Source organism: Blautia coccoides (assembly GCF_034355335.1).
Classification (GTDB): Bacteria; Bacillota; Clostridia; order Lachnospirales; family Lachnospiraceae; genus Blautia; species Blautia producta.
In genome coordinates this window covers 4,698,981-4,814,323 of the sequence record NZ_CP136422.1, presented here as the reverse complement: position 1 = coordinate 4,814,323, position 115,343 = coordinate 4,698,981, and the positions used below count along the sequence as shown (strand labels likewise).

Here is a 115,343-nt window from a genome sequence, read left to right as displayed (position 1 = left end):
CGGAAAGCTTTGATATGCCTGAAATACATTCCATAAGCGAAATGATCCTGACACAGGTCCATAGAATATACCCCCCGGCTGTCCTGTTTTTCTATGGCATAACCAAAGGGAGCGCAGCAGCTGTGGCAGCTTTTTTGGCAGGGTCCCTTGTGTGGTTTTATCTTTTTATAAGGCTGATTTCGCCGGTTTATAAAAAACTGAACACCTCACTTGTGACATTTCATTCCCGTTCCAACTATAAGCTGACGGAACTGAAAGCCTCTTCCCAGATACACGCCCTCTACAGGAAGGAACTGAAACGCTTCTTTTCCTCCACGATTTACTGTTTAAATATGGGCATGGGGTGTTTGATGACTCTTGTTGTTGCCGCTGCATTTCTTTTCGTGGGCAGCGACAAGCTTGATCAGTTGACAGGAATCCCCAATATAGCGGAAATGGTTGGCAGGATCATGCCTTTTGCAGTCGGTGCCCTGATATCCATGAGCTGTACTACCTGCATTTCGCTGTCACTGGAGGGGAAGAATCTGTGGATACTAAAATCCATGCCCATTGATGATCTTACTATATACAAAAGCAAGATTTTAATGAATCTCACCCTGCAGATTCCCGTTGCCCTGCTGGCTGCTTTGGTCATCAATATCCGGTTCCCCCTGGCGCCTTCCATGAGGGTTCTGATGTTTGTCACGCCTGTGGTCTGCGCGCTCTTTAATTCCCTGTGGGGAATGTTCATCAATCTGAAGATGCCGGATTATAACTGGACATCCGAGACTGCCCTGGTGAAGCAGAGCCTGCCTGCTATGGCAGGAATGCTGGGCGGCCTTGTGGGTGGCATGATTCCCATTCTGGCAGTTTTGGTGCTGCGCCAGGTGGATGCTGGTATGCTCACCGGTGCCATCACTGTGGTTGTCCTGCTGGGTGCCTGGGTGCTCTGGGGACAGATCAAGAGATCAAAGATTGTAACTATTCAGTAGGTCTGCGCATTTACTGCGCTGACCGTAAGAAAACGTCCGGCGGCCAGGCAAAAATCCCATCGCCACAGGCGATTCTGCATGGATTTTTGCTCGTAACTGTGAGGGTACTGAACAGTTACCAAAGATTTAGCAATTATGCTTTTACATCTCTCTTTTTCAATAAGAAAATGCTGATGCCGGAGAACGCCAGAAAAAAGAGAAGGACACTCAGAAAAAAGAACAGAGACTGTCCTGCCAGGGTATCCTCATTTTTATTGGAGTTCATACCCATGAGCATCAGGGCGTAAGGCCAGTACAGTCCAAGGCCTTTGTTGCTGATGATAAGACCGGCCACACCGCCTCCCAGAGCAATTCCGATAGGTACGGAAAAGCTTCGGATACACATGGATAACAATAGCTGCAGAGTGCCGATAGCCATAGCTGCCAGGGTTCCCCGCAGGATCCAGATGAGGATTTGGGAAGGAACCCATCCGGGAAGCCCGATAAGCTTTCCGCAGATGAGAAAGAGCGCAGCAAGCCATACCTGGGTGATGACAGTCACTTTAAGGATGACTGCCAGTTTGGAAAAAAAGATACCGGGAATGGAAACCGGCGCAGTCATAAGTACATTCCAGTTGTGATTCAGATGCTCCAGACGCCAGAGATAGGAACAGTACAGGGCGATCAGAGGCGCATAGAAGAAGCACGAATAAAACAGAGACAGTTGGGACCATAGGGAATACCATTTTCCTGTGAGGATACCCAGGTTCTGCTCATAATTGAAGGTTCCCATTATAGCCGGAATAATGGGAATCAGAATACAGGCTGCCCAGATAACAGAATGGCGCAGCTTTTTATTTTCAGCTTTGATACACAGACGAATCATATCTTACACCTCCTTTTTTAGGAAGACAGTCCGGCAGATCACGAAAAAAAACAGGCCGAACAGTATAAACAGCACAAAGGTTTCCACAGGGAAAGGAATTTTATAAAATGACATTACGCGAGTCCGGCTGTCATAATCCATGCCGAACGGGGTAAACGCTGAAAAATATCCCCAGAGTACAAAACGCGCCGCTGCCGGCGGGAAAAACATGGAGAACAGCCCCAGAAACGACCCTATAAGACCGACCAGCAACGGTAAAATCTGGTTGGAGGACATCAGGGACAGAAAATGCTGAAGCGTCAGAAGTACGAGACTAACCAGTGTGGTGGTTCCTACATGCAGAAATACCAGCGGCAGAGGCAGTTTCTGGGTAAAATGGCAGAAAGCGCCCATTAAGGGGATCATGATTCCCTCACCGATGGTAAATGCCAGCAGATATTTTAGTTCGTGGATGAATTTCCAATCGTAAAAGCTGCTCCGTTTCTGAAGAGTATAAAGCAGCTTCAGCGTGTTTCCCTTGATTTCCATATCACACAGACGGCTGGCAATAACGGCTGTCATAACTGGTAACAGTACCACATTCAGCAGCGGAAGCTGATACAGAATATAGGAATATCCCATAGCCAGGTCCTCTGCGGTAAAGGAACGCCGATTCACAGATACCCATAAAAACAGGATGACCAGAAAACCCAGGGGGACCAGCCAGATTCTACGGCGGCGCTGTTTTTGTTGTTCGGCAGCAAGAGAACTACTGATGCCATTTCTGATCTTTTTCATAGGCTTATGCTCCTTCCCGTAAGATTGAGGAAAATATCCTCCAGGCTTTTCTGCTGTTCTTCCAGACGAAGAATCCCCAGCTTGTTTTCTACCAGGATACTTCCGGCACGGAGAATGTCTTCATCCCTATCGGATGACAGAAACAGATTTTCTTTTTCCATCATTACCGGAAGCCCCGAATGTTTTAAGAATAGGAAGGACTGCCGGTCATCTGTGGTGCGCAGCTTCATGCGGGCTTTACTGTGTTCATGGAGATTCGCCAGTTTATCCTGAAAGACCAGGGAGCCTTTGCTGATGATCCCCACATGGGTTGCCATCTGATCCATCTCTGAGAGGAGATGGCTGGAAACAAGGACGGTCATGCCGTAACGTGACGGGAGTGTACAGATCAACTCACGCATCTCCTGAATACCGGCAGGGTCCAGACCGTTTGTGGGTTCGTCCAGAAGAAGGATCCGGGGATGTCCAAGCAGAGCAGCAGCCAGACCAAGGCGCTGTTTCATGCCCAGAGAGTATTGACCCACCTTCTTATACTGTTGTTTTTCCATGCGCACGGTTTGCAGAACCTCATCTATAGCATTTTCAGGGACCTGTTTCAGGGTACAGATGATCTGCAGATTTTCCCGGCCGCTCAGATGTCCGTAGTAAGAAGGAGATTCTATGAGGGAACCGGTATCTTTTAGAATAGATAGGCGGTTCCTGTTGTTTACAGTTTTTCCCAGGACTGTGACCGTGCCTGCAGTGGGCTTTGCCAGGCCCAGAATCATTTTCATGGTAGTTGATTTGCCGGCACCGTTGGGACCGAGAAACCCGTAGATACAGCCGCCCGGCACTTTTAAGTCCAAATCTTTTACGACCTGTTTTTTTCCATATTGCTTTGTAAGGGATGATGTTTCTATTACAATTCCCATAATGCTGCCTCCTTTTATTGTTTGGTGATTTCCTGATCCATGTTACATCAGGGAACTTAATATGGGCTAAAGTCTGCCTTATTTTTACCTTAAATTTTGCGCACTTTGTGGATATCAGCTTCGGAATGCTTTATCATAAAAACAGGATGAGGGGATAAAGGAGGGAATCAGATGAATTTATATGACTGCAAAATTTTATTGATAGATGACAATGAAGAGCTGGTATCTATGATCAGGGGAATTTTGAAAAAGAGCGGGTTTGAGAATATATATACGGCAGGAAACTGCGGCAGCGGGCTGGAAGTGTTTTTAAGGGAGGAACCGCAGCTTGTGATCCTGGATATTATGCTTCCCGATGGGGACGGATTTACTTTGTTCCGCAGACTCAGGGAAGAATCGCAGGTGCCGATTCTTTTTCTTTCCGCCAGGGACGAGGACAATGACCGTTTGTTTGGGCTGGGACTGGGGGCAGATGATTATATTACCAAACCGTTTCTTCCCCAAGAACTGATATTGAGAATACATGCCATACTGAAACGTGTCTACTTTTCATTTGTACAGCTTCCAAAAGAGGAGGACGTACTGATCCTGGGGAAACGCCGCGTCTCTTTTGAGAATGCTCAGGTGGCCACAGGCGGGGAAACCATTTCCCTGACTGCCAAGGAACTGCTTCTGCTTAAAAAACTGAACCAAAACAGAGGAAAGATAGTCACCTTTGACGCAATCTGTCAGGCCGTATGGGAGGATTCCTATTACGGATATGAAAATACACTGATGGTGCATATCCGCCATCTGCGGGAAAAGATAGAGGAGAATCCCTCCAATCCTGTCTGGATCCAGACGGTAAGGGGCCTTGGATACAGACTGAAAAAGGAGGAGAAACAGGGATGAAAAGTCTTTTAAAAATCAGCCGCAGGTATATCCTGACAGCTGTATTTATCACTGTTTTTGTGGTGTTTGTCAATCTGGCAGCGTTTCTCTATCTGGCATATACAAGTATGACAGATGAGGAGAGGCAGGAGGGAGGGCTGTCTATACGACAGAATATGGAGAGTATAAGCAGCCGGATATCCGGGCAGGGGGAGGATTATGTACTGTCGCAGGAAGGATATGACATTTTAAAAGAAACATCCTTTCAATGGGCAATGCTTCTTGACCGTGAAGGAAAGGCAGTGTGGGAATATGAGCTTCCCGGGGATATACCAAGGCAGTTTACCATAACAGATGTGGCGTCATTCAGCCGATGGTATCTGGAGGACTATCCGGTCTATGTGTGGCAGCATAAGGATGGACTTTTGGTCTTTGGGTGCGGTAAGGACAGCATTGTGAGGATCAGCACTATTTTAGACGGCACTTTGATGAAGAACGCCGGATGGAATGCGGGGTTATTCGGTGTCCTGAATCTGATGCTGCTTCTAAGTCTGGCTATGGGATTTGGATACCGATTTTATAAATCTTTAAAGCCTGTTGCAGGAGGGATAGAAGCACTTTCCCAAAAAGAGAAAGTGGAGATACCTGAGAAGGGAATGATAGACGAACTGGCAGCAAAACTGAATCAGGCGTCAGAAATCCTCTGTCAGCAGAACAGAAAGCTGGAACAGAGGGATAATGCCAGGACAGACTGGATCGCAGGGGTTTCCCATGATATCAGAACACCCCTTGCATTGATCGTAGGCTATGCGGATGAACTGGAAAAGGACAAAGACCTGTCAGATGCCCAGCGGGAGAAGGCAGCGGTCATACAGCGGCAGAGCCTTGTGATCAGACAGCTCATATCAGATTTGAATCTGACGTCTAATCTGGAATACCAGGCTCAGCCCCTTTCTATGATAGAATATTCTCCGGCAGAACTTTTGAGGGAATGCGCAGCCGATTATTATAACCAGGGCTTGGATGATAGATATGAGATTGAACTGCAAATCGGTCAGGAGGAGGAGCGTATACGTCTGACCGGAGACAGAGGGCTGTTGCTGCGGGCGTTCCGTAATCTGGTGGGAAACAGTATCCGGCATAATCCGGAGGGATGTACGGTTTACTTGAAGATGACTGAAGAAGAAGGAAATGTCAGAATTTTATTTTCAGACAGCGGCCCCGGGATTCCGGCTGCGGTACTCAAGGTGCTGAAACATACCAATACACAGGAAAATTCCCATGTACATGTGATGGGGCTGCGTATTGTCAAACAGATTGCAGAGGCCCATGGGGGCAGAGTGGAGTTTGTGAAGAAAGAGCGGGGAGATGGGTTTGCGGTGGAGATCCATATGCAGGGGTTATCCCTTTAAAAAGAAAGGCGCCCTGGCTTATACAAAGCGGGGAGCCTTTTCTCCATAAATGTTTGTTCGCTGTATCACTGGATTTTAGCCATGACTCGGTTATATCCGTTTTTATATTGTTCCGGCTGATTATATTCGGCTTTTCCCACATAAGTGTCTATCAGGTCATAAACGAGTCCATAGTATTCTCTGCGTTCTTCTCGTTCGGGGCTGAGAAATGCGGTTTTGTCCATTTTATATCCATCCAGGAAACTGTCTGTAATGATCCAGCCGGAAGCCATTTCAAAGTCAGGGTCTCCCCATATGGCCCGGTCAGCATCAATGACCGCGGCCAGACACCAGGAATTCCGGTTCTTTTTCAGCAGCAGGTTGCCTTCCCAGAGATCTGTATGGATGAGGCAGGGGGTATGGACTTGATCAAAGAGGGATTTTCTCCGGATAAACAGAGAAAGGATGGCCTCTGCTTCCTGCCTGGTAAACGCCCGATGCCGGACAGAACGTTCCAGAATATCTGAGACATAGTGATGCAGAAAAGCATACCAGGAATCAAAACCTCTGCCGTGCATACAGTCATAGATACATCCGAACTGCCGGGATGTGATACTGTGCATAAGGGCGGCAGTTCGGCCGGTTTCCCTGTGGAGATCCATCTTTTCCTCCGGGGAAAGGCCTGCTTTCAGCATAACTGTGCTGTCCAGGTATTCGGTAAGCATGAAATCCCTGTCCAGAAGGCTCCGTGTGGTGTCGGATGCCAGGACACGGGGACAGGGGATCTTGTGGCTTGAAAAAAGTTCGTAAACATATGTCTCAGCCTCCATCAGATGTTCCTCAAAACCGAGGAGCAGATGCCGGTTTACCGGACCGAGGCGGAGAATGACCTGTCTGTTGTCACTGCCGCATATAAGGTGGTAGGTGGTGTTGAAAAGTCCGCCTTCCATAAGCCTGGCCTGGCTGATTTCCCTGGTACCCAGGTGTCTGTAAGTGATATTTTTAATATCTTCCAGGGATATTTCTCGGAAAAGACTGCTTTCTGTATTCATTTGATGTATTCCTCCTTTTATGACATATCCGGACTTCCTTTCCTTCTTTTATCCGAATGCATGATTTTTTCTATCATACAGGAGAGCGGCAGATTCTACCAGTGTAAAAATTCCAGATTTACCTTCAAAACTTAATGGTGTTAAACGAAACAGGATGCAGATCAGAAAATCCAGGGATATAGTGACCGCGTGGCAAGGAGAGGTGCGGGTTTCGGGCAGGCAGTGAAGACTCTGTTCCATGGGGAATATGAGGAAGTGAAGGCGCTGGCGGGAAGCATTATACCTATGGTGGTCATAGGCGATTCAAATGTCGCCCACAATTTCCTGCAGCGCCTCTAAAAAACGAAGAGCCAGTTTACTGATCATCATATGTTCATTGCGAATTTGTCCCACAGTGAGTTTTCCCTGTCCGTATATGGGGATATAGACCCAGCTTTCATCATGCAGGGTACCGGGATAAGATCCCGCCGTAATACAGTAGGCGTCGCTGTGGAGCATCAGGCTTGTGGCGCTGGACCGGTCGGAGACGATCAGATGTTTGTTAATATGAAAAGGCTCCAGTATGATTTCCGACATGGAATACGTGTTACTGTGGCTTTGATTGTAGGAGAGAAAAGGATACGGCGCTAAATCAGATAAGGTGAGGCCGGCTTTTTGACCAAGTGGGTGATCTCTCCGCATACAGGCATAGGGCAGAGTCTCAAAGATAGGTTCAAAGATCAGATGGGATTCTTTTATGACACGCTTTATGACTGTGCTGTTTAACGGACTCAGATATAAAAGCCCCACTTCACTTTTCAAAGACTTGACATTGTCAATGATATCCTGGGTCTGGGTTTCAATGTACATAAATTCATATAATTCATCTTTTACGGAATCTACAACCTTTGAAAATGCTTCAGAGGCAAAGGGATAATGTTGGGAACTGACGGTAAAATAGTGCTTGCTCACACTTCCGATCTCATACCGTTTTTCCAACGTATCCATTTGCTGAAGTACCTGTCTGGCATAAGCCAGAAACTCCGTACCCTCATCTGTGAACAGAACTCCCCGGGGAGTACGGACAAATAATGATTTTTGGATTTCTTTCTCCAGTTCGGCAATGGATTTGGACAGGCTGGGCTGGGCAATATATAATTCCCGGGCAGCTTTGCTGAGTGAACCATATTCGGCTATGGAGGCCACATATCTTAATTGTTGTAATGTCATAGAATCCTTCCTTTAGCATATCGCTGATAAAATCACTGAAAATACATATTCTAATGAAACAAAATGACAGTGAATTGAATGAACTTGAAATAAGATTGTATCATTCTACCATAGAACACCTATAGTTTCAAGCTATGGCTGGTGAATTCTTTTAACTATTTGAATTTGTTGTTAGTTTCATTTTATAATGGGTTTAATCAAAAAAGCATAATACTATTTCAAAAAACAGAAAAATATTTCAAATCAATACCAAAAGTGAAACAAAATTTTTCTTTGGAGAGGAGTGTCCGGAAACTCTTCTTTTATGGGGCATGGAATGTTTATGTTTTTTTGCACAGGCAGTGTAAACGGAATCACGATTTTATATCAGCGCTGATGCAGCATAACGGTACATAAAAACGATTTGAAGGTTGGTCTTAACTGGAAGGTGTTTGACAAAAAGTGTGGAGGTAAAAAATGAAGAATGCAGAAACAAAAAAACATGAAAAGGGTTCGATTAACAAGCTGGCGTTTTGGCCGGCATTTATAGGACTGATATTATTACTGCTTATCGGAATCTTTTTCAAAGAACAGCTGGCTTCTGTTCTTAATACCATGTTGTACAGTATGGCAGATAAAATAGGGTGGGTTATCAATCTGTTCGCGCTGGTATGTTTTTTATTTGTAATGTATATTATGATAAGCAAATTTGGCGATATCAAGATCGGCGGAAAGGACGCTAAGCCGGAGTTTACAAAATTCCACTGGATCGCCATGACGATCTGCGGAAGTATTGGTACAGGGCTGCTGTTCTGGGCCATGGGGGAACCGTTATATAACTTTTTTGAGCCGCCTGCATATGCCGGCTGCCAGCCGGGATCTCGTGATGCTGCGATTTTCTCGATCTCACAGGTTATGTGGCAGTGGTCTTTTGTTGAATTTGCTCTTTATGGAGCCTGTTCTGTTGCATTTACGGTTGCTGTCTACAACCGACATAAAAAGCTTCAGTTCAACTCCGTATTAGACCCTGTATTCGGCCGGCGCCAATGGCTGGAAACCCTCATTCACGGAGTTATGATATTTGCCATGGTTGGAGGATGTGCCAACTCCATGGGTGTTGGTTTGATGCAGATCGGAGCGGGATTGGAATCTGCATTCGGAATCAGTCAGTCGAATCTGATCTACTTGTTAGTGGCGGTTTTCATCGGTGTGATGTTTGTCATCATGAGTGTATCGGGGATTCATAAAGGTTTGAAATATGTATCTACCATAACCTTTTTTATTTTCTGCGGCCTTCTGATCTATGTTTTTATCTGTGGTGATACCGCATTTATAGGCAAGCTCTCAACAGAATCCTTTGGAAAAATTTTGGATAACTGGGGCTCCAAAACATTAGTCAACAATACACTTTCAGATGATACATGGTATGCTAACTGGATCGTTCAATACTGGGCTTCCTTCATCCTGTATTGTCCGGTATTCGGAATGTTTTTCTGCAGGATGGCAAAAGGGCGTACGCTCAGAGAGTTCCTGGTTGTCAATGTTATTATTCCGGCGATTTTCTGCGTCACATGGATCGGCGTTTTCGGCGGACAGACCATCAGTCTGCAGACCAGCGGTACTATGGATGTGTGGGCAATGGTTCAGGACTATGGAATGCAGGCGACTGTCTTCCAGATAATCAAGTCGCTGCCTATTGGAAATATTGTGCAGATCGTATTTATCATTGCCATTATTGGCTCCTTTACAACTATGGCAGACCCCATTGCATCTGTTCTCGCCACAATGTCTGTGCATAATCTGACCGTGGATGATGAGGCACCGAAAAAATTTAAGATCATCATGGGTCTGTTGATCACAGCTACCGCTTATACAACGGTTGCAACTGATGGCGTCAATGCGGTAAAGGCCATGTATGTCATACTGGGTGCGCCCATTATGATCATAGTGGGAATTTGTATCGTATCCTACTATTATATAAAGTCATAGTCTTTCTTTACCTTTTCTACAGGTTTGACTATGCTATTTTAAGATACTGTGGATTGGTTATCACCTCCTACCACTTGATGGTTTAAAAAAGGCTCCAACCACAGTCTCTTTGTTTATTTGTTAATCAGTTAGTTACCGCATGACGGTTTATCAAGAAGTAGGTTACGATTGCAAGGAGCCCTGTGGATCTTAAGACAGTATCAATACTTTATATCAGGAGGTCCTATATGATTTACGTAGGAATTGATGTCGCAAAAGATAAGCATGATTGCTTTATCACAAACTCTGATGGCGAAGTCCTTTTCAAGGCTTTTACCATCAAAAACAATCTCGATGGGTTCGACGAGCTTTATCAGAAAATAGAATCCGTTATGGAAGATGCTTCTAAAGTAAAAGTAGGCCTAGAAGCCACTGGACACTATAGTTACAATCTTCTCGGATATCTGCTTGATAAAGGTCTGGCCACCTTTGTTATCAACCCGTTACATACTAATCTGTACAGAAAAAGTCTAAGCCTTAGACAGACGAAAACGGATAAAGTTGATGCCCATACAATTGCTTCTATGCTAATGTCTGACGTGAACTTAAAGTCCTACTCAGACACATCGTATCACAACGAAGAGCTTAAGTCACTTACTCGCTATCGTTTTGATAAAGTTAAAGAACGCGCGAAGCTTAAAACATCTATATCCCGTCTTGTATGTATCCTTTTCCCTGAGTTAGAAAAGCTTGTTCCAACACTTCATCAGAATTCTGTTTATGAGTTACTCTACGAATTTCCTGGTGCAAAACAGGTAGCTAATGCACATCTCACAAGACTTTCAAATCTTCTTGAAACCGCATCTAAAGGCCACTACACAAAAGAAACCTCTATCGCTTTTAGAGAGGCTGCAAGAACCTCTATCGGTTCAAATATGCCAGCTAAATCGCTTGAATTAAAGCACACCATTAAGCTCATTAGAGAGCTAGATTCTGAAATCGAAGAGATTGAAAACGAGATTAAAGTCATCATGGATGAAATCAATTCTCCAATCCTTAGCATTCCTGGAATCAGCTATCGAATGGGTGCCATGATTATTGCTGAAATAGGTGACTTTAGCCAATTCGACTCTCCAGATAAGATCCTTGCTTATGCAGGAATGTCGCCTTCTACCTATCAATCCGGCCAGTTAGATAACTGTTATGCCAGAATGGAAAAACGTGGTTCTAGATACCTTAGATATGCTCTGTTTAATGCAACCGCATATGTTTGTCTATGGGATCCAACCTACAAGGCTTATCTTGCCAAGAAACGAGCTGAAGGCAAGCATTACTATGTTGCAATGTCTCACGCGACCAAGAAACTAGTTCGGCTAATTTATCATCTCGAACGCACTGGACAGCAATACCAAAAAGCAATCTAATTCTTCCAACATCATATCTTCTTGTCAGAGCATCATACTCGATGCTCTATTTGTCATGCAATTTTCAAGGTACTGATTGCGATGAATAAGTCATCGCCACTATACTCAAAACATCTCTGTTTTTGAAACTATTTATTGACTTTCTTTAATAGTTAGTCTTTTTTAAACAGGCAAAAGAGGTCAAGCAATATCCGAATGACCTGTTGCCGGAATCCGCAAATGACGATGAAGAATGAGAATATAAGAAAAAAGTGAGGTATCTCTATGAAATTAACACCATATGAACAGGAAATGCTGGATGGAAAATTCGGCCGCTTTAAACAGATCGCGTTGGAAAATGTTTTAAAATATGCCCGTGTGGTAGGTGCAGAAGAACTGGTGGAAGTCACAAAATCCACACTGTACTTTGGAGCACATTCCTATCTGGAAACCTGCAAAGCAGATACATACGATGAAATTTTCGCGAAAATGTATCTCTGCACAGATGAAAAAGTAGAATTAGGGGAATTCGAGAAGACCTGCTACTGTCAGACCTGTGTTGCACCCTGCGACCAGTATGATTATGAAGTGACCCATCTCCCAAAAGAGCTGTTTGACAAAAATACCGAATATCTGAGTCGTACGCTGAAGGCCGGCTGCTGTATTGCCGGTTCCTGCACCCCGTACCTGAACGGCTGGGTTCCGTTATTTGGAGAGCATGTAGTCACATCAGAGTCCAGCAACATTACTATGAGCAACTCGGCATTCGGAGCACGATGCAATGCAGACGGAGAGGAAGCGATCACATGGATCTCTATCTGCGGACGCGCTCCAAAATGGGGATTTTATCTTCCGGAAAACCGTTATGCGGATACCGTATATCATATTGAGTGCAGATCAGAGACAAGATTTGACTGGGATATCATCGGATATACGGTAGGGCGCATGCTGCCTTCCGCCGGAGTTCCTGTATTGACAGGCGATTTCCACAGACCAACATTGACCATGTTAAAGCAGTGCTTTACTGCCATGGCCACTACAAGTGCATGTGAGCTGTGCCACATAGTCGGAGTGACACCGGAGGCTCGTTCCCTGGAAGACGCCAGAGGAAACAAACCTCTCAGGGGCGAATTTACCATTACTCAAAAAGATTATGAGGAATCATACCGCCAGATCTGCAGTGCGGGGGAAGGAAAGATCAACTTTGTATTACTGGGATGTCCCCACTATAGTCTGGAGGATATTCAGCAGGTGGCCAATTATATCCATGGGAAAAAAGTGGCGGAAGGTGTAGAACTCCATGTCTGGACAGATATGTCTACCCTCGCAATGGCTAAGGCCAGTGGTTTTGTTAAAACCATAGAGGATGCCGGAGGCAATGTGTTGTCAAGCAGTTGTGCCATGGTCATGGATCCCGCAGCTTTCAGTCATGTGACAGCTATGGTGACGGATTCCGGTAAACAGGGGCACTATATGCACTCCTGCTTCGGAACGGAGAAACATGTTCCGATCTATTATGGCGATGTCTGTAAATGTATTGATGCCGCTGCGGCAGGCTATTGGAAAGGAGAAGCATAATGGAGAATAGGATCATCAAAGGACGCGGAGCCTATGAAGGAGTCATGGAAGGAGAAGCGCTCGTCCTTCCTGACAGTGTACAGGGATGGGCCGGATTAGACGAAAAAACGGGTATCATCATAGAAGAAGCCAACAGCAAATTCGGTGCGTATATCGGCGGAAAGATTCTGATCCTTCCCTGTGCTAAGGGGAGCAACGGATGGGCCAGCCATTTTTATTCCGCTTCTGTGGCCGGACATAAGCCCACTGCATGGGTCATCGAAAAACTGGACTCCCGCTGCGCTGCCTGTATTGTGGAACTGGGCATACCTACAGTTGTGGAGACTGAGGAAGAAGCCTGTAAGATCATTCATGATGGAGACTATATCCGTGTGGATGGCAATAAGGGAATCGTAGAAATACTGAAACGGGCGGAATGAAAAAACAACAGTAAAATTTTATACTTTCTGAATATTTAAAGAGAGACATCCATAACCTTATGATGAATGAAATAATAATGAAGTATTTCATGCATTGGAGGGATTATGGATGTTTTTTTATTATGACGCCACGTATCTTCTGGTCCTTGCAGGTGTCGTGCTCTGTGTGGCGGCATCGGCAAATGTAAACCAGACTTATAAAAAGTACAGTACAGTGGGAAATGCCAGACACATGACAGCAGAACAGGCAGCCAGGACTATACTGGAGCGGGCAGGGATCAGCCAGGTTAGGATCGAGAGAGTGGGAGGGAGCCTGACCGATCATTATGATCCCAGAAATAAAGTGCTGCGGCTGTCTGAGGCAGTTTACGGCTCTGAGTCAGTGGCAGCCATCGGTGTAGCGGCACATGAGTGCGGCCATGCCATACAGGATGAGGTGGGATATGTACCCATCAAGATCAGAGGAGCCATTGTTCCGGTGGTGAATCTCGGCTCTGCCTTATGCTGGCCCTTGTTCCTCATTGGACTTTTGATGGGGGCACCCGGCCTGGTGAACATAGGGATCATTTTGTTCTCCCTGGTGGTTGCGTTTCAGTTGGTTACGCTTCCGGTGGAGTTTAACGCATCCGGCAGAGCTATGCGTATACTGGACGGAACAGGAATCCTTTCGGGGAGTGAACTGCAGGGCGCCGGGAAAGTGCTGCGGGCCGCCGCGCTTACTTATGTGGCATCTGCGCTCTCCTCTATCCTGCAGCTCCTGCGCTTGGTACTGCTGTCGGGAAGACGGAGAAATTAAGTTTACTTTTTCTGCCGCCGGCGGTAGAATAAAGGCAAGAGTAAAAGGCCGGAGGAAGGATATGGCGGAGGGTTACGAACATTCAGAGGAAAAGGCTCATCTGGAAGAAAAAGATCATCTGGAAGAGATGCTGGATAACTTTGCAAAAGCAACAGAGCTGGGGATCATAGCGGTCAACACTTATGGAGAAGTCTTTCTCGCCAGCAAAGACTACTATGAGTGCACATACTGCCGTCAGGTACAGAATACGGAGGCGGGGAAGGCACACTGCAGGCGTACCTACAAAAAGGCGTGCAGACAGGCTTTTATGTGGAAGGAACCGTATTTTTTTGTCTGCCATGCAGGTCTTGTCATGTGGGCAGTTCCCATCTATGCCGATGGAACAGAGGTGGGAGCTGTCATGTGCGGACAAGTCCTTTTGTGGGAGCCGGACCACATCTTTCACCAGGATGCGGAAAAATTCTGCGGGAGCGTGGAAGAGAGAGAGGAAATGGAGCGGAATATAAAAAAGCTGCGGGTGATCTCAGCGGACCAGTGCCAGTCCTCTGCCAACCTGCTGCAGGTCATGATGCAGTATCTCTCCAAAACGCAAAATGCAATCTTTATGGACCAGAAGAATCTTCTGAGCTGGCGCGATGCCATGACGACCAGGATCGAGGAGAGGAAAAAGACACTGGAAAATGAAAAATTTGACTGGTCTGTCTATCTGAAAAGGGAGAAACGGTATCTGCAGTATGTGCGCATGGCAGACAAGGATAAAATTCAGAACATGCTGGAGATGCTGTTTACAGACATGGAGATACTGTGCTCCTATGACAAGACGCTTGTGAAGTCAGCACTGCATGATTTCATGGCTGTGACTGCCAGGGCGATCGTGGAGGCAGGGGCGGACAGCGAGGTTGTCATGAACGGCGTGAAACATTACAGGCAGGATATGAAACATGTGGAGAACATTGAGGAGATGATGGAGCTTACCTATCGGATGCTGAACCGCTGGTTTGACAGTATTTATCTTTTGGGAACAGATGATCATATCAGTGTCATGAAAACAGTCAGGGAATACATAGAAGAGAATTATAATAGAAAAATAACCCTGGATGACATCTGCGGCCATGTGTTTTTGAGCAGGTCTTATCTCTGTACCTTGTTCCGCCAGAAAACGGGCGGTACCATAAACGATTATATCCTGAGAGTCAGGATCGAAAAATCCATTGAGTTGATGAGAAACCGGGAACTGAGCATAAAGGAGATCATGAGACAGTGTGGATTTGAAAGCCAGAGTTACTATACAAAAACCTTCCGAAGACTGATAGGGGTCAATCCCGGACAGTACAGGAATAAATTTTTATAGGAGAGACAGAATGGATATATATGAAGAGATCAGGCGGAATCTTCTGGGTGGGAAAGCCGACGAGGTGGTTAATCTCATAAAGAAAGCAATCGCCGTCTGCTATCCTCCGGAATCGGTGCTGAAAGAGGGGCTGATCCTGGGAGTGGATACACTGGCGTACAAGTTCCGCAACAGTGAGGTCTGTGTGCCGGAGGCCCTGAGGGTGGCCCGGGCACTGAATGCGGGTCTCAGATGCCTGACCCCTTATCTGGACCAAGGCGGGGCAAGGCAGTGCACAGCGGTCATCGGCACTGTGGAGGGGGATGTCCATGATATCGGAAAGAATCTGGTCAAGATATACCTCTCCACCCTGAATATAGACATGGTGGATTTAGGTGTGGACGTGACAAAGGAGGAATTTGTGGAGGCGGCTGTGGAGAATGAGGCCAAGCTTGTCATGGCATCTGCGCTTCTTCCAACAACAGTCTGTGAGCTGAGGGGGATCATAGAGGAGCTGGAGAGAGCCGGAATAAGGGACAAGGTGATTGTCTTTGTGGGAGGCCTGTCCGTCAGCAGAGAATACGCGGAGGAGATCGGAGCGGACTATTACACCAGGGATGCCATTGAACTGCGAGATTTCCTGAACAAGAACCTATCCAAAATCCTGAAAGAAATATAGAGCAATAAATAGAAAAATAAAGCAAAAGTAAAGGACCCTGTTCTGTGGTATCCTTGATGTATCAAAAGAAGATACGTATCGGGGATGCAGTAGAACAGGGTTTTAAGTTATGTATTATGGAGGAGGTAAAGACATGAGACCATCGATCAAGTATTTAAGTGAGGCGGAAGTAGTACGGGTACATGAAAAAGCATTGGAAATGCTGGAAAATCTGGGTATGAAATTCGAGGGCGCAGAGGCAAGAGACTATTTTGCGAAAGCAGGGGCAGAGGTGTCCGGCCAGATTGTAAAGATACCACGGAATATTATTGAGGAGGGGCTTAAGACGGTTCCCAAGAGGGAGGAATTCGTTTTATATGGAAGGACTCCTGACAAAGACGTACATGTGAAAGACAGGGTGCCGTCCCTGGCGGCCATGACCATGGCCACCCATGTGCTGGACCCGGAGACAGGATTGCGCAGGAAAGCTACGGACAGAGATCTTGCCCTGATCACAAGGATCATGGAAAAACTGGACACGGTGACAATTGCCAGTGCACTGGTCACCCCACAGGATGTACCCATGGCAGCATCAGACTGGTACACCTGGGCCACTTCCATCAAAAATACCACAAAACACATCACAGGCGGAGCTGTGGGGAAAGAGGGCGTGCGGGATGCTATAAAGATGGCAAGCCTGGCGGTGGGAAGCGAGGAAGAGTTCCTGAAACGGCCTTTTATATCTTTCTGGGTCCTGACCATGCCGCCGCTGCGTGTGGATGAGAATACATCCAATGTACTGATGGAGGCCGCTGTGCATAAGGTGCCTTCTGTCATCAGTTCCGGAGGTATTCTGGGCATGACATCGCCTATGTCAGTGGAGAGCGCGCTGGTGCATACCCATGCGGAGACTCTGGCCTGCATAGCCCTGTCACAGCTTGTGAATCCGGGGGCGCCTGTTATCTATTCCAGCTATGTGCGCAGTATGGATATGAAGACCATGTGCATCAACATGTCCTCACCGGAGAGTATCATCATGAAGGTGGGAATGTCACAGATGGGAGATTATGTGGGGCTGCCCACAAAGATGCCCGCCAACCTGCGCGACGGCAAGGTTCTGGATGCGCAGGCAGGATTTGAGACCGGTATGGGCGGACTGGCAGGAGCGCTGAGCTGCGATTTCATCGTTTCCATGCAGCTTGATATGGACCTTATGGTGGACTTCGCAGATATGATTTATTCGGATGAGTGTATGCAGATCCTGCAGAGGATGGCACGTCCACTTAACTTTGACGATGAGACTCTGGCCTATGATAATATGGAGGAAGTGGGGCCCGGCAATACATTCCTGGAGACAGACCACACCTTTGAACATTTCAAGGATGAAATCTGGATGCCAAGATATATGGAAAGGGGTACCTGGGAGAACTGGGAAGCAAACGGCAGCCGTGATATCCGCAAGGTATGCGCGGAAAAAGTAAAGGATATGCTGGAAGAGCTGCGCGATCATGAAATCCTTCCAAAGGATGTGAGGGATGCCATCGACGCTGTTGCTGCCGGTTCCTCGGAGAAGGCGAAGAATATCAAGCGTTAGAGGGGGAGAATGCTTATGGATAAGACAAAAGGCAAGACCATAGGGCTGCTGGCCATGGTGGTAGTCGTCACGATATACGGTGTGTCTTATATTTCCAGAGCTGTGATCAGTGAATACCTTCCTACGGTAGTGATCCTGGTGATCCAGATGGCTATTATGACAATTTTGTTCACCGGGTATAATCTCATAACCAGAAAAAATATGAAAGTAAAGAAAAAGGACTGGGGTATCATCATCCTGTCCGGCTTGTTTGGAACTACATTTTTCCACGGGTTCACGATTCTGGGAGTCAACGCTGTGGGAGCTACGGTTTCGTCCCTTCTTTTTGGATTTGCCGCTGTTTTTGCACTGATCATGGAATTTGTGCTGTTTCACAGGAAGAAGACGAGAATGGGGATTTTGGGAATCCTGGTCTCCCTGGTGGGTGTGTATATTCTTATGGGAGTGAAGATCGGGGACCTGATGGCCACCAATTTCAAGGGATATGCGCTGTGCTTTCTGAATATTATTTCCTGGGTCATCTATTGTTTCCTGACAGACAGGATATCAGACGGTTATGAGAAGACGGTACTGCTGAATTACCAGGCCCTTGTAGGGGCAGTCACCACCCTGCCGTTTTTATTCTTCTATCAGATAGAGCCGTCAGTCCTGGCAAAACCGTCGGTGTTTATGAATCTGATCATATTGGGAGTATTTAATTCTACAATTGCTTATTTCTTAAATATCTTTGCGATCAAAAAGATCGGGGTACTGCTGTCAAATCTCATGATGGATTTTCTGCCTGTGGTAACCATTTTGACTTCACTTGTGCTGTACAGGACCATTCCTACAGCAAACCAGATCATTGGGGGTGTCATCATTTTGATTTCCGTGTTCATGCTGGACAGAGACCAGAGGAACCTGGACGCACAATCCCCTGTCGTTTGAAACAGAAGAGGGGCTGTCGGTTAATACTGATTTTTAAAGCCCCTACACCAAAACAAGCATATCCCGCAGATTTCCTTGCTTTTCAGCAAAGGACGTTCTGCGGGATATGCTTGTTTTTCTTTACTTCTCCTATTTTAGGGCGCAAAATCCCCTTTTTACATATTTGCAGCTCCGCTCTGGCAGCTAAGCTGTCTTTTGATCAGATTTTCCTGCGTATTTCTCGATCTCATGGTAAAGAAACCGATGATATTTATTTATATTCCGGCCAATTGCATACAGCATGAATTCTTTATACACTTTTTCTGAATTGCGGTAATTGAACCGACGGAAGTTTTCGTTTTCCTTGATGTCCCCGAAGTGCCCTTCGGTCTGGATGGAACGGATCTGGCGCTTCAGGATCCCCTTCTCACTCTGGATGTTGGCATTGGATGCTTCTTTCAGTTCCTCCCACTGCTCATTGATCTTCATGACTTTATTTCGGTCACTGTTTTTTTCCGCATTGTACTTATACAGACAACGGGATTTATGTTCACAGCCGCTGCAATCTGCACATCCATAGACTTCCCATGTCTGGCTATACCCGTCCTGCTCCTTACTTTCTGTCCGGATATGACGAAGCTCTCTTCCGTCATGACAGATATAGTAGCGCTCATCTTCAAAGATATGGGTTGTCATGTTGTAATATTTGCTGATATCTTCTTTATAGGCACGGGTTTTCCGTTTTTCGTGATCCTGGAGTTTGATATAACTGGCAATCCCATTGTGTTTCAGATACAAGAGGTTTTTCTCGCTGCAGTATCCGCTGTCTGCTGTCACTTCATCCAATACTTTACCAAAGGCTTTCTGATGCTTCTCCAAAACCGGGATCAGGGTGTTATAATCTGTACGGTCATTGCTCACGTATCCGTGAACGATGAAATAGTTCTCCACCGCGATCTGAACGTTGTAAGCTGGTTTTAACTGACCGTTGAGCATGTGGTCTTCCTTCATCCGCATAAACGTTGCTTCCAGATCCGTTTTGGAATAACTGTTGCGGTCTTTCCCCATGATTTCAAAGCATTCTTTATATCCCATCAGGCGGTTTCCGCATTCCTCCAGTTCCTCATACAGTTTTTGAAGCTCGGACTTCGTTTTTCCCTTACTGTGGACGAATGATATCCCCTCACCTTCTGTAATCTGCATCAGATTCTTCTGAAGCTTCAAAATCTCAAGAGGGGAGCAGTTATCTATTTCGATGATTGTATTGTTTGAGAGCTTCTTATGCTTTGTCAGTTTTCGTTTCCGGTTTTCATCAATCACACGCCTGACTTTTTCCATGCCTTCGATGATGAACATCTTTGCATCCCCAAGGTCGTATTTCGCTGCATACCCATTTTCATGCAGAAGTGTATTGTACTTTTCATAAAGTGCATCTATCTTATCCAAAAGACCTGCAAGATGGTAATTGATGCTCCCTCTCCAGACAAAAGTATAGCGGTTTGCATTGGCTTCCAGCTTCGTACCATCAATAAAGAGTTCTTTGAGCGTGATCAGGCCCTCTTTTTTCAATTGGCGCATGAATTGGTAATTCAGCTCATCCAGAAGATCACCCGTCAGTTTTTTATTCTTGAATTCATAGAAAGCATCCCGCTTCGGTTTCTGCCCTTTGGTCAGCCAGATAAAAGCAAGGTCCCTTTCGCATGATTCAACAATACGGTCAACAGAACGCACTCCGCGCATGTTTGCGTAGGTAACGACAGCATACATCATGATTGGATTGTACCCGGTTCTTCCCTTATCTGAACAACAGGCAAGCAGGCCTGAAAAATCTAATTCCTCCATCACTTTTTTTAGGGTATAGACTGGATCGTCATCGGGTAAATGCAATTCGAAGAAACTGAAGTTAATTTTCTGTTGCCCTAAATCAAAAAATTCGTTATAATAATCTTGTTTAAGCATAGTTCTATTATAACATGGAACGGAGGAAAAGATGGTTGTCGTTAGCCATCTTTTTTTCTGTTTTAGGATATAGTTCAAGGGGAGGATGTGACCGATGATGGTCAAATCCTCCCCTGTTTTAGGCTATCTATTTCCCGACAGCCCCTTTTTATATTACCGCATGACGTATCCAAGGGTCGCGGACAGTCTCTTGACAGCAGCGGTAAGAGTTTGGCTTATTGTCTGTTCTTCCTCTTGGGTGAGCGTGGTCCCGCTGATGCTGATAGCTCCCAGAGGTGTATTGGTGTAATTCATTACGAGGGCACCCACACAGAATATGTTATATTCATTTTCTTCCCGATCCAGGGCGTAATGTCTCTGTTTGACTTCACTTATGTCTTGAAGTAAAGCGTGGATGTCTGTAATGGTATGTTCGGTTAGAGGCTTTACATCAAATTTTTCCCATTTATCTATGATCTCATTATTGGAATACGTGGACAAGATGGCTTTGCCGGCGCTTGTACAATAGAGTGGGGAACGCCGTCCAACGTTGGTATAGACGGAGAAGGACGGTGCCTTCTGCCCAATACTCTGCACACATAAAACCTGGTTGTTGTCCTCTACTGAGAATTGTGCAACCCGCCCTGTTTCTCTGCTTAAATCCGCAAGTGTGGAGTTGATCAGCGATATCTGATCCAGATTTTGTACAGCGTTGATACCTACTTCATATGTCTTTAATGTAAGACTGTATTCATTGTTTGGTCTCTTCTCAATATAACCGTTTTCCACTAGTGTATATACCAGACGGGAGAGAGAAGCCTTGCTGATATTAACCTTTTCATGTAATTCAGCTAATGTCATATTACCTGAACGGGATATAGTCTCGAGAATCTGAAAAGCACGGTCAATCGCCTGAATGGTTTCCATTTTTTGTATTGCTTTGCTCAAAATATATCCTCCTTATCTTTATTTCGAGAGATAAACTCTTTGTTTCATTATACATTTTTATGAATCTGTGCGCAAGAGAAATTTTGAATGGCAGCTTGAGATAGTGATTTATAATTTTGAAAAAAGAATCGTTATTGTTTTAAAATGAAATTAGAATATATGAAATGAAACGATACAATAATAAAAAAAAGATTTTTATGCTCTCTAGTTTACCTACTCTGGTTTAAATATTTCGCTTTAATCGCCGGGACAAGATGCATAAAAATGACAGGAAAATCTTATGCATAATTTAATGATATAATATTTGAAAGATGAATCAAAATATAGTAAAATGAAATAAATGATAAAAATAGAAATTTAAAGTAAAATAATGAAATAAAGGAGAGGAAAAATGGAAGAAATGAGAAGAGTATCACTGTCCATGTTCACCGATGAGGATTTGCAGAGAGTGCATGATTACTCAATGAAACTTTTGGCAGAGAACGGTGTCCATATTCCCAGTGACAGAGCACTTGGACTTTTTAAGAAACATGGTTTTCGTGTAGACGGCACACAGGTTTATATGACGGAGTTACAGGTCAGGGACGCACTTGAAAAAGCACCTTCGCAGTTTGTGATGAATGGTCTTGATGCTAAGAAGAGTATTAATCTGGGGGGCGGCGATTATGGTGTTCCGGGACCTATCGGACCGGTTAATATAACGGACCTCGATAAGGGGATCCGACGCGGTACTCTGCAGGATGTGATCAATCTGATCAAAATCTACCAGAGCAGCAAAGTTATGACTATGAATTCCAATAACGGTGTTGAGGCCAATGATGTGGACCCGGTCAACCGCCATCTTGAGATCATGCGTGCCCTGTTAAACCATACAGATAAACCATTCTATACCAAGCTGTTCTCTTATGAAGAGATGCATCAGGCCATTGATATGGTTGAGATCGCTGCAGGTGAAAAACTCAGGCCTGGAGGAAAAGTATATCTGGCACCGGGGTCTGCGCCGTCTATGAGTCCCATGTCGTACAGCCGTGAGGTGGCTGACAATATTATCGCACTGGCCGAACGGGGTCAGGCTGTTACTATGGGAACTGCCACAAGTACAGGGGTGACCGGTCCTATTCGCATCTTTGGTACTATTACCATGCAAAATGCAGAGGTTCTGGCAGGAATTGTTCTTGCGCAGCTTGTGAATCCGGGCAATCCTGTAGGCTACGGTGTGGGAGCCTGTCCCGGCAATATGAAAGGCGCAACCTACTGCTGCGGTTCACCGGGACGTGTGATGCTTCAGATCGGTTCCATGGAAATGGGGAAAAGATTCTATCATCTGCCCTCCAGAACAATTCCCTACAGCACAGATGCTCTTAACTGTGATATCCAATGCGGCATTGAATCTTATGAGGGCACTATGGCAAACATTCTCTCCAATGCAGATTACCAGTTGTCTGAGATCGGAACGCTGGATGGCCTTATGACTACATCTTATGAAAAAACCATTATTGATGAGGAGATCACCAGCCGTCTGCTCTATATCAGAAACGGTATTGATGTGTCTGAGGAGGCTGCTTCCTTAGCGTCTATTATGGAGGAGGGAAGCGGCGGCCAGTTTATTACCAGTGACGATACCCTTGATTATATGTATGATTCCTGGTACCCGGACTATACTGACTGGAACAGCAATTATAAGAAGAGACCAATGGAGGATTATACTTATGTTCTTCGCCGGGCCAATGAGGAATGGAAACGCCGCCTGGAGGAAGCACCGGAGACCCTGCTGGACAAGAGTACAGCCGAAGAGATTGATGCATATGTAGAAAAACATAAAAAATAAGAGAAGCAGAAAAAAGAATATTGAGGGTTTTGAATAGTTAAATATTATAAAAATCGGGGAATGTTTGATCTATATCATACATTCCCTATATTTTGAGCTTTTTTTGCTGTGACAGTATATTAAAAAAATTGTGAACGATTTCCAAAAGGGATTTTCCAATGGTTATTGCAGTAAATGTGAAAATCTTCCGTGTTGTTATAAAAGGGTTTTCCTTCTTGAGATAGGCTAAGGGTATAACCGAAGGAGATAGGCTAGGAATATAACCAATAAATATAAAACAATGGTATAACCAATGGATATAAACAATTTAGACAAAATGATTGCCTGATATTTATGCAAGATTTAAAAATGTTATATTTGATAAATGAATAATATAATGTTAAAATGAAATTATAAAACATAAAAGTGAAATAAATAATTAAATAATAAAATAAATGGAAAGGAGATTGAATCATGGCAAAAGCAAAAGCAACCGCAGACACAAGCCTTTGCAAAGGCTGCCGCTTATGTGTGGATGTATGTCCAGTGAACGCCATTGAGCCTCTCACTGAGATTAACAAAAAGGGATATGAGATCATCAGGATCAAGGAAGAAATCTGTATTGGGTGCGGACAGTGTTATAAAATCTGTCCCGATTATGTATTTACCATTGAGTAGAAGGAGGCAGAGAAGATGAGTAAAGGATTTCAATTAATGAAAGGCAACGAGGCTATAGCTGAAGCCGCTCTTCGCGCGGGATGCCGCTTCTATGCAGGTTACCCCATCACTCCCCAGAGTGAGATACTGGAATATATGTCAGCGAATATGGCGGACCGCGGAGGCGTTTTTGTCCAGGGGGAAAGCGAGATCGCAAGTATAAGTATGATATGGGGAGCGGCGGCATGCGGTGAGCGTGTCATGACAAGCTCTTCGGGACCGGGCTATGATTTGAAACAGGAAGGTATCTCTTATCTTTCTTCCTATAATCTTCCGGCGGTCATCATAGATGTTATGCGCTATGGTGTAGGTGATGGCGAGATCACAGAGGGACAGGATTCTTACTGGCTGGCAACCAGAGGCGGCGGGCACGGAGACTCCAGACAGCTTGTGCTCACTCCCGGTTCCGTGCAGGAATGTGCAGAGCTGACCTATGAAGCTTTTGATCTGGCTGAAAAATACCGTACTGTAGTCATTATCCTCAGTGACGGCGGAATCAGCCAGATGATAGAAAAGGTAGTCCTTCCGGAGGCAAAGGAACACGACAAAAGTAAATTTGACTGGGCGATCAAAGGGGAAAAGAAAAAAGAGGAACCAAAGGTAAAGGTCACCAACCTGGACCGTTCCATGGATTACAGCGCGTATGATGCCATGGTACGCAAAAAATTCTCTGACATGTATCACAATGAGCAGCGTTGGGAGAATTTCATGACAGATGATGCAGAGCTGATACTGACGGCATATGGCATTTCTTCCAGGATCTGCAGATCAGCAGTCAGAAGAGCCAGAGAAGCAGGTATGAAGCTTGGGCTGATCCGTCCTATCACAGTATGGCCTTATCCAAAAAAAGCTTTTGAAAATCTTCCGGAGGGTTTGAAAGGGCTGGTTACTGTTGAGATGAGCCTCTCCTCTCAGATGGGACTTGATATCCGTCTGGCTACGGAGTATAAGGTTCCTCTCTATGGCTATCTGACATCCAAATATGTTCCCACGACCCAGGGAATCGTAGACTTCTGCAGAGAGGTACTGGCAGGAGATGTTAAGGAACTGGAGGTATATTGATATGGCAGCAAAAATGAAAAAACCAGAGATGATCAATCAGCAGGTGGGATGGTGTCCCGGCTGCGGGCATGGGATCATACAGCGGCTGATCGCAGAGTGCTGTGAAGAGCTGGAGCTTTGCGAAAAAACCATTCAGGTAGTGGATATTGCCTGTGCTTACTGGTCCATTGACACCCTGAACTGTGACGGCATCGCAGGTCCTCACGGGCGCTGCGCGGCAGTGGCAACAGCGATCAAGAAGGTCTATCCCGATTCCAATGTGTACGTTCATGCAGGGGACGGATGTTCTTATGTGATCGGCCTTTCCGAAACGTGCTATGCGGCGCAGAGAAATGTGCCTATAACAATGATCGTGGTAAATAACGGAATATTCGGTATGACCGGCGGCCAGATGTGCCCCGCTACCACACTGGTGGGGGATAAGACTGTCAGCAGTAAAAAGGGAAGAGATGACAAAGTGGCAGGAGAACCCTTTGATATGCTCAACATTCTTCAGAATTATAAGATCGCGTATGCGGCAAGAGGTTCCCTATGTGATCCGAAACACATCGATCAGACAAAGAAGATGTTAAAGAAAGGTTTTGAAAACCAGAGGGACAAGAAAGGTTTCTCCATCATTGAAATCCTTTCCCCATGTCCGACCAACTGGAAATTATCGCCGGCAGATGCCATGAAGAAGATGAAAGAAGAAAATGAAAAGGTATTCCCGGTGAAGGTATACGTAGACAATGGGGGTGACAAATAATGGCTGATATTATGTTTGCAGGTATCGGAGGTCAGGGTGTTTTGACAGCCGGTAAGATTTTGATCGAGATCGCAGCGGAACATGGAAAGAATGTAAGCTGGACCAGCGAGTATTCTGCAGAGATGCGCGGGGGAATTGCCCTTTGCCGTGTCGTGGTATCTGATGAGGAGATCGGCAGTCCCTATCCTGATTATCTGGATGTACTTTGCTGTATGAATGAGGATGCTTATGATAAGTATATACCTGATATGCGAAACGGGAGTAAAGTCATCATAAACCGTTCCGTTTTTGGCCAGAAGCAGTTTCCAAAAAATGTGGAAGTGTATGGGGTGGACGCAGTAGAAATCTCTTCAGAACTGGAGAATCCAAGAGGCTTGAACCTGGTTGTTCTCGGAGCCATGATCAGAGCTACCCATATGATGGATGTCCGGGAATTTGCCGGTACATTGGAGGCTTATTTTCATAAAAAGGGTAAGGCCGGTGACAAGAATGTGAAGTGCTTTATGATGGGATATGAGAGAGCGGAAAAGATGCAGTGAGGGATTAAATATGGATTTAAAAAAATTATTAAAACCGGAGACAGTAGCTATTGTGGGTGCCAGCGAAAAAGCGGGTTTTGGGGGAGACACCACCCGCAATTATCTGAAGTTCTCAAAGAACCTGGATAAGCTGTATCTGGTAAATCCGGGAAGGGACAGTATTTTCGGGCGGAAAGCTTACCATTCCCTGACAGATATCAAAGGGGATGTGGATTTAGTTATTTTATGTACGCCTCAGAAAACCATACTTCCCTTATTAAGAGAAGCGGCAGGGAAAAACTGTGGCGGGGCAGTAGTCTTTGCCAGCGGTTACGGTGAGACCGGTGCAGAGGGGAAAGCACTTCAAAAGGAGCTGACAGAGGAAGCAGACCGACTGGGAATCGCTGTCATGGGGCCAAATTGCGCAGGGTTCGCCAATTTTATTGATGGTACCTTCGCGTTTGCTTTTCTGGTGGAGGAACGGGACCGTTCAGGCAATATCGGCATGATATCCCAGAGCGGGCAGATCGTTCTGGGAGGACTGGACAGCCCGGGTATGGGATTTTCCCATGTGGTTTCTTCCGGCAATTCCTGTAATGTAAAGGTGGAAGATTATCTGGAATTTCTGGTGGAGGACGATGACACAAAAGTAGTTGCCGCGTACATAGAAGGAATCACAAAGCCGGGGAAACTGGTGGAAACCTTCCGAAAAGCTGCCTTAAAGAAGAAACCGGTGGTGATATTGAAAACCGGCCGTTCCGGCAAGGCACAGGAGCTTGCCGCTTCCCATACAGGCTCTCTATCAGGCGCTGACAAGGTTCTCAGGGCTGTATTCAGGCGTTATGGCGTGATTGAGGCCAGGGATCTGGAAGAACTGTGCGGATTGGCAGCGGCATTTTCCTGGCTGGAGGAACTTCCAAAGGGACAGAGGTGCGTATTTATGAATGTATCCGGCGGTGAGGCAGGGGTCATGGCTGATCTGGCAGATGAGTTTGGAATTCAGTTGGCAGAATATCACCCTGAGACCAAGGCATATCTTCAGACTTTAGTACCGGATTACGGTTCTGTAAATAATCCCTTTGATATGACAGCGGGAATTGGATACAACACACCTGTTATGGTACAGGCTATGAAAGCTATTGCAAAGGACAGTCACGTGGATGCTATCTGCATTGCCTACACGATCACACCGGAGATTTGGGATGACACGATTTCCCATATGGTGGAGGCAGCAGCCACTGCCAGAGATAATCCGGATATGAAGCCGGTCTTCTGGATCCCTTTCATTGAGCATACAAGACATCAGGCGAGTGCGGATATCCTGCACAGGGCAGGAGTTCCGCTGCTTCCGTCAGGGCGCTATGGATGCCGTATATTAAAGCAGATCCTGGATTTTGCGGCTTTTGATTTTCAGGATGCGGAAGCGGCAATTCCCGAAAAAGCACATGGAGTTTGCCGGGGACTCAGTGAATACGAAAGTCTGAATTATCTGAGGGAGCATGGCGTACCCATTCCGCCTCAGGCTGTGGCAGCTACAGCTCATGAAGCTGTACAGGCTGCCGGGAAGCTGGGATATCCTCTGTCGGTGAAAATACATTCAGCCGATATCCAGCATAAATCTGATGTGGGTGGAGTGAAATTAAACATAAAAGATGAGGCGGAGCTGCGCGCAGCGTTTGAAACCGTAATGACAAACTGCAGGAATAACGCACCGGAAGCCAAACTGGAAGGTGTACTGTTAAAACCCATGCTCAAAGCAGGTGTTGAGATGATCATTGGAGTGAAGAATGACAAAGATTTCGGCCCTATGATCATGGTAGGGATGGGCGGTGTGTTTGTAGAACTCTTCAAAGATGTGCAGTTGGCGCCGGCACCCCTTACGAAGGAACAAGCTCACAGAATGCTGGAAAGCCTGAATTCCTATCCCCTGCTGAATGGTTACCGGGGGAATCCTGTATGTGATAGAGATGCCCTGGAAGATTTACTTGTGGGTATCAGTAAAATGGCCGCAGACGGCAGGGACAGCATCAAAGAACTGGATATCAATCCTGTATTTGTGACAGAGGATGGTGTGTCTATTGCAGATGCGCTGCTTGTACAGTACAGAGATTAAGGAACAGGAATATAGGAAGGAAAATGGAGGAAAGTTTATGGAACTGAAAGAATTGGTAAGTGAGGAGGCTTCTCCGGCATTGGGTCCCTATTGCCACGGAAGAAAATACGGCAATATGATCATCACATCAGGACAGATCCCTCTCACAAAGGATGGAGAGTATGTATATGAGGTCAAAGCAGCTACAACACTGGTGCTGAATAATCTGCTCAGTATTGTAAAAGCAGGTGGCGGATGTAAGGAAAGTGTAGCACGGGTTGATGTGTTCATCAACAGTCTGGATGATTTTGCTGCCATTAACGAAGCTTACGCGGAATTTTTCGGGGGCCATAAGCCCGCCAGAGTCTGTGTACAGGTGGAGGCACTCCCTTCGGATGTTCCTTTAGAAGCCTCAATGATCGCCTTTGCAGATGACTAAGGAGAGGATTGGACGGAAAGCTTAGCAGAGGATTGAACAAAACGCTGGACGGTGGATTGAATGAAGGATAAACAGAAATCTGAGCTAAAAAGAAGAAGGAGGCTTTTAATGAATAAGATTGCATTTAAGGGCGGTCTGCTGATCGACGGCACAGGGGCGGCACCGGTGAAAGACAGTCTGGTACTTGTGGATGGAAATAAGATTACTTATGCCGGTGTGGGGAAAGCGGTGGATGTACCGGAGGGATACTGCTGTATAGATATATCCGGCAAAACCATCATGCCGGGGCTGATTGACGCCCACCTGCATTTTTCCGGAAACCTCACAGACAGTGACAGTGACTGGGTGCTGGAGGACAATATACAGAAGGCTGTAGTGGCGGTACAACAGTCTCATGAATGTCTGGAGACAGGTTTGACAACGGTTGGAGAGATATCCAGGTTTGGCATCCATATCCGGAATATGATAGAGGCAGGGGTGATGAAAGGGCCGAGAGTAGTGGCTTCAGGGCTGGGTTTTTGCGCTACATGCAGCCATGGAGACTCCCATAAGCTGTCTATAGAGATGAATAAAGCGGCCCATCCCTGGGCTGAGTGTGTGGATGGCCCGTGGGATCTCCGCAAAGCCGTCCGCAGACGTCTCAGGGAAAATCCCGATGCCATAAAAATCTGGGCAACAGGCGGCGGCATCTGGCGCTGGGAGACAGCCATGGACCAGCATTATACCATGGAGGAGGTACAGGCAGTAGCGGACGAGTGCAGTATGCGCCATATTCCTGTGTGGTCCCATTGCTTTGGAAGCGCCTATAATTCTGCCAAGGCAGGAGTTGATTTGATCATACACGGGCAGTCCCTGGATGATGAGACACTGGATCTCATGGCGGAAAAGGAGATTGCTTTTTGTCCAACCATTAATTTTATGCCGGCCTGGTTTGATACGTTCCCTCCCAAGTATGACCCAAAGCTCCACGACAAATATCCGGGTGATTCCGTAAAGGAAAAAGAGCTGAACCGAATCTATGACAATCTGAGAAAAGCCAATGCCAAAGGTATTATCCTTACCATTGGTTCAGACTCCTTTAACTCTCAGATGACGCCGTATGGGGAGACCACGGTGGGGGAATTATACGCGTTTGTAGAAAAGGCGGGGATCAGCCAGATGGATGCCATAGCTGCCGCAACGATCAATGGAGCCAAAGCCCTTCGGGTAGGTGATATTACCGGATCTCTGGAGGCGGGAAAAAGCGCTGATTTACTTGTGATAGATGGCAATCCGCTGGAAAATATCAGGACTATAGCCGTGGAGAATATGGTTGTGATCATGAAAGAAGGCGATTTTGTTAAAAATCGGCTGGATAAATAAAATTTTTCATAAGGAAGCTTCTTGGCAGGAGAACCGGCAGCCGGATTGAAATGATCCGCTGCCGGTTGTCTGTGAATAATAGATAAGCCGCATTTATTCGCTGCTGTTTTTTGTTTTTATAGATTACCAATGAGTATAGTGACCGTAAAACGATCCTCTGTATAAGAGATATCCATATCTCCTTCATATTTGGATACCATATCACGGACATTCTGCACCCCGAATCCGTGAGTGGTTTTGTCGGCCTTTTCTGTGAGAAAATGGTCTTTTTTTACGGTGACGGTATTTTTTTTGGAATTGGAAATCTCATAACTGAAATATCCTTTGTCAAATCTGGCTTTCAGGGATATTTGTCGCTTGGAAACCTCCTGTATTTTTTCACAGGCTTCTATGGCATTATCCAGGGTATTAGAAAAAAGGGAACACAGGCTGATGTCGTCAATACCTAAAAGCCCATCTATGGAAATATTGAAAAAACAGTCAATCTGTTTTTCAAGGGCAGTATTATACTTGCTGTTCAGCACAGCGTTGACAATACTGTTTTTGCAGAAAATACGGTTATTTACAGTCAGTTCCCCTGATAGCTCACGGAAGTATTTCGTTGCTCCTTCAAAATCCCGGTTCTGGATAAAGGAATAAATCACGCTCAGATGGTTTTTCATGTCATGCCGGATTTTTCTCACCGTCTTCTGGTTTTCTTCCAATTCCTCATAGTAGGACTGCTGGTATTTCAGGTTCTGCATTTCCATCTCGCTTTTAATTGTTTTGGCTGCGTAGGAAGTCAGATAGAGGCCGCCCATACCGGTCAGGAAACATGCGATGCAGGCAGGGTAGGTGGTATAGGCCCTTTCCATAGGCGAATAATAGATAAAGGTGATCAATCCCACTGCGGAGGCCAGACAGATAATATCAATGACCAGCCACATGCGCGTGGTCAGCTCTCTGACATGAGGAATCCATTGGCGGCTCATTCTCCATATGAGATACCATACAGGAATGCGCAGATAAATAGTAACAGTATGCAGAAACGTCTGGACAGACAGCGACATATCCTGGTTCATATGCCATAGCTGATAACCTATGTTCTCGGTCATAAAGTTCAGCGATATGATCATGGGATAAATGACAATGCAGACGGACAGGCGTTCCAGGAGCGTTCCTTTAAAAACTATCAGCAGATAGAAGATAAATAACAACAGAACGGCTATGGTTCCTGTCAGCTCTTCAGGATATATATATGGCTGCGACAGAGAAGGCAGGATAAGGAAAGACAGCAGTGTAAATATTTTTTTGTCGCTCCGAGGCGTAAGAAATCTGCGCAGGAGCACAAAAAGGAAGGCGACATATGCGCAGGTGCCAACAAAATTGAATAGATACTCCAGGCGATACAATAATAAAGTGTTCATTTCTTCCACCTATTCCAGCATATATTTTGCGAATGCGATTGCCAAGTCCTGTTTGCAGGAACGGCTGACAGGCAGTTCTTCTTCATCGATCAGAACGGAATTTCCCTGTATGGACTGCACGTATTTCAGATTCACAAGATAGCGGTTATGTATTCTTACAAAATTATCAGGCATTTCTGTTTCCAACTCAGAAAGTTTTCCGTAAAAGGTGTAAAAATCTTCCGGGGTAACGGCATTTACAGAACGTCTGTCACTGGAAAAATACCTTATCTGATTGAGGGGAAGGCGCAGTGTCTGGCCTTTGGACTCCACAAGATAATATTTTTCCGTATCTCTCCCCAGCCGTTCCAGGGCAGTGTGCAGAACAGAGACGATCTTTTCCCTTCGATAGGGCTTCAGTATATAATTGAGAGCCTGTACCTCATATCCTTGGAATACAAAGTCAGGGTAGGAGGTGACAAAGATGATCTCAGGCGCAGATGTCTTTTTCCTTATCTCCCGGGCTGTTGCCACACCATCCAAATCCTTCATCTCAATATCCAGAAAAATAACATCAAACACAGCTTCGTTCAGTGCCCGTACCAGGGCTTCTCCGCAGTCGAATTCTGTGATCTTAAAAGTCTCTCCGGACAGCTCTAGCTCTGTCTCCAGAACTTTTCTCAAATCATTTCGCAGTGATTTCTCATCATCACAAATTACCAGATTCAGCATAAGTCAGTAATCCTTTCAGTTTTGCCGATAGGCAGGATCTGTTTTATAAGATTATAACTTATAGGTGGTTGATGTTACAACTATATTTTAGAGGGATATAGGAGATTGATGTGAAGGATGATTGCTTTGGCATTTTAAACTTATCTGCCTCATTAATAAATTATCTCCGTCATTTACACTGAAAATGGCGGAAATTTCAATAGAATGACGGAAATATTTTTTTATACTCCAGTGTCATTTCATATTATGTGTAAGGGTATCGACGAATAAACATACTATACTGTAGGCGATCGAGCTCCTTTTGGAGGCGGTTGTCTATTTTTATTTTATTTGTATTTTCCAGATGGTATAATAGGATCATCAGGAAAGGCAGGTTTAATTAAGATGAGAAAAAAGAGCTGGACATAGCAATATTTTGGGAATTCCCTCCATAAGTAGAAGAATCCGTGAGACTGAAGAAAAATTCGTTTACAGCAGAGCAATTATTAAAAGTCCATAGTATCTGAATGTATTAAACCAGGATACGAAAAATATAAGAAAGGAAAGTGTGATAATTAACATATTATAATTATCATAAAAGAGGGCGTATGAACAAAAAAGTGATTCTTAAGATATTATCAGTCAGTATATTAGTATTAGCGATCACAGGATGTACAGAAAAACAAAAAAATAAGAAGGAAGTTCATGATAAAGTTGTCGGGAACGAGTCTGAAATTGTAAATAGTGAAAATGAGGAAGATATTGTATTTTATGTGGATGACTTAGACAATCTGCATTTAGAGGAAGAATTTAAAATCAGTAACTATTATATAAGAAATAAGGTAACACTACTAAATCATTACTATATTGATGCGGATCATGTGCTTTGGGGGACGGGAAGAAATAATTGTTTACAGATGGGATTGATAAATGAAGATGATATTGATAATCTTGAACCAGTATATTATGATGTGAAAATTGCAGAAAATGTTGTACATGTGGACTGCTCTGTAAATGGATATTTTATGATTTATTTAACTGAAGAGGGAGAATTATACGGAGTGGGAGCCAATTTAAATGGAGTACTCTGCGAACCAGTAAACGCAGACGATCTGTTGAATCCCTGGATGAATCTGATCAGCCAGCCTAAGCTTCTAATGGAGGATGTTACTTACGCAAGAAGCGGAAGAGAGAGCATTACTGCATTAAAAGATGATGGAAGTGTATGGTGGTGGGGACAGTTCCTTAGTACATCTTTGACGAAACAAACACAGACCTACATGGAAAATCAGAATCCTCAGTTAATGTTGGAAGGTGCAATATACGCTACCTGTGGTGATATTGGAGCTGCAGCAATTACTAAAGATGGAGAATTGTTCACCTGGGGATGTAATACTTGGGGACAATGTGGTGTAGCGTGTGGTCCGGATGATTATGTGCGAAATGCAGTGAAGGCAGCAGACAATGTTAAAATGGTTTGGCTGGAAAATTTAGAATTTGATACAACCAACTTAAACTGGTCGGAAAATATGATTATGGATTATAATAATCATTATGACTACAATACGTTTATCCAGAGAAGGGATGGGAATTTAATGGCTTGCGGCATTGGTTTAGGGAAAGAGAAGAAAACTGTGGAGATATATGGAGATTTATATGAAGAAAAAAGCAGTATCTACAGTAGTGAATTTTTACCTATATCTATCAGAGAAAAACCTTCTCAGGAATCATTGCAATAAGATATGCTATTATGTATACTAGGGATGATTAACTTTTTTAGAAATGGTACAATACATCCCTTGACTTTTATACCACTCTATGTTATTGTCTATTAAACTGACCGTTAGTCTAAAAGGTGGTGAAGAGATCATGCGCAGACATAAAGAGCCGGAAGTAAGAAAAGGCGAGCTATTAGATGCAGCACAAAAGCTGTTTGTAGAAAAAGGGTATGCCAAAACAACGGTTACTGATATCTTGAATGTTCACGGGTTATCAAAAGGTGTATTCTACTACTATTTCAAATCCAAAGAAGAAGTCATGGATGCGATCATTCAGCGGATGGTCGATGACATGGTAGTTCAAGCGAAAAAGATCGTGGCAGATCCTGATATGACGCCGCTCCAAAAGATATCGGCCATTTTGATGGGGCAGGGCCAGTCAGAGGAAATGATAAAAGACAAGGAAAATATGACACGCCAATTTCATGAGGTTCAAAACGCTGAAATGCACCAAAAGAGCTTAGCACTAAGCATAAAGCACCTTGCACCTGTTATGGCGGAAATATTCAAAGATGATAACGGCACAAATGTATTTTCCACTGATTATCCACAGGAGACAGTTGCTTTATTTCTGGCAGCAGGACAGGTGATTTTTGATGAAGGATTATTTCAGTGGAGTGAAGAGGAGAGCGTCCGGTATGCTGCTGCTTTCATTGAAATGATGGAAAAAACATTGGGAGTTCCTCCGGGATATTTTAGTGAACTAAAGGGAAAATTTGCATGATAATTGCGTTATGCTATATCATGCAAATTTTTATAGGTTTTATAAACTGACGGTCAGTCTGTATTGGAGGTTTCAGATGCAAGAAAAAATAATGGATATCCCATCACCAAAAAACTTCAATTTAATGGTATTGGGTCAGATCATTTCAATTTTAGGGTCAGCGCTGCTGAGGTTTGCGCTTTCTCTGTATGTATTAGATACAACAGGCAGCGAATCTTTATTTGCCACAATGTTTGCCATATCAAATATACCGCTTTTGCTTGCGCCGTTGGGTGGAGCGATCGCTGACAGATTCAATCGCCGCAGCCTGATGGTGATATTTGATCTTACCAGCAGCGTAATTGCATTGTCTCTGATCTTACTTATGAACATGTGCAGCATTTCTATTTTGGTCGTTGGGAGCACCATGGTACTTTTGTCTATTGTCAGCGCCTTATATACCCCCGCTGTAACGGCAAGTATTCCACTGCTGGTGGGAAAGGAAAAACTGGAGGGTGCAAACGGTCTGGTTCAAGCAGTTCAGTCATTGTCAGCTGTGGCGGCCCCGGTTTTGGGTGGAATCCTGTACGGGATCATGGGCCTTGAAACTGTTGTTGCGGTTAGCTGTATCTCGTTTTTCCTGTCTGCTGTAATGGAGGTTTTCATCAAGATACCATTTCAGAAAAGACAATGGGATGGACATATCATACCCACCATCACAAGGGATATGAAGGATGGTTTCCTATACGTTATCAGGCAGAAATTTATACGGAAGGCCGGCATGATCGCTGTCTTGCTGAACCTGATCCTGGTTCCTTATTTCCTTGTAGGGGTGCCCATTGTTCTGCGGGTAACGATGCAGAGCAGTGATACTTTGTATGGAATGGGAATGGGATTCGTTAATTTTGCCACCATATTAGGCGCATTGTCTATTGGTTTTTTTGCGAAAAAAATGAGGCTGAAAACATTGCACCGCTGGATTATTACCTGCGCTCTGTTGATGATACCTACAGCAGTATCTCTGATGCCCTTTGTACTTGGCATGGGTTATTACCCCTCCTTTATCTTGTTTATGCTGGGTGCTGTTCCGATTGCGGCAAGTATGACGATCATTTCTATTTACATCGTCACGAAGGTTCAAAAAATGACACCGAATGAAAATCTTGGAAAAGTCATGGCAATCATGACAGCAGTCGCTCAATGCGCAGCTCCCATAGGACAGATATTGTATGGGATCATCTTTGAAAAATGGAGCGCTCAAATATTTATACCGACAATCTTTGTGGGTATTGTGACACTGCTGCTGGGTGTTCTGACACAGCAGATGCTGAAAAATGAGGAGGAACTGTCATGATATTAAAAAAAACAAGTCTGTTCAGACAGCAGAGAAGGAGGTCACACAATGTATGGAAAACTGATCATGAATGACATACGGAAAAGTAAATTGATATCAATCACGATTGCCGCCTTTATGACAGCGGCCGCGGTTTTGACATCGGCTGCAGGTATGCTGGGTATCAATCTGTTCGGTGCGGTTGACCATTTGATGGAGGAGGCAAAGGCAGTTCACTTTTTGCAGATGCACTCCGGTGATATTGACAGTCAGCGGCTTCAAAGCTTCGCAGATTCCCAGGAAAACGTGGAGGCATATCAACTAGCCAGGTTCCTCAATGTGAATGGGGCTGATATTTTCATAGGGGAAAATTCGCTGGAGGAAAGTGTACAGGACAACGGCTTTTCCACGCAAAACAAAGATTTCGACTTTTTGTTGGATTTAAACGGTGATGTGATTCATCCGGCCGACGGCCAGGTCTATGTTCCTCTTGGCTATAAAAAGGATGGCAGCGCGGAAGTAGGCGATAACCTGACTGTACATGGTGTGTCTCTGAAGGTTGCCGGATTTTTGCGCGATTCAGCAATGAACCCTGATCTTGCCGGCTCCAAGCGGTTTCTTGTCAGCGAAAATGATTTCAGGGATTTGGAAACCTTCGGCAGCATGGAATATTTGATCGAGTTCCGCTTGAAAGACCAGGCGGCGTTCCGGGCGCTTCAGTCGGATTATTTTGCAGCTAAACTGCCTGCCAACGGTCCGCCTGTTATCAGCAGGCCGCTGCTCATCATGATGAACGCAGTGACAGATGGTATGATGATCGCAGTGCTGATCATGATAAGTATCCTTGTGATCATCGTGGCATTTCTCTGTATTCGTTTTACACTTCTCGCCAAAATCGAGGAGGATTACAGAGAGATTGGCGTGCTGAAGGCCGTGGGCCTGCCCGTTAAAGACATCGCAAAGCTGTATTCTGCCAAGTACGGAGCAGTTGCCGGGTCAGCCTGTATTTTGGGGTTTTTATTCTCACTGCCCCTTAGTACCCCATTAATGGAGAATATGCGTCTTTATATGGGAGACAGCGGCAGGGGTGCAGCCGCGCCGCTCATAGGAGCCTTGGGCGCTTTACTCATCTTCCTTGTAGTGATGTGGTATGTGAAATCAATTTTGCGGCGGTTTCGTAAAATACCCACGGCGCAGGCTGTGCGGTTTGGTGCGCCTACGGAAAAATCGAAAGGGGCAAAAGGATTTCGTTTCAGTGAAAACAGACTCTTTTCGCGTAATGTCTTCCTTGGTGTCAAGGATGTGCTTTCCCGTAAAAAACTCTATGCGACCATGTTTGCGGTGCTTGTTATTTCATCCTTCATTTTGATAGTTCCGCAGAACATCTATAATACCATTTCGGCAAGAAGTTTTATGACATATATGGGCATTGGGGAAAATGATTTTTCAATACATTTGGCGCAGACACAGTCGACTGACGTTTTACAGGCAGCAGCGGATATCAGTGCTGCACTTGCGGCGGATGAAAAGATCGAGAGATACACGGTGCTTTCCGGTATGGTATTCAGTATGCCGGCAAAAGACGGCCGTATGGAGCGGCTGCGGGTCGACTTGGGTGACCATAATGCCTTCCCTGTCATGTATTCGCAGGGCGGCGCGCCGACAACTGATTCGGAAATCGCGCTTTCCTCCCTGAACGCTGAGGAACTTGTAAAAAAGCCGGGAGACAAACTGACATTGATCGTGGACGGCGAAGAAAAGCATATGACCGTATGCGGAATTTATTCCGATATTACAAATGCCGGGAAAACGGCAAAAGCCTCGTTTGAGACGAGCAATGCTGATTTCATGCGGGTGGTTATCCCGGTAGAACTGCGTGATAAGACGGCAGCAGCGGAAACAGCGTCCAAATATCAGTCAAGGTTCCCGTTTGCCACAACTGCGGTTGCCGACGAATATGTGCGCCAGACCTTCGGCAGTACATTGGATGCCATACAAAAAGCGTCTTATGCTTCCGCCGCTGTGGCTGTATTGCTTACTATACTGGTCACATTGCTGTTTATGAAAATGCTGGTGGCAAAAGACAGGTATTCCATCGCAGTCCTGAAGTCTATGGGTTTCACAAGTGGGGATATCCGAAGGCAGTATATGGCCCGCTCCGTAACCGTGACGGCCCTGGGGATAGTGGTGGGTGTTATTCTGGCAAATACATTGGGTGAGGCGGCCGGCGGGGTATTGATCTCTTCTTTCGGTGCTGCCACCTTCAGCTTTGCAGGAACCCCCTGGTTTGCCTATCTGTTTTCTCCGCTGATGATTGGAATGTGCGTCATGGTGGCTACGGTGCTCGGCATATGGGAGATTGGCCGGCTGAAAATTTCGAGATTTATTAAGGAGGCATAAAGTATGGAAAATATTATTACCGGAAAAAATATAGTCAAAACTTTTGGAACAGGCAATGAACAGGTGAAGGCGCTGGACAGCGTTGATGCAGAAGTCAAAAGAGGTGAGTTTGTGGCAGTGATGGGGCCTTCCGGCTCAGGGAAAACCACACTGCTGCATACTCTTTCCGGCATGGACAGTATCACAAGCGGATCAGTGAAATTCAAAGATGCCGAGTTATCCGGACTTAGCGAAAATGCCCTTGCGGATGTACGCCGGACAAAGATGGGATTTATCTTTCAACAGCCCACCATGTTAAAGAACCTGAACCTTTTGGACAATATTATTCTTCCCGCAGCGTGGGGCGGCAGGAGGGCTTCTGTCAAACTCATGCATAAGGCAAAGGATCTGATGAAGATAATGGGCATTGACGGACTGGAATACGGGGATGTCACAGAGGTTTCCGGTGGACAGCTCCAGCGCGCCGGAATCTGCCGCGCTTTGATGAATGATCCGGAGATCCTCTTTGCCGATGAACCGACCGGTGCCCTTAACTCAAAATCGGCAGAGGAAATCCTGGGGCTGCTTGGGGAGATCAACAGGGAAGGCACAGCGATCCTGCTTGTGACCCATGACGCAAAGGTAGCTGCCAAAGCCGACAGAGTGCTTTTTACCAAAGACGGCAGCATTGTTTCAGACCTGTTGCTGCTGAAGTTCATGGGAAAGGATTTGGAGGCAAGGACAGAAAAGATCATGGCAAAAATGTCGGCCATTGGAATTTAGGAATAAGAAAATCACAAGCAGTAGTGTCAATACTACAAAAGCATTATAATATAAAGAAAGTATGTCGAATATTGTCATATATAACGAACCCAATCTTAAAAATTTCAATGTTTACAAAAAAATATTCTATGTTTTATTCATCAAATATCAGATATACTGTCAATATCAACAAAGAACACGAAAAAAGTGTCGAAGGAAAAGGAGAAAATGGCATATGAAGAAAAAAATTGTTTTGATCACAATGGCAGTATTGTTTGGACTTTCAGCTACCGCATGCGGTTCTGATAATTCCTCCACAGACAAGGCGGACACAACAAAACAGACAGACAAAGAGGAACCGGCAGCTGACACATCTGAGGTGGCAAACAAAGATAAACCTTTAGTATGGTTTAACCGCCAGCCGTCCAACAGTTCTACAGGCGCACTTGATATGGCAGCTCTTACTTATAATGATGATACATACTATGTGGGATTCGATGCAAATCAGGGTGCTGAGCTGCAGGGTGAAATGGTAAAAACATATATCGAGAATAATATTGATAAGATTGACCGCAACGGTGACGGCGTGATCGGCTATGTTCTGGCAATCGGTGATATTGGACATAATGACTCCATCGCACGTACAAGAGGTGTTCGTAAGGCACTTGGTACAGGTGTTGACAAAGACGGTGACATCAACAGTGAACCGGTGGGAACGAATTCAGACGGTTCCGCATCAGCTGTACAGGATGGTTCCATTGAAGTGGGAGGAAAGACATATACCATCCGTGAGCTGGCTTCCCAGGAAATGAAGAATTCCGCAGGTGCTACATGGGATGCTGCCACAGCAGGTAATGCCATCGGTACATGGGCTTCTTCTTTTGGCGATGAGATTGACGTTGTTGTTTCCAATAACGATGGTATGGGCATGTCCATGTTCAATGCCTGGTCAAAGGACAACACAGTTCCGACCTTTGGATATGACGCAAACAATGATGCAGTGGCTGCTATCGCAGAAGGCTACGGCGGAACGATCAGCCAGCATGCGGATGTACAGGCATATCTGACCCTTCGCGTTCTCCGCAATGCTCTTGACGGAGTAGATATCGACACAGGTATCGGTACAGCCGACGAAGCAGGGAATGTCCTGGGCGATGATGTATATGTGTACAAAGAGGACGAACGTTCTTACTATGCACTGAATGTTGCAGTTACCGCTGATAACTATAAAGACTTTACAGATTCAACTAAAGTTTACGAGCCTGTTTCCACACAGCTTGAGGAAAGTGCACATGCGACTAAGAAAGTATGGCTGGATATCTACAATGCTTCTGATAACTTCTTAAGCTCAACATATCAGCCGCTTCTTCAGAACTACGATGATCTTCTTAACCTGGATGTAGATTACATCGGCGGTGACGGACAGACAGAGTCCAATATCACAAACCGTCTTGGAAATCCAAGCCAGTACGACGCATTTGCCATCAACATGGTTAAGACAGACAACGCAGCTTCTTATACATCTTTACTGAATCAGTAAGCAGCTGTGACGGTACCGGATAATTATATCATTTGGTATCCGTTCAAATGGGATTATTAGGGAGAAGAAATTCTCCCTAATTGCTTGAATACTGAAAATATCAATAGGCATATACAGGAGTAAAAATATATGGAAGATAAGAAAGATGATATCGTCTTATCCATACGCGGTATGAGCAAGTCCTTTGGCCGAAACAGAGTTCTGGACCATATCAACCTGGATGTGAAACGCGGAACGGTTATGGGACTTATGGGTGAGAATGGTGCCGGTAAGTCAACGATGATGAAATGTCTTTTCGGTACATATCAAAAGGATGAGGGAAATATCTTCCTTGAGGGCAGGGAAGTGAGCTTTTCCGGACCGAAAGATGCTCTTGAAAACGGTATTGCAATGGTTCATCAGGAATTGAACCAGTGTCTGGAAAGAAATGTGGTTGATAATCTGTTCCTTGGCCGTTATCCCACCAACTCCATGGGTGTGATCGATGAAGGAAGAATGAAAAAGGAAGCCTCCGAGCTTTTCAGGAAACTCGGTATGACTGTAAATCTGACACAGTCTATGCGGCACATGTCCGTGTCACAGAGACAGATGTGCGAAATTGCCAAAGCCATATCCTATAATTCAAAGGTGATCGTTCTTGACGAGCCTACCTCTTCCCTGACAGTGCAGGAGGTAGATAAGCTCTTCGAGATGATGAGAATGTTAAAAGAGCAGGGGATTTCTCTTATTTATATTTCTCATAAAATGGATGAGATTTTTGAGATCTGTGATGAGATATCCGTACTTCGTGACGGTAATCTGGTCATGACGAAACGTTCTGATGAGACAGACATGAACGAACTGATCGCAGCTATGGTTGGCCGTTCTCTTGAAAACAGATTTCCGCCGGTTGACAATACACCAAAAGATGTGATCTTGTCTATCCAGCATCTGTCCACAAAGTTTGAACCTCATTTACAGGATATTTCATTTGACGTAAGGGAAGGTGAAATCTTCGGACTGTATGGTCTGGTTGGGGCAGGGCGTACAGAACTTCTGGAGACCATCTTCGGTGTCCGCACCAGAGCGGCAGGGCGTGTTTATTTTAATGGCCGCCTTATGAATTTCGGCAGTGCAAAGGAAGCCATGGAACATGGATTTGCCATGATCACTGAGGAGAGAAAAGCCAACGGACTTTTCTTAAAGGGAGATCTTACCTTTAATACTACTATTGCAAATCTGGAACAATATAAGTCCGGTCTGGCACTTTCTGACTCCAAGATGATAAAGGCAACTTCCAATGAGATCAAAATCATGCATACCAAGTGCATGGGGCCGGATGACATGATCTCAAGCCTTTCCGGTGGTAATCAGCAGAAGGTTATTTTCGGAAAATGGCTGGAACGCGGCCCGCAGATATTTATGATGGATGAGCCTACAAGAGGAATCGATGTGGGCGCCAAATACGAAATATATGAGCTGATCATCAATATGGCCAAACAGGGAAAGACAGTCATTGTTGTTTCCTCTGAAATGCCTGAGATCCTGGGGATCACCAACCGGATTGGTGTAATGTCCAATGGACACCTTTCCGGAATTGTGAATACAAAAGAGACAGATCAGGAAGAACTTTTAAGGCTCAGCGCAAAATACCTATAATGAGGGAGATGAATGGATATGGCGAAAGGAAACAGTAAGATTCTTACGGCTGAACAGGAAATACAGCTGCGTCAGCCAATCGAAGATCATGTCGGTAAAATACAGACAAAGATTGACAGCTTAAGGGCAGATGGCATAGATAAAGTTATCTCTCTTCAAAATAAAATTGACAGTATAAAGAGAGACCGCAATTTTAATAAGCAGGAAAAAGAAGCCGAGATCGCTAAGTTCAGGGGCGAAATGGAAAAGGCCAAAGCAGTTGAGGCGAAAAATAAAGATGAGATTTCCAGATTGATCGCTGACGCGGAAACTTATCTCAAAGCACACTTTGATAAGGATTACTATGAGCCGGTCAAAGAAAGCTGCGTGCAGGAAAAAGCTGCCGTACAGGAAAAACACCGCAGAAAGATTGCCGAACTGGAAAGAGAGCATCAGGAGATCCTGTCAAAGCTTACGGACCATCAGGAGATAAAAGATGAAAAGTATGTCTATAAAAACAGGCTGTTTGATGCAAAAATGCAGTTGGAAAAGGATCTTCAGCAGGTAAAAGACAGAAGACATATGGCATATAACTATAGATATCATCTCATTGATATGCTTCGGATGTCAAAATTCACCTTTATGGAGTCCAGAGCACAGAAATGGGAAAATTACAGATATACATTTAACCGCAGGGCATTTCTCCTGCAGAATGGTCTGTATATCGCTATCATTTTGATCTTTATCATGCTGTGTGCCATTACACCGGTGGTAAAAAATGTTCCTCTGCTTACATATAACAATGTTTTAAATATTCTTCAGCAGGCTTCTCCGCGAATGTTTCTCGCGCTTGGTGTGGCTGGCCTGATCCTTCTTACAGGTACTGACCTTTCCATCGGACGTATGGTCGGAATGGGTATGACGACCGCAACGATCATTATGCACCAGGGTATTAATACGGGTGCGGTTTTCGGTCATGTGTTTGACTTTACAGGTATGCCTATTGGTGTAAGGGTAGTTCTGGCACTGGTGATGTGTATTGTTTTATGTACGTTCTTTACAGCCATTGCAGGTTTCTTTACAGCCAGATTTAAAATGCATCCTTTTATCTCAACAATGGCGAATATGCTGGTTATCTTCGGACTTGTGACATACGCAACAAAGGGTGTGTCCTTCGGTGCCATTGAACCTACAATTCCGAATATGATCATTCCTAAATTAAATGGCTTCCCAACCATAATTATCTGGGCAGTAGCGGCAATTGCCATTGTATGGTTCATCTGGAACAAAACGACATTTGGTAAAAATCTATATGCTGTGGGCGGCAACCCGGAAGCGGCGGCAGTTTCAGGTATCTCAGTATTTGGTGTAACTGTGGGAGCGTTTATTCTGGCAGGTATTCTTTACGGGTTCGGTTCCTGGCTTGAATGCGCAAGAATGGTTGGTTCCGGCTCTGCAGCCTATGGTCAGGGCTGGGAAATGGATGCAATTGCAGCCTGTGTAGTGGGCGGCGTATCCTTTACCGGTGGTATCGGTAAGATCTCAGGGGTGGTAGTTGGTGTAATGATCTTTACTGCTCTTACTTATTCTCTTACCATTCTTGGTATTGACACAAACCTTCAGTTTGTATTTGAGGGTATCATCATTATCGCGGCAGTAACACTCGACTGTCTGAAATATGTTCAGAAGAAATAATCACGAAAAGGGTCAGAACACTTCTGGCCCTTTTCCTGCATTTTGACAGTGACGACATTTACATTTATTTTTGTATTTGTTATAATATTACAATACGAGGTGAAAAACACCTGCATGGAGACAAGAGAAATGGATACATATGAAGTGCTTTTGGTGGATGATGAGGAAGAAGTGATCCAGGTCATCATGAGGAAAATTAATTGGGAGGCGCTGGGGTTCTCAGTGATCGGATATGCTAATAATGGCATGAAAGCCCTGGAAATGGTAGAGGAATTTCAGCCGGATGTTGTGATGACCGATATCAAAATGCCATATATGGATGGTATGGAACTGTCCAACCACATTAAGACGGAATACCCCGCAACCAAGATACTGATCTTTACAGGATTTGATGAATTTGAATATGCCAAGGAAGCTATCCATCTGGAGGTTGAAGAGTATATTCTGAAACCGGTCAATTCGGTGGAGCTGACCAATGTACTCACACAGCTGAAAATAAAACTGGATCAGGAGATCAGTGAAAAGAGAAATGTGGAGATTTTACAGAAGTGCTATATGGAATCCCTGCCGCTTTTGCAGGCTAACTTCTATTCCACATTGGTTGAGGGAAGAATCCATGTAGATGAGATTCCCAAATATCTTACGGATTATCAAATTTCTTTTCCGGGGCCGTTCTTTTGCTGCGTTGTCATTCACACATCGTCAAGTCAGGTGCCAAAGGACATGAATCCTCTGCTTTTATCCACATCCGTCCATAATCAGGCCAAGGAGCGCCTAGGGGAAAAATGGCAGGCAAAATGCTTTTCTTACTTGGGAAATACCATATTGATCGCACAGCTTGAAAATGAATATGAGGTTTCAGAACTGACAGATGAATGCGACAGGTTCTGCAGATATGCCCACCGTATTATAGGTGCTGTTGTCACTGTGGGTATTGGTCAGGTCTGCAGTAATATCCTGGAACTGTCCCAGTCCTACAGCAGTGCAAGAGAGGCTGTTTCTTACCGAGTGATCTATGGCGCCTCCAGGGCGATCAATATCAAAGAGATCGCACCCCAGGAGATGAGCAAATCCGATGCGGCCGGTGATTCCGAATTGTCTGAGTTATTTAAAATGATCCGTCTTAAGTCCGCAGAAGAGATCACTCAGGCGGTCAACAAGTATCTGGACCATATATCTTTTCCGGCAAAATCACTGCAGCAGCATCATATAGACATTATGGAGCTGGTAAGTGCATTGTACCGGTTTTCGGCTAACAATGACATTGCCTCTGATGATTTTTCCGGAGATATGAGGACCCTGTACAGCGGCCTGCTGGATTTGGGACCGGATGAACTGCGGAAATGGCTGATTGATATAAGTATTTCCTTCCGTGAAAAATTGATCAGTGCACGAAGCAGGTCAACCAAATCTTTTGTATCCAAGGCTATGGAATATATCCGTAATAACTACGCGGATGAGGAATTGTCCCTGGACAATATCTGTGAGGTTTTGGGGGTGTCGAATTCCTACTTTTCTACAATTTTTAAAAAAGAGACAGGAAATTCTTTTATTGGCTATTTAACGGATTACCGTATGGATCGGGCATCGCGTCTGCTGATCGAGACAAATGAGAAGAGTTATATTATAGCAAAAAATGTGGGCTACACGGATCCAAATTATTTTAGTTATGTATTTAAAAGGCGGTTTGGCGTGTCACCTTCAAAATACAGAACGGAGCATACAGAAAGTGAAAAATAAGTATTTCGGACGTTTGAAGAATGTAAAGCCGAGAGGAATACAGTCAACGATCATGTTTGCCATTTCCGTGATATCTATTTCCATCATGCTGATCCTGGGAATTGTGATGTATATCAGATTTTCTTTTTTATCCCGGCAGGAAATAACCCAGAGTACACAGAAGCTGATGGAACAGGCAGGGGAAAACCTGGAGGATTATCTGGGTAGTATGCGGCAGATTTCGGATGCGATTTATTACAATGTGATAAAAGAGAACGATCTGTCCAACCAGGATATGGATATCCAGAGGGGGATGAATCTTCTGTATGAAGCAAACAGGGACAGTCTGCGGAGCATTGCCATATACAATAACTACGGGAGTCTGATGGCAGCGGAACCCCTTGCATCCCAGAAAGAGGACCCGGATGTGACCAGACAGGACTGGTTCAAAAAGGCTATGGGGAAAATGGAGAATATGCATTTTTCCACGCCCCACATTCAGAATCTCTTTGATGACGGCACATTGCGTTACTATTGGGTGATTTCCTTAAGCCGGGTTGTGGAGCTTACAAATAACGGGGATTCACAGTTAGGCGTTCTGCTTGTAGATATGGATTATTCCAATATTTCACGGATGATGAAGCAGATCAATACCTTAAATAACGGACAGTATTATTATCTGTGTGACAGCAACGGGGAAATTATTTACCACATGCGTCAGATACAGATCAGCGATGGGATAGGAAAGGAAAACAGTAAAATCGCTGCAAAATACAAAGACGGCGTCTATGATGAGACCTTTGAGGGCGAACACCGGAAGGTGATCGTCAACACCATAAGCTATACCGGATGGAAACTGGTGGGTGTGATCCCTTATTCCACATTTACCCACGGAATGATCAATATTCGGTATTTTATTGTGGTGCTTATACTTCTGATGGCCATGATGCTTGTGATCATCAACCGTGTTGTCTCCGTCAGGATCTCCAGCCCCATTTTGAAGCTGAATAATTCGGTGATAGAATATGAGGCAGGGGAAAAGCCGGAAATCTATACCGGAGGTTCACTGGAGATCAGGCATCTGGGGTATTCCATTCAGAAGTCCTATGAGCAGATCGATACCCTTATGCGGAAAATCGTTTTGGAACAGAACGAAAGAAGAAAAAGTGAGCTTGATGCGTTGCAGAGTCAGATCAATCCCCATTTTTTGTATAATGCATTGGAATCTATTACGTGGATGATCGAAGGGGAGAGAAATGATGACGCTGTATTCATGATCTCACAGTTGGCAAAGCTTTTTCGGATCAGCCTTTCCAAGGGACGAACCGTGATCAGTGTGAAGGATGAGCTTCAGCATGCACAGAGCTATATGAATATACAGAAAGTCCGGTATAAGAATGCTTTTTCTATTGTATTTGATGTGGACCCATCCATATATTCTTATTGTACGGTGAAACTGATCTTACAGCCCATACTGGAAAATGCCATTGCCTACGGAGTCAGCAGTATGGACGACTGTGGAGAGATCAAGGTGACCGGAGTACATAAAGATGATAATATTATCTTCGCGGTGACAGACAATGGAATAGGCATGTCCGAGGAGGAGGTAAGCCTCATACTCACGGACAGTAAACGGGTCCATAAGCACGGATCCGGAGTGGGTCTTGTGAATGTGAACAACCGCATTCAGATCCTCTTCGGAAAAGAGTATGGGCTCAGGGTTGAAAGTGAGCCGGATGAGGGGACGACGGTTTCCATCTGTATTCCGGCAGTTCCCTATACAGAGGAAAACAGCAGGATCCTGGAGAAGGGATATATTTTCAGCAGGGAAGAAATGACTGACAGGAAAACACAGGGTAAATAGAGATGAAAAACAGCAAAAGATTGTTTATTCTGATAGAAGCGGTTTTGGCTGTAATGGTAGTCATACTGGCTGCCGTTATGCTTCGGGAAAAAAACGGAAAAGCACTTGATAAGGTTTCTGTGATCATTCAGAATTCGGATGACAACCAGTGGTCTGCGTTCAAATATGGGCTGAGAATGGCAGCAGAGGACCAGAAAATTGAGATGTTTGTAGTCAGCACCGGTGGCGGGCTGACGGCAGAGGAAGCAAAGAGCATGATCGAACGCGAGATTGAGAATGGAGCCGACGCGGTGATAGTACAGCCGGTTCCGGGGGCTGACACAGAGAGAATGCTAAGAAATATAGAAAAAAAGATTCCGGTCATGCTTGTGGGATGCACGGCGTCAAAGGAAAAAGAGACTTCTGCGCTTCCGACCACTGAACCGGATCATTATGCCATGGGCAGAGCTTTGGCAGAAGAACTGCTGAAAGATTATAACGGAAATATAAATGGAAAGACATTAGGGATCCTTTCAGAAACGGCTGATTCAGAAGCGGCGGTCAATCGGGAAAAGGGGGTCCGTGATGCTCTGAGAGACACCGGCGCCGTGGTAAGCTGGTCTGTCTACGATTCCTTTGAGGAGACAGAAGAAAATCTGTTGGGAGCACATCCAAGAGTGGATATCGTGATCGCTCTTGATGATAACAGTCTGACCACAGCCGGAAAAACGGCTGCGGCCAAGAATCTGCATGGAGCCTTAGTGTATGGGATCGGGAATTCTACGGAAGCCGTCTATTATCTGGACACAGGCTTTGCGGAATGTCTGGTGGTGCCTGACGAATTTAATGTTGGATATCAAAGCCTGACAGAAGCGGCAGAGAGTTTAAAGCATTCCTTCCACAAAATGCAGGATAGAACCGTTTCCTATACGGTCATCCGCAGAGATACACTGTTTTCAAAAGAAAATCAGGAAGTTCTCTTTACAATGAGCCAATAAATCTGTCATGGCAAGTTGGAAGAAACCAGGGGTATACTATGAAAATGAAAAAGATATTGGCCGCAGGAGTGATTTTCTGCATGAGTACACTGCTCTTATGTGCCTGCGGTGAACAGCAGCAGTCAGCGTCAGATAAGATTCACGCGGGAGTGATCTGTTATAATCAAAGTGATACATTCCTTGAGCAATTGATCACCTGCTTTAAAGAGCAGCTCAATGAGCTGGGAGGCCAGGAGTTTAAGACCACTGTGACTCTTCGGGATGCGGCCGGCTCCCAGAGGACACAGAACGATCAGGTGAAGGAACTAATCGATGCGGGCTGTAATGTTCTCTGTGTGAATCTGGTAGACCGGGCAGATCCGTCGGAGATCATTGATCTTGCCAGGGATAATGACGTACCTATCATATTTTTTAACAGGGAACCAGTGGCAGAGGATCTGATGCAGTGGGACAAGCTCTATTATGTGGGTGCGGAAGCAAAACAATCCGGTGTAATGCAGGGGGAACTGGCTGCCGACGTGATACAGGCCAACAGCCAGATTGACCGCAATAAGGATGGCAAGATCCAGTATGTGGTCCTGGAAGGAGAGCCGGGCCATCAGGATGCCATTATCCGCACGGAAAATGCGGTGGATACGCTGAAAAATAAGGGAATCGAACTGGAGAAGCTGAGCTATGGGATCGCGAACTGGAATCGTGCACAGGCACAGAACCGTATGCTGCTGCTCATAAGCCAGTATCAGAGTAAGATCGAGCTGGTTTTGGCAAATAATGATGATATGGCGCTTGGGGCCATTGATGCTTATAAGAAGTTAAATTATTCTGAGTCTGCCCTCCCGGTGTTTTTTGGAGTTGATGGTACAGATGTGGGTCTGCAGGCGGTCCTGGATTCGGAGATGTCAGGGACGGTATATAATGACAAGGAAGGACAGGCGGAGGCAATGGCCAAGTTAGCTGTGGCACTTGTTTCAGGAAGGGGTATGGAAGACATTAAATTTGAAAAAGAGAAATATATTTATCTGCCGTATTCCAAGGTTACAATAGATAATGTGGGCGATTACCTCAGGAAAGAGAAATAGGTGTTTTTAAAAAGCTTTTGTCAGATTATTAGAATAGACAGAGTTTCCGTATCAAGCGGCAAAGGAGTATAAATAGACGCGCATCAATTAAGAAAATGTTATATATCATCTACTCTGACCGGTGAATGCAGAATGCATTTACCGGTTAATTTTTGTGCCAAAAGTACAATTATGACAATGGATGCAAAACTTTACAAAAATCATACCAAACTTGTCATCTCATCATCTGTGATCCTCCTCCTTTTTTCGATAGAATAAATGCATACGAACAACAAGTGCAAAACTGCAAATGCACAATATATAGAGATCAGGGAGGATTATATTATGTTACAGGTGAATCATTTATACAAAAGCTATAAGACAGGAAATACCACATACGAGGTATTAAAGGATGTCTCTTTTTCCATCGAGGAAGGGGAATTTGTGGCAGTTATGGGACCGTCCGGTTCGGGGAAAACAACCCTTTTAAACTGTATTTCCTGCTTCATACCACACGACAAAGGAGAAATCCTGTTGGACGGAGTCAATATATCCAATATGAAAGAGGAACAGATCGCAAAAATAAGAAATGAAAAGCTGGGGTTTGTTTTTCAGGATTTCATGCTTCTGGATGGTCTGAATGTATTTGAAAATGTATGTGTGCCAAAAGTTATCCACCAGGAACCATACAGGCAGATGGAGACAAAAGCAGAAAAGCTCCTGAAAATGTTTGATATTGCGGATATTGCAAAAAAATTTCCGGCAGAGATATCCGGCGGACAGAAACAGAGAACCGCAGTGGCAAGGGCGCTTATGAATAATCCGCTTTTGATCCTTGCAGATGAACCCACAGGTAATCTGGACAGCCGTTCCAGCGAGGCAGTGATCGGGGCTTTTTTAGAGGCTCAGAAGGAATTAAATGCCACTACATTTATGGTAACCCATGACAGTTTTTCCGCTAGTTATTGTGACAGGGTGATCGTGATGAAGGACGGAAGGGTATATACAGAATTGACAAGCAATGGCGATCACAGACAATTCATGGAAGAGCTTTTAGATGTTTTGAGAAAAATGAACGGTGGTGAATAAAATGAAGCTGAGCGGATTATTTGCAAAATTAAGGAAAAACAATAAAAAAGAATATCTGCAGTTCCAGTTCTGTGTGACACTTTCTATTCTGCTGATCACCTCCTATCTGGTCATATACGGAAGCGGCCTGGTGCAGAAAACTTTGCCAAACGGGGGAGACTCCAGAAAAATAGCAGATATGATCTTCTTTCTTGCAGCGGCAGGATGCGTAATGTTCAGTATCTATGCGGCCAGTCTGTTTTTGAGATATAAGAGCAGGGAGACAGGGATTTTCCTTGCGCTGGGGGCCGGAAAAAGGAATCTTGCCAGAGCATTATTCATGGAAATGGGCAAGATGATGGCTCTGTGTTCCCTGGCAGGTATTCTTATGGGAGTTATCTTTGGGAGTATCATCGGTGTTATATTTGAAAAAATAGCAAGCAGCGGGAATGATAATCACTTTTCTATTTCCATTTTCGGAGTTATAGGCGGTGTTGTTTACAGTCTCCTTTTGATCCTATGTGTGGGAGTCATGTGTGTGCGGTTCATGAAGAGGAGTAATATCATGGATATCATCAATGAACAGCGCAGACAGGAGCCTTTGAAAAGGAGTGTGACATTGTCCTATCTGGTATCGGGCGTCGTGATGATCGTCTTAGGCGTGGCAATAGGCTATTTTCTGCCCATTATAACCGTTAGAGTAAGCGGGCACTGGCTGGGATGGTGGACAAATCTGTTCTATATTTCTGCGGCAGTGGGACTTTACCGCATTTTGGTCTATTCCATAGCTGCGCACAAAAAGGGGAAAAATCCACAGAAATATTATGATAATGTGATATCTTACGGCATGCTCAAATTTCAAGGAGGCTCTATTGTAAGAAATATGCTTGTCATTGCGCTGCTGCTTATGGGAGTTATGCTGGGCATCTTTTATCTGCCTCTTCAGGGAGAACACGGTTTAGAAAAAGCCGAGGATGATATATCTTATCGGTATCCGGTTGATGTGGATGAATTGTCTAAAGAAGATGTGTTTTCTTTGGCAGACCAGTATCAGGTCTCTGTAAAGGATTACAGGGAGGCAGAGTTCATCCAGGTTTTGGGGGATGGCGTGAGCCGTGAGGATGTGGATGAGAACAATAACCTTATAGAAGAATATAAGGAACAATATTTTTACTATGAATGTATCGGCGCATCTCAGTTTGAGATTTTGACCGGAAAAGAGACAGAGGTTGCAGAAGGCCATTACAAAATAATACAATCGGAAGAGGCAAAGGAAAATATTTTTAACAAATTCGATGATATGACCAGGCTGTATATGCAGAATGAAGAGGATTTTATTCCCATGGAATACGATGGTCTGGTGACATATCATTCTCTTGTGATGGACATGGGATTTAATGCCCAGACAAGGTATATTGTCAGTGATGCGGATTATGAAAAACTGAGAGCCGGTATCACGGATGACAAAATAATACGCCAGGTATTGTTCAATATAGAGGACAGTGAACAGACCTATGCATACTGTGAAAAACTGTTTGAACAGTTCTGCGGCAGAGCATCGGACAGTATGGATCACATTTCTGCTTATAATGCATATCAGTCAAAAGTTCTGGGAGACGATTATAGCTATAATTTACAGGGGATTTATGACGGAAAAAGACCGGCCCTGGAACAGGATTGGCTTTACAGACCAACGATTGTGCCCCTTGAAAAAGAAAATGCCGCTATGAGGCGTGCGATCTATTTACTGCTGTTTGCATATATTGCCATTATATGTCTAGCTTCTGAGAGCATTATTTTATATACAAGAAGTCAGAATGTGGCACTGAAAAACAGTCAGATTTTCATGGATCTGGAAAAATTAGGGGCAAATAAAAAGTACCTCCGCGGTCTTTTAAAAGGTCAAATCAGCAAATGTTTTGTCCTGCCTACGGTTATGGGATGTCTTCTGATGTTCATCTATGAACTTTTGATCATGTGGCAGAATGACGGTGTCATGACAGCAAGAGAAGTGGGCATCGCGGGTTTGATGGCGGTTGTGATTGCCGTTATATGGGGATACCAGTTCTTCCTATATAGGATTTCTTTGAAAAAGTCAGAGAAAATCCTGAAAATATAATAGACATATGTTTAAACTTTGAATAGAAAAATACCTAGCAGTAGTTTTGTATATGCTGTCGGGTATTTTTATTGCCGGATGTGTGTCAAAAAAAACAGAAAAATATTTGTAAAGTTATATGAGTACCTAACATTTGGAATGGTATTGCAAACATAGGATTCTTTAAAAAATCCCTTTTTATGGTATACTTTTTAAGAAATTAAGGGGAAATAAAAATGTTCCTCTAATATTGATTCAACAAAAGTAATGATAGAGTCTGCCTATGGGCATATTCTGACAGAGAAGGGGAAACAAGATGAAGCTATCAATGAAAGAAAAATTGTCATATGGACTGGGTGCTTTTGGGAAAGATATGGTTTGTCAGTTGGTGTTCGTCTATATCATGGTGTATTTTACAGATATTCTGGGACTGAACGCAGCTTTTGTAGGAACCATGTTTTTTATCGCCAGAATTTGGGATGCATTGAATGATATTTTTATGGGCACGATCGTGGATAACACAAGAAGCCGCTTTGGAAAATTCAAACCGTGGCTGGTGATTGGCACATTGGTGAATGTAGTGGTCTATATTCTGTTGTTCACCCGTTTCGGGGGAATCAGTGCAAAAGGAATGTATGTATACGCAACAGTATTCTATATTCTGTGGGGAATGACTTACACGATCATGGATATTCCGTACTGGTCCATGCTTCCCAATCTTACCAGTGATAAAACAGAGAGGGAAAAGGTTTCTGTAATACCGAGAACTTTCGCAAGCTGTGCCTTTTTTATCATAGGCGGTTTTGGCCTGCAGTTTGTAGACCGGCTGGGCGGAGGAAGTTCTGTGGCCGAAAGGCAGATGGGATTTCATTATATATCCATTATTATTGCAGTTCTTTTTGTGTTTACCATTGGTCTTACTGTGTTCAACGTTAAGGATAGAAAACCAGCAGCAGATGATAAAGCTGAGAAAATTTCACTTCTTCAGGCATTTCGCATTATCCGTCAGAATGATCAGCTTTTGGTGACGATCGGGATCATATTGTTTTATAACCTGGCAACCCAGATAGTAGTGGGCGTATCTATGTATTACTTTAAATATGTGGTGGGAGGGGAGTCGCTGTTCTCTGTATTTACCGCAGTGTGCGGAATCGCGGAGATGGCAGGTCTGATCGCTTTTCCAAAGCTGGTAAGCCTTCTGTCAAGAAAAAAGGTATATACAGCCGCCTGTGTATTTCCTCTGGTTGGTCTGGGCCTGCTTCTGGCAGCTAGATTTGCAGCGCCCGGGAGTGTGGCGGCTGCGGCGCTCTGTGCCTTTTTGTTTAAATTCGGTTCCGGGCTGCAGCTTGGCAGTGTGACCGTTATTCTGGCAGATGTAGTGGATTACGGAGAGTATAAGGCAGGAACCAGGAATGAGAGCGTTACGTTTTCCATGCAGACACTTCTGGTTAAATTTTCTTCTGCCATGGGTTCTCTGTTTACCGGTTTTGCTCTGGATCTGACAGGATATGTGCCGAATGTGGTGCAGAGCACAGCTACAAAAAACGGAATCACCATTGTTATGATCCTGCTGCCCGCTGTGTGTGCCTGCATGAGTCTTTTGGTGTATAAGAGGTTTTTTAAACTGGACGGCATATATTACGACAAGATCATGAGTGTACTGGAGACAAGAAAAAGCAGCGCACCGGACAGCCTGATCCTCCAAAATGATCATAAGCCGGAGTACGGGCAGAAGGTTGTACCGGAAAACGATTTGGTACACAGCAGTATCTGAGTTCTGTAAAGTTAAAAAGATTCATCTTTATGAGGATCCTCCCTACGGATCGTGTTTGGGGGAATCCTCTTTTTTTTGCGGTATTCAGAAGGGCTGAGTCCGGTAACTTTCTTAAATGCTTTGGCAAAAGACAGTTCATTGGCGTAGCCGCAGGAGCTGGCGATATTCTGTATCAGATGGTCAGTTTCCACCAGCATTTCTGTGGCCTTTGTAATACGGTGCCGCATAAGGAACTGCTGTGGTGAGAAATGCAGATTTTTCTGAAAGACAGTAGTCAGATAACTGCGGTTCAGAGATACATAATCCGCGATATCCTGAACAGTGATCTGGGCCTGGTAATTAAAACGAATGTATTCAATAGCTTTCGCAATATATGATTGTCAATACTTTCTTCCGGTCTGGATGCAAGAGACGGAGACTGGGCAAGTAATGAAAAGAATTGGTATAAAAGTCCTTGATTGTAAAGCTCGTTGCTGATGGTTGCGCTGCCATGTGCGATCATATCTAAAATGATCTGCTGTAGTCTGTCTTTCTGCGGGCATTGTATGATTGGGGTATTTATGGAGAGACCACAGAGTGACAGATACTTTTTTACCATGTCGCCCTCAAAGGCAATCCAAAGATAGGTCCAGGGATGAACAGCATCTGCCTGATAAAAGGTGAGTTGTTTTGGGGAAATAAGAAATCCCTGGCCTTCACAGATGTCATAGCATATATCATTGGAAAAAAACTGTCCTTTGCCGCTGATACAGAAATGAAGGAGATGATAGTCCCGGACCGCCGGACCGAAGGAGTAGGAGGGATCACAGGTCTGGTAACCGCAGAACAGAGGATAGAAATGCTGGTTGGTCTGATATTTCATCTGTACAAATGTGTACATAGCAGTCTCCTTTCAGATTTTGTTTAAATTTCACGTTTTAGGTTTTGGCATTTATCATTATAGCCCGGGGGCGGAGTGAAGACAATACATTTCCTATATCTTTGTTCTTGCATAACTGTTCTAAATGGAATATAATAAGACAAAAGTGCGTGCACGAGTACATTTAAGGCGGGAGGATGATTATGCCAGTAACATTACAGCAGATTGCGGAGGCGGCCGGGGTATCCAGAGGAACGGTAGACCGGGCACTGAAGGACAGGGGAAGAGTTCGGCCGGAGGTGGCGGAGAAGATAAAGAAAATAGCAAAGGATATGGGATATCAGCCCAGTCTTGCGGGCAGAGCGCTTGTCATGGCAAAAAGGAATCTTAAAATAGGGGTTATCATGCAGTCAGCCCAGACACCGTTTATGGAGCAGGTTTACGAAGGCATGAAAGCGGCAAAACAAGAGGTGGAAAGCCTGGGCGGCACAGTGGAGATATTCCGTGTAGACGGTGTGGATGCCGGCAGGGTAATGGAGATCATGCATGAGCTGAAGACACAGGAGTATTCAGGTATTGCCCTCTCTCCTTCAGAGGACACCATGCTGAAAAGAATGATCAACCAGTTTTCAGAGGAGTACGGAATTCCCATTATCACGTTTAACTCTGACATAGAGGATACAAAGCGGCTGTGTTTTGTGGGACAGAACACCATACAGAGCGGTAGGACAGCAGCCGGGCTGATGGGGGAGATCACAGGGGGAGAGGGGGAAGTGGCGGTGATCTCAGGCCATATATCCAATCCGGCATTAAATAACCGTATCCGGGGCTTCCAGTCAGAAATACTTGAGAGTTATCCCGATATCCAGCTTGTGGGAACGAAATATTCCTATGATGACGAGTGGGTAGCCGCAAAAATCGTGGAGGAGCTTCTGGAGCAGTATCCAAAGCTGAAGGGCATTTATGTGACAGGAACTGCGGTAAAAGGGGTCTGTGAAATGCTTGAGAAGCTTGGAAAAGAACATGAGATCAAAGTGATAGGCAATGACTTTCTGGATGAGAATAAAAAATGGGTGGAGCGCGGGGCTATCAATTTTCTTATCGGTCAGGATTCCTATATGCAGGGATATGAACCGGTGATGATCTTGTTCCACCTGTTGTTTGACGATGAAAAACCAGAGTCCGTATACCGTTATGCGGAGATCATGATAAAAAACCGGTATAATCTGTAGAGGTACGGCCGTTTCGGCGGCCGTATTATGATAAATGATCTGAGGCGTTTCTGCCGTTATTCCACTAAAAATAGGAGCTGTACTGCATAGTTACTGTAAAATAGGAGCTGTACAGCATCGTTACTGTAAAAATTGAAATTGTACAGCATTTTTACTGTTATAGGTGATGATCCATAATGATCCATAGAGGACCGCTGTCGGAGACGGGACGTTTGCTTGGCTGCTGAAGATTTTTTGATAGGAAGTTTTTTTGCGGTCATTGCAGCAAATGTACGTGTTTTCTCAAGGTTATTTGGATAAGTGTTGATCTATGTCGGTTCCTTCAAGGCATAAAATTACAGAAAATAGAATTTTGATGAAGGACCGCTGACCATAGAAAACACAGTTGTGAATGACTATTAAAACATACGTGCACGCGCATGAAAAATATAAAACATACCCATAATACAACTGATTATATTGGAAAAATACTAAAAATATAATATAAATATACCATATTGGGAACTTTGGGAAGAATGCATTTGAACTGATGTTTTACCTCGACGAAGTAAAAATACACAAATAAATAAGGGAATAGCTGAATATAAAGTAGTAAAAACAGGCGACATGCACAAAAACATTGTCTGTTTTTTATCAATTAGCAAAAGTCAATAAAAATGGACTGTGAATCTTGTACAATAAATCAATTGCGTTCACGTGAACGCTATGGTATGATTGCATCATCAAGAAAGAACAAAAACAAAATATAAACTACAGAAAAGCAAAAAGAAAAAATGGAGGATATGTATTATGTTAAGAGTAGGAGTTATCGGATGCGGCGGAATGGGTAAGGACCACATCAAAAGACTGACAAACAAGATTCAGGGAGCTGAAGTAATTGCAGTATCAGATGTATTTGAAGAGAGCGCAAAGCAGGCAGCAGCAATCTGCGGGGCAAAGGTATATACAGATGCAAACGAACTGATCCAGGATCCGGATGTGGACGCGGTGTTCATCGTATCTCCTGGATTTGCACATGTGGAATCCCTTTTGGCGGCGATCAAAGCAGGAAAGAGGATCTTTTGTGAGAAACCGCTCTGCACAACTGCTGAGGACTGTCTGAAAGTAGTAGAGGCGGAAGCTGCATCAGGAAAACATCTCATCCAGCTTGGTTTCATGAGAAGATACGACAAAGGCTACATGCAGGTGAAGGAAGCCCTCACATCCGGTGAATACGGCGAGCCGCTGATCCTTCACTGTACACACAGGAACCCGGAGGTTGGCACCAACTATACAACTCCCATGGCTGTTCATGATACAGCGATCCATGAAATTGATGTACTTCACTGGTTAGTGGATGACGAGTACGAATCTGCACAGGTGATCATGCCCAAGGTGACAAAATACTCTCACTCTGAGTTAAAAGATCCGCAGATCATGCTGCTGCGCACTAAAAAGGGTGTATGCATCGACGTTGAAGTTTTTGTAAACTGTAAATTCGGATATGACATCAACTGTGAAGTGGTTTGTGAAGACGGCGCCATCAAGATGCCATCACCGATCTACCCCAGTATCCGTAAAAATGCCGCTGTTTCCACAACCATCGACACAGACTGTTTCGTAAGATTTAAAGACGCGTATGACACAGAGGTCCAGGATTGGGTTGACGCAGCTGCTGAGGGCGTGATCAACGGACCAACTGCATGGGATGGCTACCTGGCTGCCATTACAGCAGATGCGCTGGTAAAAGCACAGGAGACTGGTGCTGTAGAGCCGATCAACGCAGCAGTGGAAAAGCCGGAATTCTACAAATAAAAAGTGTTCCCGGTAAAATACGCCGGGAAGTCAGGATGAACAGATGAGCGGCCGGATGCGTTTTGCTAAGCATCCGGCAAAATAAGACAAAAACCGAAAGGATGGAATAGAATTATGAAAATTGGATTTAACGAGGCAACTGCACTGGAGTGTAAAGGACAGTCCTTACTGGCTGATATGGAAATGTGTGAAAAATACGGATTTGATTATATCGAAATACGTTTTGACTGTGTGAAGGATTATTTACAGGAGCATACCCTGGAGGAACTGGCTGACTGGTTTAAAAACCATCATCTGAAACCATGGGCTTACAATACCCTGATTTATTTTAACCAGAGAGACAAAGCCGGTGAGAAGGAAATTGACGATGAAGTGGATTTCATCCTGAAAGTTTCCAAAGCCATCGGTATGAAAATGCTGATCACAGTTCCGAACTTTGATGTGAAGGATAAGAGTATAAGTGAAATCAAGGAAGAGGCAGTGGAAAGACTTCGCTATCTGTCAGACAAAGTGGGGGCTGACATGAAGATCTCCCTGGAATTCTGCGGCGCTCCAAATTGCTCCATCAACCAGTTTGGCACTGCATATGATGTGGTAAAAGCAGTGGACCGGGACAATGTAGGAATCACAGTTGACACCTTCCACTTCCATGAAATGTGCTCTAAACTGGAGGATTTAAAAGCGGCAGACGGCAAAAAAATCTTTGCTTATCACTTAAATGACTGCGAAGACCTGCCTCTTGGATCCTGCGGCGATGACAAACGTCTGTGGCCGGAAGAAGGCGTGGTAGACCATGCAGGAATTGCAGCGGCTTTAAAAGAGATCGGATTTGATGGTGTGTGCACGATCGAAGAGTTCCGTCCGGAGTATTATGAAATGTCTCATGAGGAGAATGTGAAAAAAGCTGCTGAGGTAACAAAAGCATTTGTAGAAAAATATTTCTAAATGATATATATGTCCTTTTGGGGCATAAGGAGATGGGAAAGTGAAAATAACAGGCTGTGCGAAATCCGAATGCTGAATATCAACACCAAAGAGCACAGGATTCGTCACAGAAAGAGAAGGAAGGAGCAGGGCGGATGGGGAAGCTCCGCCCTGTAAAAGGTGATAGTATGGCAAAGGGAGGAATTCCCGAACTGCTTAATTTTAAGCAGAAGGGTAAAGATATGAATGAGTTCATCAAAGTCCCTGTGTCGGAAAAGCTGGCATATTGTTTCGGCGACCCGGCGCTGACTTTGATGTATACGATGACAACGACTCTGCTGATATATTTCTACACAAACGTAGTAGGTATATCTGCAGGAGCAGTGGGTATGATCATGCTGCTCTCCAGGGTGTTCGACGGATTCTCAGATGTACTTATGGGAACTATCATAGACAGGACCCACTCAAAATATGGAAAAGCCAGGATCTGGATCCTGCGTCTGGCCATTCCGTACGCGTTGGCAGCGGTCCTGTTGTTTACCATGCCTCCTATGGGAGATATGGGGAAGATCATCTATGCTTTTGTAACTTATAACATTATGAATACAGTGGTATATACCGCGATCAGCCAGCCTTTCCATGCACTTGGCTCACTCATGAGCCGTGACAGGAGAGAAAGGGATGTGATCTGTAACATCCGTATGGTGCTCTCTATTACGGCAAGTATGATCATAACAGCATTTACGCTGCCCCTAATCAATAAGGTGGCAAAGCTGATCGACAACCAGCAGATGGCCTGGATTCTTGTGACCGCGGGATATGCCATTGTATCCGTATTCGTTTTGATCAATACATATTGTACCTGTACGGAACGTGTACAGGCAGCCGATGCGAACAAAAAGGAAAAAGAGAATACACCTTTCTGGACTGCATTTAAAGTAACCGTGACCAACAGGTATTTTATTATTGCTCTGGGTCTGATGATCTTTTATACAGCTTATCAGATCATCATCGGAACCGATCTGACCTATTACTGTCAGTATGTGTTAAATGATGTGGATCTGGTAATGCCGCTGTCGGCAGCAGAGAAAATATCCACAATCATCGGCATTGCAATGCTTCCGAAGCTGCTTCCAAAATACGGAAAGAGAAACCTGATCTGCGCAGGATGTATCCTGGGTATCGCGGGACAGCTCCTCTTCCTGCTGAATATCACAAGTGTTCCTCTGGGTGTTGCAACCTGTATTATGAGAGGATTTGGCATTGCACCGTTCTATGGCGTGCAGTATTCTTTGCCGAGTGATGCGATCGAGTATGGCCACTGGAAGACAGGCATCCGTGTGGAAGGCCTTATGTTCTCTTCCATGAGTATGGGGCAGAAAGCGGGTTCAGGCTTTACATCCGCTATCATGGGTGCGATTCTTTCCATGGCAGCATTTGACGGACTGAAAGCAACAGCGGCAGAGCAGACAGCATCTGCGATCTCTGCGATCAAGACTTTTTATCTGTATGTGCCCATTGCGATCTGGGTGATCATGTTTATCATCGCAGCATGTTACAAGCTGGATAAAATGTATGACAAGATGATGCGGGAACTGATTTCCAGGGAAGGAAAGGGTGAAACGGAAGAAATTCCGGTGGCAGCAAACTCTGAGAATCAGATCAATGTAGCCATTGGCCGTGTCTATGGCAGCAGCGGAAGAAAAATCGCTGAGGAAATTGCAAAAGAACTGAACTGCCGTGTCTATGACCGTCAGATCATCTGTCTGCTGGCAGAGAAGATGGGAATGGAAACGTCTGATCTGGAGGAAGTGCAGAAGTATCTGGATAATTACAATTATGGAGATAAGGAACCCACATTCTCGCCATATGCATATCCGCAGGCAGGGGTGGCGGATGATATGAGTGCTGTCAAGATGTTTGAAGAGCAGAGCCGGATCATTAAGGGCCTTGCCAAGAACGCACCCGGCGTATTTTTGGGCAGATGTGCAAACTTTATCCTGGGTGGACAGGAGCACACTTACTCATTCTTTATCTATGCGGATGACGAATACAGGGAAAAGGAAGGCAGAGAATATTACGGCGGCATTTCTCTGGCAGAGCTGAAAGAGAAGGATGAGATGCGGAACAGCTATTATGAGAAATTTACCGGTATGCGCCGTGACGACCCGAAACACTATGATCTGGTGGTCAATGTATCCAAAACAGGGGTACAGGGTACTGTTTCCATGATCCTTGATTACATCAGGAATAAAGAAGAGAGCAGGAGCAGTAAGGGAGGAAATGAATGATGTTAGATAAAAATAAAGTAAGTCTGGGTATCGCACCCATTGCGTGGACCAATGACGATATGCCGGATCTGGGCAAGGAAAATACATTTGAGCAGTGCGTCAGCGAGATGGCTCTGGCTGGATTTACAGGCTCTGAGGTGGGCGGCAAATACCCTGCAGATACTGCGGTGCTTAAAAAAGCGTTGGATTTAAGAGGAATCCGGATCTGCAATCAGTGGTTTTCATCCTTTCTCATTTCCAAACCATATGAGGATACAGAAAAGGAATTCATAAAAGCTACAGATTTCCTGAGGGAAATGGGAGCAAAAGTGATCGGTGTGTCTGAACAGAGCTACAGTATCCAGGGAAAGATGGAGCTGCCGGTCTGGGAAGGCAAATATATCATGGATGATCAGGAGTGGAAGCTTCTTGCAGAAGGTCTGAACAAGCTGGGGAAAATAGCAAAAGACAAGGGTATGACACTTACCTTTCATCATCACATGGGAACGGTTGTGCAGACAGAGGAGGAGATTGATCGTTTTATGGAAATGGTTGATCCTGAGCTGGTATTTCTTCTCTTCGACAGCGGCCACCTGTCCTTTGCGGGAATTGACCCGGAAAAAGTGCTGAAAAAATATGTGAACAGAGTAAAACATGTACATCTGAAAGACATTCGCAGGGAAATGGTGGAGAAATCCAGGAATGAGAGATGGAGCTTCTTAAAAGGTGTCCGTGAAGGCGTGTTTACGGTACCCGGTGACGGGGATGTGGATTTTGCACCGATCTTCAGGATTCTTGAGGAAGCCGGATATGAAGGCTGGGTTGTCGTGGAAGCGGAACAGGATCCTGCAAAGGCGAATCCTTTGGAATATGCCAAAAAGGCCAGAGCGTACATTGCCGATAAGACGGGACTTTAATACAGACCTTTAATGCAAATGGATATAAATACAGAACTGTAAACTGTACCTTGCTTTAGCTGTGAGAGCGGGGGACAGTTATGAATAAAGATCAGGAGGAATCAATATGAAGATAGCATTTGATGTGGATGTTCTGGCAAAACAGATGGACATTAACCGTATGGTACATCAGGTGGCTGACTGGGGATACAAGTATATTGAACAGTCACCTCACCCGAGGATCAATCCGTTTTACAAGCACCCGCTTTTTTCCAGAGAATGTGAGCAGGAATATAAACAGGCTTTGAAGGAGACGGGCGTAGAAATATCTTCTTTTATAGTGGTATACCGGTGGTCAGGCCCTACTGAGGAACAGAGACAGTTCGCTGTTGCCAACTGGAAACGTATGATCCAGATTGCAGTGGACATGGGGGTCCAGGTCATCAACACAGAACTGTCAGGAGACCCCAACCAGCAGGAAATCTGTAATGGCATGTGGTTCAGATCCATGGAGGAACTCCTGCCGATCATTGAGCGTGAAGGCGTCCGTGTGGAGATCCAATCCCACCCCTATGATTTCTGTGAACTGAACAACGAGACATGTGATCTGGTGAAATCATTCCGTTCCAAAAATCTGGGATATGTATATTCCTCGCCTCATGGATTTTTCTATGATGAGGGAAAGGGTGATGTGCGTTCTATGCTGAGATATGCGGGAGATGAATTGACCCATGTACTGTTTGCAGATACCTTTAATCAGACTTTGGACTGCCGCTACATTGCCAACCCGCCGTGGCTCAATGGACGGGGAAAAGCAGATGTGACTATTCATCAGCATCTGGCAATGGGGGAAGGGGATGTGGATTTTGACGGCATCTTTGAAACTCTGCGAGATATGGACTTTGCAAATAAACAGCTGAAAGAAAATGCTCCGAAAGCGGGCGGTGACAATATTGCCTGTGTCTCCATGTTTGGATTCCCAGAGAAAATGGAAAAACAGGCGCCGGAAGCAAGAGAAAGAATTGAGAGAGAGCTTACACTCTGAGAAAGACAGGATTCCGCATCATATTTGATTTTATTTTGTGGAATGCAAATAGAAGTATTCAGACAGGCGGATGGTTTCCATCCGCCTTAAATTATGACAATAGAAAGCTCATAGAACGTGCTTTCTATCTTTGATATGTAATAATTTTGCAGCAGTGCCATAAGATTATAATCCGTATTCCTGATATAAAGACTCAAGCAGATGTACATCAGAAGCAGCATTCACGATCTGGTCATTTCTTCGGGAGTGTGAAACTTTTTCTGTAAATATGTGATTGAAGGGTTCTTCTATGATAAAATCAAAATAATCATAGGAGGGCCTTTTATTATGGCAAGAGAGAAGAAACCTGTACATCGGGTACAAATGACAGAAGGAAAACGTAACATTATCCATCAGCTCCTGGAAGAATACGATATTCAGACAGCTGAAGATATTCAGGATGCTCTGAAAGATCTTCTGGGTGGAACAATCAAAGAAATGTTGGAAGCAGAAATGGAGGATCATCTGGGATATGAAAAATCTGAACGCTCTGATAACGAGGATTACCGAAATGGCTACAAACGCAAACGCGTAAACAGCAGTTATGGTACCATGGAGATTGAGGTCCCTCAGGATCGCAAATCCACTTTTCAGCCTCAGGTCGTAAAAAAACGCCAGAAAGATATTTCAGATATTGATCAGAAGATCATTTCTATGTACGCCAAAGGGATGACCACCCGACAGATTTCTGAAACGATCGAAGATATTTACGGCTTTGAAACTTCGGAAGGATTTATTTCTGATGTAACAGATAAGATCCTTCCTCAGATCGAAGACTGGCAGAACCGTCCCTTAGATGAAGTATATCCGATCCTTTTTATCGATGCGATCCACTATTCTGTCCGGGATAACGGGGTGATCCGCAAACTAGCGGCATATGTGATCCTGGGGATCAATACGGAAGGAAAAAAGGAAGTCCTTACCATTCAGGTTGGAGATAATGAAAGCTCTAAATATTGGCTTTCTGTTCTGAATGAATTAAAAAACCGGGGTGTAAAAGACATCCTGATCCTTTGTGCCGACGGTCTGGCCGGGATCAAAGAAGCCATCGCGGCTGCCTTCCCCAAAACAGAATATCAACGCTGTATTGTCCATCAAGTAAGAAATACCCTGAAATATGTTCCGGATAAAGACAGGAAGGCTTTTGCAACGGATCTGAAGACAATCTATCAGGCGCCAGACGAAAAGAAAGCTCTGGCAGCCCTTGAGAGGGTAACAGAGAAATGGACACCAAAATATCCGAATTCCATGAAACGCTGGAAGGATAACTGGGATTCTATTTCTCCGATCTTCAAGTTTTCAGCAGATGTCCGGAAGGTCATATACACGACCAATGCCATAGAATCCCTGAATTCCACGTATCGGAAATTAAACCAGCAGAGAAGTGTATTTCCGAGCGATACAGCGCTGCTGAAAGCCCTGTATCTAGCCACTTTTGAAGCAACAAAAAGGTGGACTACCACCATCCGGAACTGGGGCCAGGTCTACGGTGAACTGAGTATTATGTATGAGGGACGGCTTCCAGAATAAAAAACAGTTTGGTTAAAACAGGCGGAAAAGCCGCCTGCTATTGACATGCCATCCTCTGGATGGTATATATAAAACAAAGGTGGAATACCTAATTTCTAAGCATTCCACCAAGTCTTATCATAGAAGAATCCTATTTACAGACTTTTCTTCATACCCTCATTTCTTCCGTCCTTTGCCAGGTGGAGAATAAGGCTGCTGTAACGATTTTGTTCTTCAGCTCGTCCTTCAGCTCTTCCTTTAGCCTGTCCTTCAGCAATGGCATCTTTGTTTTCAATTTTGATCCATTCTTCCAACATCATAAACTTCGCCCCCGTTTCCCGATTTTTCTTCAGTTCTTTGACTCTATTGTGGATCTTGTGAACAGTTTCACTTGGTGTCTTGGCTGCACAGAGATCAGTGCTGTCCTCTATGTATTCAAGAAATGCGATCAGTTCCTCTGAGACATCTTTAGGGTTTGTCCCCTTTGTATTGAAAAAGATTTTCTGCGTCTCATCCCCAAGTGCCATCTCTGTTTCCAGGCAGCGGTTTTCAAAGGTATATTTGTACAGACCTTTGTCGAAGGGGTCGAAAGTGCAGACGAAAATAATATAGCTTGGCTTCAGGTGGTCATAAGTTTCTCCCGGTTTTAGGGAAGCTATATCCAGCTCACTTTGATAATACCGCGACCTTTTGGGCAGGTTGTACTCATTTTTATTCTGCATTTCCAGATTATAACCTGCCAGTATTTCATCACTGGCATAAATGTCCAGACGAATACTTTTAAAGTCAGAACTCAGCAGTATGCTGTGTTCTGCATGTACGATCACTTTTGAAATGGGATGTCCGAGGAACAGCTCAAGTATCAGCCGGCATGCCTCAGGATCTTCCAGTGCTGCGGAAAACAAAAAAGCATCCTTTAGATTTAACTGTTCAAATTTTTTCCTTGCCATATGGTTTCCTCCTGGGAAATATGACACGGAAACTCTGTCTGTGGATTTATTATAACTGATATGATGCAATGTTGCAATTGATATAAATATAAAATTTTTATGATATTACAATGCAATTGTTGATATGTATCATGTTGAATTTACAGTTCTGTGTAACGCAGTATGCTCATCTTAAAATTCTGTCAAGCAGATCCTCTGTACCTTGTTAGGCGCAAAATGCCTCATCAAATGCGGTATCAGCCTCGAACATACCATATTTTATTGGTTTTACACAGAAAATGCCGGAAGAGTTGTTTTTTTTCGTCTCCTGATCGTTATATACTGTAGACATCGGTAATTGTTCGGTACTTTCCGGCTGCAAACAAAAAATTCGCACAGCCAATGTAGTTACCTGACGGAAGCATTACAGATCACACAGCAGAAAGGAAAATTCCATGTCCGAGAAGAAAATCCTAAAGAACATCCGAAGCGGCCAGCAGGAATCTGTGGAAATACTGATAAAAAAATATTACAGAGATATCTATACATACTGCTTCTGCCGGGTGGAGGACAGACAGACCGCCCAGGATCTGACACAGGAGGTATTCCTGCGCTTTCTACAGAATCTGGACAGTTATGAGCACACAGGAAAACTGAAAAATTATCTCTATGTGACAGCAGGAAATCTGATAAAAGATCATTACAGAAAAAGAAAAGAAGACGTTTGGGAGGATGAGAAAATACAGCAGACTGCAGATAAGCTCTCTGCCGGGACAGAAAATATCAGTGACAGGCTTACTCTGCAGGAAATTATCCGTGGGCTTCCGGAACTGGAAAGGGAATTAATACTTCTCAGGTATTATCAGAATCTGCATCTGGGGGAAATCGCCCGGATCGTCTCCATGCCTGTATCCACAGTGCGGTACAGATTGAAGCAGGCAGAGATATCTATTAAAAACAAGTGGGAGGAGTGAGTACATGAAGGATAGAAAACTGAGGAAGAAAATCAGGGAGATCCCCATACCGGATCACCAGGAGGAGGCGCTTTTGCGTACAATATGGGCGGCGAAACAAACAGGGCTGCATCCTGAGAGACAGCGTATGACAAAAATGGAATTTTTCACAGGGCAGATTGGCTTTATAAGCGGCAAAGTATGGGCGGTAAAGCTGCTTGTGACATTTCTTTTGTTTTTGGGGATACTGGAGGCCGGTCTGAGATTTGAAAGCAGTGTCTGGCCTCTTATGTCTGTGGCGGCTCCGGTATTATGCCTGCTAAATGTCAATGAACTGTGTCATATCTGTATGCCCGGTATGCGGGAAATCCTGCAGACGGCCAGGCATTCCCTCAGAGAACAGCTACTGGTGCGCTTGTTCCTATTTGGCTTTATTGACGGGGCTGTGTGCATGGCAGGCGCACTGCTTGCCAGCGGCATGACTGCGGGACTTTTTTTACAAGCTGTCCTGTATTTTACGGCGCCTTTTTGTGTGATGTGCGCCGGATGCATGGCAGTCCTTGGACGGTGCAGAGACGAAAATGCTCTTTGGTATTGTACCGCGTGGGGTGGTTTCCTCATTGTAGTAATAAATATGCTGCGCTCAACAGCCATACCGGTATATGATGCAGACTGGATTTTTGGCTGGGGAATGGCGGCAGTTTTCGGAATTGCGGTTACGGCAGTGGAAACCAAAAGGCTTTTGAAAAATATGGGAGGTAATAACAGTGAAATTATCTATGGAACGGCTGACAAAACAGTTTAAGAATAAAATTGCAGTGGACAGAGTGAGTATGGAACTGGAGGAGGGGATTTATGGATTTTTAGGGGCTAACGGTGCGGGAAAGACAACACTTATGCAGATGCTGTGCGGAATTGTGACTCCCACATCGGGGGAGGTCAGACTGGATGGACGCAATAATATAGAAATGGGAGAGGCCTACCGGGATCTGCTTGGATATCTTCCCCAGGAATTCGGCTATTCCCCCAGCTTTACTGCCAGAGATTTTATGCTTTATATCGCAGCGGTGAAGGGGCTGATGCCTGCCTATGCAAAGAAAAAGACAAAAGAACTTCTGGAGCTTATTGATCTTTCAAAAGATGCAGACCGGAAAATCCGTACATTTTCCGGAGGTATGAAGCGGAGACTGGGCATAGCACAGGCGCTGCTCAATGATCCGAAGATACTGATCCTGGATGAACCCACCGCAGGCCTTGATCCAAAGGAGAGGGCTTATTTCAGAAATATGCTCTCCGGCCTTTCAAAGGACAGGATCGTTATTTTGTCCACACATATAGTCTCTGATGTGGAGTATATAGCTGACAGGATACTTATTATGAAAAAAGGTAAATTTATCATGAACGGCACAGTGACAGAGTTGACAGAAAGTATAAATGGAGAGGTTTGGGAATGTGAGGCTCAGGAGAGTACACTGAGAAGCCTGGACCACAGCATCTGTGTGGTCAATTCCCATCGCCAGGGGAAAAATATCCGCCTGCGCGCGGTCAGCCCTATAAAGCCCATGGAATCGGCTGTGCAGGCAGAGCCGAATCTGGAGGATTTATATCTGAGCGTATTTTATGATGAGACGGACGAGAGGGGGAGATGGTAGATGAGACAGTTGGTCAGGTATGAATGGAAAAAAATATGGGGGAGCCGGCTGAACCAGCTCACGGTACTGGGATGCTGTATGTTTCTGCTCTTCTGTGTCTATTCTGTAATTGCGCAGACCCATGCGGCAGATGAAAAAGGAAACAGTGTATACGGAATGGAGGCTGTGAAAATCCTGAAAGAAATGCCTACAGTACCAGTTACCCAGGAAAATGCGGAACAGCTTATGCAGGAGTATCTGGATTGTACAGAAGACCCGGCAATGAATTCAGATAAGGCGGAGACAAATTTTCTGAACGAGGAAGTATACAAAACTCTCTATAGAAGAAACAGGGAATTCTTCTCTCTCATGACGGCAAATTACCAGGGCAGCAGCAGAGAACTGAATATAAAAGAAGTGTTTCAGAAGAGCATGGGAAAAGATTTTTATAAGAGCCGGAGCGCGCAGCTTGCCATAGAGCTGGATGGCTTTGTGAAGACCGGTATGATACTGGACAGCCAGAAAGACTACTGGATCAAAAAGGATGAACAGGTCAGAGATCTGAAATTGGGCAGTTTTCAGTTCTGGAAAGATATGATAGATTCTGCGGGGTGGATCATGCTGATCATGCCCTTGATCTGTGTGGGCATTGCCCCCATGTTTGCAGGGGAGTACCAGACAGGCGCTGCCTCTATGCTGCTTACCATGCGCTATGGAAAGAGCCGGCTGGCAAGGGCAAAAATACTCACTGCTATCCTCTACGCGACGACTGTTTACTGGGGAATTGTACTGACGTATGCGGGGATTTACCTGATGATATTTGGTCCTCAGGGGGGAACCATTCCTATACAGGCCTATGACACTGCAAATTTTATCAGTTATTCCCTGACTATGTGGCAGGCTGTGCTGTTGGTGGCATTTCTGCATTACGGGGCAGTGCTCTGTATGACTGCTGCCACCCTGCTCCTCTCAGCCGTTTTTAAGAACAGCTATGGGGTCATTATTGTTGATTTTCTGCTGGTGCTGATACCAAGTTTCCTGTATGAAAGCTCAGGCGGTTATGTCTGGAAACATGTGCTTGCACTGGTGCCGTCTAAAATATCCGAGTTTCGTTTTACGGACTATCTGGCCTATAATATACCCGGAAGAGTGATCGGTCTGCCTGCCGCGCTGGCTGTGACGGATGCGATTTGTATTGTGGGATTTATTCTTGCCTCAGGATATGCGTTTAAGCGGCATCAAGTTAATAAGTAGAATTTTTTTGCGTCTTTATAGAAAATTTAAAAATGCATTTTATTCTGGATATAAGAACAGAAAGGTGTCTGAAAAGAGATTGAAAGAACAGAACCCGTTCTTATAGAAAGGATGAATGATATGAGTGAGTATATTTTGAGGACAGAAAACCTGAGTAAATCCTTCAAAGGCCGCAAAGCAGTGAGCAAAGTATCCCTGGCCATAGAAGAGGGATGTATCTACGGCCTTCTTGGGCCAAACGGGGCGGGAAAATCTACCCTGCTAAAAATGATCGCCGGAATGCTGAGGCCCACAGGAGGAAAGATCTATTTTGGGGATCATGAGTGGTGCAGAAAAGATCTGTACCAGATTGGAGCGCTGATCGAAAATCCTCCTATTTATGAAAATCTCACGGCAGAAGAAAATCTGAGGGTGCACACTCTCCAGCGGGGACTTCCTGAGGAGAGGATCCACCAGGTGCTGGAGACGGTGGATTTAAAACATACGGGAAAAAAGAGAGCCGGTCAGTTTTCCTATGGCATGAAACAGCGTTTGGGCATTGCAGCCGCACTTCTTGGAAATCCCAAACTTCTGATCCTGGATGAACCTACAAACGGTCTAGACCCCATCGGTATCCAGGAACTTAGGAATCTGATCCGCTGGTTTCCGGAACAGGGCATAACAGTCATTCTCTCCAGTCATATTTTAGGCGAGGTGCAGCAGACGGCAGACCGTATCGGCATCATAGCAGGGGGCGTGCTGGGATATGAGGGAGATGTCACCCGTGAGGAGAATCTGGAAGAACTCTTTATGGAAGTTGTGAGAAAGAATGGGAGGGACTGAGAGGATGCGGATGATTCGTGCGGAATTATTTAAAATGCGGCACTCTACAATGGGAAAACTGATATGGCTGGTGCCGGCCGCGGCGGTGGTGCTTGGATATCTCATAAGCATGGCTGGGCCTTATGCACAGCAGTTTACTTATAACATTTGGTATGGAACATTTTATCCCTGTCTGATCCCTCTTTTGTGTGCCATGAATATGCGCTGTGAGATCAGGCTTCATTACCAGGCTTTGCTCACCTCGCCGGAATTCGGTGCCGGACAGTGGGCGGCAAAATGCATTGCAGCGGCTCTGCGGCTGCTGCTGGCACAGGTGATCTTCTGGGGGGCTGTCAGCCTGCTTGGAATGATTTTTGTAACCGGGGTTCCTGTTGTTCGGGGCGGAGCGGGCGTGTTGTTAGTGTGGGCGGTCAGTTTGTGGCAGATTCCTTTTTATTTCATGCTGTCCTCTAAGATTGGGATGATACCTTCTGTCATTCTGGGGCTTCTGGCCGCTTTTTTCAGTTTTTCCGTGGTGGAAAAAGGACTTTTTTTCCTCTTTCCCTTTTCCATTGCAGACCGGCTTATGTGTCCTGTACTGCATATCCGCCCCAATGGGCTGCTGCTGGAACAGGGAGATGCCCTTTTGGATGCGTCTGTGTTTGTCCCGGGCATCTGTACAGGGTTTGCTTTGCTGGCGGCAGTGTTTTGGATCACTGCAAAATGGTGGATGAGACGGGAGGCAGTGTGAGATGGCGGAATTTTACAGATTTTTAAAAAGCAGGGCATATATGATGCGGCACTCACTCTTTTTTTCGGCTCATATCCTGATCCCGCTGGCGGGTATTTTCTTATATCTGGCATATATGGGAATCCGGCCGGCGAACGGCTGGGAACATTTGACTTCCTATGTGACACTTTTAGCCATGGCTTATCCTGCCGTCATCGGAATCGTGACGGCCATGCTTACGGACAGAGAAGCGAAAGCAGGGCATATGCAGAACCTTCTGGCGGCGCCCAGCCGTGTAAAAACCTTATCTTCAGAGCTGCTGCTGTTTCTGCTGCCCGGTTTTCTCGCGGTGGGAATCGCGCTGTTTGGTTATCAAGCGGTGCTTATCCTCAAAGGGGAAGGCATAGTGCTGGGGATCAGGGACCTTTTTTTACTCATATTTGTGCTTTGGGCATCGAATGTGCCTGTCTATGTCATTCATTTATTTTTAGGATTTCGTTTTGGCGAAGGGGTTACCATCGGTGCCGGTGTGGGGGAATCCGTCATCTCAGCCGTCATGCTGACAGGTCTTGGGGACGGTGTCTGGTATGTGTGGTGGCCATCCTACGGAATGCGCTTTTCTACTCTGCTGCTTGCCTTGAAACAGGGGGCAGGCGGGAGTTTGCTGCGTCAGATCCGTCTTGGGGGAATTTGCTATCTTACGGTTTCTGTGTTATCCTTGGTCATGATATTTATCTGGTTTCAGAGATTTGAAGGACGGAAAGAGGAGGCGTAAATATGGCGTCAATTTTGGCTGTGGATGATGACCTGCTGCTGCTTAAATTAATCAGAAAGATTTTGGAGAGGGATGGCCATCATGTCACTGCGGTGAGCGACCCTTTGGTGGTTAAGGATCTATCCCTGTCAGGCTATTCTCTGGTTTTACTGGATGTTATGATGCCCGGTATCGACGGTTTTGAATTATGCCGGCAGATTCGGGACCTGGCAGACTGTCCCATTGTATTTTTAACTGCCAAAAGCGGGGAGGAGGACATCCTTCGGGGGCTGGGTGTGGGCGGTGATGACTATCTGAAAAAGCCCTTTGGCGCTGAGGAGATACGTGCCAGAGTGAATGCGCACCTGAGAAGAGACCAGAGGGAGAAGAAGAATGCTGTGGAGGTGTCAGGTTTCCGTTTCTTTCTGGGAGCAAAAAAGATGGAGAAGGACGGACAGGTTTTGCCCCTTACGAAAGGGGAGTATGCCATCTGTGAGTATCTGGCACTGCATCACGGACAGACCTTGTCAAAGGAACAGATCTACGAGGGGGTGTTCGGCTATGACGCGGAAGGAGACAGCTCGGTGATCGCCATGCATGTGAAAAACATCAGGCAGAAAGCAGAGGGATTTGGAAAAATTCCTATACAGACCGTTTGGGGGATCGGATATACATGGAAAGAGAGAGAAGCTTAAAAGGACTTTTTATCAGATATCTCATAGGCTGGCTGTTTGGTTCAGTTTTTCTGGCTGTCATGGGATTTGTGGTGATGTCACTGGCCATGCAGAGCGGCTATATTTACCCGGCAAATTATGGGGATACAGAGTATGAGCAGGAGAAGGAAAATCTGAAAAACGCGGAGAGGATACAGGCAGATGATATTCCATCACTCATGACATATGCTCTTTATACAGAGGATGGGCAGTGGAAAGAAGGGACAATCCCCAAAAAAGACGCAGAAAAAGCATGGCAGGTAGGCCACAGGGGATATACCGGACTGGGACGTACCTTTTACCGCCTGATCGAGCGTGACGGGGAGATACTGGTGCTGTGTTATTCCATGAAAGCCCAGTTCACAGACCCGAAGCTGCGCAGATACTTGCCGGCAGCGGAGGAACTTATATATGGAATGGTTCTGCTGGGGATTCTGGGGTATCTTTTGTTCATGGCAGTGCGTTTCGGGAAAATGCTTGAGAAAAAGATGAACGGCATACAATATGCCATAGAAAAAATAGAGCAGGAAGATCTGGAATTCCAGGTGCCCAACTGCGGAGTCAGGGAGATTGACCGTATCGGAGAAGCTCTGGAGCGTATGAAGGAAGCCCTGAAAAAATCCCTGGTGAGTCAGTGGAAGATGGAGAAGGCAAAGCAGGAACGGATCTCTGCTCTCGCCCATGACCTAAAGACACCTATCACGATTGTGAGAGGATATAATGAACTGCTGTTGGAAAGCAGCCTTCAGGAGGAAGACAGGGCCTGCGCGGAGGCTATTGAGGTGAGTATCTGCCAGATGCAGGAGTATATGGAACAGCTTTTAGAAATGACAAGGGGCGGGGAAATACAAAAGCCCGAAAAAACAGTTGTCCGGGCAGATTCTTTTCTGGAAGAGATCCATAAAAAAGCCCAGGGACTAGCAGCGGAAAGACAGGCAGTTCTCATATGGGAGAGTGCTGATCTGGACAAAACCATATGGGCAGACCGGCAGCGTCTGGAGCGGGCGTTGCTGAATATTCTTGCAAACGGTGTGGAGTATGCAGGATCCGGAGGCAGGATATCCCTGCGTGCAGAGGCGCTTGGAGAGGTTCTGGAGATTTGTGTGGAGGACAGCGGTTCCGGATTTACCCAGGAGGCGCTCAGAAAAGGAAAGGACGAATTCTATACGGGCAGCAGTGCCAGAAACGGGGGCAGGCATTCCGGATTGGGGCTGTTTATCGCAGACCGCATCATAGGAGAGCATGGAGGCAGGCTGGAGTTGAGAAATTCAGAAACACTTGGGGGTGGATGTGTGAAAATATATCTGCCCTGGAAACGATAGAGAATCAGTCAGTGCAGGCCGTGGCGTGCCTGAAAATGTATTTCTGTGAATTGGGAAGGAACATTTTGCGGAAAACAGTTTCAGGATACGTTCCAGGGCTTTTCTGCTTTGTGGAGAAAAGCCATTGGCCTGTATTTTTTATAAATAAAAGTTCGTTTTATCTTGACAATTATTTTATCATTTAATATAATAAAACATATGAACAACTATTCATATGTTTGCGGCGAAAGGGTGGTAAAAATGAAATACGATGTTTATGCAAAAGCCATTTGGTTTATCTTTTCTAAAGATTGTTTTAATAGTTTAGCAGAGAAAAATATTTTAATTAATCGACAATTCAAACGCAGTTGTAAAAACGAATATAAAAATATGATTCAGAACACACCATCAATCGGTAGTATGAAAGAAAATACAATGTCTTTAATCTTATTGTTTGCATGTATGATTTTTTCAATTTATAAAACATGTGATATTGATTTAACTTCAAATGATGTTAGAAGTATGTTTCAAAAAATTGAACAAAATCCAATTATGAATAAATTTTCAAAGAAATCTGTGTTTACTGAAAAATGGCAATCTCGCAGACAAGCTATGGCAAAAAGGTCATTAAAGAATAAGTTTGAATATGACTGGCAATCTGAACTCATACAAGGTACTAGTTTAAACGAATTTGAACTACGATTTTTCACATGCGGTATCTGCAAATTAGCTAAAAGAGAAAATGCAACTGACATTGTAAAAGAACTATGCAGATTTGATTATTGGATGGCTGAAAAAATGGGAGCAACACTGGTAAGAAATCAAACCATAGCAGATGGAAGTCCCACTTGCGAATTTAATTATCACAAAACGGAAATATAATTATTTCTATTAGTGAACTATCAATCAAATGATTTGAAAGGAGTTTCCTATGAAAAAAGAATTTATACTAGAAGGACTAACTTGTTATAATTTTCGCTCTTACTGGCAAGGCTATATTTCTTATACTTGGAGCATTTGGAATAGCTTCTATGTGGGAAGCAGTATTTGTTGATGTGGGAGTAGCAGGAACTATCATAAGTGAAAGTCATTTGGTTCATCAATTTGAAGTAATTTATAAACATATTTTAATGCAGTTTCAACTTTCTCTTTTTTCTTAACATAAGATTTTTTTGAAATCTAAAGCAATTGAAGTAAGTCCATAGATTATAAGATCAGCTAATAAATCATAATCATTTTCTGGAATTTCGCCAGATGAGTGTAAGTATGATAATATTCGTGATATTGATTATCTTCTTTTGTTTCTTCTTTCTCTTCTTGTAACATATACAATCCAATCATATTTAATCTTTGTTGAAATGTTAATTCTCTATTTTTTATTAATTCAAAAGTGACCAATTTCTTTCGGCTCCTTCGTTATTATTATTAAGAGTGATCATTCTGGTGCAAAAGCAGAGGGGAGGATAAGGGTGGAAAACAAGAGAGAAAACCGGTCAGATTCTGAGCTTTTGGAATACATATTCATGAAATACAGAAACGGGATGTACGCTGTGGCCTTTTCTATCCTGCACGATGAATATCAGGCGGAGGACGCGGTGGGAGACGCCTGTGAAAAATTCATTCCATATATAGGAAGATGCAGGACAATGGAGGAGCAAAAGATAAAAACCCTGTTGACCCGGTTCGTAAAAAATGCGGCTATAGACATATACAGAAAAAATAGGCGGGAACAGGGCAATGTATCTGTAGAAGAGCAGGAGTGGATAGCAGATGCGTACAGGCCCATAGAAGCCTATATGAAAAGCCTGCAGTACAAGGAGCTGATTCAGGAGATTAGAAAAGTATTGCCGGCACATTATTGGGAAGTGGTGTGTTTGAGGTATTTTGAAGGTATGCCGGTTCATGAAATAGCCCTGCGCCTGAACCTGAGCGAGGAAAATGTCTATTCCAGGCTGCGCCGGGCAAAGGAAAAGGCGAGAAATGTATTGGGAGGTGAAATGGATGAAGGATGACCGGAAGAAAAAATATGACCGGGAAGACAGCGTGGATACCATATTATATCTGATGGGGCAGACGTGGGAGATGGAGCAAATGGAAGAAAACAGTGGGGAGCACAAATTTTCTGATACATTTGAAGCGCGCCAGAGGGATTTGTTAGACAGAGTGGAAAAAGGAGACTTCACAACTGAAAAATGCAGGGGGAGAAAATATATGAGCAAGAAGAAACTGATCACACTTACTGCGGCAGCCGTAATGCTGGCAGGTCTGGCGATCACAGCCAGCGCATCCGACTTTTTCGGACTGAAAAGTATACTGGTCGACGATGAGATACATCCTGTTGTGGAAAAAGAATATGTCTACGAAAATGCAGAAGGCCAGGAACAGACGGGCAAAGAAAAAGAAGCTGTAAACATGGTGGCCCACGCGCTTGCGGGGAGCAATGAATATAAAGCGGCGCAGGAGTGGAGCAGCTATTTCCTGGAAAATATGGAGTCAGAAGAAGAGCTGCAGGCTGTAGGGGAAGTCAGCAAAAACGGCCTTCCTGAGGAATTGGAAAAATACAGTGCATATCACGCAATCAGCCAAAAGACAGCGGATAAAATTGACGAAATAACCGAAAAATATGATTTGAAGCTGTTGAGTGAGCCGGAGACAACAGAAAACTATGAGGAGATCATGGACAGGACCGGCATCAGTGACTTTATTTTGGACAAAGAGCATTTGATATGGGCTTATGCCAGAACATTCCCCGAGGGGAATTTCAATGGGGATATCAGTGTCAAACTGGAAGAGAATCAGCCGGAAAACCGATATGTGGGCGGCATGTCCGTAAACAGAAACGGTGTATTCGGAGATCTTGTCCTGAATATGGGAGACCTGTCTGATTATGAGGAGTGGGAATATACAAACGGCAATGGGGATAACGTTGAACTTATGATCAATCATATTACAAAACACAGCTATATCTTTTACAGTGGAACACAGAATTTTGTACTTGTCAATATGCTGGATGTCTGGGATGAAAATGTATATATGGATACAGAAGGGGGATATGTCAATGTTCTGACAAACGAACCGGCTGAGGGGCCTGTCTCCCTGTCAAAGGAACAGCTGCAGAATCTGGCAGACATGATCGATTTCTCGGTATTTTAGTCTAACATAACAGGCAGTTGATAGAGCCTTTCCGGCAATTACGGGAAGGCTCAAATTATCTGGCCGGATAGAACACGGGTCTTATGGCTGAAATTGGACAGGTGTACTGCAGTATGGTATAGTGTGAATGTAGAACGAAAGAATAGGATTTACTGCATGGAGGGCATATGAAGATCAAAAAGAATGTACTGTCGCCGGAGGAATATTACAGGCTGTTTACATCAGTGGGATGGGAAGTTCCACCTATGGAACAGATCAGGGCGGCTTTAGAGCACAGTTTGTGCACGTTTTCTGTCTGTGATGGAGAGCGTGTGATCGGAATGGCAAGGTTACTGGGGGATTCGGCCATGACGTTTTATATTAAGGATTTGGCTGTAGAGACAGGATATCAGGGACGAGGGGTGGGAAGACTGCTGATGGAGTCCGTTCAGGAGTATATAGAAAGCCAACTGCCGGAAGGGTGGAAAGCCAGTGTGGAGTTGATGAGCGTAAAAGGAAAAGAAGAATTCTATAAAAGGTTTGCTTTTGAAGAATGGGACGGGACAGGAATGATCCACATGGCAGGCAGATGAATCAGAAGATGACATACAGTTGTCATGTTTCCTGGTGTAAAATATAGGTATCTTAATGTCAGTCCTTTTAAGGGTTGCACAGAGGGTAAAATACTGGAGTACTGCGGAAGATGCCGCGATTTTTCCTGTGAGCCATTAAGGAGTTTTTCCTATTTAGAGGAAGAAGGAGACAATAGATGGTGCATTGAGCAGTGCAGGATTTGGAGTGAAATATGAAAAAGATAATGAATTATGAAGACTTTACAGAGGTTCTGATGGAGGCGGGTTTCTCCATGGGCGGCGGCAATCCCGAAGGGATTTATTCCATTATAGACTGGGATTGGGACAAGGAACCGCCCTATGAGACTCCGGTCAAATGGCACACTGGGGATAAGGAGACGGACCCCTGGGAATGGCGTATGCGTGTGCTGGATGAGAGAAATGATACGGCCTATGCAAAATTCTTTTTTAAAAAGAGCGGATATATCACAAAGGAATGGTATCCTTATTTCTTTGCCTGCCGCAGAGGAGGTATGGATTTTGCGGATATGTATCAGGAAGGCCGGGTCAGCAATGAGGCAAAACGTATCTATACCTGTATAGAAGAACAGGGGGTGATGCCTCTACACGATTTGAAGAGATCAGCCGGGTTCGGAAAGGAAGACAAGTCACGTTTTGACAGGGCATTGGTGGAACTGCAGATGAACTTTTTTCTGACTATATGCGGAAAAAGACATAAACTCAGCGCAGAGGGAAAGCCTTACGGCTGGGATTCCACTGCTTTTTGCAAAACGGAGGATTTCTGGGAGAGGGAAGTTTTGGAGCTGGCGGCGGCAGTTGACATTAGGGAGGCGCAGGAGAGGATACGGGAACAGGTTTTGAGGCTGAACCCCTTAGCCACAGAAAAAAATATACAGAAATTTATTTACGGCAGAGCTGGGAAAAGGGCAGGGATCTGATCCGAAACCCAAGCCGGAACATGCAGGGAATGAGTAAAGAAATCATGAACAAAAGAGCGGGCAGGTATATCCGGATATATTTGGATATACCTGCCTTTTTTCATTTGACCGTGACGATCCGCAATCCTGCAAAAGAGCAGCTCTGTGAACAGTAACGGTTTTGCGATACACAGACAGGAGCATTTTGCTCCGTATGTTGCCGGCTGCCGGGAACAAGAGAATTATATAGCATTTTCCTCATAGCAGTGATAGAATAAAAATAAATCTAACAACCCAAATATAACGAAAGAATCATTGAGGATTTAAGATGCAGGAAGATTGTAATTATAAAGACCTTCTGGAGGAGAACAGAAAGTTAAGAGAAAATATCACTTATCTGAAAAAATATGATCAGGTGACAAATTTATACAACCGGGAAGCTTTCTGCGCGTCAGCCGAAGAGATCATGCGGCAGAATCCTCAGACCCGTTTTGAAATCATCTGTATCGATATTGAGCGGTTTAAATTAGTAAATGAATTGTACGGCAGGGAGCAGGGGGACCTGCTTTTGAAATATGTGTCAGGACAGCTAAAATGCATGATCCGGGAAGGTAAAAGTGTTGCGGGGAATCTGAGGGATGATGTCTTTGCACTCTGCGTTCCAGCGGAGGATGAGTCAAGTACAGTGAACCGGATACTTGGGATCTTCAGTGAAAAACCCATGGATGCACAGGCTGTTCCCGCAGTCGGCATTTACCGAACGGAGGGGGAAGAACCGGCAGTGGGAAATATGTGTGACCGGGCGCTGATGGCTTTAAACTCTATCAAGGGCAATGACCATCACGTAGCAGTGTACCGGGAGGGGATGCGGGAAAAACTGCTCAGGGAGCAGGAGATCACTAACAGTATGGCGGCAGGGATCAAAAACAGGGAATTCAAAATCTATATGCAGCCAAAGTGTAATATGGAAAGCGGAAAAGTTGTAGGGGCAGAAGTGCTGGTGCGCTGGCAGCATCCGGAAAAAGGTCTGCTGTTGCCGGGGGATTTTGTGCCTCTGTTTGAGAAGAACCATTTTATAGAAAAACTGGATCTATATGTCTGGGAAGAGACGGCAGCCTGGGTTAGACGTTGGCTTGATAAAGGCGGACCGTGTGTTCCCGTATCTGTCAATCTGTCGCGCATGGACATTTTTGATATGGACGTGTGTTCTGTTTTGACGGACATTATGGAGCGGTATCAGATCCCATCCGGTATGATAGAGCTGGAGATTACAGAGAGTGTATATGCCGGCCAGCCGGAGCGGATAATCAAAGAGACAGAAAAACTGAAAAAAAGTGGATTTACTATTCTGATGGATGATTTCGGAAACGGATATTCTTCCCTGAATATGTTAAGCAGCACCAATATTGATATTTTGAAAATGGACATGCGTTTCATGGAAGGGGAAGGGCTGAAAAGTCTGGGAATCCTAGACGCTGTATTGCATATGAGCAAATGGCTGAACCTTCCGGTGATCGCTGAGGGCGTCAATAAGGAGCAGCATGTGAAAACCCTGCGCAGTGTGGGCTGTGTCTATGGACAAGGATTTTATTACTACTGTCCTATGAGCGTTGAGGAGTTTGAGCATTTGCTTCATTCACCGGGAAAGGTGGATTTTTCTGATGGAGGCAAAAAAAAGGTTGGAAGCAGCCACTTGCTGGATTTGAGCGATCTGTTCCACAAAGATACGCTGACTGACCGCCTCCTTGGCAATATTACAGGCGCTGTGGCTCAGTACAGCTACGACGGTACTTCTCTCTGCGTTTTGAGAGCCAATGGAGAATACTACAGGCTGATGGATGAATACTGGATGAGTGAGAGTGGTCATGTGGATGTTATGCAGGATATTCTTCCTGAGGACAGAGAGAAGATGACAGAGGCGCTGGCTAAGGCAAAACAGAGCAAAGAGGAGGAGGGCGCGGAAGTATTTGTGAGAAAAAGAAAAGGGAAATCCGTTCTTTGGCTCAGAGTCCGCTTTTTCTGTCTGACTTCCCAATATGGAAATGATATATTTTACGCAGCTCTCTCAGATGAAACGGTTCGCATGAACAGTATCGAGAGCCTGCGTATCAGTGAGGAACGCTTCCGTCTGGCTATGGAGGCCACCAATACAGTGATCTTTGAGCTGGACACAGAGACGCGGACAGCCTATTATTCAGAATACGCACAGAAGGCCTTCGGCCTGAACGCCACGGTTGCAAATGCGCCGGAAGGATTTATCGAGCAGGACACAGTTTGCGAGGGATATGAGGAAACCTTCCGTGAAATATACCGCGCCATATACAGGGGAGAGGACAGAGCGTCCTGCGTGGTCAAGGCGAAAATGGGGGATGGAAGCATTGTCCGCAACCGTATTACGCTCACTGCGATCAAGAATAAAGAAGGCAGAACGGTGAAGGCAGTGGGGATGGTGGAAAATGTATCCTACGGCGAGGTGGAAGATGAAAAAAGATAAAACGGCGCCAGGCTCCTTTAAAAAGATATACAGGGTAGATTTACAGGTTTTTCTTATGACGGCCATTATTGTGGTGATCTCGTGCGGGATCACCTTTGTGGTGAGTTACTGCCTTACCTATAACGGTATGATACGGGCGCTCCGGTCCAGGGCAAACAGCATTTATGAGTATGCGGACGGCAGATTGGATGTGGAAACCTTTCGGGGGTTGAACAGCAGGGCAGACGGTACATCTTATCTTTATCAGGAGGCAAAAAAGACTCTGGAAAATGTCAGGACAGCCACAGGCGTCAGATATCTGTATACCGCAAAAGAAAAAGAAGACGGTACCTTTATCTATCTGGTGGACGGACTGCCGGTTAAGAGCAAAGATTTTCGTTATATAGGAGATGCCATTGAGCCGGAATGCATTCCGGATATGAAAATGGCCATGGAGAACCAGGTAGTGCTCCCGAAAAAGATCAAGCATACTAGTTGGGGTAATGTTTTTATCGCTTATTTTCCTATGCATGATGAAGAACGGGTGGTGGGCGTGCTGGGTATCGAATTTGATGCGTCTGACCAATATCGCACCTTCAGAAGTATGCAGCTTGCGGCGCCTGTTATCATCTGTATATTCTGTATCATCACTGCTGTCATAGCGGTTATGCTGTTCCGCAGGATTTCTAATCCCGCTTATCAGGATATGGCCAATACGGATCTGCTCACAGGACTGAAAAACAGAAATGCCTTTGAGGTAGATATCCATAACCTGGAGACAGTAAAGGTAAAGAGCGGATTTGCCTTTGTCTCTGTGGATTTAGACGGCTTAAAGCGTATCAATGACACCTTTGGTCACGCTGCCGGAGATAAGTATATCCAGGCAGGATGCAAAATCTTAAAATCCTATCTTCCGAAGCAGGCGACTCTGTACCGGACAGGAGGAGATGAGTTTACTATTATTTTAAAAGAAGTTCCCCGTGAACATATTATGGAAATGATAGAAAAATCATGCCGGAGGAGACGTGTTGACGGTCTGTCTGCCGATACAGAGATTCAGATGTCAGCAGGATATGCTTTCTATGATGAGGAAACAGATGCGTCTCTTGAAGATACCTATAAAAGAGCGGACGCACAGATGTATGAACAGAAAAAGGAAAAGTATAGAGATAAAATCTTTATCGGAGGAGTTTTATGAGGATCATATTGAAAAGAGAGCTGGACCCAATATACGAAACCCTTGCGCTGCTCAGTATTGAGGATTTGAATAAGTGGCGGGAAGAAGTCATCCTGGAACTGAGTGACTGCGGGCTTGGCGGAGAGGCTTTTTATCAGAAACATTTCCCTGTCATTGAAAAATATATCAGGACTTTTTTGAAATATAAAGTAAAGACGCCGCAGGAGGAATTTTTCTACAAAGACAAATCTCTTGATATGTTTTTCTGGATCGCAGCCCTGGCAGTGGAAAACCGCGAATATGTGGAACACCCTGAAACGGCTGATCCTGACAGGCTTCGCAGAAAAATAGCATATTACCTGGTGGATGTGGAGAAGAATCAGAATATAAAGTCAGAGGATGACCTGCCTGACATTTCAGAGGAAAAGGCGCTTTTAGAATTCATGGATACCCTGAGTATTGAGAGCCGGGAAATGTGGTATGTCCTGAATTGGCTGAGAAAACCGGTCTGGTGGTTGCAGCAGCTCAGCGAAATGCTGAAACTGAACCTTCCGGCATTTGAAAAAGCAAGGCAGTCTGTGAAAAAACCTCTGGAAAAGCTTTTGCTGAAAAATGATGACACGGAAGCGTACAATTATTCAAAAATTGCAGAATCCAGTGGAAAAGACCATGTTGTCTATATGTCACTGGGAACGCCTATGGCACAGATCATTATGGAAACACGGGGATATCAGGGGGTTCTTCTGGGGTATTTGAATACGGGGAAAGGCTTGGGAAGTGACGCCAAGGAGATCATCATCCGCCAGGCAAAGTCACTCAGCGACAAGAGTAAGCTTGATATCCTGTGTGATCTGAAACGTTCAAAAAAGTTTAATCTGGAGCTGGCTGAAAGCCTGGGGCTGTCACCTTCAACCGTTTCTCACCATATGAACTTCCTGTTGATATGCGATTTTGTCTCAGTGGAGAAGAGGGATGGGAAAGTTTATTATTGCCTGCAGACTGAGTCCATACGGGAGTTTCTGAAAAATGTGGAGGAGATGCTTTTATAGCATCTCCTCCATTTTATTATCATAACAGATTGGCTCTGTGACAGCATAAACGTTGTCGCTGTGATGGGGAAGAAAAATAGTGTGAAATAAAAATAGTGTGAAATAAAAGTGCCGGATTTGGAAAAAGTATAGTCGGCGTGAGGGTTCTTTTGAAAATTGATTTGATTGATATGAAATTAATTTGACATATATAAAATAATATGATATTTTATATGCATGAAATATATTTCAAGTATATAAAATTAACTTGCTGTTATCAAACTGGATTTAATAGGAATAAAAAGACTAACTATTAAAGAAAGTCAATAAATAGTTTCAAAAACAGAGATGTTTTGAGTATAGTGGCGATGACTTATTCATCGCAATCAGTACCTTGAAAATTGCATGACAAATAGAGCATCGAGTATGATGCTCTGACAAGAAGATATGATGTTGGAAGAATTAGATTGCTTTTTGGTATTGCTGTCCAGTGCGTTCGAGATGATAAATTAGCCGAACTAGTTTCTTGGTCGCGTGAGACATTGCAACATAGTAATGCTTGCCTTCAGCTCGTTTCTTGGCAAGATAAGCCTTGTAGGTTGGATCCCATAGACAAACATATGCGGTTGCATTAAACAGAGCATATCTAAGGTATCTAGAACCACGTTTTTCCATTCTGGCATAACAGTTATCTAACTGGCCGGATTGATAGGTAGAAGGCGACATTCCTGCATAAGCAAGGATCTTATCTGGAGAGTCGAATTGGCTAAAGTCACCTATTTCAGCAATAATCATGGCACCCATTCGATAGCTGATTCCAGGAATGCTAAGGATTGGAGAATTGATTTCATCCATGATGACTTTAATCTCGTTTTCAATCTCTTCGATTTCAGAATCTAGCTCTCTAATGAGCTTAATGGTGTGCTTTAATTCAAGCGATTTAGCTGGCATATTTGAACCGATAGAGGTTCTTGCAGCCTCTCTAAAAGCGATAGAGGTTTCTTTTGTGTAGTGGCCTTTAGATGCGGTTTCAAGAAGATTTGAAAGTCTTGTGAGATGTGCATTAGCTACCTGTTTTGCACCAGGAAATTCGTAGAGTAACTCATAAACAGAATTCTGATGAAGTGTTGGAACAAGCTTTTCTAACTCAGGGAAAAGGATACATACAAGACGGGATATAGATGTTTTAAGCTTCGCGCGTTCTTTAACTTTATCAAAACGATAGCGAGTAAGTGACTTAAGCTCTTCGTTGTGATACGATGTGTCTGAGTAGGACTTTAAGTTCACGTCAGACATTAGCATAGAAGCAATTGTATGGGCATCAACTTTATCCGTTTTCGTCTGTCTAAGGCTTAGACTTTTTCTGTACAGATTAGTATGTAACGGGTTGATAACAAAGGTGGCCAGACCTTTATCAAGCAGATATCCGAGAAGATTGTAACTATAGTGTCCAGTGGCTTCTAGGCCTACTTTTACTTTAGAAGCATCTTCCATAACGGATTCTATTTTCTGATAAAGCTCGTCGAACCCATCGAGATTGTTTTTGATGGTAAAAGCCTTGAAAAGGACTTCGCCATCAGAGTTTGTGATAAAGCAATCATGCTTATCTTTTGCGACATCAATTCCTACGTAAATCATATAGGACCTCCTGATATAAAGTATTGATACTGTCTTAAGATCCACAGGGCTCCTTGCAATCGTAACCTACTTCTTGATAAACCGTCATGCGGTAACTAACTGATTAACAAATAAACAAAGAGACTGTGGTTGGAGCCTTTTTTAAACCATCAAGTGGTAGGAGGTGATAACCAATCCACAGTATCTTAAAATAGCATAGTCAAACCTGTAGAAAAGGTAAAGAAAGACTATGACTTTATATAATAGTAGGAGGAATAAAATGAAGCTATATAAGTCGAAAGACCGTCTGTTCCTGGCAGGCACCATTTTCTTTGGAGGGGTGTCCTCACTGTTGGCGGCTTTTGTCTCTATTTTGCTGCAGAGAGTGATAGACGTGGCGGCTGCAGGGGATGCGGCAGGATTTTACAGGGTGCTGGTCGTGATGCTGGTCTATCTGGGGGCGCTGGGAGGCGTCAGTCTTCTGGAAGCTTTGATGGGAAAGTTCCTGTTGAGGAATGTGACCAGGAATCTGCGTGACAGGGTTTTTAAGGGAGTGATGAAACGGAAACCGGAAAAATATGCTTCCCGGAACACTGCCGATTACCTGTCTGCTCTTGTAAATGACGTGAAACTGGTGGAGGATAATTATCTGATCCCGCTGTTGCTTTGTGTTCAGATGGCTGTGCTGTTTTTAGCTACCCTGGGAATCCTTTTTTACTTAAGTCCCATGGTGACAGTTATTCTGCTGGGATTTCTGGTGGTTTTGTTTGCTGTGCCTGCACTTTTGGGAAAAAAGCTCCAGGAGAGGCAGGATGCATATTCGGAACAGCTGTCTGTATTCACCGTGGCGGCAAAAGATTTTCTTAACGGCTATGAAGTGATAAGGGGATATTCCGCTTTTTCCTGTATTATGGGCAGATTTGTGAAGGTGAATAGGGAAACCGCAGGAAAAAAGTTTGCGGCAGACAGGCTGATGGCAGTCAATGAGAGCTTTTCTGATATTTTTTCTTCCCTGACGGTTATTGTGATCGTATTTGTGGCCGCCTGGCAGATGATGCAGGGAAAGATCACCATGGGAACACTTCTTGCGCTGATCCAGCTTAGCGGGACTTTTGTCACTCCGGTGGTAATGCTTCTGCAGAATTTTCCTAAGATACAGGGGATTCAACCGGTTATGGAGCATCTGGCGGAGTTAATGGAATGTGAAGAAGACGACAGAGTAGGAATGGATGGCCGTGCTGAAATACCGGGACTGCAAAGTGCCATTCAATGTACAGATCTTACATTCGCCTATACGGAGGAGCATCCGGTGCTGGAGCATGAGAATTTTCTGTTTGAGGCGGGAAAGAAATACGCCATTGAAGGCCGGAGCGGATGCGGAAAGTCCACACTTATCAAACTTTTGACCGGATATTCCAGGAATTTTGAGGGACAGATATACATAGACGGAATTTCTGTGAAAGAGATGAACCAGCAGGAGATCAACAGGAGGATAGCAGTGATCCATCAGAATGTGTTTCTCTTTGACACGGATATCCGTGACAACATCTGTCTGGGACAGAAGTACACAGAGGAAGAGATATATGCAGCCCTGCGGGAAAGCGGAATGTGGGAGTATCTGTCCGGCCTTGAAAACGGTATCGATACAAAGGTAGGGGAAAACGGTCAACTCCTGTCAGGAGGACAAAGACAGCGTATCGCTGTAGCCCGAGCGCTGATCAGAAAGACTCCTGTTCTTATATTGGATGAGGGGACTTCTGCCATTGACCCGGAAACCGCATTTGAAATCGAAAAGAATCTGCTGGCAAGAAAAAATCTGACGGTCATTACCATAACACACCATATGGACAAACGCCTTGCAGGACAGTACGATGCCATTTTGAGGCTGGAGGCTGCTTGATTGTTTGTAAAAATTGCGATATGCTGTATTTAAATCCTAACTGTTCAGATAATCCGAACGGTTACTTAAAATCAACAGCCCCTCATCCATATAACATATACGGTTTCTCAAAAGTATTTTAAGGTATACAGAGAGGGAAAATGGCAAAAATGGCAAATGACAGAAACGGAGAGAGATACATGACAATAGACAAAATCGCCCATATTCATACGGATTTCCCCACAAAGTTCGGCATTCCCCGCCAGAGCGGCCTGGTGAAAGAGCTTGCCGGGACCGTGATATTTGAACCAAAGTACAGAAACCCTGATGCTGTCCGCGGTCTGGAGGAATTTTCCCATATCTGGCTTATCTGGGAATTTTCAGAGTCTGCAAGAGACACCTGGTCCCCTACGGTACGGCCGCCCAGATTGGGCGGAAATACCAGAAAAGGAGTGTTTGCCACCCGTTCTCCTTTTCGCCCGAATCCCATAGGCCTGTCCTGTGTCCGTTTGGAGAAGATTGAAATCCTTCCCGAATACGGCCCCGTTCTCCATGTGACAGGGGCGGATTTAATGGATGGAACACCGATTCTTGATATCAAGCCCTATGTACCTCACTCAGACAGCCACCCGGAGGCAGACGGCGGTTTTGCGTCCAGACACAGAGAGGACAGGCTGGAGGTGGAATTTCCACAGGAACTGGAAGAAATAGTACCGGAAGATAAGAGAGCAGCCCTTAGGGGAGTCCTGGCAAATGATCCGAGGCCTGCATACCAGAACGACCCGGAGCGGGTCTACGGATTTGGTTTTGCCGGGATGGAAATCCGCTTTACAGTCAGAGAGGGATGCCTTACCGTCTGTGAAGTGGTGCCTCAGGTATGAAAATGATCGCGCAGACCTGCTTGAATGGCTGCAAAAAACAGTGACCATTCAGCGAGCCTGCGCACTTTCATCGGTATTGATCTATAAAATGTGTATTTTATATTTTTCCAGCCAGTAATTTACCTGCAGCATATATGCAAGCATCTGGGGGCCTGCCATGAGCTGTCCGTAGAAGGGCTTTCCATAGTCGGAGGGACTTTCCAGAAATGTATGGACTTTGCGGGTGTCCAGAAGCTGCCGGATCGGGGCGTTGGGGTCTGCCAGAACCTCTTTTAGGCGGTCTCCCAGGAGTTTTTCATAGGCCGGGTCATAAGTCTTGGGATAGGGACTCTTTTTCCTCCAGAGGATTTCTCCGGGGAGATACCTTTCTCCGGCGTGGCGCAGCAGCCCTTTGACAATGCCATTGGGGCATTTCATATTCCATGGGACATTGAAGACATATTCCACGATCCGATAGTCTGCCAGAGGAACCCTGGCTTCCAGGCCGGAGTACATGCTGGTGCGGTCCATACGATCCAGAAGTGTTGCCATAAACCACCGCAGGTTCAGGTAGGAGATTTCCCGACGTCGTTTTTCTTCCGGTGCTTCACCGGGAAGAAGGGGAGTCTCACGGATGGTTTTTTCATAGGCAGCGTGAGCGTATTCCTCCATGCGAAGAGACTGGGCAAAATCGTCACACAGCAGGATTTTTCTGGGTTCCATGCTCATGGACCAGGGAAAATCATTCCCCTCAAAGGCCTCTTTTTTATGGAACCATGGATATCCTCCGAAAATTTCATCTGCACACTCTCCTGTGAGAGTCACCTTGTTGTGCTCTACTACCTGGGAGCAGAAATAGAGCATGGAGGATTCCACATCTGCCATGCACGGCAGATCTCTGGCATCCACAGCCTTGAACAGACAGTCCACCTGGGCCATATTGTCGCACTCCAAAAAGCGGTGGTTTGTGCCTGCGTACTCCACCATTTTTTCTACCCATGGACGGTCAAGACTGGGCTGGAAGGCGTTAGATTTGAAAAATTTTTGATTGTCTTTAAAATCAAAGGAGAAGGTGTTTAGGACTTTTCCCTGTTTTTTCAGTTCCGCGGCACAGATGGACGTGACAAGACTGCTGTCCACACCGCCGGAGAGGAAGGTGCTGATAGGAATATCAGAGAGCATCTGCTTTTTTACAGCATCCTCCACAAGCCAGGCGGTCTTTTCCACTGTCTTTTCAAAAGAATCTGTGTGGGGGCGGCTTTCCAGCTTCCAATACGCATGTTCAGAGACACCGTTGCCGTCCAGCGCCAGACAGTGGCCGGGAAGTACCTCATATACACCTTTAAATACCCCTTTTCCGTAACTTTTGGCAGGACCCAGGGCGAATATTTCACAGAGACCCTCTCTGTCCAGTTCTGGTGTCACACCGGGATAGGCAAAAAGCCCTTTGATCTCAGAGGAGAATACGAAAGAGCTGTCAGCCCAGGTATAGAAGAGTGGTTTGATCCCCAGACGGTCCCTGCTCAGGCAGAGGCGGTTTTTATGGGAATCCCAGAGCGCTATGGCAAAAATTCCGTTTAGCTTTTTGAGATATTCCTCCCCGTGCAGCATAAATCCATGGAGTATCACTTCCGTATCACTGGCGGTCCTGAAGACGGCCCCTTCCTTTTCCAGTTCTCTTTTCAGCTCAGGCATGTTGTATATTTCACCGTTGTAGACAATGGCATAAGTCCCGGAAGCATCTGTGTATATCATGGGCTGATGGCCTGTGACAAGATCAATGATCTCCAGTCTTACATGGGCCAGGCCGCAGCCTCTGTCCAGATAAGTACCCTGGTCATCTGGTCCCCGGCGTTTCTGTATCCGGTTCATTTTATCTAATATGTGATTCCATTTCCCCTCCTCCTCAAAAAAATTTCCTTTCGGATCACAAAATCCTGCGATTCCACACATAGCAATTCTCCTTTCTGCGATTGGTTTGGCAGTGATTTGCCTGTACAGCACTGCAGGCCGTACAGACAAAATCCTGCCGGTTGAAAAACAAGCCGTGGGCGGCAGCGGTTTCCCGGTTACTGTATAACCGGCTGGTACTGCCTTCCGTTTAATGCAGCCTCAATAGAAGGTATGAGAAGTTCTGTGTGTGCGATCATGGAATTGGGCTTTTTTTCTGGGTTATCCTGACCAAAAGGAACAAAATAGACATTTTTGGCGTTCAAAAGAAGGCCGATATTTTTCATATTCATTCCCAGTGCATCGTTGGTGGAGATAGAGATAAGCAGAGGTTTTTCGTTCCTCAGATGTGCCTTGGCTGCCATGAGGGCGGGAGTATCTGTGATGCCGTTGGCAAGTTTTGCTATGGTATTGCCTGTGCAGGGGAGGATCACCAGAATATCCAGTAGGCTCTTGGGACCGATAGGTTCTGCCTGTGGGATGGTGAGTATTGGTTCTCTGCCTGTAATGCTGCGTGCCTTTTCTATAAAGTCCTCTGCATTGCCGAAACGGCTGTCAATGCTTTGGGCGGCATCTGAAAATATGGTCTGTATTTCGGCGCCTTCCTCCGCCAGCTTCTGTAATTCATCAAACACTTTTTTATATGTGCAGAAGGAGCCGGTAAAGGCTACTCCCACTTTCCTTCCTTTTAATGACATAGATTCTTCTCCTTATCATATATGACAACAGAACGTTCCCTAATGGGAGATCCTGTTACTCATATTCCTTTAATTTACGAAAAACAGCTTCTGCAATGGCATAGGCAGAGGAACGAGGGGCATATTTCCCCGGAAGTCCCGGACAGAGATATGCGGATATCCCCAGGTCCCTGGCTGCGGTAAAGTCCACACCGCCGGGAGCAGAAGCGATATCAATGATCAGAACCTGTTTCTTAAGGCTCTTTAAAAGTGACCTGTCAATGATCTGGGCTGGAATAGTGTTAAAGATAAAATCAAAACTGCCCGCCTTTTCTTCCAGTGTCTCGCAGGAGAGGGCTTCCCCTGCCAGTATCTCAGCTTCTGCCCGTACGCCGGGTCTTCTGGCACATACAGTTACATGACAGAACATCCCTTTCAGGTATGCAGCCAGGGTTTTTCCACAGGTTCCGTATCCCAATACGAGACAGCGGCTTTGGTGGAGATTGCGGCTGCTTTTTTGAATGGCTTCCGCCACAGCACCTTCTGCTGTGGCAATACTGTTTTTTTCGGTGAGTATCTCGTCTTTCATCAGATCAGAGACAAAGACTCCTTTTGAAAATACTTTTTCCTGGAAGTCTCTGGGTATACATCCCGCAAATAAGGACTGACCCTCCCCAAGAAGATCCGATAGAAGGGGCAGAGGAATCTCTTTGCTTTTATTTATGGGGATCGGCGCAAGGACGGTCTCTGCATTTGAAACTGCTTCTAAAAGAGAAGAGGCAGCATAGCAGGAGGCGCCCGGAGTATCTGCACAAAGCGCATATTTACATACTCTGCAGCCGCATTCCGAGAGATAACCGGCCAGATAGACCTGGCGCATATCTCCGCCGATAACTGCAAAATCAAATTTTTTGTGGCTCATTGTCTGTCTCCTGAATGGAACACTTATTGGTAACGACCCGGCACAACGTGCTGCCGGTGATCCTGGAAGTGCCGGACCGTTACTCTTATTTACTATATGTAGGAGGAAAAAAAGATGTGTAAAAGGATCAGGCTTTTTATGACTGGTTCCGCTCTCCTCTGGCGGATGTGTGGAAGAGTTTTTTGTAAGCCCTGGAAAAGGAGGAGTAATTTTTAAAACCGCACTGATAGCAGGCATCTGTGACAGACATGCCGTTCTGGATCAATGCCCTGGCCCGCAGCAAGCGTTTGGTGGAAATATAGCTGGCTACGCTGTATCCTGTCTCCTGTTTGAACAGGTGCATGAGGTAATAACGGCTCATATAGAAACAGGAGGCCAGTTGGTCGATGGAGATGTCCTCTGCCAGATGCTCGGCAATGTAGTCGAGAACAGGCAGGATTTTGGAATTGCAGCGGCTGTTTTCTATATATGTGCCTGAGTAGGAGTCCATGGAGAAACGGTTCAGGAGGATTAGAAATTCCATAAAGAGCGCTTTCTGGTACAGGGCAGCGGCAAAGGCTCCGCCCTCAAAGGACTTTTCCAGTTCCTGCAGGACCTGATACAGGCGGCTCTGGCTGAACAGCTCAATGCGCAGCACATTGGAACGGCTGGCCTGGGCCTGCACAAAGCACTGGTTCAGGGAATCCTCCTTGTCTCGGCAGGAATCCATGAATTCAGGCGATATATACAGGATCACCCGCTCGTAGGCGGAGCTGCTGTTGATGACCGGCTTGTGGATCTCGCCGGCATTTACAAGGACTATGTCATAGGGCTTTAGATCAAAGGATTTTCCCTCGATGTGGTAAGTGACGTCACCGCGTATGAAGATCAGTATTTTATAAAAATCATGATAGTGATAGGAAAAACTGTTTTCCTCCTCGTCTGTAATATGAAAGAGGCGGAAATCGTCTTTCAGATAACCGGTTTTGCTGTAAGAATCCAATTCAGGTTCCTCCTGTGGGATGTTTTTCTGTGTTTAGCATGTTTTGCAATGTTTTTGACACGATGCTTATATTATAACACAAAAGTGTCTGATAAACTAGATACAGACTACAGGGACAATGGAAGACTGCGGTTTTTGCAGTCTATGTGCATGCTTTTGTTGCTATGAAACCGAAATGCTGAATAGTAACATAGAATATGGTATGGCCGCCAATGCAAAAGGAGCGCCTAAGGAAAGGAAAGAGAGCAGTGAAATTTGAAAAATATCACGGAATAGGAAATGATTATCTGGTGTATGACTGTCAAAAGAATACAGAAGAGCTGGATGCGGATAAGATCCGGAAAATCTGTGACAGGAATTTCGGAGTGGGTTCAGACGGTATTCTGGCAGGTCCTTATATAGAAGACGGAGATTTTGCCGTCCGTGTTTTTAATCCGGACGGAAGTGAAGCCAAGAGAGCGGGAAACGGTATCCGTATCTTTGCAAAATATTTAAAAGACGCGGGATATACCCTCAGTGAGCGGTTGAATATCAGAACAAAAGGTGGAAATGTACAGGTGCGCTTTCTCAACGCAGACGGCACAAGGATACAGGCGGATATGGGAAGACTGTCCTTTTCCAGTAAAGACGCAGGCCTTGTGGGGGAGACAAGAGAGGCGCTCAGAGAGAAAATGGTATTCGGACAGAAGGAATATGACTGTTCCTGTGTCTCTATGGGCAATACACATTGTGTGATCCCCATGGATGAAATCTCAAGGGAAAAGATTTGTAAAATAGGCGCCTTTTCAGAACGTTCCGAGTATTTTCATGACCGGATCAATACGCAGATCATGAAGGTTTTGGACAAAAATAATATTCAGATAGAAATATTCGAGCGGGGGGCGGGATATACCCTGGCATCCGGCACCAGCAGCTGTGCAGCAGCAGGCGCGGCATACCGGCTGGGGATGATCGATTCCGATGTGATGGTACACATGCCGGGCGGCAAGCTCTGGATCCAGATTGATGAGGAATGGCGGGTGAAAATGACAGGAAGCGTACAGAGTGTATGCCGGATTGAAATGACAGAGGACTTCCTTCGGTTTGAACCATAGGTCCCATCGTTGTATAAAAGCTCCTGAAAGTGTCTGAACGGTGCTTTTCACTGTACCCTGCCGGGGTTACAATAAACCTGAGCAGAGGATGATCAGATGCTTTCATAGTTAAGGGGTGACACAGATGCAGGATCATAAGACGACCTTCCGGGTGACGATAACTTCACAGGAACATCATAGCTGGCAGGGGATTCTGGAATACAGGGACAGGGAATATTCCTTTCTCAGTGCGCTGGATCTCATAAGAATGATGGACAGTTTTTTAAATAACAGCAAAGGAAATACAGAGGCAGAAGAATAAATAAAAAGAGATGGGCTTCCGCGGCAGCATACAGGCTGTGCGGGAGCCTTTTTGCATGTTCTGTGGCTCATGCTCTCTTTGGCGCAGGTGTCCTGACGTGTATTTTTCGTAAAAGTGCCGGTATTTCCTTTGGATTGGTCAGTTTTTTGGGTGGGAGTTTACAAAAAACCTGGCACATGACACAAAAAGATGGGAGCAAAACTGCTAAAAATGATTGAAAATGCAAAAAAACGAATCGATTATGAGTAAAATAAGCGGAGATATGATGGTATAATTGATGAAAACCGAGGGGTAAAAGCCAAGGCGATTAGGCCGATTGACAATGGTGATCGGAAAAAAATCCTGGACAAGGGGGAATTCCTTATAAGAAAAGTCTGAGAGAATCCACAATAACCGAAGTTGTACGTTTTTTTTAACAAGCCCTTAAAAATTTGACGAAGTCCAAGCGGCTATGATAAGCTAAAGTATAAAGATTAGTTTATTATGGAAATGAGGGCCTGCAGATGAAGAAGAAAGAAAAAGAATACGTAGAATTCCGGTATTATGAGATTCCGCAGCGTGTGCCTTTGATTGCACTTATGGGTGAACGCTGGGTAACTAGGTATGGAAGTGATCCAATGCATTTTCATAACTATATGGAGATAGGTTACTGCTGCTATGGCGAGGGTGTTATGCACCTGGGAAAAGAGGACGTCAGGTATGGGGAGGGCACGATCACGGTGATCCCCAAGAATTTCCCGCATCACACAACGGGAAGAGACGAAGTCTTTGACAGTTGGGAATACCTTTTTATAGACACGGAGCGTTTTTTGAAGACAGTATACGCAGACAAACCTGTGTATGCCAATACGGTGCTTGAACGGCTTCACAGCCGTATGTTTCTGACCAGCAGGGAAGAGGCGCCGGAGATCGATGCGCTTGTCCGTGTCATTCTGAATGAGATGCGGAACAAAGAGGAGTTTTATCTGGAGAGCGTGCAGGGATGCCTGCTCACACTGCTTCTTCAAATAGCCAGGATGAATCCTGCGGACAGTGTGCCGGAGGCAAAAGTCATAGATGACGGAAGCCTGAACAGTATCCTGGCAGTTCTGGATTACATAGAAAAACATTATCAGGAAGAGATAAAGGTAGGACAATTGGCTCAGATCTGCCATATGAGCGAGACACATTTCAGGAGAGTGTTCACAGAATATATGAATACATCTCCGGCAGAATATGTGAATCTTGTACGGATTGAGCGGGCATGTGAATTTCTGGCAAAATCAGATGAACGTCTGGAGGACATTGCCGTTAAGGTTGGATTCCAGGCATCAGCCACATTCATCCGTAATTTCAAGAAGATTGTGGGGACTGCTCCACACCAGTGGAGAAGCGCGGCAAGGGGAAAAGAAGACAACCCTTCCAACTATAATGTATCGGTTTTAAAGGGCTGGTGAGGCCCCGGAGACGGGTAAATATCAGAAAAAATAAGCAATGTACAAATTAGACAAATGAATTGTTGACATATGCGGCGAAATGATGTAATATACATATATGCTGGACCGTGAAAAAACGGAAATATGGTCATATTACACAAACAATTTGTCGAATGATAGGACTGTATGTACATTCATGTGTTGATGCTAATAATTAAAGGGAGGTATTTATTTATGAGAAAAAAAATTGTTGCAGCTATGCTGGCTTCTATGATGGTTGTTTCACTTGCAGCCTGCGGAGGCGGAGATGACGGAAGCGGAAGCACCGGCGGTGATACAAAAAAAGAAGATACCAGCGGAACAGATGAGAAAAAAGATGATGCGGCAGGTGAAGCCGTGGCAGCTACAGATGATGACAATACTTTGACTGTATGGTGCTGGGATCCGAACTTCAACATCTATGCAATCAATAAAGCTGCTGAGATCTATGCAAAGGATCATGACGGATTTAACGTTAAAGTTACAGAGATCCAGTCAGATGATATTGAGACAAAACTGACAACTGCTATGTCAGCAGGCGATTTAAGCACTTTACCTGACATCTTCCTGATGCAGGACAACTCCTTCCAGAAATACGCTACCAACTACCCGGATATCTTCGTTGACTTAGCAGATAAGGGTATTGACTTTACACAGTTCTCTGAAGCCAAAGTAGCTTACTCTACCTTAGACGGCAAGAACTACGGCGTTCCGTTCGATAACGGTGCTGCCATCAGCTGCTACAGAACAGATATGCTGGAAGAGGCAGGATATACTGTAGATGACTTTACAGATATCACATGGGATGACTTTATGGAAAAAGCTAAAGTTGTCAAAGAAAAAACAGGACAGCCTCTGCTGACACAGCAGGCAGGTTCTACCGATATTATCATGATGATGATCCAGTCTGTGGGAGCTTCCTGCTTCACAGAAGACGGAAAAGCAAATATCGTTGACAATGAAGCTGTTAAGAAAGCTGTAGAGATTTATTCTCAGATGGTAAAAGACGGCACATTACTTGAAGTAACTGACTGGGATCAGTATGTTGCATCTATCAACAACGGTACAGTTGCAGGCGTTATCAATGGATGCTGGATCATGGCTACTGTAACAGCACAGGATGATCAGTCCGGAAAATGGGCTATCACAAATATGCCTAAGATGGAAGGCGTTGGTGAGGCAAGTAATTACTCCAACAATGGCGGTTCTTCATGGGCAGTTACATCCAACTGTAAAAAACCGGATTTAGCCGTAGATTTCCTGAAATCCACATTCGGCGGAAGCACAGAACTTTATGATGACCTGATTTCAAAGGGCGCACTGGCAACATGGGCACCGGCTGGTGATTCTGATGTTTACAATCAGGAAGTTCCGTTCTTCTCAAATGACAAAGTATATGCTAAGATCGTAGACTTTGCTACCAAGACACCTTCTAACGTTACAGGACCGTTCTACTACGACGCTCGTGACGCTATCGGTGTTGCACTTTCCCAGATTACACAGCAGGGTACTGACATCGGAACCGCACTTCAGGAAGCTCAGGACACTGTAGACTTCACAATGGGCGGCTGATCAATAAAAGACCCCTGAATTGATTCTTTATTTCTAAGAAATGAAAGGTCTGCTGCTGCTTATTAAAGGCAGCGGCAGGCCTTTTTGAATCAGGTACGGAGAGAAAAGAAGTTCTGTATCTGTTCATAATTAAAAATGAAAAAGGAGGGTGCATGTTTATGAGTGGTCCTAATAAAAAAGGGATGTCTCTGGAAAAGAAACATAATGTGACCGGCTGGATTTTCCTGATCCCGGCAACGGCCCTGATCTGTTGGATGAGTTTTTATCCAATGATCAAAGCGTTCATTATGTCACTGCAGACAGGTATTGGTATTAATTTGACTTTCGGAGGTGCTGCGAACTATCTCCGTATTCTGAAAGACCCTACATTTAAACAATGTTTGTTCAACACATTCTTCTACCTGATCATTCAGGTACCGGTCATGCTGGTAATGGCACTGGCACTGGCTTCTATGCTGAACAATAAGCATCTGCGGTTCAAAGGATTGTTCCGTACAGCGATTTTCCTTCCCTGTGCAACATCCCTTGTATCCTATGCAATGATTTTCCGTTCAATGTTTGCAAATGATGGTTTTATCAACACAGTTTTAAGAGGATTTGGTTTGAATCCTATTATGTGGTTTGCAAATGCATGGACCGCAAGGGCGGTTATTATCATCGCTCTGATCTGGAGATGGACAGGATATAATATGGTATTCTATCTGTCAGGCCTGCAGAATATTGAATATTCCGTATATGAGGCTGCCAAGATTGACGGTGCGTCACCGCTTCAATCATTCTTCAAGATCACAGTACCGCTTTTGAAACCTACGATTCTTCTGACAACGATCATGTCCACAAATGGTACACTGCAGTTGTTCGATGAGTCTCTGAACCTGACTAACGGCGGACCGGGTAAGACAACTATGACTCTGTCCCACTACATATACAATACGTCCTTTGTACAAAGCCCGAACTTCGGCTATGCGGCTGCAATGTCCATCATTGTACTGATCATGGTGGCAATTCTGGCAGTTATCCAGATGAAAGTAGGTGATGAACGATGAATAAAGGCCAAAAAATATTCCAGTATGTATTTCTGTCGATCGTTTCCCTGTTATCTGTATTTCCGCTGTACTACATGTTCTGCGGAGCAACCAATAAAAGTACGGACGTGGTTGCCGGCAAACTGATTCCAGGCGGTTATATTGTGTCCAATTTCAAGTCTCTGCTGGACAATCAGGACCTGGCAAGAGCTATGTGGAACTCCTTTAGAAATGCTGTTATCCTGACGGTACTGGCTCTGCTGGTATGTTCTATCGCAGGTTACGGCTTTGAGATCTATCATGACAAGGGCAAGGATGTTGTTATGACACTCCTTCTGACAGCTATGATGATTCCTTTCGCAGCTATCATGATCCCTCTGTTTAAGATGTTCTCCACTTTGAAAATGGTCAACAGTATGGCAGCATTTATGCTTCCTACTATTTCCACGCCGTTTTTGATCATGCTGTTCAGGCAGAGTGCCCGTTCGTTCCCGCATGATATTATTGAGGCGGCCCGCCTTGACGGTCTGAGTGAAACAGGGATTTTCTTCCGTATGTTTTTCCCGACCATGCGTTCCACTTACGCGGCAGCCATGACGATCACGTTCATGAATGCATGGAACAACTACCTGTGGCCAAAGGTAATCTTACAGACAGACAGCTCCATTACCATGCCTATGCTGGTAGCCAACCTGTTGGGTGGTTATACCGTTGACTACGGTATGCTGATGCTGGGCGTACTCATCTGTACGTTACCTACCGCAATTGTATTCTTCTGTCTGCAGAAGAGCTTTGCAGAAGGTATTACAGGTGCTGTTAAATAAAAAGAGACAGATGCCGGCTTTGATGCCGGGCTGTTGAAAATATGTACTATACAGGCGGATATTTTGATTTCATGAGATATCCGCCTGATTTTTTAACTATATGGCAGATGGGAAGCGGGGAAATATCTGCCGGATAACCAATAGGAGGTAGAGATGAAAGTATTTCATTACGAGAAAGTGAAAGACCCTTCCTGGTTCCAGGAAAACAGGGTAAATGCCCATTCCGACCACAGATACTATGCTTCTATGGAGGAATTGGAGCAGAAGCAGGACAATTTCAGGTATAGTCTGAACGGTCTGTGGAAATTCCATTACGCTAAGAACTATGACAGTACGATTCCGGGGTTTGAGGCCATGGATTACTGCTGCAGATCCTGGGATGATATCCATGTGCCGGCCCACATCCAGATGGAGGGATATGACTGTCCTCAGTATGCCAATGTACAGTACCCCTGGGAGGGATGGGAAGAACTGGAGCCGGGGGAGATACCCACACGGTTTAATCCAACAGCCAGCTACGCCAAATATTTTGAAGTGCCTGAGAACATGAAAGGGAAACGTATTTTTATCTCGTTCCAGGGCGCGGAGAGCGGCATTGCTGTCTGGCTCAACGGCAATTATGTGGGATACAGTGAGGACACGTTTACACCGTCAGAGTTTGAACTGACCCCATATTTGAAGGAAGGGGAGAACAAGCTGGCAGCCCAGGTTTTCAAATTCACGAGCAGCAGTTGGTGTGAGGACCAGGATTTCTTCCGTTTTTCAGGAATCTACAGAGATGTATATCTGTTTGCGGTGCCTGAGGTGCATGTGGAGGACATGAGGATCCGCACACTTCTGGATGATACCTTTACTAAAGCAGATCTGGAGATCGTGCTCAAGGCTTCAGCGGAAGGAAATGTGAAGGTTTCCTTGTCAAAGGACGGAAAAACACTGATGACAGAGGAGAGCAGTTTAGGCGGTGAGACAGAACTTGTCATGAAGGTGGATAAGCCTCAGCTTTGGAGTGCGGAATCACCGGCGCTTTATGACCTGCTTTTCCAGGTCTATGACAAGGCCGGAAACCTTAAGGAGGTGATCCCATACCGGGTCGGCTTCCGCAGATTTGAGATGAAAGACAGTATCATGACGCTGAACGGCAAGAGAGTAGTGTTCAAAGGCGTGAACCGCCATGAATTCAGTTCTGTGAGCGGCCGTCATGTGTCAAGGGAAGAGCTGATAAAAGATATTGTCACAATGAAGAGAAATAATATCAATGCCATACGTACCTGCCACTATCCGGATGGCTCAGATATATATGATCTGTGTGACGAATATGGGCTTTACATGATCGCGGAGAACAACCTGGAGTCCCATGGCTCCTGGGATTCCCAGGCGGAGAAAAAAGCGCCGGATCTTAATAAAGTTGTGCCCTGTGACCATCCGGAATGGCTGGGTATGATGCTGGACCGTGTAAATTCCATGTATCAGAGAGACAAGAACCATCCGGCAATCCTGATCTGGTCCTGTGGAAACGAATCCTTCGGCGGCAAGGATATCTATGAGATGTCAGAATTCTACCGCAGGGAAGACCCCACAAGACTGGTACACTATGAAGGCGTGTTCTGGGACCGCAGATACAATGAGACTAGTGATATGGAGAGCCAGATGTATCCCTCGGTGGAGAGCATCAAAGAATTCTTGGAGAAGGACAGAAGCAAACCCTTTATCTGCTGCGAATATACTCATGCCATGGGAAATTCCTGTGGCGCCATGCACAAATACACGGATCTGACCGATGCAGAGCCTTTATATCAGGGCGGATTTATCTGGGATTACATTGATCAGTCCATTTATAAAAAGGACCGCTATGGAAAAGAATTCCTGGGTTACGGCGGAGATTTTGATGACCGTCCCTGTGACTATAATTTCAGCGGCAACGGCATTGCATACGGAGGAGAACGTGAGCCTTCTCCTAAAATGCAGGAAGTGAAGTTTAACTATCAGAATATCACCGCAGTTGTGGAAAAAGATAAGGTACGGGTGGTCAATAAAAATCTGTTTGTGAATACAGACAGCTTTGACTGTGTTGTACTCTTGGAAAAGGATGGACGTCTGCTGAAAAAAGAGTGCCTGGAAACACATACAGCGCCTCTTTCGGAGGATGTGTACCAGCTGCCGGTGGATGTCCAGACACTGCCGGGAGAATATGCAGTCACTGTCTCTTTCCGTCTGAAAGAGGACACATTGTGGGCAGAGAGAGGCCATGAAGTTGCCTTTGGACAGGGCGTATATCAGGTTGAAGCACCTGCTGTACAGCACAGAGGCAGGATGGATATCGTGAAGAGTGTACACAACATCGGCATTCACGGGGATGGATTCCGTGTTCTGTTCTCTTACCTGAACGGGGGGCTTGTTTCATATGTGTATGGCGGCGTGGAGATGATCAAAGCAATCCCGAAGCCCAATTTCTGGAGAGCGCCAACGGACAACGACTGCGGTAATCTGATGCCCATGCGCTACGGACAGTGGAAACTGGCAAGCATGTATCTGAACCACAAGGACCCACAGGGCGGATACCGGATCCCTAAACTGGAGGTTTTGGAAGACTGCGCAGTGGTCACCTATACTTACTATATGCCATCTGTTCCATCGGCAGAGTGCAGCCTTGCCTACAAAGTTTATGGTGACGGAACCATAGAAACCGTGCTCTCCTATGAACCGGTAAAGGAGCTGGGCGATATGCCGGAATTCGGCGTAATGTTCAAGTTTGACGCAGACTATGACAATGTGACATGGTACGGCATGGGGCCGGAGGAGACGTATGTGGACCGCTGTCACGGGGCAAAGCTGGGCATTTACAGGAACAAAGTCTCTGATAATATGGCTGAATATCTGGTTCCCCAGGAATGCGGCAACAAGGTAGGAGTCCGCTGGGCCAGTGTCACAGACAGAAAAGGGAGAGGAATGCTTTTTGCAGGGGATAAAATGGAATTCTCAGCACTTCCGTATACGCCTCACGAGATAGAAAATGCAGCGCATTCCTTTGAGCTTCCGCAAGTACACTACACGGTGGTCAGAGTATCTGCAAAACAGATGGGTATTGCAGGTGATGATAGCTGGGGTTCTAAGACCCATCCGGAATATCTTCTGAACGCAGACGGCAAAATGGAATTTAACTTCAGCTTCAGAGGAATTTAAGAAAACAGAACAGGAAAGAACGGGGCCGGTTTACCGTAGGCCGGCCTGTTGGAGGATCAATATGGGTAGAGAGTTTAATTTTGGCAAGATGATCCACGGCGGGGACTACAACCCGGAACAGTGGCTGGATTTCCCGGAAATCCTGGATAAAGATATAGAATACTTTAAGAAAGCAAAGATCAATGAAGTGTCTCTGGGTATCTTTTCCTGGTCCGTTCTGGAGCCGTGTGAGGGTACATACAATTTTGGATGGATGGAAGAGATCATCAATCGTCTCTGGGAAAACGGTATTTCCACGATCCTGGCAACTCCTTCCGGTGCCCGTCCGAAATGGATGGCTGATAAATATCCGGAGGTTCTGCGGGTGGACGCTGACAGGCACAGAAATCTGTTTGGCGGCAGACATAATCACTGTTACACATCTCCTGTATACAGGGATAAGGTGCGTCAGATGAATATGGCTCTGTCCAAAAAATTCGGAAGGCATCCGGGTGTCATTGGCTGGCATCTGTCAAATGAGTATGGGGGAGAATGCCACTGTCCCCTTTGTCAGGAAGAATTCCGCAGATGGCTGAAGGAAAAATACGGTAGCATAGATGCCCTGAACAAAGCTTGGGCCACAACCTTCTGGAGCCACATTTACAATGATTTTTCACAGATAGAAAGCCCGTCTCCAAGGGGAGAATCAGGGCTTCACGGATTAAATCTGGATTGGAAGCGCTTTGTGACAGACAGAACTGTGGATTTTGTGCGGCATGAGGCACAGGCAGTAAAAGACGGCGGCTCAGACCTTCCGGTTATGATCAATATGATGTATAACTACGGCGGACTGAATTACCACAAATTTAAGGACGTGGTGGATATCGTCACATGGGACAATTATCCCACATGGCACAAAGGACCGGAATCTCTTACAGCCATGGATACAGGAATGCAGCACGACATTATGCGAAGCATTTTGAAAAAGCCGTTTCTGCTTATGGAATCCTGTCCGTCAGCTACAAACTGGCAGAGTGTGAGCAAGCTGAAAAAACCGGGTATGCTGCGGGCAGCATCCCTGCAGGCAGTGGCTCATGGTTCAGACAGTGTACAGTATTTCCAGCTTCGTCAGAGCCGGGGGTCCAGCGAGAAATTCCACGGCGCTGTTATTGACCATTACGGTGGTGAGGATACCAGAGTGTTCGGCGAGGTTACGGAAGTGGGAGAAGCACTGGATGCTCTCGGTGAGATGGCAGGAAGCTATACTTCTGCACAGGCTGCGGTTATCTATGACTGGGAAAACCGCTGGGCCATGGAGGACGCGGCAGGTCCGAGAAATAAAAATCTGTATTATAAAGAGGCTGTAGAAAAGTCATATTATGCTTTCCGCAAGCTGGGACTTGATGTGGATGTCATTGACATGGAGCAGGAGCTGGACAGTTATAAGATCGTGGCGGCACCTATGCTGTATATGTTCAGGGCAGGTTTTGAGGAGAAAGCAGAGAAGTTTGTAAAATCAGGCGGAAAACTGATTCTCACATACTGGTCCGGTATTGTGGATGATACTGACCTCTGCTTCCTGGGCGGAACCCCTCACGGACTTATGGAGGTGTGCGGTCTTCGCAGTACGGAAATTGACGGACTGTACGACGGGGAGACCAACTGCGGCGTTCCGGTTAAAGGAAACGGCCTGTGCATGACAAAGACCTATACATGTGAACATCTCTGTGATCTGGTGAGAACAAACGGAGCGGAAGTCCTCATGACCTACGGAAAGGATTTTTATGCGGGGATGCCGGCGCTGACCTGTAATTCTTATGGTGAAGGAAAAGCTTACTATGTATGTGCGGATTTTGAGCAGGGTCTTTACGATGAATTATACAGAAAACTGGTAAAAGAGGCAGGGATCAAGCGCTATGTTCACCACATTCCTGCCGGCATTGAAGTGACATCCAGAGAGACGGAAGATGCGCTTTACCTGATCGTGCAGAACTTTGATCCGGAAAGTGTGGAAGTGCGGCTGCCGAAGGGACCGTTCACAGTCTGGTATGGAGAATACGACGGTACTGTAAAGGGTTTTGATATGGTGGTTCTCAAAAAAAGCAAATAGACATGTGCGGTTTGAGATGATATAATGAATCTAAGGTTGGAAAGAAAGCAGACAAGGAGGTCAGATTGACACTTTGTCTGCTTTTTTGGCAATGTGAAGAAGATGAGGCACTCCTAAGAGGAGGCGCACCGCAGGATAAGGAGGATAAGGATGAACAAATACAATAAGCTCTATTTGGCTATGACAGACTTTTTTGCAGGGGATGTAAAGCGGATTCAGCATTTTGTGAAAGTACACAGCTTTGCGAAAATCATAGGTGAAGAGGAAGGATTGGACGGGAAAACACAGGGAATCCTGGAGGCGGCCGCGCTGGTACATGACATAGGTATTAAGCCTGCGGAGGAAAAGTATGGACGAAGTGAGGGGAAACTCCAGGAACAGGAAGGTCCTGTGATAGCAGAAAAAATGCTGCATGAGCTGGAATTTGCCGAGGATGTGATAAAACGTGTGGCCTGGCTCGTAGCACATCACCACACATACAGCCACATAGAAGCTCCGGACCATCAGATCCTTGTGGAGGCTGATTTTTTGGTGAACTTTTATGAGGGTGATATGAATGAAGAGACTATTCGGAAAACTGTGGAGAAAATATTTAAAACCAAAACCGGAAAGAGCCTTGCGGCGGATATGTATTTTCGCAGGCCTGTAAAATTATCAGACACATGGGCCGAGGAGGCGTTGCAGGATCTGGAGGATTTCATAGAAGAACAGGGGGTTTATATCCGGCAGTGACGGGATAAGGAATTATCGGGTACACATTGACTTTTTATTCTGAGGTTGTATAATTTCTAAGGTATAGATAGACAACTTTGAAAGGACAGAAGGAGGAGCTATGAAGTATCTGAGACAATTCTGCATTATTTTACTGTTTTCATTTCTGGGAGAAGGGCTTCATATCGTCCTGCCGCTTCCCGTACCTGCCAGTGTTTACGGTCTGGTTCTGATGCTGGCCGCGCTTCAGACAGGAATCCTGAAAACACATCAGGTAAAGGAATCGGCGGGATTTTTAATTGAGATCATGCCTGTGATGTTCATACCTGCGGCGGCGGGACTGCTGAACTCATGGGGTGTGCTGAAGCCAGTCTTCATCCCGGTTGCGGTTATAACTGCAGTCACTACAGTCTTTGTCATGGCAGTGACAGGGCTTGTGACTCAGGGAATTATACGGAAGGGGAAAAAGAGTGATGAAAACGTTTCTGAGTGATTCTGTTTTTTGGGGAGCAGTTTTAAGCCTGTTGGGTTATGAGGTGGGTCTGCTTCTCAAGAAAAAATTTAAGATGGCAGTCTTTAACCCGCTGCTGATAGGCGTGATCTGTGTGATCGGGGTACTGGCTGTGGGACATATTGATTATGACAGTTATTATGAGGGCGGCAGATATATCAGCTATCTTCTGACTCCGGCCACGGTATGCCTGGCTGTGCCGTTGTACGAACAGATGGGGCTTCTGAGGAAAAACCTGAAAGCTGTGGCAGCGGGTCTCATATCCGGTGTACTTGCCAGCCTTGTCAGTGTATTTCTGTTGGCAAAGCTGTTTGGATTGGACCATGCCCAGTATGTGACACTGCTTCCAAAGTCCATCACCACGGCCATCGGCATGGGTGTATCTGAGGAACTGGGCGGAATTGTTACGATCACAGTGGCGGTTATCATCATTACAGGAATTTTGGGCAATATGATAGGGGAAGTGGTATTTAAGATCTTTCATATCCAGGAGCCTGTGGCAAAAGGGCTGTCTCTGGGGGCATCGTCTCACGCCATCGGAACGGCGAAAGCTATGGAACTGGGTCCGGTGGAAGGTGCCATGAGCAGTCTGGCTATTGCGGTTGCAGGTCTTCTGACTGTGATAGGCGCTTCAGTATTTGCGGGATTTATGTAACAGAAGGGAGCAGTTTGGGATGGAAAAAGGGATCATCACTATTGGAAGGCAGTATGGGAGTCAGGGAAAAGCCATAGGAAAGAAGCTGGCAAGTGCCCTTGGCTGCGCTTTTTATGATAAGGAAGAGCTTACCGGAATTGCCAGGGGAAGAGATTATGAAGAAGTCAGGGAATTTTATGAGGAGCAGCCGGTAGACAGCCTTTTGTATGCCATTGCCATGAATAATGAGGAAGAGGAAGCCGGGCGGATTCCCTTTGCCCGTATCCGGGAATTGTGCGGCAACGGTCCCTGTGTGCTCATCGGCCGCTGCGGGAATGAAATTTTTCGGGGAAACCGGGATGCTGTGAGTATTTTCATACATGGGGATCTGGAAAAGAGAGTCCGATATGTGATGGACACAGAGGGACTTTCCAGGCACAGTGCTGTAAAAAAGATCAACAGGGTAGATGAGGAGAGAGCCTCCTTTCACAGGTATTATACGCACAGGGAATGGGGAAAGGCCGAGGAATATGAAGTATGTCTGGACAGCGGTGTTCTGGGTGCTGACAGAAGTGTGGAGGCAATACTTGGTTATCTCAAAATACGGGGGCTGATCTAAAACGGTAGTTGTTGTGAATGGATAAGGGGAGGATTTCTATGGCATTTTTTGAAAAACCGCTGACCAGGAAAGATGTTTTTTCTATTCCTAATATCATGGGATATTTTCGTATTCTTTTGATCCCTATCTATGTGCTTTTGTATTATCATGCAGAATCCGTAAAAGAATATTATATAGCTGCTGTTCTGGTGGGAATTTCCGGGATCACGGATATGCTGGACGGCAAGGTGGCAAGGCATTTTAATATGATCACGGAGCTTGGAAAAGTTCTGGACCCGGTTGCGGACAAACTGACTTTGGGCGCTATGATCCTCTGCCTGGCTTTTCGGTATGAAAACATGCGCTGGCTTGTGGGGCTGTTTATAGTAAAAGAGGGATTTATGGGTATTATGGGGCTTTTGCTGTCCCATTACAGGGGCAGGAAGCTGGACGGAGCAAAATGGTACGGGAAAGTCTGTACAGCGTTTTCCTATGTGGTGATGTTTGTACTGTTTTTCTTTCTGCGGCTGCCCCTTTCACTGGTGAATGCCCTTATTGTGTGCTGCGGGGTGCTTATGGTGGCTGCTTGGATGCTGTATGTGCCGGTGTTTGTTAAGATGTGGAAAGAAAAATAAAATAAATAGACGGTGATAGTATCACGCGCTTTGTTAAAATGTGGAAAGTTTTATGATTTATGGTTGATTTTTAGAATGTTATTTGCTAAAATAAATATATAAATTTTTACAATAAAATTTACATAGAAGGGGCAAACCCATATGAAGGTTAATATTAAAACCATAAGCGAAAAAACAGGATTTTCACCATCCACGGTCTCAAATGCTTTAAATCGAAAAAAAGGTGTAAATGTAGATACTGCAGCAGAAATCTTTCGTGTGGCGAAAGAATTGGGGTATTCTACTGGACAGAATATAAGTAAAATAAAGTTCGTTATTTATAAAAGAAACGGATTGATCATTGATGACACCCCATTTTTCTCCCTTTTGATCGATGGTGTAGAACAGGAATCCAGAAAATATGGGATGGAAATGGTCATGTGTCATTTGAACAAAACCGACTTGGATTATGAAGAACAGGTTGAACAGATAATCCATGATGAATCTGCAGCGGTTATACTGTTGGGGACGGAATTGATGGAGGAAGATGTTGACTTATATAAAACGGCTACCTGTCCTTTTTTGATGTTGGATTACTGGGCGTGGGATATGTCTTTTAACGGTGTTCTTATTAATAATGCAGATTCGGCTCGATTCGCAGTTGAGTATTTGATTCAAAATGGACATAAAGAAATTGGGTATCTGCAGGGGGATTTTCGCATCAAGGCCTTTCGTTCCAGGTGTGTAGGGTATAAAACAGCGATGGAAAAAGCCGGACTGCCAATCAAAGACGAATACATACTGACGTTGGGGACGACTTTAAATGGTGCATATGAAGATATGTTAAAATACCTTGACAAAATGCAGCGTGTACCGACAGCGTTTTATGCTGATAATGATATGATCGCTTTAGGGGCCATGAAAGCCCTTCAAGAAAAGGGGCACAGGATACCTGAGGATGTATCTATAGTGGGATTTGATGACCTTCCGTTTTCTGAGATCAGTTCTCCTCCCCTTACAACGCTTCGTGTCCCAAAGAGAGAGATGGGGCAGTTAGCAGTTAAAAGGATTATTGATATAGTGAGAGGGGATAGGATAAAAACTAAAAGTCAGGTTTGTACGGCTTTTATTGAAAGAAAGAGTGTTAAACGGCTATATTAAATATTGGATGAGGCGTCTTTTGAGGGCGTCTCTTTTTTTGCGTAAACTTATAAAAACCATTTTGTTATATATTATTCTATAATATTTTATTTTTAATAAAAAATTATTTGTCACATGTAGATGAATTATGTCGAAAAATGTTGAATATGCACAAAAAATCATATATTAATTTATAGAAAACATAAAAAATAAAAAATGTATTGAAATATATAATTAAAAATGATAATATAAATTTATATTAAAAATAACAAAATATTTATATAATAATTTAAATGTTTTGTAAAAACAAATATGGAGGGATTTTTATGAAAGCAAAACGTATTATGGCTTTAGCAGCGATTTCGTCAGTGATTTTGTCTATGTTTCTTGGGGGCTGTGGTAATGACAGCGGGGAAAAAGAGAATGTGAAGCAGGAGGAGAATACAGAGCAGAATACAGAGAAGGAAAAAGAAAAAGAATCTGATGATAAGGTGACCGAGGTTACATTTTGGGGATTATCCCAACAGGAAAATTATGAACCTATTGCAGAAGCTTTTAACGAAGAACATAAAAATATCAGGGTTAAAATATCTAATTATGATACGGATGGTATTAAGGATGCCTGTAAAGTGGCAGCATCTTCAAAAACATTACCTAATATGTGGTTTAATTGGGGCGGAAGTCTTGGAGGTTTTTATGTAGATAATGGTCTCACTTATAATTTGAATGATTATGCGGAAGAACATGGGTGGAAAGAAAAATTCAATGACAGTGCTCTGAACTTATGTACATATGATGGTAAAATATCAGGATATCCCAGCAGCTATAATATTTTGGGTGTATTTTACAGAAAAGATGTATTTGATAAATATGGGTTGGAAGTACCCTCTACATTCGAGGAATTTGAATCTGTATGTGAAACCTTAAAAGAAAATGGTATCACGCCTATGTATGCCGGTGGGTTAAACGGATGGCATACAATGCGTTATGTGGAACTTCTGATTGAACATTATGCCGGATCAAAACAGCATGATGAAATGAATTTATTTAATGAGAGTTATGATAATGAAAATGTGACAAAGGCATTTGAAAAGTATAAAGAATGGGTTGATAAAGGATATTTCCCGGATGGATTTTTAACATTAGACGCTAATGATACATTAATGCCTCTTGCGAATGGAGAATGCGCAATGACTATTGAAGGACAATGGCAGGATTCTAATATAGTCAAAAACGGGTTGGATATGGAACAATATGGGGCATTCGCTTTTCCGGCAGGTGAGACAAACAGGCTTTCCTCATTTGCAGATATGATTCAGTTTAATGCGGATAATACAGAGGAAGAATTAAATGCTTGTATTGAGTTTATTGATTATTATTTCAGCCATGTTTTGGAATATGCTGAGAATTATAGTCTTCCAATGCCTACAAAAGATTCTCCTATGCCGGAAGGTCAGCCAAACGTGGAAATCTTAATTAAACAGGGAGAAGAAAACGGAACTTTTACTATTACAGATCAGGCATTTCCAACGGAAGTGGCAGATGTGTTATTCAACTGCCAGGATGCCATTGCTAATGGGCAAATGGAACCCAAAGAAGCAGGTGCAGATATTCAGGCCGCAATAGAATCCTACAATAATAAATAATTGATAAAAGCGGGCATTTATGCCCGCTTTCCTTTACAAAATTAAGCGTAATGGGAGTGTGAAAATGAAGAATAAAAAGAAAAAATATAATAAAACAGATAAAACAGCATGGCTTTTTTTGCTTCCCGCAGGTATTATTTACATTTCAGTTATTGTAGCGCCGATATTTTATTCACTTTTTATTAGCTTATACAAGTGGAATGGTATTGGAGATAAAGTATTTGTAGGGCTGGCAAATTATAAGAGTTTGTTTAGCGGGGATAAAACTTTTCATACTGCGATAATCAATAATTTGGTTTGGATTGTTCTGACAATATTTATAACGATGTCAGTGTCTCTGGCTTTTGCGGTTGTTTTAAATAAAAAGTTTATCGGAAGAACATTTTTTAGAGGCTTTTTTTATTTCCCATGTGTCATTGCACCGATTGCAGTAGCCATTATATGGAGATGGATTTATAACCCTTCAATGGGATTTATCAACGAGTTTTTTGAATTGATCGGACTAAACTTTACACAATCTTGGATATCAGACCCTAATGTCAGTCTTTATGCTGTTTTTATGGCATCTCTATGGCAGGCTATAGGACAGCCGATGATTTTATTTTTAGCAGGTCTTCAGGCCATTTCACCAGACGTTTTAGAGGCGGCAACTATTGACGGGGCAAATGGATATAAAAAATTTTTTATGGTAACAGTACCGCTTTTAAAAGATACATTTGTAATTGTAATAGCCACGCTGATCGTAGCGGCCATGAAAGTTTTTGATGTTGTACAGGGTCTTACAGGCGGTGGACCAAATGATTCAACACAGATGATTTCAACATATATGTATTCACAAGTTTTTAAATATAATAATGTAGGATATGGTACTGCGATTGCTTGTGTTATGGTTTTTATGATGTTAATAGTGATTGTTCCGTATGTATCGTTCACAGCAAAAGAAGATTGACCTGGGGGTAAGAAATATGGAAGGGAAAGCAAAGAAAATTTCTAAAAAAGTAATGCTATATCTGATACTGATCATACTGGTATTAATATGGATTGTGCCAATATTTACTTTAGTCGCAACGTCAATTAAAAGTAAAGCAGATTTTTATACAGGAATAAGCCTTTTTAGTCTGCCGGAAACAATGGCCTGGGATAATTTTTCTAATGCGATCACAAAGGGAAATTTATTTCGGTATATGAAAAATGATCTTATTGTTTCCTGTCTAAAGGTACCGCTGGGGATTTTTATTGAAGCCCTTGCTGCCTTTGCATTGACAAGACTTTATATCAGATACAGAACAGGAACATTTATTTTTTTCTTAGTAGGAATGATGCTGCCTTTACAGACTGCGTTAGTTCCGATCAATATTATTTATAGTAAACTTGGATTACTAAATACGTATTTTGGTCTCTTTTATGTTTACATAGGTTTTGGCATTTCCTTTGGTATATTGATCTTAAGAGGATTTTTCAATGGAATACCAAAAGATATTGATGAAGCAGCTTATATAGATGGATGTAACAAATGGCAATTATTTTATAAGATCATACTTCCGATCGCAAAACCGGCAATAGCAACACTTGTGATCACTGATTTTTTATCAACATGGAATGAATACTTATTAGCAAGTGTCATTATCAATGATAATTCCATGAAAACAGTACCGGTGGGAATTATGACTTTTGTTGGAGAACACGGTACTGATTATGGATATTTATGCGCAGGTGTATTGATTTCAGTGATTCCTGTATTATTTGTTTATTTGATCTTCCAGAGATATTTTGTGGAAGGAATGGCCGGAGCAATTAAAAGCTGAAGCAAAAAAATGATTTGTTGTGAGGAGAATTTGGGAGATGGAAAAATTAAGATATAAACAAACAGTTGAGAAATGGGATGTATTTCAGATAGAAATTAAAGGATATGAAGGGGGAAATCCATTTACAGACTATTGGATACGCGGAATATTTGAAAATGAAAATGAAAAAACGGAGGTAGAAGGATTTTATGATGGTGACGGTATGTATAAAGTCCGTTTTATGCCGTCCTTTGAAGGAATCTACTATTTTGAGATATTAGGGAATGCTTTGGAAACAAAATTGTCCGGTACTTTTGAGGTGACAGCTCCGTCTGAAAATAACCATGGTCCTGTCAGAGTGGCCAATACATATCATTTTGCATATGAAGATGGTACGCCATATTATCCGCTTGGGACAACTTGTTACGTATGGAATTTGCAATCAGATGAAAGAATAGAGGAAACGTTAGAGACTTTACGTCTGAGCGCATTTAACAAGATACGTTTTTGTATTTTTCCGAAACATTATGATTATAATTTGGGGGAACCCAGATCTTATCCATATGAAGGAACACCTATGGATTCCAGTATACTGACAAAAGAAAATTTTAGTGAATATACTGGAAAAACAGAGGGAAACATATGGGATTTTAAAAAATTTAATGTAGAACATTTTCAGCATATAGAGAAATGTATCCTTGCTTTGCGGGATATGGGGATAGAAGCTGATTTAATAATCATGCATCCATATGACAGATGGGGATTTTCATGTATGGAACCGGAGGAAGATGATTTATATTGGAAATATGTGATTTCCCGTTTTAGTGCATATAGAAATATTTGGTGGTCGTTAGCCAATGAGTACGATTTATTTGAACATAAATCGGTAAGTGACTGGGAACGGTATGCAAAAATAATTTGTGAAAAGGATCCATACAAACACTTAAGATCTATACATAACTGTATACCTTTTTATGATTATAATCGTCCCTGGATAACACATTGCAGTATACAGAGACAAGATCTTTATAAGAGTTCAGAATTTGTGAATGAGTGGAGAAAAATATATAAAAAACCTATAGTGCTGGATGAAATCGCATATGAAGGAAATATACAGCATGGGTGGGGAAATATCAGTGGAAAAGAAATGGTGAGACGTTTTTGGGAAGCAGCTTGCAGGGGTGGGTATCCGGGACACGGCGAAACCTATCTGAATCCATCAAATGTTCTTTGGTGGTCTCATGGAGGAAAATTATATGGAGAAAGTCATAAAAGATTTGGATTTTTAAGTGAGATAATGAAGCAAACACCAGGCATTGGACTTGCTCCCTATGATAATGGCGCTTGGGATGAAATATGTGCAGTACCGGAATCTACTGCCCTTGGGATAATAAAGAAAGAATATTTCCTTTATTATTACAGTTTTATGCAGCCGTCATTCAGAGAATTTTATTTTGACGATAGCACAGAGTATGAGGTGGAAGTTATTGATACATGGGATATGACTATAAAAAGGACTGGGGTTTACCACGGAAAATTTAAAATAGTTTTACCTGGGAAACAGTTTATGGCAATCCGCATTAGAAAGGTTGGATTGTGATCACAAGAGTGTTTAACAACTGAGCAAGAATCACATTGTTAAAGGTGATTCTGTATGGACTTTTACTCGCAACTGTATGGGCACTGAACAGTTACGATATTTATTTGTAGAGAAAGCAGGGTGTATGACATTGAAAAAAATAAAATTAGGGTTTGCCCCAACACGAAGGAGTATTTTCAGTGCTCCGGATGCTGTAAAATATGCGGATCTGACAAGAGAAAGACTGCGTGAGCTGGATGTGGATTTTGCAGATATTAAGGACATCAATGAAGAAGGCCTTCTGTACAGGGAAGCGGACAGAATAAAAATCGCAGAGAAATTCAAAGCTGAGAAAGTGGACGGACTTTTCTTCCCACACGGCAATTTCGGAACAGAATATGAAGTTGCCAGACTGGCGAAAGAGCTGAATGTTCCGGTCCTTTTATGGGGACCGAGAGATGAGCGTCCCGATGAAAATGGTGTCCGTCTCCGCGACAGCCAGTGCGGACTTTTTGCGACGGGCAAGGTCTTAAGACGATTCGGGGTACCTTTTACCTATATGACAAACTGCCGCCTGGAGGACCCGGAATTTGAGAGGGGAATCAGGGATTTTTTGGCAGTGTGCAATGTGGTGAAGGTGTTCAGAGGAATAAGAATTCTGCAGATAGGCCCCCGCCCGTTTGACTTCTGGAGTACCATGTGCAATGAGGGAGAACTTCTTGAGAGGTTTCATATACAGCTCTCTCCCATACCGATCCCGGAACTGACAAGTGAGATGAAAAGAGTGAAGGAAGAGGGCACTGAAGTAGCAAAGATAATGACATACTGCCACGACAATATGTGTATTAAAATAAAGGAAAATGAACTGGAAAATGTGGCTGCCCTGAAGGCGGCCATGAAGAATCTGGCTGAGAAATACGGATGCAGTGCCATAGCGATCCAGTGTTGGAACGCACTTCAGGGGGAAATCGGGATCATGCCCTGTGCGGCCAATTCCCTGCTGAATGAGGAAGGGATCCCTGTGGTGTGCGAGACAGACATCCACGGTGCCATAACAGCACTTCTCGCGGAGGCGGCAGGTATGGATGAGGCCAGAACCTTCTTTGCGGACTGGACTGTGAGACATCCGGACAATGAAAACGGAGAACTTTTACAGCACTGCGGTCCATGGCCTGTCTCCGTGGCAAAGGAGAAACCGACGATTGGCTATCCTCTGGCATTTGATCATCCCGGCGCTGTGGAAGCGGAGGCAAAACACGGGGATATGACACTGTGCCGTTTTGACGGGGACAATGGAGAATACTCCCTGCTTCTGGGACATGCAAAAGGGGTGGAAGGACCATATACAAAAGGGACCTATGTCTGGGTTGAGGTGGAAAATTTGAAGCGTCTGGAGGCGAAACTGGTGGAGGGGCCATATATCCATCACTGTGTGGGAATCCACAAGGATGTGGTGCCGGTGCTCTACGAGGCATGTAAGTATATAGGTGTAAAACCGGATTTGTATGATCCCATTGAGGAACAGGTTAAGGCATATTTGAGAGGTGAATGAGATGGAAAATCTGAAAGCGAAAGTGTTTGATCTTCGTAAAGATACAGTTGACATTATTATGGCCGGAAAGGGAGGCCATATCGGAGGCGATATGAGCGTCATGGAGATCCTGACAGCGCTGTATTTCCGTGTCATGAATGTTTCTCCTGACAAAGCAGATGATCCGGACAGGGACCGTTTTGTCCTCAGCAAAGGACATTCCATGGAAGCCTATTATGCAGTGCTGTGCGCAAAAGGTTTCCTTGACCTGGAGGATGTAAAAGAAAAGTTTTCAAAGTTCGGTTCCCCTTATATTGGACATCCGAACAACAAACTACCGGGGATTGAAATGAATTCAGGTTCTCTTGGACATGGACTTCCCGTATGCGTGGGAATGGCTCTGGCGGCAAAGATGAACAGAAAACAATACAGAGTCTATACGGTTATGG

The 115,343-nt window shown here is 44.6% G+C and carries 99 protein-coding genes and 1 pseudogene (2 of these 100 cut by a window edge); 83 read left to right on the top strand and 17 right to left on the bottom strand.

The annotated features are described in order from the left end of the window. A protein-coding gene (locus BLCOC_RS21615) for a hypothetical protein (protein ID WP_115623338.1) crosses the window boundary here: on the top strand, positions 1-971 show its 3' portion. 607 nt of this gene lie to the left of the window's left edge; 971 of the gene's 1,578 nt are visible here — the last part of the coding sequence; the start codon falls outside the window, past its left edge; its stop codon occupies positions 969-971. Between the two features lie 133 nt (positions 972-1,104). Here BLCOC_RS21615 and BLCOC_RS21610 read toward each other — a convergent pair whose 3' ends face one another. The 3 genes from BLCOC_RS21610 to BLCOC_RS21600 are packed head-to-tail and all read right to left on the bottom strand — an operon-like array spanning position 1,105 to position 3,524. Further along, positions 1,105-1,836 (bottom strand): ABC transporter permease, encoded by a 732-nt coding sequence (locus BLCOC_RS21610; RefSeq protein WP_018594552.1) that lies wholly within the window; start codon positions 1,834-1,836, stop codon positions 1,105-1,107. Positions 1,837-1,839: 3 nt separating this feature from the next. Beyond that, positions 1,840-2,613 (bottom strand): ABC transporter permease, encoded by a 774-nt coding sequence (locus BLCOC_RS21605; protein WP_115623337.1) that lies wholly within the window; start codon positions 2,611-2,613, stop codon positions 1,840-1,842. Continuing rightward, positions 2,610-3,524 carry an ABC transporter ATP-binding protein gene (locus BLCOC_RS21600; protein ID WP_029467996.1) on the bottom strand — a complete coding sequence of 305 codons (915 nt, stop codon included), beginning with the start codon at positions 3,522-3,524 and terminating at the stop codon, positions 2,610-2,612. The genes BLCOC_RS21605 and BLCOC_RS21600 overlap by 4 nt, the downstream gene beginning before the upstream one ends. A 171-nt stretch (positions 3,525-3,695) precedes the next feature. Between BLCOC_RS21600 and BLCOC_RS21595 the strand changes: the two genes are divergently transcribed. Next, the gene (locus BLCOC_RS21595; protein WP_018594549.1) at positions 3,696-4,415 is read left to right on the top strand and encodes a response regulator transcription factor; all 720 of its coding nucleotides are present in this window, start codon (positions 3,696-3,698) and stop codon (positions 4,413-4,415) included. Beyond that, positions 4,412-5,806: a sensor histidine kinase gene (locus tag BLCOC_RS21590; RefSeq protein WP_115623336.1), complete on the top strand. Its 1,395-nt coding sequence runs from the start codon at positions 4,412-4,414 to the stop codon at positions 5,804-5,806. Before BLCOC_RS21595 ends, BLCOC_RS21590 begins: the two co-directional genes overlap by 4 nt. Before the next feature lie 65 nt (positions 5,807-5,871). Here the strand turns inward: BLCOC_RS21590 and BLCOC_RS21585 are convergent, their stop codons facing one another. Further along, entirely contained in the window at positions 5,872-6,837 is a 966-nt protein-coding gene (locus BLCOC_RS21585) for a phosphotransferase family protein (RefSeq protein WP_115623335.1), read from the bottom strand. Between the two features lie 189 nt (positions 6,838-7,026). Here BLCOC_RS21585 and BLCOC_RS21580 point away from each other — a divergent pair, with 189 nt between their 5' ends. Continuing rightward, on the top strand, positions 7,027-7,176 hold the full coding sequence (locus BLCOC_RS21580) for a hypothetical protein (protein WP_155857177.1): 150 nt from the start codon (positions 7,027-7,029) through the stop codon (positions 7,174-7,176). Here BLCOC_RS21580 and BLCOC_RS21575 read toward each other — a convergent pair. Then, positions 7,141-8,046, bottom strand: coding sequence for a LysR family transcriptional regulator (locus BLCOC_RS21575; RefSeq protein ID WP_029468000.1), 906 nt, complete (start codon positions 8,044-8,046; stop codon positions 7,141-7,143). The genes BLCOC_RS21580 and BLCOC_RS21575 overlap by 36 nt on opposite strands. Before the next feature lie 456 nt (positions 8,047-8,502). Between BLCOC_RS21575 and BLCOC_RS21570 the strand changes: the two genes are divergently transcribed. The 9 genes from BLCOC_RS21570 (at position 8,503) to BLCOC_RS21530 (ending at position 18,698) form a co-directional block, all read left to right on the top strand. Continuing rightward, on the top strand, positions 8,503-10,014 hold the full coding sequence (locus tag BLCOC_RS21570) for a BCCT family transporter (protein ID WP_115623334.1): 1,512 nt from the start codon (positions 8,503-8,505) through the stop codon (positions 10,012-10,014). Positions 10,015-10,241: 227 nt separating this feature from the next. Beyond that, complete coding sequence (locus tag BLCOC_RS21565; RefSeq protein ID WP_115622538.1) at positions 10,242-11,417, top strand: IS110 family RNA-guided transposase; 1,176 nt, start codon at positions 10,242-10,244, stop codon at positions 11,415-11,417. 264 nt (positions 11,418-11,681) lie between these two features. After that, the gene (locus BLCOC_RS21560) at positions 11,682-12,974 is read left to right on the top strand and encodes an aconitase X (protein WP_029468001.1); all 1,293 of its coding nucleotides are present in this window, start codon (positions 11,682-11,684) and stop codon (positions 12,972-12,974) included. Next, the gene (locus tag BLCOC_RS21555; protein ID WP_018594543.1) at positions 12,974-13,393 is read left to right on the top strand and encodes an aconitase X swivel domain-containing protein; all 420 of its coding nucleotides are present in this window, start codon (positions 12,974-12,976) and stop codon (positions 13,391-13,393) included. Before BLCOC_RS21560 ends, BLCOC_RS21555 begins: the two co-directional genes overlap by 1 nt. A gap of 109 nt (positions 13,394-13,502) precedes the next feature. Beyond that, positions 13,503-14,189, top strand: a complete 687-nt coding sequence (locus tag BLCOC_RS21550) for a zinc metallopeptidase (RefSeq protein WP_029468003.1) — start codon at positions 13,503-13,505, stop codon at positions 14,187-14,189. 61 nt (positions 14,190-14,250) lie between these two features. After that, positions 14,251-15,540: a PocR ligand-binding domain-containing protein gene (locus tag BLCOC_RS21545; RefSeq protein ID WP_029468004.1), complete on the top strand. Its 1,290-nt coding sequence runs from the start codon at positions 14,251-14,253 to the stop codon at positions 15,538-15,540. Between the two features lie 10 nt (positions 15,541-15,550). Further along, entirely contained in the window at positions 15,551-16,198 is a 648-nt protein-coding gene (locus BLCOC_RS21540; RefSeq protein WP_018594540.1) for a cobalamin-dependent protein, read from the top strand. A 133-nt stretch (positions 16,199-16,331) separates the two neighbouring features. Then, the gene (locus BLCOC_RS21535; RefSeq protein ID WP_018594539.1) at positions 16,332-17,771 is read left to right on the top strand and encodes a trimethylamine methyltransferase family protein; all 1,440 of its coding nucleotides are present in this window, start codon (positions 16,332-16,334) and stop codon (positions 17,769-17,771) included. 15 nt (positions 17,772-17,786) lie between these two features. Further along, on the top strand, positions 17,787-18,698 hold the full coding sequence (locus BLCOC_RS21530; protein ID WP_029468005.1) for a DMT family transporter: 912 nt from the start codon (positions 17,787-17,789) through the stop codon (positions 18,696-18,698). A gap of 183 nt (positions 18,699-18,881) precedes the next feature. Here the strand turns inward: BLCOC_RS21530 and BLCOC_RS21525 are convergent, their stop codons facing one another. Both BLCOC_RS21525 and BLCOC_RS21520 read right to left on the bottom strand, forming a co-directional pair. Next, the gene (locus BLCOC_RS21525) at positions 18,882-20,636 is read right to left on the bottom strand and encodes an IS1182 family transposase (RefSeq protein ID WP_115625424.1); all 1,755 of its coding nucleotides are present in this window, start codon (positions 20,634-20,636) and stop codon (positions 18,882-18,884) included. 153 nt (positions 20,637-20,789) lie between these two features. Beyond that, complete coding sequence (locus BLCOC_RS21520) at positions 20,790-21,563, bottom strand: IclR family transcriptional regulator (RefSeq protein ID WP_018594537.1); 774 nt, start codon at positions 21,561-21,563, stop codon at positions 20,790-20,792. Positions 21,564-21,954: 391 nt separating this feature from the next. On the opposite strand from BLCOC_RS21520, the gene BLCOC_RS21515 reads away from it, so the two are divergent. The 8 genes from BLCOC_RS21515 (at position 21,955) to BLCOC_RS21480 (ending at position 30,305) form a co-directional block, all read left to right on the top strand. After that, the gene (locus BLCOC_RS21515; RefSeq protein WP_115623333.1) at positions 21,955-23,391 is read left to right on the top strand and encodes a trimethylamine methyltransferase family protein; all 1,437 of its coding nucleotides are present in this window, start codon (positions 21,955-21,957) and stop codon (positions 23,389-23,391) included. Between the two features lie 453 nt (positions 23,392-23,844). Beyond that, entirely contained in the window at positions 23,845-24,048 is a 204-nt protein-coding gene (locus BLCOC_RS21510; protein WP_018594535.1) for a 4Fe-4S binding protein, read from the top strand. A gap of 15 nt (positions 24,049-24,063) precedes the next feature. Continuing rightward, complete coding sequence (gene vorB, locus BLCOC_RS21505; protein ID WP_018594534.1) at positions 24,064-25,149, top strand: 3-methyl-2-oxobutanoate dehydrogenase subunit VorB; 1,086 nt, start codon at positions 24,064-24,066, stop codon at positions 25,147-25,149. Between the two features lies 1 nt (position 25,150). Further along, positions 25,151-25,894 carry a thiamine pyrophosphate-dependent enzyme gene (locus tag BLCOC_RS21500; RefSeq protein ID WP_115623332.1) on the top strand — a complete coding sequence of 248 codons (744 nt, stop codon included), beginning with the start codon at positions 25,151-25,153 and terminating at the stop codon, positions 25,892-25,894. Then, the gene (locus tag BLCOC_RS21495) at positions 25,894-26,433 is read left to right on the top strand and encodes a 2-oxoacid:acceptor oxidoreductase family protein (RefSeq protein WP_029468012.1); all 540 of its coding nucleotides are present in this window, start codon (positions 25,894-25,896) and stop codon (positions 26,431-26,433) included. Before BLCOC_RS21500 ends, BLCOC_RS21495 begins: the two co-directional genes overlap by 1 nt. A 10-nt stretch (positions 26,434-26,443) precedes the next feature. After that, the gene (locus tag BLCOC_RS21490; protein ID WP_115623331.1) at positions 26,444-28,525 is read left to right on the top strand and encodes an acetate--CoA ligase family protein; all 2,082 of its coding nucleotides are present in this window, start codon (positions 26,444-26,446) and stop codon (positions 28,523-28,525) included. A gap of 37 nt (positions 28,526-28,562) precedes the next feature. Next, a complete protein-coding gene (locus BLCOC_RS21485; protein ID WP_026255390.1) occupies positions 28,563-28,943 on the top strand; it encodes a RidA family protein in 381 nt (126 codons plus the stop codon). Positions 28,944-29,051: 108 nt separating this feature from the next. Beyond that, positions 29,052-30,305, top strand: a complete 1,254-nt coding sequence (locus BLCOC_RS21480; protein ID WP_115623330.1) for a metal-dependent hydrolase family protein — start codon at positions 29,052-29,054, stop codon at positions 30,303-30,305. A 116-nt stretch (positions 30,306-30,421) separates the two neighbouring features. Here the strand turns inward: BLCOC_RS21480 and BLCOC_RS21475 are convergent, their stop codons facing one another. Next, on the bottom strand, positions 30,422-31,711 hold the full coding sequence (locus BLCOC_RS21475; protein ID WP_115623329.1) for a GHKL domain-containing protein: 1,290 nt from the start codon (positions 31,709-31,711) through the stop codon (positions 30,422-30,424). A 9-nt stretch (positions 31,712-31,720) separates the two neighbouring features. Beyond that, on the bottom strand, positions 31,721-32,422 hold the full coding sequence (locus BLCOC_RS21470) for a LytR/AlgR family response regulator transcription factor (RefSeq protein WP_115623328.1): 702 nt from the start codon (positions 32,420-32,422) through the stop codon (positions 31,721-31,723). 587 nt (positions 32,423-33,009) lie between these two features. On the opposite strand from BLCOC_RS21470, the gene BLCOC_RS21465 reads away from it, so the two are divergent. From BLCOC_RS21465 to melB, 15 genes are all read left to right on the top strand, one after another. Beyond that, positions 33,010-34,140 (top strand): RCC1 domain-containing protein, encoded by a 1,131-nt coding sequence (locus tag BLCOC_RS21465; RefSeq protein ID WP_115623327.1) that lies wholly within the window; start codon positions 33,010-33,012, stop codon positions 34,138-34,140. 130 nt (positions 34,141-34,270) lie between these two features. Beyond that, a complete protein-coding gene (locus tag BLCOC_RS21460) occupies positions 34,271-34,903 on the top strand; it encodes a TetR/AcrR family transcriptional regulator (protein WP_115623326.1) in 633 nt (210 codons plus the stop codon). A gap of 76 nt (positions 34,904-34,979) precedes the next feature. Further along, positions 34,980-36,236: an MFS transporter gene (locus BLCOC_RS21455; protein WP_115623325.1), complete on the top strand. Its 1,257-nt coding sequence runs from the start codon at positions 34,980-34,982 to the stop codon at positions 36,234-36,236. A 48-nt stretch (positions 36,237-36,284) separates the two neighbouring features. After that, positions 36,285-38,615 carry an ABC transporter permease gene (locus BLCOC_RS21450; protein WP_115623324.1) on the top strand — a complete coding sequence of 777 codons (2,331 nt, stop codon included), beginning with the start codon at positions 36,285-36,287 and terminating at the stop codon, positions 38,613-38,615. A 3-nt stretch (positions 38,616-38,618) separates the two neighbouring features. Beyond that, complete coding sequence (locus tag BLCOC_RS21445; RefSeq protein ID WP_115623323.1) at positions 38,619-39,377, top strand: ABC transporter ATP-binding protein; 759 nt, start codon at positions 38,619-38,621, stop codon at positions 39,375-39,377. Between the two features lie 214 nt (positions 39,378-39,591). Then, positions 39,592-40,896, top strand: coding sequence for a substrate-binding domain-containing protein (locus BLCOC_RS21440; protein WP_029468027.1), 1,305 nt, complete (start codon positions 39,592-39,594; stop codon positions 40,894-40,896). 129 nt (positions 40,897-41,025) lie between these two features. Beyond that, positions 41,026-42,534 (top strand): sugar ABC transporter ATP-binding protein, encoded by a 1,509-nt coding sequence (locus tag BLCOC_RS21435; protein ID WP_029468028.1) that lies wholly within the window; start codon positions 41,026-41,028, stop codon positions 42,532-42,534. Positions 42,535-42,552: 18 nt separating this feature from the next. Continuing rightward, positions 42,553-44,208, top strand: coding sequence for a galactose/methyl galactoside ABC transporter permease MglC (locus BLCOC_RS21430; RefSeq protein WP_029468029.1), 1,656 nt, complete (start codon positions 42,553-42,555; stop codon positions 44,206-44,208). A gap of 129 nt (positions 44,209-44,337) precedes the next feature. Further along, positions 44,338-45,948 (top strand): response regulator, encoded by a 1,611-nt coding sequence (locus BLCOC_RS21425; RefSeq protein WP_029468030.1) that lies wholly within the window; start codon positions 44,338-44,340, stop codon positions 45,946-45,948. Further along, entirely contained in the window at positions 45,938-47,791 is a 1,854-nt protein-coding gene (locus BLCOC_RS21420) for a cache domain-containing sensor histidine kinase (protein ID WP_115623322.1), read from the top strand. The genes BLCOC_RS21425 and BLCOC_RS21420 overlap by 11 nt, the downstream gene beginning before the upstream one ends. 2 nt (positions 47,792-47,793) lie before the next feature. Further along, positions 47,794-48,768 carry a sugar ABC transporter substrate-binding protein gene (locus BLCOC_RS21415; RefSeq protein WP_029468032.1) on the top strand — a complete coding sequence of 325 codons (975 nt, stop codon included), beginning with the start codon at positions 47,794-47,796 and terminating at the stop codon, positions 48,766-48,768. A gap of 38 nt (positions 48,769-48,806) precedes the next feature. Continuing rightward, positions 48,807-49,847, top strand: a complete 1,041-nt coding sequence (locus BLCOC_RS21410) for a galactose ABC transporter substrate-binding protein (protein WP_115623321.1) — start codon at positions 48,807-48,809, stop codon at positions 49,845-49,847. A 324-nt stretch (positions 49,848-50,171) separates the two neighbouring features. Beyond that, a complete protein-coding gene (locus BLCOC_RS21405) occupies positions 50,172-50,915 on the top strand; it encodes an ABC transporter ATP-binding protein (RefSeq protein ID WP_115623320.1) in 744 nt (247 codons plus the stop codon). A 1-nt stretch (position 50,916) separates the two neighbouring features. After that, a complete protein-coding gene (locus BLCOC_RS21400; protein ID WP_115623319.1) occupies positions 50,917-53,013 on the top strand; it encodes an ABC transporter permease in 2,097 nt (698 codons plus the stop codon). Positions 53,014-53,308: 295 nt separating this feature from the next. Then, the gene (melB, locus tag BLCOC_RS21395) at positions 53,309-54,766 is read left to right on the top strand and encodes a melibiose:sodium transporter MelB (RefSeq protein WP_115623318.1); all 1,458 of its coding nucleotides are present in this window, start codon (positions 53,309-53,311) and stop codon (positions 54,764-54,766) included. A gap of 11 nt (positions 54,767-54,777) precedes the next feature. Here the strand turns inward: melB and BLCOC_RS21390 are convergent, their stop codons facing one another. Both BLCOC_RS21390 and BLCOC_RS21385 read right to left on the bottom strand, forming a co-directional pair. Beyond that, the gene (locus tag BLCOC_RS21390) at positions 54,778-55,020 is read right to left on the bottom strand and encodes a helix-turn-helix domain-containing protein (RefSeq protein ID WP_242999099.1); all 243 of its coding nucleotides are present in this window, start codon (positions 55,018-55,020) and stop codon (positions 54,778-54,780) included. Between the two features lie 35 nt (positions 55,021-55,055). After that, positions 55,056-55,646 carry an AraC family ligand binding domain-containing protein gene (locus BLCOC_RS21385; protein WP_242998989.1) on the bottom strand — a complete coding sequence of 197 codons (591 nt, stop codon included), beginning with the start codon at positions 55,644-55,646 and terminating at the stop codon, positions 55,056-55,058. A gap of 182 nt (positions 55,647-55,828) precedes the next feature. Between BLCOC_RS21385 and BLCOC_RS21380 the strand changes: the two genes are divergently transcribed. The 7 genes from BLCOC_RS21380 (at position 55,829) to BLCOC_RS21350 (ending at position 65,355) form a co-directional block, all read left to right on the top strand. Next, on the top strand, positions 55,829-56,857 hold the full coding sequence (locus tag BLCOC_RS21380; protein WP_115623317.1) for a LacI family DNA-binding transcriptional regulator: 1,029 nt from the start codon (positions 55,829-55,831) through the stop codon (positions 56,855-56,857). A 789-nt stretch (positions 56,858-57,646) separates the two neighbouring features. Further along, on the top strand, positions 57,647-58,651 hold the full coding sequence (locus BLCOC_RS21375) for a Gfo/Idh/MocA family protein (RefSeq protein WP_115623316.1): 1,005 nt from the start codon (positions 57,647-57,649) through the stop codon (positions 58,649-58,651). Positions 58,652-58,765: 114 nt separating this feature from the next. After that, positions 58,766-59,596 (top strand): sugar phosphate isomerase/epimerase family protein, encoded by an 831-nt coding sequence (locus BLCOC_RS21370; protein WP_115623315.1) that lies wholly within the window; start codon positions 58,766-58,768, stop codon positions 59,594-59,596. A gap of 134 nt (positions 59,597-59,730) precedes the next feature. Then, the gene (locus BLCOC_RS21365) at positions 59,731-61,866 is read left to right on the top strand and encodes a cytidylate kinase family protein (protein ID WP_242998988.1); all 2,136 of its coding nucleotides are present in this window, start codon (positions 59,731-59,733) and stop codon (positions 61,864-61,866) included. Beyond that, positions 61,866-62,762, top strand: coding sequence for a myo-inosose-2 dehydratase (iolE, locus tag BLCOC_RS21360; RefSeq protein ID WP_029468042.1), 897 nt, complete (start codon positions 61,866-61,868; stop codon positions 62,760-62,762). The genes BLCOC_RS21365 and iolE overlap by 1 nt, the downstream gene beginning before the upstream one ends. 106 nt (positions 62,763-62,868) lie before the next feature. After that, entirely contained in the window at positions 62,869-63,786 is a 918-nt protein-coding gene (locus BLCOC_RS21355) for a sugar phosphate isomerase/epimerase family protein (RefSeq protein WP_115623314.1), read from the top strand. A gap of 327 nt (positions 63,787-64,113) precedes the next feature. Next, positions 64,114-65,355: an IS256 family transposase gene (locus tag BLCOC_RS21350; RefSeq protein WP_115623313.1), complete on the top strand. Its 1,242-nt coding sequence runs from the start codon at positions 64,114-64,116 to the stop codon at positions 65,353-65,355. 134 nt (positions 65,356-65,489) lie between these two features. Here the strand turns inward: BLCOC_RS21350 and BLCOC_RS21345 are convergent, their stop codons facing one another. Continuing rightward, positions 65,490-66,284: an Rpn family recombination-promoting nuclease/putative transposase gene (locus tag BLCOC_RS21345; protein WP_115623312.1), complete on the bottom strand. Its 795-nt coding sequence runs from the start codon at positions 66,282-66,284 to the stop codon at positions 65,490-65,492. 434 nt (positions 66,285-66,718) lie between these two features. Here BLCOC_RS21345 and BLCOC_RS21340 point away from each other — a divergent pair, with 434 nt between their 5' ends. The 18 genes and pseudogenes from BLCOC_RS21340 to BLCOC_RS21255 all read left to right on the top strand — a co-directional run bounded on the left by BLCOC_RS21340 (position 66,719) and on the right by BLCOC_RS21255 (position 83,741). After that, positions 66,719-67,237: an RNA polymerase sigma factor gene (locus tag BLCOC_RS21340; protein ID WP_029468045.1), complete on the top strand. Its 519-nt coding sequence runs from the start codon at positions 66,719-66,721 to the stop codon at positions 67,235-67,237. Positions 67,238-67,241: 4 nt separating this feature from the next. After that, positions 67,242-68,021 carry a hypothetical protein gene (locus BLCOC_RS21335; RefSeq protein ID WP_029468046.1) on the top strand — a complete coding sequence of 260 codons (780 nt, stop codon included), beginning with the start codon at positions 67,242-67,244 and terminating at the stop codon, positions 68,019-68,021. After that, entirely contained in the window at positions 67,984-68,868 is an 885-nt protein-coding gene (locus BLCOC_RS21330) for an ABC transporter ATP-binding protein (protein WP_165907340.1), read from the top strand. The genes BLCOC_RS21335 and BLCOC_RS21330 overlap by 38 nt, the downstream gene beginning before the upstream one ends. Beyond that, a complete protein-coding gene (locus BLCOC_RS21325; protein ID WP_115623310.1) occupies positions 68,869-70,101 on the top strand; it encodes an ABC transporter permease in 1,233 nt (410 codons plus the stop codon). It abuts the gene before it with no gap. 120 nt (positions 70,102-70,221) lie between these two features. Beyond that, positions 70,222-70,923: a lantibiotic protection ABC transporter ATP-binding protein gene (locus tag BLCOC_RS21320; protein WP_029468049.1), complete on the top strand. Its 702-nt coding sequence runs from the start codon at positions 70,222-70,224 to the stop codon at positions 70,921-70,923. A 4-nt stretch (positions 70,924-70,927) separates the two neighbouring features. Continuing rightward, positions 70,928-71,653: a lantibiotic immunity ABC transporter MutE/EpiE family permease subunit gene (locus BLCOC_RS21315; RefSeq protein ID WP_165907339.1), complete on the top strand. Its 726-nt coding sequence runs from the start codon at positions 70,928-70,930 to the stop codon at positions 71,651-71,653. 1 nt (position 71,654) lies between these two features. Next, positions 71,655-72,407 carry a lantibiotic immunity ABC transporter MutG family permease subunit gene (locus BLCOC_RS21310; protein ID WP_115623308.1) on the top strand — a complete coding sequence of 251 codons (753 nt, stop codon included), beginning with the start codon at positions 71,655-71,657 and terminating at the stop codon, positions 72,405-72,407. Positions 72,408-72,409: 2 nt separating this feature from the next. Further along, positions 72,410-73,081, top strand: coding sequence for a response regulator transcription factor (locus BLCOC_RS21305; RefSeq protein ID WP_018594496.1), 672 nt, complete (start codon positions 72,410-72,412; stop codon positions 73,079-73,081). Continuing rightward, positions 73,060-74,421 (top strand): sensor histidine kinase, encoded by a 1,362-nt coding sequence (locus BLCOC_RS21300; protein WP_115623307.1) that lies wholly within the window; start codon positions 73,060-73,062, stop codon positions 74,419-74,421. The genes BLCOC_RS21305 and BLCOC_RS21300 overlap by 22 nt, the downstream gene beginning before the upstream one ends. Before the next feature lie 240 nt (positions 74,422-74,661). After that, positions 74,662-75,282, top strand: coding sequence for an L-2-amino-thiazoline-4-carboxylic acid hydrolase (locus tag BLCOC_RS21295; protein ID WP_165907338.1), 621 nt, complete (start codon positions 74,662-74,664; stop codon positions 75,280-75,282). A gap of 86 nt (positions 75,283-75,368) precedes the next feature. Next, positions 75,369-75,560 (top strand): annotated as a pseudogene (locus BLCOC_RS27665) (hypothetical protein); the annotation flags it as partial. A gap of 309 nt (positions 75,561-75,869) precedes the next feature. Next, positions 75,870-76,412 carry an RNA polymerase sigma factor gene (locus BLCOC_RS21285; protein ID WP_115623303.1) on the top strand — a complete coding sequence of 181 codons (543 nt, stop codon included), beginning with the start codon at positions 75,870-75,872 and terminating at the stop codon, positions 76,410-76,412. Continuing rightward, positions 76,402-77,553 (top strand): hypothetical protein, encoded by a 1,152-nt coding sequence (locus BLCOC_RS21280; RefSeq protein WP_115623302.1) that lies wholly within the window; start codon positions 76,402-76,404, stop codon positions 77,551-77,553. Before BLCOC_RS21285 ends, BLCOC_RS21280 begins: the two co-directional genes overlap by 11 nt. 167 nt (positions 77,554-77,720) lie before the next feature. Beyond that, positions 77,721-78,125 carry a GNAT family N-acetyltransferase gene (locus tag BLCOC_RS21275; protein ID WP_115623301.1) on the top strand — a complete coding sequence of 135 codons (405 nt, stop codon included), beginning with the start codon at positions 77,721-77,723 and terminating at the stop codon, positions 78,123-78,125. A gap of 212 nt (positions 78,126-78,337) precedes the next feature. Next, positions 78,338-79,063, top strand: a complete 726-nt coding sequence (locus BLCOC_RS21270; protein ID WP_115623300.1) for an AlkZ-related protein — start codon at positions 78,338-78,340, stop codon at positions 79,061-79,063. Between the two features lie 307 nt (positions 79,064-79,370). Further along, complete coding sequence (locus BLCOC_RS21265) at positions 79,371-81,536, top strand: EAL domain-containing protein (RefSeq protein ID WP_115623299.1); 2,166 nt, start codon at positions 79,371-79,373, stop codon at positions 81,534-81,536. Beyond that, positions 81,523-82,713, top strand: a complete 1,191-nt coding sequence (locus BLCOC_RS21260; protein WP_165907337.1) for a GGDEF domain-containing protein — start codon at positions 81,523-81,525, stop codon at positions 82,711-82,713. The genes BLCOC_RS21265 and BLCOC_RS21260 overlap by 14 nt, the downstream gene beginning before the upstream one ends. After that, positions 82,710-83,741 carry an ArsR/SmtB family transcription factor gene (locus tag BLCOC_RS21255; protein WP_115623297.1) on the top strand — a complete coding sequence of 344 codons (1,032 nt, stop codon included), beginning with the start codon at positions 82,710-82,712 and terminating at the stop codon, positions 83,739-83,741. Before BLCOC_RS21260 ends, BLCOC_RS21255 begins: the two co-directional genes overlap by 4 nt. 441 nt (positions 83,742-84,182) lie before the next feature. Here the strand turns inward: BLCOC_RS21255 and BLCOC_RS21250 are convergent, their stop codons facing one another. Beyond that, positions 84,183-85,358, bottom strand: coding sequence for an IS110 family RNA-guided transposase (locus BLCOC_RS21250; RefSeq protein WP_115622538.1), 1,176 nt, complete (start codon positions 85,356-85,358; stop codon positions 84,183-84,185). Positions 85,359-85,617: 259 nt separating this feature from the next. Here BLCOC_RS21250 and BLCOC_RS21245 point away from each other — a divergent pair, with 259 nt between their 5' ends. Beyond that, positions 85,618-87,237, top strand: coding sequence for an ABC transporter ATP-binding protein (locus BLCOC_RS21245; RefSeq protein WP_029468062.1), 1,620 nt, complete (start codon positions 85,618-85,620; stop codon positions 87,235-87,237). A 140-nt stretch (positions 87,238-87,377) separates the two neighbouring features. Continuing rightward, complete coding sequence (gene tsaA, locus BLCOC_RS21240; protein ID WP_081732566.1) at positions 87,378-88,097, top strand: tRNA (N6-threonylcarbamoyladenosine(37)-N6)-methyltransferase TrmO; 720 nt, start codon at positions 87,378-87,380, stop codon at positions 88,095-88,097. An 81-nt stretch (positions 88,098-88,178) separates the two neighbouring features. Here the strand turns inward: tsaA and asnB are convergent, their stop codons facing one another. The 4 genes from asnB to BLCOC_RS21220 form a co-directional block, all read right to left on the bottom strand. Further along, entirely contained in the window at positions 88,179-90,029 is a 1,851-nt protein-coding gene (gene asnB / locus BLCOC_RS21235) for an asparagine synthase (glutamine-hydrolyzing) (protein WP_115623296.1), read from the bottom strand. Positions 90,030-90,145: 116 nt separating this feature from the next. Further along, positions 90,146-90,724 carry a dipicolinate synthase subunit B gene (locus tag BLCOC_RS21230; protein ID WP_115623295.1) on the bottom strand — a complete coding sequence of 193 codons (579 nt, stop codon included), beginning with the start codon at positions 90,722-90,724 and terminating at the stop codon, positions 90,146-90,148. 55 nt (positions 90,725-90,779) lie between these two features. Continuing rightward, positions 90,780-91,625, bottom strand: coding sequence for a dipicolinate synthase subunit DpsA (locus BLCOC_RS21225; protein ID WP_165907186.1), 846 nt, complete (start codon positions 91,623-91,625; stop codon positions 90,780-90,782). Between the two features lie 136 nt (positions 91,626-91,761). Next, positions 91,762-92,607 (bottom strand): AraC family transcriptional regulator, encoded by an 846-nt coding sequence (locus tag BLCOC_RS21220; protein WP_115623293.1) that lies wholly within the window; start codon positions 92,605-92,607, stop codon positions 91,762-91,764. Positions 92,608-92,855: 248 nt separating this feature from the next. Between BLCOC_RS21220 and dapF the strand changes: the two genes are divergently transcribed. The 20 genes from dapF to BLCOC_RS21120 all read left to right on the top strand — a co-directional run. Beyond that, positions 92,856-93,701, top strand: coding sequence for a diaminopimelate epimerase (gene dapF, locus BLCOC_RS21215; RefSeq protein WP_029468066.1), 846 nt, complete (start codon positions 92,856-92,858; stop codon positions 93,699-93,701). A gap of 124 nt (positions 93,702-93,825) precedes the next feature. Beyond that, positions 93,826-94,002, top strand: coding sequence for a hypothetical protein (locus BLCOC_RS21210; protein ID WP_155857179.1), 177 nt, complete (start codon positions 93,826-93,828; stop codon positions 94,000-94,002). 503 nt (positions 94,003-94,505) lie between these two features. Continuing rightward, positions 94,506-95,438, top strand: a complete 933-nt coding sequence (locus BLCOC_RS21205; protein WP_018594476.1) for a helix-turn-helix domain-containing protein — start codon at positions 94,506-94,508, stop codon at positions 95,436-95,438. 213 nt (positions 95,439-95,651) lie between these two features. Further along, complete coding sequence (locus BLCOC_RS21200; protein ID WP_115623292.1) at positions 95,652-97,028, top strand: ABC transporter substrate-binding protein; 1,377 nt, start codon at positions 95,652-95,654, stop codon at positions 97,026-97,028. A 152-nt stretch (positions 97,029-97,180) separates the two neighbouring features. After that, a complete protein-coding gene (locus BLCOC_RS21195; RefSeq protein WP_174717623.1) occupies positions 97,181-98,074 on the top strand; it encodes a carbohydrate ABC transporter permease in 894 nt (297 codons plus the stop codon). Then, positions 98,071-98,877, top strand: a complete 807-nt coding sequence (locus BLCOC_RS21190) for a carbohydrate ABC transporter permease (protein ID WP_029468069.1) — start codon at positions 98,071-98,073, stop codon at positions 98,875-98,877. The genes BLCOC_RS21195 and BLCOC_RS21190 overlap by 4 nt, the downstream gene beginning before the upstream one ends. Before the next feature lie 153 nt (positions 98,878-99,030). Continuing rightward, positions 99,031-102,057, top strand: coding sequence for a beta-galactosidase, LacZ type (lacZ, locus tag BLCOC_RS21185; RefSeq protein ID WP_115623291.1), 3,027 nt, complete (start codon positions 99,031-99,033; stop codon positions 102,055-102,057). Between the two features lie 61 nt (positions 102,058-102,118). Next, entirely contained in the window at positions 102,119-104,146 is a 2,028-nt protein-coding gene (locus tag BLCOC_RS21180; RefSeq protein WP_115623290.1) for a beta-galactosidase, read from the top strand. Between the two features lie 150 nt (positions 104,147-104,296). Next, positions 104,297-104,878 carry an HD domain-containing protein gene (locus tag BLCOC_RS21175; protein ID WP_029468072.1) on the top strand — a complete coding sequence of 194 codons (582 nt, stop codon included), beginning with the start codon at positions 104,297-104,299 and terminating at the stop codon, positions 104,876-104,878. A gap of 100 nt (positions 104,879-104,978) precedes the next feature. Further along, a complete protein-coding gene (locus BLCOC_RS21170; RefSeq protein WP_115623289.1) occupies positions 104,979-105,350 on the top strand; it encodes a CidA/LrgA family protein in 372 nt (123 codons plus the stop codon). Beyond that, positions 105,331-106,023: an LrgB family protein gene (locus BLCOC_RS21165; protein WP_029468074.1), complete on the top strand. Its 693-nt coding sequence runs from the start codon at positions 105,331-105,333 to the stop codon at positions 106,021-106,023. The genes BLCOC_RS21170 and BLCOC_RS21165 overlap by 20 nt, the downstream gene beginning before the upstream one ends. A gap of 19 nt (positions 106,024-106,042) precedes the next feature. After that, positions 106,043-106,621 (top strand): cytidylate kinase-like family protein, encoded by a 579-nt coding sequence (locus BLCOC_RS21160; RefSeq protein ID WP_115623288.1) that lies wholly within the window; start codon positions 106,043-106,045, stop codon positions 106,619-106,621. Positions 106,622-106,659: 38 nt separating this feature from the next. Next, on the top strand, positions 106,660-107,235 hold the full coding sequence (locus BLCOC_RS21155; protein WP_115623287.1) for a CDP-alcohol phosphatidyltransferase family protein: 576 nt from the start codon (positions 106,660-106,662) through the stop codon (positions 107,233-107,235). A 141-nt stretch (positions 107,236-107,376) separates the two neighbouring features. Next, the gene (locus BLCOC_RS21150; RefSeq protein WP_115623286.1) at positions 107,377-108,375 is read left to right on the top strand and encodes a LacI family DNA-binding transcriptional regulator; all 999 of its coding nucleotides are present in this window, start codon (positions 107,377-107,379) and stop codon (positions 108,373-108,375) included. A gap of 305 nt (positions 108,376-108,680) precedes the next feature. Then, positions 108,681-110,000: an ABC transporter substrate-binding protein gene (locus BLCOC_RS21145; protein WP_115623285.1), complete on the top strand. Its 1,320-nt coding sequence runs from the start codon at positions 108,681-108,683 to the stop codon at positions 109,998-110,000. Positions 110,001-110,064: 64 nt separating this feature from the next. Continuing rightward, positions 110,065-110,949, top strand: coding sequence for a carbohydrate ABC transporter permease (locus tag BLCOC_RS21140; RefSeq protein ID WP_115625462.1), 885 nt, complete (start codon positions 110,065-110,067; stop codon positions 110,947-110,949). A 16-nt stretch (positions 110,950-110,965) separates the two neighbouring features. After that, positions 110,966-111,805 (top strand): carbohydrate ABC transporter permease, encoded by an 840-nt coding sequence (locus BLCOC_RS21135; protein ID WP_115623284.1) that lies wholly within the window; start codon positions 110,966-110,968, stop codon positions 111,803-111,805. Between the two features lie 37 nt (positions 111,806-111,842). Continuing rightward, positions 111,843-113,384 carry a DUF5605 domain-containing protein gene (locus tag BLCOC_RS21130; protein ID WP_115623283.1) on the top strand — a complete coding sequence of 514 codons (1,542 nt, stop codon included), beginning with the start codon at positions 111,843-111,845 and terminating at the stop codon, positions 113,382-113,384. A gap of 130 nt (positions 113,385-113,514) precedes the next feature. Continuing rightward, positions 113,515-114,915: an L-fucose/L-arabinose isomerase family protein gene (locus tag BLCOC_RS21125; RefSeq protein WP_029468081.1), complete on the top strand. Its 1,401-nt coding sequence runs from the start codon at positions 113,515-113,517 to the stop codon at positions 114,913-114,915. Position 114,916: 1 nt separating this feature from the next. Beyond that, a protein-coding gene (locus BLCOC_RS21120; protein WP_029468082.1) for a transketolase crosses the window boundary here: on the top strand, positions 114,917-115,343 show its 5' portion. 404 nt of this gene lie beyond the right edge of the window; only the first 427 of its 831 coding nucleotides appear in the window; the start codon lies at positions 114,917-114,919; its stop codon lies off the right edge, out of view.

Coding starts and splice junctions, on each gene's coding strand:
- BLCOC_RS21405 (WP_115623320.1), top strand. CDS start 50,172: ATGTTACAGGTGAATCATTTATACAAAAGCTATAAGACAGGAAATACC.
- BLCOC_RS21190 (WP_029468069.1), top strand. CDS start 98,071: ATGAATAAAGGCCAAAAAATATTCCAGTATGTATTTCTGTCGATCGTT.
- lacZ (WP_115623291.1), top strand. CDS start 99,031: ATGAAAGTATTTCATTACGAGAAAGTGAAAGACCCTTCCTGGTTCCAG.
- BLCOC_RS21275 (WP_115623301.1), top strand. CDS start 77,721: ATGAAGATCAAAAAGAATGTACTGTCGCCGGAGGAATATTACAGGCTG.
- melB (WP_115623318.1), top strand. CDS start 53,309: ATGAAGCTATCAATGAAAGAAAAATTGTCATATGGACTGGGTGCTTTT.
- BLCOC_RS21430 (WP_029468029.1), top strand. CDS start 42,553: ATGGCGAAAGGAAACAGTAAGATTCTTACGGCTGAACAGGAAATACAG.
- BLCOC_RS21205 (WP_018594476.1), top strand. CDS start 94,506: ATGAAGAAGAAAGAAAAAGAATACGTAGAATTCCGGTATTATGAGATT.
- BLCOC_RS21565 (WP_115622538.1), top strand. CDS start 10,242: ATGATTTACGTAGGAATTGATGTCGCAAAAGATAAGCATGATTGCTTT.
- BLCOC_RS21450 (WP_115623324.1), top strand. CDS start 36,285: ATGTATGGAAAACTGATCATGAATGACATACGGAAAAGTAAATTGATA.
- BLCOC_RS21340 (WP_029468045.1), top strand. CDS start 66,719: ATGTCCGAGAAGAAAATCCTAAAGAACATCCGAAGCGGCCAGCAGGAA.
- BLCOC_RS21500 (WP_115623332.1), top strand. CDS start 25,151: ATGGCAGCAAAAATGAAAAAACCAGAGATGATCAATCAGCAGGTGGGA.
- BLCOC_RS21200 (WP_115623292.1), top strand. CDS start 95,652: ATGAGAAAAAAAATTGTTGCAGCTATGCTGGCTTCTATGATGGTTGTT.
- BLCOC_RS21165 (WP_029468074.1), top strand. CDS start 105,331: ATGAAAACGTTTCTGAGTGATTCTGTTTTTTGGGGAGCAGTTTTAAGC.
- BLCOC_RS21530 (WP_029468005.1), top strand. CDS start 17,787: ATGGATAAGACAAAAGGCAAGACCATAGGGCTGCTGGCCATGGTGGTA.
- BLCOC_RS21535 (WP_018594539.1), top strand. CDS start 16,332: ATGAGACCATCGATCAAGTATTTAAGTGAGGCGGAAGTAGTACGGGTA.
- BLCOC_RS21370 (WP_115623315.1), top strand. CDS start 58,766: ATGAAAATTGGATTTAACGAGGCAACTGCACTGGAGTGTAAAGGACAG.
- BLCOC_RS21495 (WP_029468012.1), top strand. CDS start 25,894: ATGGCTGATATTATGTTTGCAGGTATCGGAGGTCAGGGTGTTTTGACA.
- BLCOC_RS21440 (WP_029468027.1), top strand. CDS start 39,592: ATGAAGAAAAAAATTGTTTTGATCACAATGGCAGTATTGTTTGGACTT.
- BLCOC_RS21350 (WP_115623313.1), top strand. CDS start 64,114: ATGGCAAGAGAGAAGAAACCTGTACATCGGGTACAAATGACAGAAGGA.
- BLCOC_RS21605 (WP_115623337.1), bottom strand. CDS start 2,613: ATGAAAAAGATCAGAAATGGCATCAGTAGTTCTCTTGCTGCCGAACAA.
- BLCOC_RS21550 (WP_029468003.1), top strand. CDS start 13,503: ATGTTTTTTTATTATGACGCCACGTATCTTCTGGTCCTTGCAGGTGTC.
- BLCOC_RS21490 (WP_115623331.1), top strand. CDS start 26,444: ATGGATTTAAAAAAATTATTAAAACCGGAGACAGTAGCTATTGTGGGT.
- asnB (WP_115623296.1), bottom strand. CDS start 90,029: ATGTGTGGAATCGCAGGATTTTGTGATCCGAAAGGAAATTTTTTTGAG.
- BLCOC_RS21295 (WP_165907338.1), top strand. CDS start 74,662: ATGAAATACGATGTTTATGCAAAAGCCATTTGGTTTATCTTTTCTAAA.
- BLCOC_RS21315 (WP_165907339.1), top strand. CDS start 70,928: ATGCGGATGATTCGTGCGGAATTATTTAAAATGCGGCACTCTACAATG.
- BLCOC_RS21335 (WP_029468046.1), top strand. CDS start 67,242: ATGAAGGATAGAAAACTGAGGAAGAAAATCAGGGAGATCCCCATACCG.
- BLCOC_RS21470 (WP_115623328.1), bottom strand. CDS start 32,422: ATGCTGAATCTGGTAATTTGTGATGATGAGAAATCACTGCGAAATGAT.
- BLCOC_RS21320 (WP_029468049.1), top strand. CDS start 70,222: ATGAGTGAGTATATTTTGAGGACAGAAAACCTGAGTAAATCCTTCAAA.
- BLCOC_RS21475 (WP_115623329.1), bottom strand. CDS start 31,711: ATGAACACTTTATTATTGTATCGCCTGGAGTATCTATTCAATTTTGTT.
- BLCOC_RS21230 (WP_115623295.1), bottom strand. CDS start 90,724: ATGTCATTAAAAGGAAGGAAAGTGGGAGTAGCCTTTACCGGCTCCTTC.
- BLCOC_RS21310 (WP_115623308.1), top strand. CDS start 71,655: ATGGCGGAATTTTACAGATTTTTAAAAAGCAGGGCATATATGATGCGG.
- BLCOC_RS21400 (WP_115623319.1), top strand. CDS start 50,917: ATGAAGCTGAGCGGATTATTTGCAAAATTAAGGAAAAACAATAAAAAA.
- BLCOC_RS21265 (WP_115623299.1), top strand. CDS start 79,371: ATGCAGGAAGATTGTAATTATAAAGACCTTCTGGAGGAGAACAGAAAG.
- iolE (WP_029468042.1), top strand. CDS start 61,866: ATGTTAGATAAAAATAAAGTAAGTCTGGGTATCGCACCCATTGCGTGG.
- BLCOC_RS21585 (WP_115623335.1), bottom strand. CDS start 6,837: ATGAATACAGAAAGCAGTCTTTTCCGAGAAATATCCCTGGAAGATATT.
- BLCOC_RS21460 (WP_115623326.1), top strand. CDS start 34,271: ATGCGCAGACATAAAGAGCCGGAAGTAAGAAAAGGCGAGCTATTAGAT.
- BLCOC_RS21170 (WP_115623289.1), top strand. CDS start 104,979: ATGAAGTATCTGAGACAATTCTGCATTATTTTACTGTTTTCATTTCTG.
- BLCOC_RS21135 (WP_115623284.1), top strand. CDS start 110,966: ATGGAAGGGAAAGCAAAGAAAATTTCTAAAAAAGTAATGCTATATCTG.
- BLCOC_RS21210 (WP_155857179.1), top strand. CDS start 93,826: ATGCAGGATCATAAGACGACCTTCCGGGTGACGATAACTTCACAGGAA.
- BLCOC_RS21270 (WP_115623300.1), top strand. CDS start 78,338: ATGAAAAAGATAATGAATTATGAAGACTTTACAGAGGTTCTGATGGAG.
- BLCOC_RS21540 (WP_018594540.1), top strand. CDS start 15,551: ATGGATATATATGAAGAGATCAGGCGGAATCTTCTGGGTGGGAAAGCC.
- vorB (WP_018594534.1), top strand. CDS start 24,064: ATGAGTAAAGGATTTCAATTAATGAAAGGCAACGAGGCTATAGCTGAA.
- BLCOC_RS21380 (WP_115623317.1), top strand. CDS start 55,829: ATGCCAGTAACATTACAGCAGATTGCGGAGGCGGCCGGGGTATCCAGA.
- BLCOC_RS21445 (WP_115623323.1), top strand. CDS start 38,619: ATGGAAAATATTATTACCGGAAAAAATATAGTCAAAACTTTTGGAACA.
- BLCOC_RS21465 (WP_115623327.1), top strand. CDS start 33,010: ATGAACAAAAAAGTGATTCTTAAGATATTATCAGTCAGTATATTAGTA.
- BLCOC_RS21560 (WP_029468001.1), top strand. CDS start 11,682: ATGAAATTAACACCATATGAACAGGAAATGCTGGATGGAAAATTCGGC.
- BLCOC_RS21385 (WP_242998989.1), bottom strand. CDS start 55,646: ATGTACACATTTGTACAGATGAAATATCAGACCAACCAGCATTTCTAT.
- BLCOC_RS21195 (WP_174717623.1), top strand. CDS start 97,181: ATGTTTATGAGTGGTCCTAATAAAAAAGGGATGTCTCTGGAAAAGAAA.
- BLCOC_RS21130 (WP_115623283.1), top strand. CDS start 111,843: ATGGAAAAATTAAGATATAAACAAACAGTTGAGAAATGGGATGTATTT.
- BLCOC_RS21570 (WP_115623334.1), top strand. CDS start 8,503: ATGAAGAATGCAGAAACAAAAAAACATGAAAAGGGTTCGATTAACAAG.
- BLCOC_RS21305 (WP_018594496.1), top strand. CDS start 72,410: ATGGCGTCAATTTTGGCTGTGGATGATGACCTGCTGCTGCTTAAATTA.
- BLCOC_RS21510 (WP_018594535.1), top strand. CDS start 23,845: ATGGCAAAAGCAAAAGCAACCGCAGACACAAGCCTTTGCAAAGGCTGC.
- BLCOC_RS21610 (WP_018594552.1), bottom strand. CDS start 1,836: ATGATTCGTCTGTGTATCAAAGCTGAAAATAAAAAGCTGCGCCATTCT.
- BLCOC_RS21525 (WP_115625424.1), bottom strand. CDS start 20,636: ATGCTTAAACAAGATTATTATAACGAATTTTTTGATTTAGGGCAACAG.
- BLCOC_RS21150 (WP_115623286.1), top strand. CDS start 107,377: ATGAAGGTTAATATTAAAACCATAAGCGAAAAAACAGGATTTTCACCA.
- BLCOC_RS21545 (WP_029468004.1), top strand. CDS start 14,251: ATGGCGGAGGGTTACGAACATTCAGAGGAAAAGGCTCATCTGGAAGAA.
- BLCOC_RS21600 (WP_029467996.1), bottom strand. CDS start 3,524: ATGGGAATTGTAATAGAAACATCATCCCTTACAAAGCAATATGGAAAA.
- BLCOC_RS21575 (WP_029468000.1), bottom strand. CDS start 8,046: ATGACATTACAACAATTAAGATATGTGGCCTCCATAGCCGAATATGGT.
- BLCOC_RS21435 (WP_029468028.1), top strand. CDS start 41,026: ATGGAAGATAAGAAAGATGATATCGTCTTATCCATACGCGGTATGAGC.
- tsaA (WP_081732566.1), top strand. CDS start 87,378: ATGGCAAAAATGGCAAATGACAGAAACGGAGAGAGATACATGACAATA.
- BLCOC_RS21245 (WP_029468062.1), top strand. CDS start 85,618: ATGAAGCTATATAAGTCGAAAGACCGTCTGTTCCTGGCAGGCACCATT.
- BLCOC_RS21160 (WP_115623288.1), top strand. CDS start 106,043: ATGGAAAAAGGGATCATCACTATTGGAAGGCAGTATGGGAGTCAGGGA.
- BLCOC_RS21175 (WP_029468072.1), top strand. CDS start 104,297: ATGAACAAATACAATAAGCTCTATTTGGCTATGACAGACTTTTTTGCA.
- BLCOC_RS21180 (WP_115623290.1), top strand. CDS start 102,119: ATGGGTAGAGAGTTTAATTTTGGCAAGATGATCCACGGCGGGGACTAC.
- BLCOC_RS21410 (WP_115623321.1), top strand. CDS start 48,807: ATGAAAATGAAAAAGATATTGGCCGCAGGAGTGATTTTCTGCATGAGT.
- BLCOC_RS21455 (WP_115623325.1), top strand. CDS start 34,980: ATGCAAGAAAAAATAATGGATATCCCATCACCAAAAAACTTCAATTTA.
- BLCOC_RS21555 (WP_018594543.1), top strand. CDS start 12,974: ATGGAGAATAGGATCATCAAAGGACGCGGAGCCTATGAAGGAGTCATG.
- BLCOC_RS21480 (WP_115623330.1), top strand. CDS start 29,052: ATGAATAAGATTGCATTTAAGGGCGGTCTGCTGATCGACGGCACAGGG.
- BLCOC_RS21515 (WP_115623333.1), top strand. CDS start 21,955: ATGGAAGAAATGAGAAGAGTATCACTGTCCATGTTCACCGATGAGGAT.
- BLCOC_RS21260 (WP_165907337.1), top strand. CDS start 81,523: ATGAAAAAAGATAAAACGGCGCCAGGCTCCTTTAAAAAGATATACAGG.
- BLCOC_RS21345 (WP_115623312.1), bottom strand. CDS start 66,284: ATGGCAAGGAAAAAATTTGAACAGTTAAATCTAAAGGATGCTTTTTTG.
- BLCOC_RS21255 (WP_115623297.1), top strand. CDS start 82,710: ATGAGGATCATATTGAAAAGAGAGCTGGACCCAATATACGAAACCCTT.
- BLCOC_RS21280 (WP_115623302.1), top strand. CDS start 76,402: ATGAAGGATGACCGGAAGAAAAAATATGACCGGGAAGACAGCGTGGAT.
- BLCOC_RS21365 (WP_242998988.1), top strand. CDS start 59,731: ATGGGGAAGCTCCGCCCTGTAAAAGGTGATAGTATGGCAAAGGGAGGA.
- BLCOC_RS21225 (WP_165907186.1), bottom strand. CDS start 91,625: ATGAGCCACAAAAAATTTGATTTTGCAGTTATCGGCGGAGATATGCGC.
- BLCOC_RS21300 (WP_115623307.1), top strand. CDS start 73,060: ATGGAAAGAGAGAGAAGCTTAAAAGGACTTTTTATCAGATATCTCATA.
- BLCOC_RS21590 (WP_115623336.1), top strand. CDS start 4,412: ATGAAAAGTCTTTTAAAAATCAGCCGCAGGTATATCCTGACAGCTGTA.
- BLCOC_RS21415 (WP_029468032.1), top strand. CDS start 47,794: ATGAAAAACAGCAAAAGATTGTTTATTCTGATAGAAGCGGTTTTGGCT.
- BLCOC_RS21325 (WP_115623310.1), top strand. CDS start 68,869: ATGAGACAGTTGGTCAGGTATGAATGGAAAAAAATATGGGGGAGCCGG.
- BLCOC_RS21485 (WP_026255390.1), top strand. CDS start 28,563: ATGGAACTGAAAGAATTGGTAAGTGAGGAGGCTTCTCCGGCATTGGGT.
- BLCOC_RS21140 (WP_115625462.1), top strand. CDS start 110,065: ATGAAGAATAAAAAGAAAAAATATAATAAAACAGATAAAACAGCATGG.
- BLCOC_RS21145 (WP_115623285.1), top strand. CDS start 108,681: ATGAAAGCAAAACGTATTATGGCTTTAGCAGCGATTTCGTCAGTGATT.
- BLCOC_RS21425 (WP_029468030.1), top strand. CDS start 44,338: ATGGATACATATGAAGTGCTTTTGGTGGATGATGAGGAAGAAGTGATC.
- BLCOC_RS21250 (WP_115622538.1), bottom strand. CDS start 85,358: ATGATTTACGTAGGAATTGATGTCGCAAAAGATAAGCATGATTGCTTT.
- BLCOC_RS21355 (WP_115623314.1), top strand. CDS start 62,869: ATGAAGATAGCATTTGATGTGGATGTTCTGGCAAAACAGATGGACATT.
- BLCOC_RS21595 (WP_018594549.1), top strand. CDS start 3,696: ATGAATTTATATGACTGCAAAATTTTATTGATAGATGACAATGAAGAG.
- BLCOC_RS21155 (WP_115623287.1), top strand. CDS start 106,660: ATGGCATTTTTTGAAAAACCGCTGACCAGGAAAGATGTTTTTTCTATT.
- BLCOC_RS21375 (WP_115623316.1), top strand. CDS start 57,647: ATGTTAAGAGTAGGAGTTATCGGATGCGGCGGAATGGGTAAGGACCAC.